The organism is Pedobacter chitinilyticus (assembly GCF_003313385.1).
In the GTDB taxonomy this organism is placed as follows: domain Bacteria; phylum Bacteroidota; class Bacteroidia; order Sphingobacteriales; family Sphingobacteriaceae; genus Pedobacter; species Pedobacter chitinilyticus.
Genome location: NZ_QMHN01000004.1, coordinates 348,559 through 463,901 on the forward strand (window position 1 = coordinate 348,559; position 115,343 = coordinate 463,901).

Sequence of the window (115,343 nt, forward strand, 5' to 3'; positions counted from 1 at the left end):
CCAGATCCAGCTATTGTAGACATTGAATCGGCTTTGGCAGCATTTGAAGCCGCCATAACTTATGCTAAAGAAGGAAATAAATTGCAGCTATTGGATCGTAAAAGCAAGCGTTCAACATTGGTTAACCTTTTAGTAAGTTTATCGTTGTATGTAAAGCTTAAGGCAAAAGACAATGGGCAGGCATTGGCCAGCTCGGGATTTACCATGAGAAAAACTCCCGAACCTGTTTGCATTTTGAGTAAGCCACAAAATTTTAAGGTTGAACCAGGATATGCGGGAACCATTAAGATAAGTCTTAAAACCATTCAAGGTGCCAAAGCTTATTTATACGAGTATAGAAAAAAAGGGATGCATGAATGGACTGTGTTGCTAGATACCAAAAGCAAAATGTTGCTTAATGGTTTAGAAAGCGGCAAGGAATATGAGTTTCGAGCAACAGGGATCGGTGTAATCGCACAACGTGTATATAGCGACATCATTAGCAGTTTTATACTTTAGTGATGATAATTGTAGTTCATTTCTGGTTTTGCACACGCTAGGCATGCGCCAACGACGAGCTAGAATAAGGCTAGTATCTGTTCTCTCGGCCTTAAATCAGATCAATACGCTAAAGTTAAATTGGTAGTTCTACATAAAAAGTAGTTCCAAATCCTGGCTTGCTTTCAAACCAGAGCTTGCCGCCTTGAGCTTCAACAAGCTGTTTAGAAATGGCCAATCCTAAACCGAATGATTGCTCGCCAGCTGTTCCAGTCCGTTTGGCATCGGTATACATGTCGAATATTTTGGAAGCCAGTTCTTCTGGTATTCCTATGCCATCATCTTTTACAGAAATCAGTGCATGTTGTGCTTCCTTTTGTAAATTTACCTGAATAGATGATCCTTTGGGGCTAAACTTAATGGCATTGGCAATTAAGTTGCTAACTACCCGCCAAAGTTTTTCCTGATTGGCAAGAATGCTTAAGTTAGCTTTAACCTGTAAGTCTATTTGCTGTTCCTTTAGTGCCGCTTTAGGCTGCAAAATATCAACACAGTAACGCAGCATTTCACCCAAGTTAACAGGTTCCTTCTCCAGTTCGTTTGTTTTGGTATGCGCCAGCAGCAAATCACTTACTAAATCGAGTGATAGTTTTCCAGATGTTTTGATCATTTCCAGCGCCTCTCTATCTTCCTTTGTACGGCCCTCTTCATACAACATCATTTCAGCAATGCCATATATACCACCTATGGGATTGCGTAAATCGTGGGCTACAATTTGCATCATCCTAGTGTTATTGGCCTGGCTTTGTTCTAAGGCATTCAGTGTTTGCTGCATGTTGGAATTTTGAGTCCAAATTTTCTTGTTCAAATCCAATAACCGTCTTCGGTTGTTCCATAGCTTAAACAAAGCGAAAATGGTAATAGCCAGAGAAATCCCAAAGGCAACGATAAGGCCTGTTTTTTGCTCGTTTTTCTTGCTTAACAGTTTGTTGTCATTTTGAATGGCGTTATATTTTACATAGTCACTGATGAACTTTTTCGACTTTTCCCATTCGGCCGATGTGGCTTTTTCTAGTTCAGCATAAACTTTAATGATTTCGTCCTTGTCGCCTAATTGGTTAGCAACCTGTAAAGCATTATTTAAAATATAGATTTCCAAATAACTATCGCCACTTTTTTGGGCTACATGGTAAGCTTGATAAAAATAGTCGAGTGCTATTTTGGGCTGGTTGTCGTAATACCCAGTCATTAAGAAGAGCGAATTGATTTCTAAACTTGGCAGGTCATTGCGTTGCGAATCTGATATCAACTGTTTGATAATAGGTAATGCTTGTTGTTTTTGTCCATTTAAAATTAGCAAACGTGCCTGCCACAATAGGTTAAAGCTAAGCATGTACTGGTCTTTATAACGACTTGCGATATTTTTAGACTTGTTGAGGTAATATTTAATGCTATCTGTAGAAAGGCTGGGATTTCGGTTACAGTAAGTGAGATATACTTCAGACATGATGCTGTCTTTTTCAAGTTTTGTGGTCCCCATTTCGATAGCCTTTTGCAAAAGGGATACAATCTTTTTTCTATCAGAAATACCTTTGTTCAGAACTTCCACCATGTCTAGGTGTACCCTAATGATTTTCTCTACATCATTTGTTTTTTGGTAAAAAGGCAAGGCACTGCCAAGTATATTTAAAGACTCGGCATACAGCCCTCTTTTAAAAAAAGAATGGGCAAGTAATAAGTCTGCATCTATTTCTCCTTTTTGGTAACGTAAATTGGCCGCTATTCTCTTGGCCTGCATTCCGTAGTAAAAGGCACTATCCGTATTTCGGTTGCGGTAAAGTGTTCCCAGCCTGTTTAGGCTGTTTACCTTCATGGTACTGTCTTTGGTTAAAGATAGTTTTTGTAGTTCTTGCTTGATTTGACCTTTGGCATCATTGCCAAATAAACAAAGGACAGAAACGAGGATCAAGCAAGCTATAGATTTCGTTCGAGACATAGTGATTAGCGTAATAGACTACTTAAAACTACGAAATTAAATTGCATAAACGTGTTTAACACAGAATGAAAAAAATGCCAGTGTCGTGTTATGGTGTATTTTGCGTATGAATGGCTAATAAAGCTATGATAGACATTCTCGTCATTGCGAGGTACGAAGCAATCTCATCATTATCGCTTTTGGATTGCTTCGTACCTCGCAATGACGAGCGCAAAAAAATACCAGCGATAGGTATAAACAAATAAAGCGACTTATTGAGCACAAACAAAACCAATAGCCAACTGTTATTTAATCACCTCAACAACAACAATATGAAAACGAAGAAGATTTGGGCAAACCTAGCGGTACAAGATGTAGAGCGTACCAGGGCTTTTTATACCGAACTAGGGTTTACGCCCAATGGGCACAATAATGCACCTGACTTGGCGAGTTTCTTGTTTGGTGATGACAAATTTATCATTCATTTTTTTCAGAAGGAAGCCTTGCTATCTAACATGCAGGGTGCATTTGCTTTGGCAAAAGAAGGCAATGAAGTGATTTTTAGCCTCGCTGCAGATACTGATGAGGAAGTTAATGACTGGGCAGATGCCGCTCGTAAGGCTGGGGCCGATATTTTTCAGAAACCAGGCAGGTATGGAGGTTATTATTTCTGCGCCTTTGCAGATCCAGATGGACATAAATTTAATGTGCTGTCTTTGGCAGGGATGTAGTATAGCGCTGTAACCATTTGATGTTAATTAGCCATTTAAATATATGACACACCTGGTTTACTGAGCCATGTGCTTAGCTATTCGGTGAACTTTAGAGGTTTGCTGTTCAATTGATTCTTTTTTTAGTACGACATTGATTCGTTGTTATACGATATTACCTTGTTGTCGATCAGCATTTGTTTTTTATTGTACGACACTTTTATATTGTTATATAACACTTATTCTTTGTTGTATGACATTTTTCTATTGTCGTATAACATTTGCTCTTTGTTGTATAACTTTTTTCTATTGTTGTACAACAATGTCTTATTGTCGATAAGCATTGATTTAAATTCATACGACATTGTTCCGTTGTTGATATACATTGATACGTTGTTTTACAGCATTTGTGCAGATATAAAAGGCTTTGCATTGTTGTTAATAGGAAGTTTTAAAGGTATGGTGTTTTTTGGCAGTGCCATTAGTCGCTAGCCCCGACAGCAATGGAAAGCCCGCAGGTTGAGGAACGAAACCGAGGACTTGCAATGTATGGCGGGACTGCTGTTGGTGGGCAGCAGGAGTTTTGCGCTTCTAAAAGATATGGGCATTTGATTAAAAGATATTGGGTAAACTAAAAGTGTTTATTAGCAAGTGGTTTGGTGGGGCTTGCAAGCTTTTTTGGAATGTAAAATTTTGTTAAACTTAGCGGTAATGGTCCGCTAGTTAGTCAATAAATCCTATATTTAGCACACTTAGCACTAAGCAAACCGTGTATTAATGAAAGCAATTAAAGTTCTGGTCCTGTTATTTTGTTTGAGCACTACATTGGCTTACGCCCAACAAGATACTGCCGCCTTAAATACCATTATCAACAAAACTAAGCGCCTTAATGCGGAGCAACCGCTTGAAAAGGTATACTTGCATTTTGATAAACCTTATTATGCCGTGGCCGATACGATTTGGTTTAAGGCTTATGTGACCACGCAGGGTACTTTACCTTCGCCGCTGAGTAAGATTGTTTATGTGGAGGTTTACAATGCGGTGGATTCGTTGGTGCAAACGGTAAAGCTGCCCGTTAAAAATAGTGTGGCTTATGGGAATATTCCTTTGCCGATGAATACTTACAAACAGGGTAATTATTACATAAGGGCTTACACGTTGTGGATGCTGAACTTTGAAGCTGAATATTTTTTCTCGAAAAACATTTTGATTGGTGAGGCTATTGACAAGCAGTTGCTTACCAATATTAGTTATACCAATACGCCCACGGATAAGGCCATTAAAACTACGGCCCGTATACAGTTTAAGGATACGAGCAAGAAGCCACTGGCCAACAAAACGGTTAATTGGCGATTGTTTCATAATTATGATGTGTTTAGCAGTGGCCGAGGAACTACGGATGCGAATGGTTATTTAACGGTAACGATTACTAGCAAGGCTGGCGATCCTATTAAAAAAGGGACTTTGGTAGCTGATGTGAGCATCGCTGATAAGGAGCTGGCTAGTGCTAGTTTTAACATTAGGCAGAATGATAACGGCATTGATTTTCAATTGTTCCCAGAGGGGGGAGAGTTGATTGTGGGGATTCCGAACCAGGTGGGTTTTAAAGCGGTACTGCCAAGTGGCTTGGGTGCGGATGTAAAGGGGAGCATTGTGGATGAGCAGAACAACGAAGTGGGTACTTTTGCTTCTACTTTTGCGGGTATTGGTAGTTTCTTTATTTCGCCAGAGGCTGGTAAGAGCTATAAAGTAAAATACTCGGGTAAAGATGGCTTAAGCAAAACCGTTGAGGTACCTAAAGCGGTTGACGGGATTACTTTGCAGGTGAACAATACAGCGGTAACTGACGTTATTAACTTACGTATTTTGGCTAGTAATGCCTTTTTTGAAGCCAACAAGGAGAAGTTGTTTTACTTGGTGGGGCAAAACAGTAACAATGTGGCCTATGGCGCACAAATGAATTTAAAGAACCAAGTGATTACGGTTAAAATTCCTAAGCAAAACTTTCCATCGGGCATTGCGCAGTTGACGCTTTTTAACGAAAGAAGTGAACCTGTGAGTGAACGTTTGGTGTTTGTGTTGCATAACGATGTGATGAATTTAGCCCTTAAGGCCAATTTGCCTACTTACAAACCTCGCCAAAAAGTAAAGATAAGTTTAGATGCAAAAAGTAAGGGACAACCGGTTGCGGGCGATTTTTCGGTAAGTGTTACGGATGAAACGAAGGTTCCTAGTGATGAGAATAATGAGGTGACTATTTTGAGCTCGTTATTGCTTACTTCTGATTTAAAGGGTTATGTTGAAAAGCCGAATTACTATTTTAACAAAACTGATGAAAAGAAATTGGGCGAACTGGATAAACTGATGTTGACACAGGGTTATAGAAGGTTTGCTTACAAGGAGATATTGGCAGGTCGTTATCCTAAAATATTTTTATTGCCTGAGCAGGGCATCAGTATTTCGGGAACTTTGAGGGATCTTACGGGCATGCCTATTAAAAAGGGTGCTATGCGCATGATGGTGACGGGCAAGCCTATTTCGGCCCAAACGATTACCAGCAATGTGGGGGTATTTAACTTTAAGGATCTGGTATTCCCCGATTCGTCGCAAGTGGTAATAAGCGCACGTTATAACCCTAACTATAATAATTTAATGATCATGTTGGATGGTAGTCCAACGGCAGCCAGGGGAACGAATGTACATGCGGCTGATGAGATAGAGAATATTGATACTGCAATGGCTTCTTATTTGAGTAACAGCCAAAGGCAATATCGCTTTATGCGTACGCTTAAAACAGTAGAAATTAAAGGTGCGGGAGTTAAGCGCCCTAGTCATTCGGACCATGCGGCTTTATCAGGGCTTAGTCAAGTCCCAGATCGTTTGATTGAAGGGGCAAGATTTGAAGGTTGTAATATACTTTTGGAATGCTTAAAAACGCAGGTGCCAAGTTTAACTTATGATTTTCAAGAACAAAAGTTTTTTATAACTAGAGACTATAATGCAGGTACCCGTGTTCCAGTAGCTATTTTCTTAAACGGAATGTTTATAGATGCCAATGGAATTAATACTGTTAACGCGTCTGATGTTGAATCTGTAGAAGTCTTCTTGAACGACCCATTAGGTACAGTAGATAGAATGTATAGAACGAGAGGCGTGTTGGTTGTGAATACTAAAAAAATACCTAAAGGTGAGAAAATGTCTAAGCAAGATTTCTTGGATATGCTTCCTAAAAAGTATGAAGTGAAGTATACACCACAGGGCTATAGCAAAGAACGTGAATTTTATTCACCAAAGTATGCGCCAAATGCTGCTGTAACTAGTAACGATTTAAGAACAACGATTTACTGGAATCCTAAACTTATTACTGATGAAAAAGGCAACGTTAGCTTTGAGTTTAATAATGCCGATGGAAAAGGTAACTACAGGGTAGTGGTAGAGGGAATAGATAAAAATGGCAATGTAGGCCGCAGTGTAATGAGGTATGTAGTGAAATAGGGTGTTCGAGCGAAAATCTTTAAAACCATCTAAGACACCTAAGATCATTTAAGTTGGTATGCGCCAAATCTAAGATGTGCTAAGGTGGCTAAGGTGACTTTTCTTTTAAACATTAAGGAATTAAGATCATTAAGGCATTGGGTCTAAAAAAACTAAAATGTTCTTAAATGTCTAAGGTGTGTCGATTTACTAATCTAATTCACCGCACTTTTAACTTCTCGCACCATCTTATCAAAAAACTCAAGGCCAGCAGCGCTATTCTTTGAATTTAATAACTCCATTTCCAATTTGCCTGGATTAAAACGAAGGTAGAAAACAGCTCCATTGGCTAAAGTCAATTCCTTTCCGCCGCTTAGGTTTTTGTTTAATAATAAGCTATCCTGATCTTTGAAGGCATTCTTTAAAACATTAAGTACCCTGTCTGTTTTTCGCTCTGGGTATTCGGCCAGCATTTCGTAGCGAGTGGCTGTTTTACTTACTTTAACAGAGGTGCGGCCTTGGTTACAGGCGTAAATCATGGTTAATATCACCATTAATAACATTATTCTTTTCATCTCAGTATTTTTAAAATTTAAGCATTTAACTTTCCATACAAGCTATCCGCCTGTACGACCTTTAATATCTTCAAGTGATGTTTTACGGTTACGTGCCGATTTCACTTGTTGGTTACCAAAACTATAATTGATACTGAAGGAAGCCCTTCTATTCACATAATGGTTGGTAACATACATATCCACATTCTGGTATTTCATACGGCCCTCCCAATAGTTGGTGTTCAAAATGTCATCCACACTTAAGCGTAATTTTATTCGGTTTTGCATTAAACTTTTTTGTACACCCAAGTTTAGGGCGTATTGGGCAATGGTCGTTTCCTCCACACCCCTTATCCTTGGCGAATCGTACCAAAAGCTTAACTCGGCCCTAAATGTTTTGGAGAAAACAAAGGATTGTGAAGTGTTGAAATTAAAGGAAACCTTAGATTTTTGGAATTGAGCACCTACCAAAGTTCCGTCTTCATATTTTTGATAATTGGCTGAGAAGTTATTTTGCATGCTCCATTGCTTGGTGATTTTAAGAGGGACAAACAAATTGGCATTATATAAATTGGCATGTCCAAAGTTTTGGCGCTGAACTTCTATTTGCCTGGTGGCATCGTTTTGTCGGCTCACCTGCGTAATCATTCCCCTTACGTCGGCATAATTAAACGACAGCGAGAACTCCTTAAAATTGTAGGCAAATTCAAAATTATCGGTAAACTGCGCATTAAGGTAAGGGTTGCCGCTATCAATGGTATATGGGTCAAGGTACTGTACAAATGGGTTTAACTGTTGGTAGCTTGGGCGGTCGATACGACGGCTATAAGAGTAATTGAAACTGTGGTTTTTGCTCAATTCTTGTTTAAGGAAAACAGAAGGGAACAGCGATACATAATTGCGGTCGACGATTTTATTACTGGTTATCGAATGTCCTTTGCTGTGCGTATGCTCGGCCCTCAAACCTAATTGTAAATCCCATTTTTTCCAAGTTTTGGAGAGGTTGGAGTAAGCCGCATTGATATTTTCTTTATAGATGAAAAGATTTGAGCGACCCAATATATCAGCCCATGAACCGTTGCTCAATTGCTCTGAAACAAAATCATTATTGGTATTTACAAAGCTGCTTTTTAGTCCTGCTTCAAACTTTAGGGTTTTGGAGAAAGGCCATGAAAAATCTGTTTTGGCAGCAATCACATCTATCTTGGCATCAACGATATTACGTAGATTAGAGCTATTGGTTTCTTGTTGTGCAGTATTGAGGTAGCGAGCGTCAAAGCTATCATTCCTATCCATAGTGTAATTGGCATAATCAACATCAAAAGTAATATTGGCTTCCTCCTTTGGTAGGTCATGTTTGACGTTAAAATTGGCCGTTACATTTTGCATTTTACTGTTGTTGCCATTGTTTTGTTTGATATAGCTTAATGTATGTGTGTTTCCTTGGTACTCGTTAACATCGGCACTGCTCAATCCCATCACTTCATTTTTAGCATTAAAAAAATCAACCATTACCCCTAATACCGTCTTTTTAGAAGCATAATAATCTGCACCAATTTTGGCCGAATAACCAGGGCTTTTTTGTTTGCGGTTAAACGATTGGTCAAAGGTGGTGCGCATTGAGGGGGTATTGGCGGTTCTGGTCAGCAAAGTTTCGTTAAAACCAGAGCGGGTGTTGTAGGTGGTGTTACCAAAAATATTCCATTGCTCCGTTCGGTGGTTCAAATTTAGGTTGGCACTATGGCGGTATAAGTTGTTAGGGCCATCTTTAACGCCGCCCCATCCAGTATTTAGAACCGCACTGCCATTGGTGCCAAAGTTTTTGTTTCTTTTTAGTTTAATATTGATGATCCCCGCATTACCAGCGGCATCATATTTAGAAGAAGGATTGGTGATTAGTTCAATACTAGCTACTTGGTCGCTGGTCATGTTGCTTAATACCGTAGTAATATCGGCACCAGATAGGTAGTTCGTTTTACCATCCACCATTACGGTAATGCCCGCTTTGTTGTTCAGCTTAATTTGATCCGTTTGGCGGTCTATGGTTACTCCAGGTGCTTTTTCCAAAAGTTCAAGCACGCTATTTCCCGCTGCAGTTGCATTGTTTTCTACGTTGAGTACCGTTTTATCGGCTTTGCGTTCTACAAAAGGCTTTTGTCCCACTACACTTACTTCTTTCAATTGTTTGCTGGTGCTTTGCATTTTTATTTCTGGTAGTTGTAAGTCACTGCCCGAGAAGCTAAATTTTTGACCGTTATAAGGTTGGTAGCCCACCATTTTTACTCGCAATAGGTATTGACCTTCGCTAACATTTACAAACTGGTACAGTCCATCTAAATTGGCCGATACCTCCATTGTTTTTGTAGTATCAGCGATGTTTACCAATTTCACCAAACTGTAGGGTAGTGGCTCGTTGGTTTCGGTAACGATCTTTCCGCTGATGTTCCCCTTTTTTTGAGCAAAAGCAGCCCCCCACGCCAAAAGGCATGTCATTATTAGTAATATTTTTTTCATGATTTTTCTTTTTTAGGATTTAGGGAATTAGCGCTAGTGATTGGTTTATGATTGATGTACTAATCAGTGCTACTTATTCACTATTTTTTATACAATAGGATGGCCCTCCTCCTTTTTGGAAGACATTTTAGGTGATAAAAATGGGTAAGTATAAAATAGTTAGGGATCAGTAAACTATCGTGTTTTTTCGTTTACCGATACCTAACGGGAATGATTATTTATTGGTTTTCTGGGTTTTCAAGGTCGTATCTGCATTTCAATCCATCTTCAGTCATGATTGATTCGCGGTAAGGCTCCTTATGTTCACCTTGACTGTCGCGGCACCAATAATATTGATAAAAGCTCCAGTACCTGTGGGTGTTTTCATTGATCAGAACACGGCTACCTACAGGGATTTTTAATTGAATATGTACGCTTTGATCACGCCAAGGCATATTTTTCTTAAACTGTATGTTAGGGCTGAACACTAGTGAAGAGTCTTTTTGAACAAACTTGTAATCGATATTTTGTACGTGTTTTAGTGCCGTTTGAAAGTCTCTACCTTGCGATTCGTAAGTAGCGGTAATTGAAGCTTTGTTATCAAGACTTTTGGTGATTTCAAAACTTACACTTCTAGGATCTCTAAATGGACCGCCATTATCATAGTTGTCCACAATAATTCTGTTGCCAATATTGATGTCCTCCAAATGATAGCGAATACTGTCTTCTTTGTTAAATACCATGCTTTTGTCTACGTCAATTACATAGGTTTGGTATTGTTTTAGGTCGGTTTGCTGTACCAGTTGTGCTTCCTCTTTAAATTCGCCTAAAATTTTAGCGGTATAATAGCCTGATGCACCGGCACCGATTAACCATAGGATCAATAAGGCAAACCAAATGTATTTACTGATTTCTATCCTGTTGTTGATGACTTTTAAAGCAAAAAGTACCAGGGCCAAAATGGGAATGAAGAAAGTAAGAAAAGCATTAACGATTAAACCTTCTCTGAAAGGTGTGTTAATCACGCTTAAAGGGAAAGTTTGATAAGCGCTGTCATCCCAGAAGCCAAGTAACATTCCCAAGAAGACGATTAATGTAATTAGACAGCCAAAACCAAACACGATGATGAAGATGGCAATGCCTTTTCCGAAAATTTTAAAAATGCCCCTGATCAATCGGCCAAACATTTTGATGATATCGGTAATGAAATTGCTTGATTTTTTGACCACTGGTGCTAAATGGTCGTTAGCGGATTTCATATTGGCTTTTAAAGCAGCTAGCTCTTCGTCAAAGCTCTTTTTGTAGCCGTATAAATTAGTAGCTTCACCTTTCATTTCCATCCGTTCCGATCTGGTAGCTGCTCTAGGGATAGCAATCCAAAGGATCAGGTAAACCAAAATTCCAGTTCCGGCGACAAACATCAATAAGAAAAAGGCTAAGCGTAACCAGCGAGCTTCCATGTTGAGGTAGTGAGATAAACCAGCGCACACACCAGCAATCACACCTTCTTCGGTATCACGGTATAATTTTTTAGGACTGTTATAATTGCCGTATGGGTTGTCGTATTTTACTTCTTCCTCTTCTTCGCCAACAAAATCTTGTACGCTGCCCATTTGAGCAATTACGCCTTGTACATCGGCAACGTCTATCACTTGTTTTTGTCCTTTTTGCAATATTTCTGCAAACATTTCGGCAATACGGTTCTCAATGTCCTTTACAATCTCGAAATCGTCTGCACTTTTGGCAAAATGTTGTTTAATCTCGTTTAGGTAAACCATTAATATTTCATAAGCCTCTTCCTCAATATGGATGATGGAGTTGCCTATGTTAATGATAATTGTCTTGTTCATGGTCTTATTCTTTATAGTGGTAGGCCACTAGCGTTTGTTTTCTGTTTATTGTTCTGTGGTTGGGTTAGCTCCCTGTTGCGAGGTTGTAATGGCGTAAACCAGCTCGTGCCAAGTGGTGTCTAATTGAGTAAGGATTTGGCGACCTTCTGGAGTGAGTACATAGTATTTACGTGGAGGACCAGAGGTTGATTCGACCCAGTTGTAGCTCAATAAGCCATTGTTCTTTAGACGAGTAAGAAGAGGATATAAGGTACCCTCAACTACCAGTAGTTTTGCCCGCTTCAGCTCGGCAATTATATCGGACGCATAAATCTCTCCTCGGGAGATGATTAAAAGCACACAGTATTCGAGTATGCCTTTGCGCATTTGGGTTTGCGTATTCTCTGCTATCATAATACAAAGATATATGTTTAATAATGTACTATGCAATACATAGTACTATAAATTATTTCGTTTAGTGTATTAAGTTGTTGATTTACAATGAAATAATTTTTAATTAGAATTGAAAAAATTTTATGAATGTTTTCGAAAAAGCCAGAAAAAGCTAGAAAAGTTTACTTGATTTTTTGAAAAGAGGACCTCTGTTTTGAATGAAATGGAATGACCAATTTTAAATTTTCACCTTCGCGTTAAAGATTTTTTTAACCGCTAAGAAAGGAGAAGGTACACTAAGAACGCAAAGGCTGGACGCTTTGATGTTTATGTTCGGCGTAGGTTGTTAACTAAACCCGATAATAACGGAAAGCCCACAGTGAGCGTAGCGAGCGAGGACTTGAAGTGGATAGCGGGGCTACATTTGATGAAGCGTACTAAAGTTCTTTTTCTAGTTAAAAAATTAGTGTTTTAAGGAAAGTGACAGTTATGAACCCAAGTAGGAAAGTGCCTGTTTAATCATGGCATCGTTAAGGTTGTGGGCCTTATAATAGCCATTATCTCCTAAATAATACTTATAAAGCATTAACTTTAAGTTTTTATAAATGAGTGGCCTTGAGGCGATAAGCTGTTTTGTGTCAATAGGGATTTTCTTGCCTTCCACATATTTCAGGAAATCTACATAATCCTTATCGGAAATATTGAAAACACTCACGGCTTTATTAAGGTAATCAGCGGTATAGCGATCAGCTAATATGTCAAATACAAAATCTACAAACACCTTTTTTTGCACAAGCGTAGCATAAAATTTGTTGTAGCCAATGGTGTCCAGCTTTACATAAATGTCAGGTTGGATACCGCCACCAGCAAATATTTTTTTGCCATCTTTTAGGATATATGGCATATTGTTCATCAGGCTATCGGCTTTTGGTGCGTCAGAGGTAAGCTCGCCGCTATTGTATCTGTCTTCAATATCATTTTGGTAGGCTTTGTAACCTCGTTTGTAAGGTTTTTGTATGCTTCGACCCAAAGGGGTATAGTAACGGGCAATGGTGAGGTTGAGAGCTGAACCGTCTTCAAAGGCGAATTGCTCTTGCACCAAGCCTTTGCCAAAAGACCTGCGTCCTATAATGATTCCACGATTGAGGTCTTGTATGGCTCCTGCAAAAATTTCACTGGCTGAGGCAGAGTTTTCGTTAATGAGGACTGCTAATTTACCTTGTTCAAACTCGCCACCACCTGTGGTAAAGTAATCTGTACGAGGGTCATGTTTGCCTTGGGTGTATACAATCAATTTATTTTCGGGTAAAAACTGGTTAGCTAATGAGGTGGCCGCTGTAAGATAACCGCCGCCATTATCCCTTAAATCTAACACCATTTTCTTCATGCCTTTTGCCTTCAGGTTTTTAACCGTATTGCCAAAATCGGTATCGGTAGTTGCACCAAACTTGCTAATTCTAATGTAAGCCGTTTCTGGGTTCATCATGTAGGCGGCATCAATACTGCTTACCTCCACTTTGCCGCGTTTAACATTGAGCAATACAGGCGTGGTAGTGCCTGGATGCAAGACGGTTAGTTGTACAGTGGTGCCTTTTTTGCCTTTTATTCTACCCATCATGGCCGATCGAGGTAAACTGCGACCGCTCACTACGGTAGTGTCTACTTTTAAGATTTTATCACCTTGTCTGATCCCACTCGAAAAAGCTGGCCCATCTTTAATCACATTGGTGACTAATAAAGTATCGTTAAGGATATAGTATTCAACACCTACGCCTTCAAAATTACCTTCTAAAGTTTCGGAAAGTTCAAATGCTTCGGTAGGGGGAAGGTAGGCGCTATGTGGATCTAGTTGGTGAAGAAGACTGTCGATAGGCAAATGTTTTAAACTATCTGCATTGATGTCGTCAACATATTTTTTTTTGATGATGTGGATGATGTCGTCGACTTTTTCTTCCTCGGTATTGGCGTACCTGATATCCTTTTGGACCTGAAATCCTTGGTCCTTTAAAAATCTGTAGCCCAAATACATGCCGCCAATTAACGTTACGCAATAGGCTAACGCAATTAATAAGTTGAGGCTAGTACTTTTTTTCATCAGTTTGGATAGTGCAAAGGTACTAAAATTAGTTGCTTGTAAAAAAAGAACGTATAAATTACCATTTAGTTTTTTAATAATTTATGCCGATATTTGAAAATTCTTGCAAGATATTGCGGTTATGTGCAAATTTGTGAGAAGAAAAACCTATTTTTAATTTAAATGAAAAGAGTAACCGAACAGGAATCTAAATACAAAGACATTGATAAAATGTCGGTAATTGAAGTTTTGAAAGGCATTAACGAAGAGGATAAGCTTGTTCCTCTGGCTGTTGAGAAGGCTTTACCACAGATAGAGAAACTGGCTACAGCTGTTGCCGAAAGAATGAAAAATGGTGGTAGGTTATTTTATATTGGCGCAGGTACTAGCGGAAGGCTAGGCGTAGTTGATGCATCAGAGTGCCCTCCAACTTTTGGTGTACCATTTGATTGGGTGGTAGGCATCATTGCTGGTGGTGATAGTGCCATCCGTAAAGCAGTTGAGTTTGCTGAAGATGACGAAAAACAAGCTTGGATTGATCTTCAGGAATATGATATCAACGAAAAGGATTCGCTAGTAGGTTTGGCGGCATCTGGTACTACCCCTTACGTGGTTGGTGGTTTGGAAGAAGCTAGAAAACATGGGGTATTAACGGGTTGTATCATCTGTAATGAAGGTGGTCCTGTTGTTGCGGTATCTGATTATCCTGTGGAAGTAGTTGTTGGACCAGAGTTTTTAACGGGCTCCACTCGCATGAAATCAGGAACAGCGCAAAAATTAGTGCTCAACATGTTAAGTACTACCGTGATGATTCAATTGGGACGTGTAAAGGGGAATAAAATGGTAGATATGCAGTTGACTAACCACAAATTGGTGGATAGGGGCACGCATATGGTGATGGAAGAATTGAATATTGGCGAGGAACAAGCTGCTGAACTTTTGAGTAAGTATGGTAGTGTGCGTAAAGCCGTAGAGGCTAGCAGATAAACGAACTGCTTCGATATACTAATTAGCCACAGATACACAGATGTTGTTATTGTAAAAAATAAAATCTGTGTATTTGTGGCTAATCTTTTTTGAGCTGTTCCGTTCCCGTTCGTACGGGATAAAATCGTAAATTTGCCTCATGCACGAAATTGAACCATATTATCAATGGAGAGACGACTATATCGCTGCTGAAGACGAGCGTTCGCCTTTTTATAATACTGAATACTCGGAGTTTTACTACGATAAACAGCTGTATAATTTTCTCATTCATCCCCAATGGGACCATTTTGGTTCTAACACGCTTTACCTTAAAGTACTCTATGTTGACTACGATAGGGAATACGCCATCATCGAATTGATAGGGGAATGGAATGACGCCATTACCAATGATATCATGATTTTAAAAAGAGAAATTTTAGAATTGATGATAGATGAAGGAATCAACAAATTCATCCTTATTGGAGAAAATGTTTTGAATTTCCACGCTTCTGATGATAGTTATTATGAAGAATGGTTTCAGGATGTAGAGGATGGTTGGATTGCGGGCATCAACTTTCATGAACACGTGATTAGAGAGTTCAGAGATCACAGTATCGATTACTACATCAACTTTGGCGGCGAACTGGACGAACTACACTGGAGAAAGCTAAAACCGCTACAGTTTTACAAAAAAGTTGAGGAACTGCTGACAAAAAGATTAAACTAAAATTGTATTTTTATCCGTCAACCAATTTAAATTAATAATGGAACAACAAAATTATCAATATCAAGACAATTCGGTTTTTGTACAAGAAAAATCGGTTTCTAAAAAATTCTTTGCTAACGTTTTCACTTGGATGTTTGTTGCTTTAAGTTTATCCACTGTAGCAGCTTACTTATTTAGTACAAACGAGGGTTTAATGCAATATTTAATCACCTTTAATCCAGAGACAGGTAAAGGCGGCATGTCTATTTTTGGATATATTGCCATGTTTGCTCCGCTAGGCTTAGTGTTAACCATGGGTTTTGGGTTAAGCAGATTGTCATATGGCGCTCTGGTAGGTATCTTTATTTTATATTCTGTATTAACAGGTATCAGTTTAAGTTTCATTCTTTTGGCATATACCTCTGGTTCTGTAGTAAGTTGTTTTGCCGCTGCTGCAGGGATATTTGGTATTATGGCATTTATGGGCTACACTACAAATATCGATTTAAGTAAATTTGGACCTATTTTAATGGTGGGTGTTATCGGCTTGGTTGTCGCAAGTTTGATTAATATGTTTATCCAAAGCGAACAATTTAGCTTAGTGATGGCGTTTATCGGTATTGCTGTATTTACTGCTTTAACCGCTTATGACGTACAGAAAATTAAAAGAATTGGTGAGGGCTTGGAGACAAATGGAGAACAGGCATTGCAAGTGGAGAGCAGAAAGATGGCTATTGTTGCTGCTTTGTCTTTATATTTAGACTTTTTGAACATCTTCCTTTTCTTGCTACGTATCTTCGGAAGCAGAAAATAAGCTCATTTTCCAGAATATTATATCGAAGGCCGTGCAAATTTGCATGGCCTTTGTAATTTTATTTGGTTGTGCTACTGATATTTTTGGAAATGATAAGCGGATGTTGCACCTTTGCATTGCTTATTAAGAAAGACGGAGGGACTAGACCCAAGGAAGTCTTAGCAACCTGTGCCAACAAGGTGCTAATTTCTAATCTCAGCAGTGGCGAGAGAAGATAAGTTTAAGGGAACATCCATTCCAATACTTTTAGAGTAAGCCAATAGATTTGAGTAAAGCGTATTGCGTATTGCGATATGGCTCTTTACACAAATCTCTATACGCAATACTGAATGAGTCGCATTAGAGAAGAACTAGAGAAACGTATTTTAATTATAGATGGTGCCATGGGCACCATGATACAGCGTTATACCCTAACCGAAGAAGATTTTAGAGGCGAGCGTTTTGCCAACCATACCTGTGATGTAAAAGGCAACAACGATCTATTGAATATTACTCGTCCAGATATTATCAAAGCCATACACACCGAGTATTTGGAAGCTGGTGCTGATATTGTGGAAACGAATACTTTTAGTACGCAACGCATTTCCATGGCCGATTACCAAATGGAAGAGCTGTCGTACGAATTGAGCTACGAAGGCGCGAGGATTGCTAAAGAAGCAACTACCGAATTTATGGCTAAATTTCCTGATAGGAAGTGTTTTGTTGCGGGCGCTATTGGTCCAACCAACCGTACCCTTTCACTGTCGCCAGATGTAAATGACCCAGGTTTCAGGGCCATTTCATACGATGAACTTTTTGATGCTTACTACGAGCAAATCAGAGGTTTGGTAGATGGAGGTTCGGATGTATTGCTTATCGAAACTATTTTTGATACCCTAAATGCAAAAGTGGCCATTGCTGCCATTAAACAATACGAAGAAGTAGTAGGTAAAAAGCTCGAGATCATGATTTCGGGCACCATTACAGATGCTTCAGGTAGAACCTTATCTGGACAAACTGCAGAGGCATTTTTAAATTCTGTAGCTCACGCTAACCCCTTGAGTATTGGTTTTAACTGTGCTTTGGGCGCAAAAGAAATGCGTCCGCACATTGAAGAGCTGGCCGCTAAAGCTGCTTGCTATGTTTCCGCCTATCCAAATGCAGGTTTGCCTAACGAGTTCGGTGCTTATGATGAGTTACCACATGAAACGGCACATTTGGTAGATGATTTCATCACCTCTGGTTTTGTGAATATCGTTGGTGGTTGCTGTGGAACTACGCCAGACCATATTGGCTGTATTGCTAAAAAGGCAGCAGCGGCACATCCAAGGAAAATTCCAACTATCGCTCCTTATTTACGCTTAAGCGGATTGGAGCCTGTAACCATCACTCCCGAGAGCATTTTTGTAAACGTGGGCGAGAGGACCAACATCACGGGCTCGCCTAAGTTCTCTAAATTGATTTTAGGTGGCGATTATGAAGCAGCACTAGCTGTAGCCTTACAGCAGGTAGAGGGTGGTGCGCAAATTATCGACGTAAACATGGATGAGGGAATGATTGATTCGGAGGCGGCGATGACCAAATTCTTGAATCTGATTGCGTCTGAACCAGATATTGCCAAATTGCCCATCATGGTCGACTCCTCTAAATGGACCGTCATTGAAGCTGGATTAAAATGCTTGCAAGGAAAAGGCATTGTTAACTCTATTTCTTTAAAAGAAGGCGAAGAAATTTTTAAGGCCAATGCCCGTAAAATTATGCGCTACGGTGCTGCGGTGGTGGTGATGGCATTTGACGAGCAAGGTCAGGCAGATAACTATGACCGTAGGGTAGAAATATGTACTCGTAGTTATCGCATTTTGGTAGACGAAATTGGTTTCCCACCACAGGACATCATCTTTGACCCTAACATTTTAACGGTAGCTACAGGGTTAGAAGAACATAATAACTATGCAGTAGATTTTATTGAGGCTACCCGTTGGATCAAACAAAATTTACCACATGCCAAAGTAAGCGGCGGGGTATCTAATATTTCTTTCTCCTTTAGAGGAAATAATGTGGTTCGTGAGGCCATGCACTCGGCATTTTTGTACCATGCCATCCATGCAGGACTGGATATGGGAATTGTAAATGCGGGGATGTTGGAAGTTTACCAAGAAATTGAACCCGAGCTTTTAGAACGGGTGGAAGACGTACTCTTAAACCGTAGAGATGATGCTACCGAAAGGTTGGTGGAGTTTGCGGAGACGGTAAAAAATAAAGGCAAAGTTGTGGTAAAAGATGAAGCATGGCGTCAAGGCACTGTGGAAGAACGTTTATCACATTCTTTAGTAAAAGGCATTGTAGAATTTTTAGATGATGATGTAGAAGAAGCCCGCCAGAAGTATTCTAGGCCAATTCAGGTGATTGAAGGCCCGTTGATGGACGGGATGAATATTGTTGGGGATTTATTTGGTGCTGGAAAAATGTTCCTGCCACAGGTCGTGAAATCGGCAAGGGTAATGAAAAAGGCCGTAGCTTATTTATTGCCTTTTATTGAGGAAGAGAAATTGGCCAACCCAGATGCTTCACAAGGCTCTTCGGCAGGTAAAATATTATTAGCAACCGTAAAAGGTGATGTACACGATATCGGAAAGAACATTGTAGGCGTAGTTTTGGCCTGTAATAACTTCGAGATTGTGGATATGGGCGTAATGGTGCCTGCGCAGGAAATCATTAAAAAAGCTAAGGAAATTAATGCCGATATTATTGGGTTAAGTGGCTTAATCACGCCATCGTTGGATGAAATGGTGCATTTTGCCAAAGAGATGGAGCGTGAAGGATTTACCATTCCGCTGATCGTTGGTGGTGCAACCACTTCTAGAATACATGCGGCGGTGAAAATTGCGCCAAACTATTCTGGTCCTGCTATTCACGTATTAGATGCGTCTAGAAGTGTGACTGTTTGTAGCACTTTAATGAATGGCGAATTGAGGCAATCGTATATTGACCAAATTAAGGCAGAATACGATAAAGCTCGTGAAGCACACTTGAACAAACGTTCCGATAAGCGCTTTAAAACCTTGGAAGAGGCAAGAGCAAACAAGTTCCAGATCGATTTGACACAAGTGGCCGCAGCTCCAAAATTTACAGGAACAAAAGTGCTGGAAGATTTTCCTTTGGAAGAATTGCTGCCTTATATCGATTGGACGCCTTTTTTCCATACTTGGGAATTAAGAGGTAGTTACCCTCGAATTTTCGAAGATAAGAATGTAGGGGATGAGGCTAAAAAGCTTTTTGATGATGCGCAGGCGTTGTTAAAACGTATCGTCGACGAAAAACTATTGAAAGCAAAAGCCGTATTTGGTTTTTGGCCCGCACACACCATCGGTGATGATATAGAGCTTGATGTAGCGAGCAGCACTTTGAAAGTTACGCCAGAATTAAAAAATGGCAAGGCCGAAAAAGTGAGAATTCATACTTTACGCCAACAGGCCGAAAAAGTAGATGGACAGCCTTACTATGCTTTGTCTGATTTTATTGCCTCGAAAGAGAGCGGAGTAGAAGATTATTTTGGAGGTTTTGCATTAACCGCAGGAATTGGTTGTGATGAGCTGGTAGCCGAATATGAAAAACATCACGATGATTATAACAGCATCATGGTAAAGGCCTTGGCCGATCGTTTGGCGGAAGCCTTTGCAGAGAAATTGCATGAATTGGTACGTAAGGATTATTGGGGTTATGCCAAGGAAGAGAATTTCTCTAATGCAGATTTGATTAAGGAACAATATGTAGGTATTCGTCCAGCACCAGGTTATCCAGCTTGTCCTGAACATACCGAAAAAGGAACGTTGTTTGCCCTGTTGGAAGCGGAGGAGAAAATAGGTTTGCGCATTACCGAAAGTTACGCCATGTACCCAACGGCTGCCGTAAGTGGTTTTTATTTCTCGCATCCAGAATCGAAATATTTTGGTTTAGGTAAAATCAGCAAGGAACAAATAGAGGATTATGCAGTAAGGAAAAACTTAGATGTAGAAGAAGTGGAAAGGTGGTTAGCGCCGAATTTAGCATATTAAAGTTGCGGGTTACGAGTTAAAAGTTACAGGTTTAACAGTATAAAAATGGAAAAAGAAAAAAAAGCATACGTAGACCTAGAAGTTTGGAAAGAAGCAAGAGCTTTAGCGAATAATATCTATCAAGCAACCAAGCTCTTTCCAAAAGAAGAAATATTTGGACTGGTTAGTCAAATGAGAAGATGTGCAGTTTCAATACCTTCAAATATTGCTGAGGGCTGTGGTAGAAATCATCCAAAAGATAGTGTTCAATTTTTCTTTATAGCCAGAGGCTCGATTTATGAGCTAGAAACTCAACTTTATATTTCTTTTGATCAGGGATATATTGATGAAATAACAATGAAGTCTAATCTGCAACAACTTGAAACCACTAGAAAATTACTAAACGGGTTTATTAAATATTACCAGCAATTAATCAAATAACACTCTAAACGCGCAACTCTCAACCCGTAACCCATAACTTAAAAATGAAGATTACAGAACATATTAAAAACGCAAAAGGAAAAACCTTATTCTCATTTGAACTTTTACCACCGATAAAAGGACAAAGTATCGATTGGATTTACAATGGTATTGAACCTTTGTTAGAATTTCAACCACCTTTTATTGACGTTACTTCGTTAAGGGAAGACTACATCTACAAAGAACAACCTAACGGCTTATTGCAAAAGGTATCCTATCGTAAACGTCCAGGAACTATTGCCATTTGTGCTGCCATTATCCATAAATATAAAATTGATGCCGTTCCACACTTAATTTGTGGTGGCTTTACCAAGGAAGAAACAGAGAATGCACTGATAGATCTGCAGTTTTTGGGGATTGACAATGTATTGGCTTTGAGAGGTGACGCTCGTAAAGCTGACAGTTCTTTTGTGCCTACGCCAGGTGGACACGCTTATGCTACCGACCTTATCCAGCATATCAAAAACCATAATGAAGGGAAGTTCCTGCACGAAGATGTAGAAACCTTTAAAAGTGACTTCTGTATCGGCGTAGCGGGCTATCCAGAGAAACATTTCGAAGCTCCTAACCTCAATACTGATTTCAAATACCTGAAGCAAAAGGTAGACATGGGCGCTGGATTTATCGTAACCCAAATGTTTTTTGATAACCAGAAATATTTTGAGTTTGTAAGAAAATGTAGAGAGAATGATATCAATGTACCTATTATTCCAGGTTTAAAACCCATCAGTACTTTAGGTCAAGTAACGGCTTTGCCTAAGATATTCCATATTGATTTGCCAGACGAATTAACGGATGCCTTATCGCACGCTAAAACCAATGCAGAAGCCAAAGAAATAGGAACAGCTGCTATGATTAAGCAATGTAAAGAGTTGATTGAATTTGGAGCGCCTGTATTGCATTTTTATACGATGGGTAAACCTGATCAAACGAAGGAAATTGCAAAAGCTGTTTTTTAAATGAATTTTGAGAAGCAAGCTAGTTTTAGGTAATGTAAAAAATACAAAACCTTTTTTAAATTAGACAGTTATCTTACAAAGCTATGCTAGCATAGTAACTTAGAAGACTTATATTTGCTGCATGAAAAAACAAAAACTGAGGAGCCTAATGATGCTTTGCCTACTTTTTTTGCTGGGCATGGTATATAGTGCGCATGTTTTTGTAATGGATAGTGAGCAGACTGTGCAAACAGCAACAACGGATGTCAATGATGACAATACAGAAAGTGGAGAAGAGAAGGTAAAAGAAACATCCCATCATTTCTTCCTGCTGGAAAAAATGCGTTATCATTTAAAACCGTTAACCTCTATTGTGGTGAATTTAAACGATCACATGGAGACTGCGCTTCCAGACGCTTACCTTCAGCTAAGCACACCCCCGCCTGATTTTGCTTAAATCTTAGCAAAGAAAAATCAAACCAATACCAAATTTTTATAGATATAAATGTATTAACGATGAAACCATTGTGATTTGCTAGTCAATCACCATTGGCTCATCATCATCATCCACAAATTAAAATGAAAAAATCACTTTTATTGGGTGCTATTGCCATAGTTGGCTTTGCCCTTAACACCAACGCACAAACAGTTAAGCAAACCGAAATTACTTCGATAGATAATTCATTAAATACCGTTTTAAAGCTTAAGCCAATCAATTTTAGCTATGATAAAGATTGGGCTGGTAAATTGAAATTAAGCACACAAAAACAAAGCGGATTTGCAGTTGAAGAAGTTGCTAAGGTTGCTCCAGAATTGGTGGTTAATCAACAAAAGACATACACTGCTGGTAAAAACAGTACTAAAACGGCCACCGTTCCTGTAGTAGATTATGAAACCCTTATTCCGCTTTTGGTAGGTAGCATTAAAGAACAGCAGCTACAAATAGAAGCCCTGAAAAAGGAAATCAGCTTATTAAGAAGCGCAAAATCAAAATAATAAAGAAAGGCCAGCTAAAAAGCTGGCTTTTTTGTGATTAAGCCATTTTATGTTTATAATCAGTCTAAATAAGAGTATATTTGTCGAAATTTTTTGAAGATTGTTAGCCGAAACCCATCACACTTTATCCATTAACCGAGACACCTTTGAAAAGGTCTATCACCAGTATTGGGAAAAAGTTTATGCGGTTTGTTATAATAACATTCGAGATGTTGAAGTGGCCAAAGAAATGGTGCAGGACATCTTTAAATCTTTATGGGAACGTAGGGAGGAGCTCGAACTTGAAAACATCGGTCATTATCTTATTCGTTCTGCCAAGTACAAAACCTTCGAGTATATCAGGAACAAAACCACTAGGCAAAGATTAGACGAGTTTAATTACCAAGGCTGTGTAAATGCCAGTAATTGCACCGAGGAGCAGGTGCTGTTCAACGATTTAAAGGAAAATGTGAACTTGTTGGTAGATACACTTCCCTGTCAATGCAAAAGGGTATATAAAATGAGTAGGGAAGAAGGCCTGAGCAATAAAGAAATCGCAGCAAAACTGGCCATTTCCGAAAGAGCGGTAGAATATCATATTACCAGGGCAATGACAACGCTTAAACAAAAACTAGCTATCTTCAATAAAAAATAAACAAAACATACGGGAGTAGCCCACTAAAGCTACTACTCTTTAAAAGCTTAGAAATCGTTAATTTTGTGTTGTAAATTACGTTGATGAAAGTGACAGCTGATCTTATAGAAAAATATCATCATAACCTTTGTACTCTAGAAGAGCGCAAAGCGGTTGAAGATTGGCTAATGAACAGCGATGTTGATGAATTGGAGTTTCACAGCGAAAATGACAAGCAATTGGTGAAGGACGATATGTGGAAGAACATTGCTACAGTGGAGCCTGATCAATCTGCTCCAAAACAACAGCTTTTGCGCCCTGCTTCCTACTACATGTGGAAAGGAGCAGTAGCCGCTACGTTATTGATCGCGTTACTAGGCGTTGCGTTCTATTATGTTAATCGCAACAGCGAGAAAACGGTTGAGTTTGTAGCATTTCACAACAAATCGGCACTAAAGGTCAATCATATCAGCGCTAGAGAATACAGCTTGGCGATTGGACCAGAGACTTCTGCAGAAATCAATGCGCAAAATGGGGTGATCGATTTAACGGGAAGTATCCTGATTTCTCCAAAACGGGATATAGAACTTAAGTTTGACGGTGCCGTAAACACACTAAGTTTAAAAAAAGGACAAACCTATATTATTTTGAATAGCAAGTCTGGTAACCATGGGTTAATTGTGGTCAATGAGAAAAACCTGATTAACTTGCCGCCACTTATTCAAAAAAAATTGATCCAAGAATTCGATATTTAAGCGCTCTAATTTCCCTATGAACAAAGCTATGGCAAGCCAGTTAAAAATGATGATTGTTTTTGGATTGGGATTACTGTGCCTCTATGCTTGCAAAAATGCTTCTTCATCTTCAAATCAGCCAAAGAGATATAGCCTACATTTGATCGATATGGAAGGCAAAGAATATGTTGTAGCTACCGACGATTTGGATGCGGGGCTGATTAAACCCGAAAAAGTGACGGAAGCGCTTCCAGATACTGTTTCCAGAAGCATTATTGTAAAGGATGGCTATTATTATTCGTTGCAAAGGAAATCGGATATTTTAACCAAGTATGCGTTGAAAAATGAAAAGCTACAACCTGTTGCTCATTTAAAATTGGATGACTATAGTGAAGAAAATTTCATTTGGATAGGTAAGGATACGTTGCTGCTAAGTGGATTGAATAATGCTTCTAATATCGCTAAATATTACCTTATCAATACCCAAAAAATGCAGGTGTTGGCGCATGGCCTATTGGATATAGAAAAGCCTAAGGGTAAGTTTATTTCGACTTCTATTGGTTTTGTAGATCAACGGAAAGATACGCTTTTTGCGGGTTATACTTTTCATCCGCCAATGAGAGACGGAAACTATACCACGAGTGATACCATGTATATTTCCCGATTGAAATATCCAGAAATGAAAAGCTTGGGGCTTCAAAAGGAAGTGCGTTCTACGTATCCAGCGGGAGTGAATGTTGTACAACATAATGAATTTACTGATGAACACGGAGATTTTTATTTCATGTCGTGTCCAGGCATAGCCATGGGCAACCGTACCGATTTACCGACCGCTATCTTCAGAATAAAGGCCAAGAGTAATGTGGTTGATCCAAACTATTTATTCAACTTATCTTCCTCTAAAATTGCTAACCACGCTTACGGGCTTTGGTATATTGGAAAAGACCAAGCTATTGTCCGTTCAGAAAGAAAAGACCTTTATAAAGGACTGTCAGATCACTACAGTACGCCTCATTTTGAATTTTACTTGCTAGATATTGCCAAACAACAGGTCATTAAAAAATTAGCCCTGCCATTGGATAAAGGAACTCGTAAAGAAGCGGTATTGGTTAAGGGAGATACCGTTTACATTGCAGTAAACTCTGCTACAGAAGGCAATTATATCTGGAACTATAACGTCAAAACTGGGAAGCTATCCAAAGGTCTTCAAATTGGTGGCGTGGCGGCATTTATCGTACGCTTGGACAAATTGGCGCCATAGTCAATTCTATTCTTTGTTTGTTTAGACTTATTTTAAATTTTTTCAATTTCTACCTTCGGGAAGCTGCGACTTGTGCTACTCTCTTCAAAAAAGCACAATAATGTTTCGGTTAAAAATCCTGTTATCTTTCATTTTATCAATTCCTATATTAGTTGTTAATGCTCAGCAGAATGCCAGTATTTCTGGCTTCGTAACAGATAGTGCCGGTGCCATCACAGGAGCATCGGCGCTTCTTAAAGGCTCAAAAATTGGCGTCACTACCAATAGCGAAGGTTACTTCCAAATTAAAAATGTAAGGCCAGGCAGTTATACTTTGCTCATTTCCTACATCGGTTTTAAAGGAATCAGTAGAAATATCAATGTTAAAGAGGGGCAACAGCTAAAGCTCGATTTCATGTTACAGTCTAATCTCAATGATTTAGAGGTGATAGATATTAAAGGGAGAACGGCTACTACAGAATTAAAGCAATCTGGGTTTACCGTTAACGCTATTGATCTAAAGGCTTTCCAAAATAGCAGTGCCGATTTAAATATGGTGTTAAATAGGAGTACAGGCGTAAAAGTGAGAGAAGCTGGTGGGATGGGTTCTGATTTTAACTTCACTTTAAATGGACTCTCTGGCAGGCAGGTTCGATTTTTTATCGATGGTATTCCTATGGAATCTTTCGGGAATTCATTCGGATTAAATAATATCCCAGTTAATTTGGCTGAGCGAATTGAAGTTTATAAAGGCGTTGTTCCTGTAGAGTTAGGTGCTGACGCATTGGGCGGTGCGGTGAATATCATCACTAATCAATCGGCGCCAAAATTTTTAGATGCCAGCATCAGCTATGGCTCATTTAATACCGTTCGTGCAGCTGTTTCAGGTAAATACACCGATCAAAAAACAGGCTTGTATGTGAATGCCAATGCTTATCACAATTACTCCGATAACAACTATTTGATGCGTAGTAATCCGAAATACGATGCCGCCATTAAGGTAGTGGAAAATGGAGAGCTGGTAGAGCGGGACGTAAGAAGATTTCACAGCGCTTATAGATCTACTGCTGGACAAATTGGTGTGGGGGTAACTAATAAAAAATGGGCAGATAGACTAGAGTTGACCGTGTTATATGCTGATACCTATAAGGAGATACAAACTGGTGCTACCCAAGATAAAGTGATTGGTGAAGTGACCAACAATGAGAGGTTTTTCATGCCGACCATTAAGTATAAGAAAACTAATTTTTTAACCCGCGGTTTAACGGCTACTTTCTTTGCTTCAACCTCTATTCAGCGCTCACACGTACCTGACACAGGTAATTACGTATACACATGGAGCGGTAAAGGCAGACCAGAACCAATTTCTGGAGAGCTTTATGGTATTAAAAGTATCTATCACTACCGCAATACAGCCAATTTAGCAAGGGCAAATTTTAGTTATGAGATCGATGACAATAACAGCTTCAATCTTAATTATAACTATAGCCACTTCGCTCGTAGAGCTACCGAAGATCTAGGCATCGTGAAAAATAACACGTTTGAAGAGCCCAATACCATTGGAAAGCACGTTGCGGGAATTGCCTATCAGAATAATTTATTGGATAAGAGATTAATCACTTCAGTGTTTGCAAAGTTCTATGCCTTAAATGCCTTGGTGCGTAATGCCGTTTATTTCTCCCAAAATCAAACTTATCTAAGATCCGATTCGAAGACTTCGAACAATTATTTTGGCTATGGTGCAGCAACAAGATACAGAATAACTAATGACTTCGGGATCAAGGCTTCTTATGAACATGCCTATCGATTACAAGAAGGAGAAGAACTATTTGGTAATGGGATAGATGTTACTTCAAACATTGCTTTAAAACCAGAAAACAGTGATAACATCAATGTCGGTGGTTTCTATCATTTTATGTTAACAGAACAACATCTTTTCGGGTTAGAAGCTTCTTACTTTTTTAGAAACGCTAAAGATTTCATCTACTTTATTCCTAGTGGCGGCGTGTACTCGATGTACAACAATTTAGCAGGGGCTAAAATTAATGGAGTAGAGTTGGAAGCAAGATACACCTATACCAACTTGTTGAACTTTTCAGTGAATGGAACCTACCAAAATGCGGTGAGTCGCCAACGCTATGAACCCAATACCAGCACACCAGATGCCACTTATGGCGACCGTATCCCTAACCAACCTTGGTTTTATGCAAATGCCAATTTAGAGATTGGTATAAATGATGTTTGGGCAAAAGGCAACCGTTTGCAGCTGAGCTTATCAAGCCAATTTGTAAACTGGTTTTATTTGAATTGGGAAAGTCGGGGTAGCATCGAATCTAAAAATAAAATCCCAACCCAATTGTCACATAACGCAGCATTGTCTTACTCCGTAGCCCAAGGCAGATATAGCATTGCGGTAGAGGTCAACAACTTCACGAACGAATTGCTGTACGACAATTTTAGGTTACAAAAACCAGGGCGTTCGGCATTCATGAAACTTAGATACTTCATTAAATAAAAACTACAAAAATGTCAACTACAATTAACAGACAACCCCTTTTACTATTATTTGCATTAACTGTACTATTATTTGCAGCTTGTAAAAAAAGCAGCTCAACCCCAGAAGAAACACCTGGCGAGAAGCAATACGGACTTTTGGTAACTGCAGGAACACCAGCGGCCAGGTATGTGCTAAATACTTCTGATTTAACCCAAGGAACCTTAACCACTGCGGGAAATGGTGCAGAAACTAATGTTAGCGTGATTACACAACGTGGTGAATACTTTTACGGAACCAATAATGCTGGAAACCTGATCAAGTTTACTTCAAGCAATAAAATCAATACCATTGTCAAAGAAATTCCTTTCAGCCAAATTAGCTGGGCTTATTACTCTAGCTTTTTCGCTTGGAAAGACGAAAAAACCTTGGTGTTGTTAAGCATGAAAGAAGCACTTCAATTTGAATATGCTACCCTTAATGTAGAAACGATGACCATCACTGCCTCAGGTAACATCAATATTCCACTTCCTCCAGCAGGTTATTACTACTGGGGAAATAACGTGTCTTTCTTAGGCAACAAATTATACATCAGTTATAATTTGGTAAACAGCACTACCGATGTGCCTTTGAACGAAATACGTTTAGCTTCAATGGATTTTCCTAATGTGAGCAACGTCACCGTAACGACCGATACGCGTTTTAACCAACCAGCACATTACAACTTACACGCTCCAGGGTCATTTGTGTACAACAACTATGCGTATATGCTAAATGCACCAACCATTTGGATTTTTGGCGAAACAGGAGGTTCTTTCTCGGTTTACAGGGTGGCAAATGGTGCAACCACTACTGATGCGAGTTACCAATTTGAGCTTACTGATAGAACAAAAGAAGAAGTAAGCGGCCTATTTAATTTGGGTGGTGGCAAGGCCATTATCAAGGTGATAGATAAATCAAAAATCGCCTCTTCCAGAGATTATGCAGAGAAAATCAGCGAATTTTATGTGATTGACGTAGTAAATAAAACCAAAACCAAGCTTAACATTCCAAAAAGTGTAGCGACACCTTATAGCAACGATATTTTGGTGGATGGAAATGTAGCTTATATTCCTGCTTCAACAGATGCGGGTTACTATGTGTACACTTATAACGCAAGTACTGGTAGCGTAACCAGAGGCGCAAAATTAGATGGTGTAAACGGTGTAAGCCAATTAGTGAAATACAAATAAGCGCTCATTCATGTTATTAAAACCACTTAAAAAACTAAATGCCTGGTTACACCTTTGGTTAGGTTTAGTTTCGGGAATTATTGTCATTATCCTCGGAATTACTGGTTGCATTTTGGTTTTTGAGCAGGAAATAAGAAGTATAAGTTCCCCTTGGCTACATGCCGAAAAGCCTGCCAAGGGAGCTTATTTACCACCATCAGTACTCTATAAAGCAGTGCAGAAAGCATTGCCTGAAAAGGAAATCCGTTCTGTGTGGTACCATGGCGATCAACGTACCGCCCATTTTAGCCTTAATTCTGATTCAATGGTGTATGTAAATCCTTACACCGCTGAAATAGTGGCTATGGTAGATCATGAAGATTTCTTTCACTTTATTGATGAAGGGCATCGGCATTTGTGGTTGCCTGATAAAATTGGAAAAGCCATTACAGGATGGGGAACTTTTATCTTCTTTATCTTGTTGATAACAGGATTGATTTTATGGTGGCCTAAAAACCTTAAGAAATCTAATGTAGATAAAAGCTTTAAAATTAAATGGCGAGCAAAATTCAAACGTGTAAACTACGATTTGCACAACGTTTTGGGATTTTACTCGCTGATATTGGCTTTGCTAATGGCCGTTACGGCTTTAATCATGAGCTTCTCTTGGTTTAACAAAGGGATATATTGGTTAACAGGAGGCAATAGTAACCAACCAAAACAAGCGGATGAAGTATTCGAACCATCTAAAACACCTATGCTACAAAGCGTAGACGAAGTATGGCGTAGGGTGCAGCAAGAAATTGCGGTAGATAATAAAGATCAAATTATTGTATCGTTCCCAGATCACGAAGACGATCCCATATATGCCTGTACAGATATGGTGAATGGTCATTGGCGAGATCTGTATTTCAAACAATCAGACCTGTCACTTACCAATAGCACTGGAAAAAGAATGGCGGAGTTACCCTTTGCAGATAAAGTGCGAAAAATGAACTACACGTTGCATGTTGGAGCTTTTGCTGGATTGTTTAGTAAAAGTATTTATTTCTTGGTCAGTTTAATCTGCGCCAGTCTACCCATCACAGGTTTTTACATCTGTTGGGGTAAGAAAAAGAAAACGAAGAAGAAAAGCCAAAAGCTAAAACTGGCGGCCTAGTTTTTCATCACTAAAGCAAATAAAACAAGAAATGGAAAGTAAGTATCATGCGGTTTTTAACACCGCAAGGGAGATTTTTTTGCGTAATATTTTAACATTATGTGTAGCGTTTTGCATGGTACAGGTAGTAGCAGCGCAAAGTACGGGGCATGTATCTGGTCAAGTTAAAGCGGCTAATAATCAACCCGTGGAATACGCTTCAGTAGCTTTAAAACATACCGATGAGAAAATTTTCAAAGGCGTACTTACCGATTCACTTGGACGTTTCTCTTTTGCTAAAGTACCTCATGGGAAATATAAAATCGTCATTTCTAGTATGGGACATCAAAACCATACGATACCCAATTTCGAACTCAATGCCACCAACGCTCAAATTACTTTTTCCAATATCCAATTAAAAGATGATGCACAACAGTTAAGTGCAGTTGTAGTGAGCGGACAAAAAAAGGTGATTGAGCAGAGCATGAATAAGATGACTTTAAACGTCGAAAACAGTATCTTGGCTGAAGGAAATACTGCTTTAGAATTATTAGAACGTGCGCCAGGAGTAAAAATTGATAGTGATGGTAAAATATCACTTAAAGGTAGAACTGGCGTGAACATAATGATGAATGGTAAGATGACCTATCTAAGTGCTACTGAACTTGCCACCTTGTTGAAAGCCACCAATTCTTCCTCTATTTCTAAAATTGAGATAATGAACAATCCTTCTTCCAAATATGATGCTGCGGGTAATGCTGGCATCATCAATATTGTGATGAAGAAAAGTCTGGCAGGAGGTTTAAATGGATCGGTAAACTTTAATGGTGGCGCTGGCCGTAATGCAAGATATGGCAGTGGCTTTAACCTTAATTATCGCACTTCAAAAATCAACCTTTACGGAAATTATAACTATGCCTATCGTGGTGAAACTGAATATTTGGATTATATCCGACGTTTTTCAGATGCCCAACCGAGCTTATCTAGAACTTCAACGCAGCGTACGGAAACCAATGAGCCTTTAAACACACATAACTTCCGTGCGGGTATCGATTATGAAATTAACAGCAACAATACCATTAGTTTATTGGTAAATGGCAACTTGGGTAAATACATTCACGACAGCCAAACGAGTAATTTGATGAGCAACCGACAAGGCGCTTTATTAAGCGAGGCGCTCACTAAAAACTATGACAAACAAAGTTGGCAAAGCCTCACCTATAACCTCAATTATCAGCATCGCTTTGCGAAAAAAGGTCGGGAACTCTCTGCCGATTTGGATTTTGCACCAAACCGTTTTAGTTCAAACTTAAATTTAGATACCTATACCAAGCCCAACAGTAGTTTACCTGATGGCAATATGGCCAGAAGAATTGGAACTGTTCCAGCTAAAACAGATGTTTATGTAGCCAAAGTAGATTATACAGATGTAATCAATGAGGCCATTAAATGGGAAGCGGGAGGCAAAAGTTCTTTTATTCAGGCTGACAATAACCTGGTATATCATCAGTTTTTGAATGGAAATTGGGAGTATGATGCCACTTCGAGCAACCATTTTAAGTACAAAGAGCAAATTCATGCAGGTTATTTGAATGTGATGGCTAGCTTCGGTAAAACCTCTTTGCAAGCAGGGCTTCGTGGTGAGTATACCAATACCAAGGGCAATCAAATTACCACCCAACAAGTATTCACTAGAGATTATTTTCAGTTATTCCCGAGTGTAGCGCTAGGCCAGGAATTAAATGCCAGTAACCAATTGCAGCTTTCATACAGTCGCAGAATTGAAAGACCAAATTATGGTTCTTTAAACCCATTTCGCATGTTTAGGGATCCATCTTTGTATTATGAAGGTAACCCGTATTTAAAACCAGAGCTGACACAAAATATCGTGTTTGGGCATGTGTATAAACAGAAATTTACCACTTCCGTAAATTATAGCCGAACTACTGATGTGATTACTTGGGTAACTGGTCAAAACGATGCCACCAATACTACCTTCGAGCAACCCAAAAACCTTCCGAGCTTGATCAATTATGGTATTAGCTTTACGGCACAGATAGATTATTTTAAGTGGTGGTCGGGAACCAGTTTTGCCAATGTGTTTCGTAGTGAATATGATTTGGAAGAGGGAAGAAACAAACAGACAAGCTTTAGCGCAAACACTCAAAACTCGTTTAAAATTGCGAAAGGTTTTGGTGCAGAATTGAATGCTTTCTATAATTCTAAATCGGTGTATGGGATCATTACCGAACGATCATACTGGGCAGTTTCTGCAGCCTTCCAAAAAAGTGTACTGAATGAGAAAGGAAGCATTAAGTTGGCCATTAACGATATTTTTCAGACCAATAATTTCCAAAATGATACTCGTTATCAGAACATCAATATGTACAACAGAATATGGATTGATAGTAGAAGAGCCATTCTTTCATTTACTTACCGATTTGGAAAACAATTCGAGAATCGAGAACGCAAAACGGGTAGTGAGGATATTCAGAATAGGATAAAATAGTAGTAACCTATCCCGTCATTTCGACCTTAAGGAGAAATCCAGCAATAGTTGATAGGATGTTATTTTCTCCTCGTTCGAGATGACGGGATGATTTACGCTCCGTGACATTAAAGTTATTTCATCACTGATATTCTCAGGTCAATCTGACTAGGGTAAAACAAGGGGCGAGGATATTCAGAATAGGATAAAATAGCAACCTATCCCGTCATTTCGACTGGAGTGCAACGAAATGGAGAAATCTTTGAACATGTTATACGAAGGGTTTAAGGATTTTCCTGTTACGATCGAAATGACAATACGAACGACTTTATTGGCAGGGCTTTTCACTGCACTAAAAATGCGTTTAAATGAATTGTTTTGCAGATTATTGCGGTATTTTGGTAATTTATTTTTAATATTGAATTAAATTCAACCAAATGATGTTCAAAAAAATACTCCTCCTCTTACTTGTTTGCGCTTCTGTTCAATTGAAAGCTCAAATCAATAACGGTCCAAAAATACAGCGTGAATTTAGAGCGGCTTGGGTAGCTAGTGTCGCCAATATTAACTGGCCAAGTAAACCAGGTTTAACCACGCAACAGCAACAAGATGAAGCAATCGCTTTGTTGGATATGTTGGCAAAGAACAATTTCAATGCGGTTATTTTTCAAATCAGACCGCAGGCCGACGCTTTTTACAAGAGCGATTTGGAACCTTGGTCGTATTATTTGACTGGTGTACAAGGGCAAGCACCAAACCCATATTATGATCCTTTGGAATTTTGGGTGAAAGCTGCTCACGAACGTGGCATGGAGCTTCACGTTTGGTTAAATCCTTACCGTGCACATCATACGGCAGGCGGACCAGTGAGCGAATCATCTGTGGTGAAAAAACATCCAGATTTAGTGGTGAAGTTGAAGCAAGGCTATTGGTGGTTTGATCCTTCAAAAAAAGGAACGCAAGATTTGGCTTCTTCGGTAGTAAAAGATATTGTAAAACGTTACGACATTGATGGAGTACATTTTGATGATTATTTCTATCCTTATGCCGAATACAATGGTGGAGAAGATTTTCCTGATTCGGAGAGCTACGCTGCTTATCAAAACAAGGGTGGTAAATTATCCCGAGGAGATTGGCGTAGAGATCACGTGAACAAGTTTGTGAAACGAATCTATAAAGAAATCAAAGCAGAGAAGAAGTTTGTAAAATTCGGCATTAGTCCGTTTGGTATTTGGCGTCCTGGCTATCCAGAATCAATTAAGGGAATGGATCAATATGATAAATTATATGCAGATGCTAAACTTTGGCTAAACAAAGGTTGGATAGATTATTTCATGCCCCAATTGTACTGGCAAATCAACAACATTCCCCTGAGTTTTCCAGTATTGTTGGCTTGGTGGGAAAGCGAAAATACGAAAGGCAGACACTTATGGCCAGGTTTAAATAGTGGTATTGGCGGTGGTGAAAAAAACAGCGATGAAATCATTAACCAGATTATGATTGCGAGAGGGATTGTACCTAAATCGCCAGGTGTTGCGCATTGGAGTATTGGTGCCTTAACAAAGCATGAAAGCTTGCGCAATGACTTGTTGGCTGGCCCTTATAAAGAAGAGGCTTTAGTGCCAGAATCACCTTGGTTAGATAAAAAGGCTCCTCATAAACCAACTGCTGCTTACGAGGATAGAGGCAATGATCTTTACGTGAAATGGACAGCAAAAAATGAGAAGGAAGTATTTAAATATGTGATTTATACTCAGTATGGCGAAAAATGGACTTACCGTACTTTAAACGCCAGAAGCAGCTTTTTTCAGGTGCCAAAGCAAATAGAAGCAAATCCTAAGACTAAAGCCATGGCAAAATTGAAAGCCATCAAGGTCACAGCGGTAGGTAGAACCGGTAACGAAAGTGATGGCGAAATCATCACTTTATAAAAGACTGTAAGAGTCGTTATAAACTTGCGAAGTTTCGAAACTTCGCAAGTTTTTTTGTTTAAAGAACTTTCCGAAAAAGCAGTGTCGTCATTTCGACTGGAGCATAGCGGAATGGAGAAATCTTTAAATAGAACACATTAAAAGATTTAACTTCGTTGAGCTTCGATTCTCGACTACAATGCGTTTCGCTCTAAATGACGGACTGAACGCTTAAAATATTCTACGGATTTCTCACCTGCCCATCACCTGTAACCAACCATTTATAGCTGGTCAATTCCTCTAAGGCCATTGGCCCACGAGCGTGAAGTTTTTGAGTGCTGATCCCAATTTCAGCCCCCAAACCAAATTGAGCACCATCTGTAAATGCGGTAGAAGCATTGGCGTAAACCGCTGCAGCATCTACCTGATTTAGGAACAAGGCAATATTCTCGGCATCTTCACTAATAATGGCTTCACTGTGCTTTGAACTGTAAGTAGCAATATGATCTAAGGCTTCATTTACATCTTGCACCACTTTAACCGCCAATTTCAGCGATAAAAATTCAGTGCCAAAATGTTCTGGTTGCGCTTGGTGTAATAACGTATCTTTATAACTTTCTTTTAGCACGTTGTAGCTCGTTTCATCAGCATAAAGCTCCACTTCTTTTTCGGCCAAAGGCGATAAAAGTTGGGCAATATCTTGGGTGCGTTCTTGATGGATCAGTACACAATCTAAAGCATTACAAACGCTTACCCTACGGGTTTTGGCATTGGCAATAATCATTTGGCCTTTCTCGAGGTTCGCAGAAGCATCAAAAAAAGTATGCACAATGCCCGCGCCAGTTTCAATCACAGGAATTTTGCTGTTTTCACGAACGTAATTAATTAAAGATTGGCTTCCTCTTGGAATCAGCACATCAACATCTTTCACGGCATTTAATAATGCTTCGGTTGCACTTCTATCAGCAGGCAATAAAGTGATTACGTTGGAGTTAATTTGATGTTTGGTCAAAACCTCTTGTATCACCTTGCAAATTGCGGTGTTAGAATACTCCGCATCGCTACCGCCTTTAAGCACGGCTACATTTCCAGTTTTAAAACACAAGGCAAAAACGTCTACGGTAACATTGGGACGAGCTTCGTAAATGACACCAACGACACCCAATGGCACTCTCACTTTTTTAATGTTAAGGTTATTGGGTAACGTTTTTTCGTGAATTAAATCTCCCAAAGGACTGTTCAATAAAACGACGTTTTTCACATCACTTGCAATGTCTTTAATGCGTTGCTCGGTAAGTTTTAAGCGGTCATATTTAGGGTCACTTTCAGGCATGCGCTCTAAATCTTTTTGGTTTTCTGCCAAAATAAAATCGCTTTGTTCCACTAGCGCTTCCGCCAATTTATTCAACAACAGGTTGATGGTCTCTTTATTGAGCGAAACCATGGTTCTGGTGGCCTGTTTTGCATTTTCGAAGTATTGTTTCATCTTTAGTTTTTTGGCTGTTTGGGTTTTTGGTTGGTTTGTTTTTAGAGACGAATTCTTTACGCCTTATCCTTTGCTCCCTACTACTAACCCCTAGTTACTAATCCCTAATTAAATTGCCGCATAAAAATAGTCGTAGTGTACCAAGGGTTTCTGGTTCTTTTGACCAATTCGTTCACGCGCTTTATCTGATCCATATTTGGCAATACCTAAGCCAATAAGTTTCTCATTTTCATCAATAATTTTGATGATATCGCCCTTTTTAAAATCCGCTTTAATGGCAATAATTCCAACTGGAAGAAGGCTGGTCGCCTTACCAGAAGTAAGCACTGTTTTGGCACCATCGTTTAGTTGTACGGTACCAGTTGCTGCAGTTTCAGCATGTGCAATCCACTTTTTCTGCCCAGATTTGATCTTATCGGCCACAAAATGAGTATGGACCACATTCCCTTCCAATAAAGAAGTTAGAATACCATCGGTTTTGCCGTTACTAATGTGCACATTAATACCAAGCTTGGCTACCTTTTGAGCAATGGTAGATTTGGTAATCATTCCACCTCTGCCAAACTGCGATTTTCCAGTGCTCACAAAACTACTGAAGTCGGTAGTCGTTCCAGATTTTACTTTTTCAATCACTTGGCTATCTGCTAGCTTTGGATCACCCGTATAAATACCATCTACATTAGATAGGATGAAAAGTGCATCTGCATTCATCATCGAAGCAATCAACCCTGCCAATTCATCATTATCGGTAAACATCAACTCCGTAACAGAAACCACATCATTTTCATTCACTACGGGGATTACGCCATTTTGTAGTAGAATATGCATGCAGTTTTTCATATTCAGGTAATGTACCCTGTCCCTAAAATCCTCTTTGGTAACCAATACTTGCGCACAAGTCATTTGGTGTGCTCCAAAAAAATCTGAATAGGTATTGATTAATTTTACCTGTCCAATGGCTGCCAATAATTGTCTGGTAGCTACAGCATCCTGTTTTTCCGATACTTTGATTAAGCTTCTGCCAGAGGCTACAGCACCAGAGGAAACAAGGATCACTTCAATCCCTTTTTGCTTGATTTGCGCCATCTGTTCCACCAGATGTTTAATCCTGGCAGTATCAGGTAGCCCATTAGCTTGGGTAATGACATTAGAACCTATTTTGACAACTATTTTTTGGTAAGGTAAAGACATGGTTGATAATAAAAAGGCTAATCTACCAAATAAGTAGTATTTTTTTAATCAATTGTCTGTTTAAATGAAAAATTAATAAAAAAGGCCGCATAGTTTTGCTATGTGGCCGTGGGCAAATCATGTCGATTTGATTTTATTTTTCGATCACGAAATTATCTTTTGGTTGACGAACTTTTTTCAAGCCTGCTAACCAGTCATTTTCGGTATCGCGGTAGCCTAAAGGTAAAACGGTTACACTTTTTAAACCTTGTTCAGCCAAATTTAAGATCTCATCATATTTTGCGTTGTCAAAACCTTCCATTGGGGTAGCATCCACTTTTAACAAAGCAGCTTCTGCAATAGCAGTACCAAAAGAAATGTAAGCTTGACGGGCAGCATGCTCAAAGTTTACTTGTGCTTCTCTAGGCAAATACATGCTTTTTAAACGAGCTACGTAATCAGCAGTAGCTTCAGCAGGTAATCCTCTTTCGCTGTTCATAAGGTTGAAAGCCTCGTCTATACGTTCTTCGGTATAGTTGTCCCAAGCAGCAAACACTAACACGTGGGAAGCGTCAACAATTTGTGATTGGTCGAAAGAGTGAGGTCTTAAAGTTTGTTTCAATTCAGGGTCAGTAATCACGATTACTTTAAAAGGTTGCAAACCAGATGACGAAGGAGCTAAACGTGCTGCTTCTAGGATTTGGTCTACTTTTTCTTGAGGAACGGCTTGTCCGTTCATTTTTTTAGTGGCATAACGCCAGTTTAATGCTTCAATTAAGCTCATTTTTTTAACGATTGATATTTTTAATAAATCCTTGTATGGCGTCCAAAAGAATTTGCTGTTGCATCTCATCTGGAGCAGCGGTTAGGTTCACCATATTGATAGAAGTTAGTCCGTGAAGGATAGACCAAAGTGTGTGGAATTTGAGGAATTTGCGTTGCTCATCCGTATCTTCCATTAAACTGCTAATCACCTCAATAAGGTTACAGCTAAAGTTCCCAATCTCGGTAATCTCTCTTGCTTTTTGGCAATTTGGGATGCCGAGTCCGAACATCATTCTGTAGTAGGCAGCATTACTGAACGCAAATTCAAAATAGCTTAAAGCCATTTGCGTAAGTTGTTCTTCAGGATTGGTATATTTTTCCTTGGTGCTTTGCATGGCCATTGCAAGCATCAAAAAACCCTGTTTCACAAATTCTCCTTGAATAGCATCTTTGCTCTCAAAATGATTGTACACTACTGGCAAGCTATATCCTATCGCATCAGCTATTTTTCTGATGGATACCGCCTGCCAGCCTTCCTGTAGTACAATTTGTTCTGTGGCTTTCAAGATGGCATTCTTGGTCAGTTCTTTTTGCTTCTGTCTATCTGTTTTAACTAACATCCAATTAGGTTAACACTGTTAGCAAAAGTAAAAGTTAACAGTGTTAGCTAAAAGAGTTTTTGTTGTTTTTGACCAAAAGATGATAGAAACAAGTCTCATTTTATGAAAACAATTTGCTCGAAATAAGGGTTGTTTCTTATGCAAGCATAGTTTTTTAATGCCTGTATATAAATGACGAGGCTTTTTATTTAAAATGAACGGTTATGAAAAAAATTGTATTGTTAGCCATGTTAATGGTATCGGTTACCATTAGTGCTTTGGCTCAGGAGGGTAGAGGTTTCTATATCAAACCTACTGGAAGTTATTTTATCAAAGTTACACCTGTGGAGTTTCCCAATGTAGGCGAATTACAACCGAGGGACAGGGTGTTCAATATTAATCCTTTAACAGGGGCACAAACGTTAGTTTCCGAAGAGGCGATCACAGGTTCTTTTGGACAAGGTTGGAGAGCGGGTTTAACGGGAGGTTTTAGGTTTAGTTCAGTAGTTGCTTTTGAAATGGGGGTTAACTATTTTCAAAGCGAAAGAAATACCATGGCACGCCAAACGGGGTATAATGCCAATAACGGAAGTGTGCTGCTGTCTATTCAATCTAGTGGGCAGGTAAAAGCATTAGATTTAACGCCAACCTTAGTTTTCCACGTACCTACCAGTAAAAACTTTAGACCTTATTTGAAAATTGGGGCAGTAGTACCTGTTTATGGTTATTTAGAAATTAAAACTAATGTTAATGATCAGACAGGAACTATCGCTAGTGAGATTAATCCAGCTTTGAGAGCCGTTGAACTTTCTAGGGAGGAACGTATTGAGCCGCGACCAACCATTGGCTTTTTAGGTGCAGCGGGATTTAGCGTGCCTATTGGTAAAAATATCAGTTTCTTTAGTGAGGTCGAATATCGTAACGTATCGGTAAGTAGTAAAGAAAAAGAAGTTCGTAAGTTTGAAGGAACAGGTACCACACTTTTGGGAACGAAAGTGCCTATTACTATTAATGATTTACCAACCGCACAACGTTACACCGATTATCACAAAAAGATTGATCAAAGTTCTAACGTGCCTGGAAATGCCAATTACGATCCTAACAAAAGAGGAGATGACTTGAGGTCGTATATCAATATTGGAGGCTTAGGGATGAACGTAGGGCTTAAAATTGGATTTTAAATACCGCATTAAAAAACATTGTCAATCTTTAAAGATTGACAATGTTCATTACTTGTTTTAGGAAGGAATTTGTTCTACTAAGACCTCACTACCTGATTGGTCAAAATAAGTGCAGGTCATCAGATTTAAATCTACGATCCACTTTTCTATACCCGTTTCGGCACAATCTTTACAAAAGGTATAATAGTCTGTTCCCCCTTGTTGGTGGATTTTCAGCTGACTAGTAAACCTGTCTTTATCGGTGGATGCCGAGATGGAAAGGTTTTCATATTGAGGTGCTGAAGAAGCTTGAAAACCATTAGCCCCAAAATATTCAGTATGGCTGTCCTTTACCCAAGTTTCAAAACTTAAAACACCCATGGCCTTAATTTCTTGAATATACTTTGGGAAATCAGCTCCCGACTTTACTTTGTCGTGTGCTTGCTCTATTTCTACTATCGTGAACATTTATCGTTTAATGCTTTAACCTGGCTTTGAATAATTTTTCTAATTTATCCATTTTCGGTAAAATCACAATCCTGCAATAAGGCTGTTCCCCATTTCGAAGGAAATAGTCCTGATGATAGTTTTCTGCTACGTAAAAAGTCTGGGCTTTCTCTAAAGTGGTTACTACAGGTTTGCCAAACGCATTCTCCTTATTTAGCAGCGCTTTGTACTTTTCCGCAGTTGCTTTTTGTTGTTCATTGTGATAAAAAATCACCGAACGGTATTGTGTGCCAACATCAGCGCCTTGTCTGTTCAAGGTAGTAGGATCATGGAGTTTCCAAAATACTTCCAGGAGTTCGTCAAAGGAAATCTTTTTAGGGTCATATTCAAATTCAATCACTTCTGCATGATTAGTAGTACCACTACAAACCTCATCATAAGTTGGGTTGGGAATATTGCCACCTTCATATCCAGACTTTACATTGTATACGCCGTCTAATCGCTGGAAAACCGCTTCGGTACACCAAAAACAGCCCATTCCGAAAGTTGCTTTCTCTAATTTAGGTTTTTGCGCATCGGCACCTAATATGGAGAAGAGAATTAAAGAAGTCATCATTACAGTTTTCATTTTTTTGAAATTCTTAATATGTAATTATACGTAAAAGCCTGCGCAAAAGTTTCCTGTCATCTTAAAAATGACAAGTGGCTTAGAATACAACTTGTTAACATTTTCAGAGTGAAAAGGGTTGGTGTTAATAACTTAAGTATTTTATTATTAGATTTTTATAATGATAAAATCTAAATAGTTGAGGTTTGTTAACATATCTTTTCTAAATTTAACTTGAACATTAAAAACAACGATATGTCAACACCTTATATCCCGTGTTTAGATTTAAACACTTACATTAACGGAACAGAGGAACAACGTAAAAAATTTTCTGACGAACTTGGTAAAGCTTTTAACGATTCGGGCTTTGTTACCATCACTAATCATGGTGTAAGTCAGGAGCTGATAGATAAACTCTATAAAAACATTAAAGAGTTATTTGCGCTACCGGTTGAAACAAAACGTAAATACGAAAAACCTGAACTAGCAGGACAACGTGGCTATACCAGTGCGGGCAAAGAAACAGCAAAGGGGGCGAAAACTGCCGATTTAAAAGAGTTTTGGCAAATTGGTCAAACCGTTACAGATGGTGATGCTATTAAAAACGAGTATCCGGATAATGAAGTGGTTGACGAAATCCCTGAATTTAATACCGTTACCAGAGAAATTTATCAAAAACTGGAGGAGAATGGAAAGCACCTGCTACGTGCCATTGCTACTTATTTAGGTTTGCCTATCGATTATTTTGATCAACATGTACACAATGGAAATTCTATTTTAAGAGGTATCCACTATTTTCCAATCGAGGATCCTGATTCGATTGCTGCTGATGCCGTACGTGCAGGGGCACATGAGGACATTAACCTAATTACTTTGTTAATTGGTGCCAGTGCAGATGGTTTAGAGGTGTTAACCCGTAGTAACGAATGGCTACCAATTAAAGCACACCATACCGATATTGTGGTAAACGTAGGGGATATGTTGCAACGCTTAACTAATAACAAATTGCGTTCAACTACGCACCGGGTAGTCAACCCACCACGTGAATTGATGAAAACTTCTCGTTTCTCAGTGCCATTTTTCTTACACCCACGCAGTAACATGGATTTAACGAGTTTAGAAACGTGTATTGATGCGGAGCATCCAAAAGTTTATAGTGATATGACGGCAGGTGAATACCTTGACGAACGCTTAAGAGAAATTGGTTTGAAAAAGATGTAATTGAAAATCTAATCATATTAAAAGGCGGCCAGTAATGGTCGCCTTTTTATTTAGTTCTGCTTTTTCAAGCTATCTATTTTAATGGAGTCGATGGCTTTTGGGAGCAGTTTTTGAATTTCGTTAGCCGTTGTTGCAGCTTGTTTCACTACTTCCTTTTCTACTGGTTTAACAGGAGGTGTCTTTACAGGATTGGCCTTAGTACTTTTGCTTTTATTGCTAGCTACTGGTGCTTTTTTTGATGGTTTACTCCCTGCTTTTGGTTTGGGTGCGGGCGTTCCTTTAATGACATCAGCTTTGCTGGTTGGCCTAAGCTCTGGTTTCCAAATAAAACCTGTAAGCAGCGGTTCCTTCGTTAATTTGTCCATGGGGTCTACAGCGCCCTCAACTTCCCTAACTGTTACAATATGAGTAAGCTCTTTATTCAAAAACTTGAAACGTAAACGACTGCTCACCGTTTGGTTTACATTATCATAGTTGCCTTTATTGTCTTTCGAGTAATAAATACTTTCTGCATTGCCGTCCACATACATGTTGCGCATTTCGCCATCCACAAAAAAGCCAGTGATAATCTTTCCTTTTACTTGATTGAACTTGGTGGAGTCGCCTTCTATGTTCACAATGAAACCATTTTGCAGTACTTGAAAATTATGGATTTTATTGTTTTTAAAGAACACATGGATAGTGTCGCCTGTTTGTTGACTGCCATCAGACCATAAAATTGGATTTTTATACCAACGTAGCGACGAATCGGCAGCATTATAAAACAATGAATCTGCCCTTGCTTGCATGTTCGATTTATATACCCTCACATTATGGTAAGCCTTAATGGTCCTTGCCCTCACCGTATCCGCTGGATTGATGGCGCTATCTGCTACTAAAGGCTTTACCACTTGACCAGCTGTTGCCTTAGCATTACTTACGGTATTCGTTTTTGTAGTTGCAGATACATTCTTAGCTTTGGCGGTTGCTACCTTTTGTAAGGCGCTTTTTACCGAATCAGTTTTTACCGCAGGCATAATTTTCTTCAGCTTAGCAAGACTATCGGCAATAAGGCTATCCTGTCGTAGTTTATTTTTATTTGCTAGCAAACTGTCAATCAACGGAGGGTCTTTGATCTTTGGTTTTTTAGCCTCTTCCTCTAGTTTTTTGCGTTCTTTTCTGCTTAGCTTTTTGTCGTTTGCAGTAGTGCCGCTTTTCTTTAAATCGTCAGTCTGTTGCTGCAATAATTTTTTAGCTTCGGCTTTTTCCTTGTCCTTTTCTGCTTTCTCTTTTTCATCCTCCGCACCAATTTCATTATCTTTTTTTACTGCGGGTCTGGTCAGTAATTTAAGGTCTTTAACCAGTGTTCGCTGGCTTTCTAACGTGTCGGCCGCTAACCAAAGCGTGTCTGGTCTTTTCTTATTGTTAATGGTCACGCTATCTTTTGTGCCCAAGCCTACATAGGCTTTTTGAGTGGCCACAATGCGTTCTTCATCTCTGTAGTATTCGCCCAATTGTCCGTATAAAACGGTCTGATCTTTCGTGTCTCTAAAAACAACGTTTTTTACCGCTTTACCGTAGCCTCGCTTGCCATAATAGTACAAACTATCTCCTTTTAAGGAACGGCTACCGTTGGTATATAAATTCTTCTTCCCGAAATAAGCATTTTCACTTTTGGTGTTGTAAGCACCGTCTTCTGTGTAAAGCTTGTCATCTTTATTTTTAATATTGGTTGGCCCATAAAAATAGGTCCAGTTGGAGCCTGTGTTATAACGCAAACTATCAGAGGTAATGATGGTCTTTTCTGTCGTAACGATCAATACATCCTTTGTAAAATATACATCTCGGTAGTTAGAAAAATAAACCCCTCTTTTACTGGTGATGGTCGCGTCTTTGTTTACCAGTTTGCCACCAGTGTTGTACTTGCCAATTTTGGCGACCATGTCATAATCCAATACGTTAGAGGTAAGGGTATTCTCTCTGTCGATTAATTTAACATTTTTATCAAGATGCGCTTTTTTGGCATTACCATCGTAATTCAAAAAATCTGAATAAATGTTTAGCGTATCACCTTGATTGATGTGAACATTGCCAAAGGCTTCGAAAAAGTTTCGAGTCCCGCCATAAAGCACCGCACTGTCGCATTTCAAAATGGCGCCATCATGGCTAAAAATGGGTTTTCTTAAATAGCTGATGTTTGCTTTTGGACTGCCAGTAGCATGTTCTGCCGTTTCCAGTTTTATTTGGGTACGGTTTTGCGCAAGCAATACAAATGGGCAAATCAAGAAAAGAAATAAAAGGCGGAACTTTTGCACGATACAAATTTACAATTTTAGCGTTACGATTTTAGATTTAACCAAACAATAGAGCAATACAACGATTAAGTTTTTATTTTTGAGCAATGTTACCAGTACAGCAATTTACGAACCATGTTTTACAACAGCAGCTTTTTGAGGCTTCAGACCACGTGCTGCTTGCCGTAAGTGGTGGCAAGGATTCTGTATTGATGGCACAGCTATTTAAACAGGCTGGTTTTAATTTTAGTATAGCGCACTGCAATTTTAATTTACGGGCTGATGAATCGCAACGTGATGAGCTGTTTGTGAAAATGTTGGCTGAGGAAATGCAGGTGCCTTTTCATTTGGTTCATTTTGATACGAAAGGCTTTTCTCAAACGCATAAAATTTCGACCCAAATGGCCGCTAGGCAATTGCGGTACGATTGGTTCGAGGAACTTAGGCAAGCGTATGGTTACGCTCGTATTGCGGTAGCCCATCATCAAAATGATGCCATTGAAACGGTATTGCTTAATTTGGTAAGAGGTACGGGGATTAGCGGCATGCATGGGATTTTACCAAAACGTGGGCATATCATTAGGCCATTACTCTTTTTATCAAGGCAAGAAATAGACCAGCTGGTTGATGAACATCACTTGGCTTATGTAGAAGACAGCTCCAATTTGAGTAGCAAATATGCTCGCAATAAAATCCGTTTAGAGGTGGTTCCGCATCTGCGGGAAATCAATCCGAATTTGGAAGAAACCTTTGCCGAAAATATCACTCGTTTTGCAGAAACCGAGGAGTTGCTACAACAAGTAGTGACCCAAAACCGTAAGCAATTGCTTAAAGAGGAGGGAACAGGTGTTTCATTGTTGATCAAGGAGGTACTGAATTTAAAACCGCAAAAGCTGTTGGTTTTTGAGCTCTTGAAAACTTTTCATTTTACTTCGGCTGTGGTTGATGAAATTTTAGCTTCGCTACATAAACAAAGCGGAACCTCTTTTTACAGTAACAGCCATCAATTGATTATCGACAGGGAAAAGCTACTAATTTCTCCCTTAAACCAAAGTTGCGATGAAATTTTTTATTTGCACGGCGAAGGAGAGGTATCGATGGGCTTTGGTCAGCACATGAAATTGAAGTTTGCTGAAAGGGAAGCCTTTAAAGGAGAGAAAAACATCGCTCACGTAGATGCTGATTTGCTGATTTTTCCATTGGTGATCCGTTACAGGCAAGATGGTGATAAGTTTATGCCGCTTGGAATGAAATCTTTGAAAAAATTAAGTAATTTCTTTGTAGATGAAAAAGTTCCCTTACCGCAAAAAGCCAAAGTGCCTTTATTGATTAATGGCAATGGAGAAATGATATGGGTGGCTGGCTTGCGACAAGACGAAAGATATAAAGTAGGTGCAACAACAAAAAAAGTTGCTATATTCGAACTATCAAACTGATTCATGGACGGAAGATACACCTTTATTGAAAAACAGTACATCGGCCGAGATTATATCCGTATTTCTATACGTTTAATTATGGCTGCATTTTGTTTTGCAGTGTATGTTTACGAAAGAGATAGGGATAACACCGTTGACTTATTCTTGGTAGTGGGCTTTGGTATTATCGGTGTATCTATCATTCTGTTGTTCATGGTGCAGTATAAAACGGTCATCGAAAATAAAAAAGTACAGATAGACGGTTTGTGGACTGCGAAGAAGGTGGAAATAGACCTCAATAAAATTGTAGATATCCGTAAAGCCACTTACAGCAGGTTTTTCTTTAACAACCCTGTTTACAATCTTCATAAAAACGGAACCGTTCGCTTTTTTTCGTCTGGTAAAGATGCCATTGTACTTACCGATAGGGATGGTTTAGAGTATTACATTGGTACCCAAAGACCCAATGAGATGTATCTTGTGTTGCAAAACGAGATGCGGTCGGAATAAAAAATTGCCATATTTTTCTAACCATATTATTACCCAGAATTAACAATCTTTAAACAGGATATCAGCTACATTTGCCTTTGTAAATCTTGAACATAAAGATTGCGTTACAACCAACGGATGAAAATAGGAATAGTTTGTTACCCTACCTTTGGAGGTAGTGGAGTGGTAGCTACCGAGCTGGGGAAAGCCCTGGCCAACGAAGGACATCAGGTACACTTTATCACATATAGCCAGCCCGCAAGGCTCGACTTTTTTTCTGCTAATTTATTTTATCATGAAGTTTCGGTAAGGGATTATCCTTTGTTTGATTATGCGCCTTACGAATCGGCTTTGGCAAGTAAGCTGGTAGATGTAGTCCGTTTTGAACAGTTGGATATCCTCCATGTGCATTATGCTATTCCGCATGCTTCGGCTGCTTTTATGGCTAAGCAAATTTTAGCTACTTACGGGATAAATATTCCTTTTGTAACGACATTGCACGGTACCGATATTACTTTAGTGGGTAAAGATGCGACCTACAAGCCAGTAGTTACATTTTCGATCAATCAGAGCGATGGCGTAACGACCGTTTCCGAGGATTTGAAAGAAGATACCTATCGTCATTTTGATATTTCTAAAGACATTAAGGTAATTCCTAACTTTATTGATTTTAATCGCTTTAGCTTACAGCCTAAGGATCACTTCAAAAAGGCAATAGCACCAAACAATGAACGTATCCTTATCCATACTTCTAACTTTAGAAAAGTAAAGCGTACTGAAGATGTGATTCGCATGTTCCATAAAGTTTTGGAGAAAATCCCTGCCAAGTTATTGATGGTGGGTGATGGACCAGAACGTTCGGCCAACGAGCAGTTATGCAGAGAACTTAATATTTGCGATAGTGTAAGGTTTTTGGGTAAACAAGATGCTGTAGAGGAAATTTTATCGGTGTCGGATTTGTTTATCATTCCTTCTGAAAATGAAAGTTTTGGACTTGCGGCATTGGAAGCTATGGCTTGTAAAGTGCCTGTGATTTCATCTAATGCAGGCGGTTTGCCAGAGCTTAATATTGATGATTTTTGTGGTTACTTATGCGATGTAGGTGATGTAGAAGATATGGCCAATAAAGCAGTAACGATCTTGAGTAAGCAAGAGACCTTAGATTATTTCAAAGAAAATGCATTGACCAGAGCTAAAGATTTCGATTTGAAGAAAATATTACCACAGTACGTTGCTTTCTATGAAGAAGTGATTGCTGGAAAGAAATAGATCAATCTTAATAGATGCCCACAAAAAAAGCCCCGCATTTTCGAGGCTTTTTTTATGAATACCATCGATGCGAATCGGTTATTTTATGCGCTTATAAGATGAAGTAGTTGTAGAGGTGAGGCCATTGGCAGTGGTTTCATATCTGATTTGCAGGTTATTCTCATTTAACGCCAACACTTCGCATTTGAGCATATCCGTTCCAACAACGTTAAACGCTCTGCTTGAAATTTCCAATGTTTTCTTGTCTGATGAAAGTTTCCATTTGCCAAAATCAGGATAGGCGGAAGATTCGTTGCCACAGCGCAAGCTGCCATAAGAGCCTATAATTGTATTATCTTTGTTGAAAACCATTAAATCGTCCTTAGCACATTCGGGCATCAGCGCGTAAAGGTCCATGTCAAATTTGTCTTGTCCAAAGTAAAAATAACTGGTGGCTGCAACCAGATTCCAAGAAGTGCCACCTAAGGAAAAGCTCTGATCTGCTGCAGGGTCTATGTGAATGGTTTCTTTGGCGCAAGAAACTAGCAAAAGCACGACGAATACTAAGAGATAAAGAAATTTCTTCATTAAATTAATTTAGATATTCCTGAAAATACTAAAAATAAGCTATTTGCCAAAAATTAAACATACTGGAGAACCTACTGAAATTCGCTTTTTGGAATCGGCTAGCTTTCCTGTTTCAGCATCTCTTTGAAAGATGATGATGTCGTTGGAGTATTGGTGGCCTACCAATAAATAATTTCCACTTGGATCAATGCTGAAATTACGAGGGCCTTTGCCTAGTGTGCTTACCGTTTCAATATGTTTTAACTTGCCATCTTTTTGTACAGCAAAAACGCTGATGTTGTTCGCATCGCCACGGTTACTTTCATATAGGAACTTACCATCCGCAGAAATATGGATGTCTGCGGCATCAATTCTGCCAGTAAAATCACTAGCAGCAGTGCCTATCTCTTGTAGTAATTTCAAGTTGCCATCATTATAACCGAAAACACTAATTTTTCCATTAAACTCATGCGCTAAATAAGCGAACTTTCCATTTGGACTAAAGGTGATATGGCGAGGACCAGAACCAGGATTGGTGCTGATGCTGTGCTTTAAAGTCAGTGGTTTTTCGGCATTAGCCTGGTAGCTGTAAACATAAATCTTATCTTCTCCTAAATCAGTAGAAATAACATATTTGCCATCTGGCGAGAATAAGGTTTGGTGTACATGTGCACTGGTTTGACGCTTATCAGGACCACTTCCAGTATGTTGAACCAGCTGTTTAACTGGTGTAAGCGAACCATCGACCTTGATACCGTAAACGCTAATGCTACCGCCACTATAATTTGCAGTAAATACATGTTTGCCATCGGTAAGAATAAAGCAAGGGTCGGCACCTTTGGTCGCTTCCTTATTTATTATAGTACCTTCGTTGGTTTTTGGATTGAATTTAAAAGCCGCAGCTGCACTATTGGCACCAACTTCCGACACGCTGTAAATCGCATCGTTGTTTTTGCTTAACGCGACATAGCTTGGATTGGCGATGTTTTTAATTATGCTTAACTGTTTCGTCTCTGCTGTTTTGCTGTCAAAATCATACACATAAATTCCTTCGCTAGTTCCCTTCGTGTAAGTGCCAACAATAAGCTTATGGTTTTGCGCTAGCGCGAATAATGAACCGTAGCAAAATAGTGTTAAAAGCGAAAGTTTCTTTAGCATGGCTTTTTAATTTTTTTGAGAAAGATAGCAATAAATAAAAAATGCGCAAAGTTTAACTCTGCGCATTTCAATTCGTTTTATTTAATCAGATGCTTGATCTGCACCAATTCGTGCTCCTCTAAGTATCTCCATCTTCCACGTGGAAGATCCTTTTTAGTCAAGTTGCCATAAACCACACGGTCAAGTTTCACCACATCATAACCTAAGTGTTCGAAAATACGGCGTACAATTCTGTTTTTTCCGCTATGGATTTGGATGCCCACTTCGTTTTTACTTGCGCCAGTTACGTAAGAAATGTTATCTGGCTTGATAAAGCCGTCTTCCAGCTCCAAACCAAATTGGATTTTGTTGAAATCGCCTTGCGTAAGGTTTCTACTTAACTCTACCTGATAAATTTTGGTAATGCCATTTCTAGGGTGTGATAGCCTATCGGCTAATTCACCATCATTGGTCATTAACAATAAACCTGTAGTATTTCTGTCTAAACGACCAACTGGATAAATACGTTCGCGGCTAGCTTTTTCAACCAAATGCATAACTGTTTTACGTTCCTGTGGATCTTCGGTGGTGGTGATATAATCTTTAGGCTTGTTTAAAAGTACATATACTCTTTTTTCACGCTTCAACAATTCACCATTGTATCTTACTTCATCTTTATAAGGATCAACCTTAAAACCCAGTTCGTTAATGACTTTGCCATTTACGCTAACTACACCAGCCTCAATCAGCTCATCAGCCTTACGACGAGAGCAAATACCAGCATTAGCGATGTAACGGTTTAAACGGATCAGGTCATCTTCAACTTTCGATTTTCTGCTTCTTAATGTTGGAGCAACACGTTCGCCTTTATCCTCTTTTTTATTTTTGAAACCGCCGTCTTCTCTTTTTCTGAAAGGGCGATTGTCGCCATAACGGTTATCTTTTCTGTCTCCAGTTTTTCTATCGCCAAACTTAGCAGCCGCACCATCTTTGGCGTAACTATCTTTTTTTACATAGCTTCTTTTGCCTTCTTTGCTGTCGAAGGATTTTTTGAAACCATCTTGATTGTCGAAATTGCTTTTGGCAGGTCTGCCAGTTTTAGATTTGAAGTCCTTTTTGTCTTTATGATCGAAACGCGGTTTGTCGCTGTTTTCGTTAACTCTTTTAGGTCTTTCTTCTGAAGCATTACTTCTTCTTGCTCCACTACGCTCAGTGCGTTCTCTTGGTTCGGTACGTTGGTTACGTTCGGTGCGCTCACCGCGCTCACTACGTTCTGTTCTTTCCCCACGCTCTCTATACTCTCCACGTTCTTTACGTTCTCCAGTACGCTTGCCAGCATTGGACTTGTCATCCCGACTTTTCCCTTTGTTACTATTTGTCATGATACGCTTTTAACCGCATAAATAATGCGGCTGCAAAGATAACAAATTTGTAAGGATTAGCAATTGTAAAATGCCCTGATTTTTGCTAAAACTTACTCTTAAAAAAACTAGCCTCACGGTGTTTTAAACATCGATTTTTGCACTTGTTTTTGTAAGTGCTTGATAATTAAATAAATAAATTGTACCTTTGCGCACCAAGTATTAAGTGTTAACTAAAAAAGGAGGAAGATGTTAAAGAAACACCTCATTCCATGTACGGTAGTTTTAGGACTACTGGTTATGGCCAAAGTGTTTGCTTATAAGCTACCAACAGAAGTAGAAAATCTTAAGAAAGATAACTATACCAATAGTGTAAAAACAACCGAAGAGCCGGTATTTTCAATAGCTCAACTGGAGTTTGCCGAAGAAACATTGCCTATAGGCGATACTAAGGTAACTCATAAAATGAAGAGGACTTTGGCTTCATTTTCATATGAAAACTTGCAAACCACGCGTTTGCATAAAAAAGCAGCAGAATGGTTCCCTGTAATAGAACCAATTTTGGCGGCCTATGGCATACCTAATGATTTTAAGTATGTTCCTTTAGTGGAGTCTGGCTTAAGAGCGGGCGTTTCACCGAAGGGTGCGGCTGGTTTTTGGCAGTTTATGCCTAGTACCGCCCGTATGTATGGCCTAAAGGTAAATAGTAAGGTTGATGAGCGATATAATCTCAAAAAATCTACCATTGCAGCAGCCAAGTATATCAAAGAACTTTATGACGTTTTTGATAGCTGGACTTTGGTTGCAGCAGCTTACAATGTTGGTGACAATCACATGCGCCGACAAATTAACCGCCAGAAGCAGGATAATTATTTTAAGATGAAACTCAATCGCGAAACAGGTGTGTACGTGTACAAACTGATTTCAATGAAAGAGATCTTAGAAAATCCTAACCGAAACGGTTATAAAAATCAAAAAGCATTAATTGCTTTTAAACAAACAGAAGAAACAAATGCTACTACGGTAGAATAGTGAGAATTGGTATAGCTTTTTTATAAGCATTTTAAAAGCGGTTTCCGAAGTAAAGGAAGCCGCTTTTTTCGTTTATAGCTTTTTTGGCCACAGATGCACAGATAGAAAGCCCGTTTGGCTCGATAAATAATCTGTGCATCTGTGGTTAATTTAGCAGTGTTTTCGACTTTTAACTTTTAACTTTCTACTTTTGGAATATGTCTCTACAACATTTAAAGGTCGCAGCGGTACGTCAAGAAGTAAATGAAGTCATCAGTATCATATTTGAGCCTGTGGAGGGTTTGACTTATAAAGCTGGGCAATTCCTTACTTTATCATTTACGCTTAACCGAAAGGAATTGAGACGTTCCTATTCTTTTTATAGCTCACCTGTGGTAGATGAACCTTTGGCTATTGCGGTAAAGTTGGTAGAGAACGGCGAAATTTCACGTTTTTTGCATCATCAAATTGCTGCTGGAGATATTGTAGAAGTGACCGAACCTAATGGACTGTTTTTTTATGAGCCAAAAGTAGACCAGCAAAGAACGGTATTTCTATTTGCGGCAGGCGTGGGAATTACCCCATTGTTCTCTATCTTAAAAACGGCTTTGGTTGCCGAAAAGCAGTCTAAAATTGTATTGATTTACAGCAGTCGTTCCGCAGGAGATACTTTGTTTATTGATGAACTGAAAGCTTGGCAACAGGTTTATCCTGATAGATTGGAGCTAATTTTCTTGTTCAGTAATTCTAAAAACTTGTTAAGGGCTCGCTTAAATGGTTTCCTAGTACAGGAATTAGTGCGGGAGCATTTGGCTTTTGCCAAGGAAGATGCCTTGTTTTATACTTGTGGTCCCGTTGATTATATGGATGTTTGCCGTATTTCTATTCTAGGGATTGGTTATAAACCACATCAGGTTAAACGAGAAACTTTTGTATTGCCTGAAGACGAAGTAGATGAGGATGATACGACAGAAAAAGTCATCGATAAAAATACCTATACCATTAATTTGATTTTTCAAGGCGAAACACATCACCTAGAAGTGCCGTGGCCTAAAAGGATTTTAGATGTGGCATTGGAGCACAAAATAAAAATCCCTTATAGTTGTAGTGGCGGCGTTTGTAGCACTTGTGCTGCAACCTGTATATCGGGAGGGGTAAGAATGGATTATAATGAAGTGCTTACCGATGATGAAATAGCTAATGGCAGGGTGTTGGTTTGCACAGGGCATCCCACGGAGAATGATACGACGATTACTTGGGGGTGAGGGTTTTGAGTTGCAAGTTAAAAGCTGCGAGTTGTAGGTTTTAAAGCTTACTCATTCCTAACCGCTTTTCTCTCCCTTTTAGGGAGAGATACCGAAGGCAAAGAGGGTTTTGTAATTTTAAAAACCTCTCCCTAGCCCTCTCCTTGAAAAGGAGAGGGGATAGTTGCTACGAACTATCCTGAACTTTACTTCACATTCCTCGTTTGCGGAGGTAATGGCACATATTCAGTTTCTCCTGGTACAGGAGCAAATTCCTGTTTTAGCCATTTCTCTTTTGCTTCTTCAATGCGTTCTCTGCTACTGGCTACAAAGTTCCAGTAAATAAAACGCTCCTCAGGGAAAGGCTCCCCGCCGAAAATATAAACCGTGCTATTGGGTTCCAAGGTAAATTCACAAAGTTTACTGTCCTTGGCTACCAAAAAGTTCTTTGGTCCAAACGTATTGCCATCACTGGTGACGCCGCCTTCTAAAATATACAGGCCGCTTTCTCCAAATAACTGATTTCCAATGCTTAAGGTCTTCTCTCCTTTGTTCTTAATTTCTATAAAATAAAGCGGACTGTAAACAGGAATAGGCGATTTCTTGCCGAAAGCTTCACCAGCAATCAATTTAAAATCTACACCATCCTCTTGCCACGTAGGAATATCATTACCATCAGCATGAAAAAACTCAGGGTCCATTTCTTCTAAGTGCTTAGGCAATGCCACCCAAATTTGTAAACCATGTAAAAACTTGTCGCTATGTCTTAACCTTTCAGGAGTACGTTCAGAATGGGCAATGCCCTTTCCTGCCGTCATCCAGTTCACCTGTCCTGGATTAATTTCCACAGCGGTACCCAAACCATCTCGGTGCATAATACTGCCTTCAAACAAATAGGTTAATGTAGATAAACCAATGTGTGGATGAGGAGGGATGTCGATATTTTGATGGTCGTTCATGGCAGCGGGCCCCATGTGATCAATAAAACAAAAAGGACCTACCAATCGCTTCTCTCTAAAGGGCAATAATCTGCCTACCAAAAAATTGCCAATATCACTTGGCCTCTCTTCAATAATCAGTTGTATGTTCGACATATTTTTGGGTTTTTACTATTCAAACAAATATACTTAAAAGGCCCCTAAAAAGTCGATTTTCTTCTTTAATCTCTTCCTTAAAAACCTTTAAGTAATTTAGCGGTTTAAATTCCAAAATGAAGCAAGCATTTTCTCTTTTTGATTTTAAGCAGCCCATCAATTATAAGAATGAGATTTTGGCAGGCTTAACCGTTGCAATGACCATGATTCCAGAGTCGCTGTCGTTTGCCATACTGGCTGGTTTTCCACCATTAACAGGTTTATATGCTGCTTTTATCATGGGCTTGGTCACAGCGGTACTTGGAGGTAGGCCAGGACTGGTTTCAGGAGGAGCTGGCGCAACGGTAATTACCCTCATTGCTTTAATGAAATTGCACGGATTGGAATATGTGTTTGCTGCCGTAGTTGTAGCAGGTATTATTCAAATTACGGTGGGTATTTTTAAGCTGGGCAAATTTGTGAGGTTGGTGCCCCAATCTGTAATGTATGGTTTTGTAAATGGCTTGGCTATTGTGATTTTTATGTCGCAGTTAGACCAATTTAAAGTGCGGGAAACTGGTGAATGGTTGAGTGGTACTGCATTGTATACCATGTTGGGCTTGGTGGCTTTAACCATTGGCATTGTGTGGCTTTGGCCCAAAATTACGAAAGCAGTTCCTGCGTCGCTAGTGGCTATTTTAGCGGTTTTTGGCATTGTGCTCATTGGGGGTGTTCAAACCAAAACGGTAAGTGATATTGCTTCAGTAGCAGGAGGCTTGCCGCCTTTTCATATTCCGCAAGTGCCTTTTAACTTCGAAACTTTACAAATTGTGTTTCCCTTTGGCTTAATTATGGCCATGGTAGGTTTAACCGAAGGCTTGCTCACCTTGAATTTGGTAGATGAAATTGTAGGCAATAAAGGCAATGGAAACAGGGAATGTGTAGCGCAAGGAAGTGCCAATATCCTAAATGGTTTCTTTTTTGGAATGGGTGGTTGTCCCATGATTGCGCAAACTCTGGTCAATTTATCTGCTGGGGCAAGAGCAAGGCTGTCAGCTATTATTGCAGCCTTCACCATTTTGCTCATTATATTGGTAGGTGCCCCAGTCATCGGAAAATTACCCATGGCCGCTTTAGTAGGCGTAATGATGATGGTAGCCATTGGCACTTTTGAATGGAGCAGTTTAAGGGTAATCAATAAAATGCCAAAATCGGATATTTTTATTGGCGTAGTAGTGGCCGCTGTAACGGTATTGATGCATAATTTGGCCCTTGCTGTTTTAATAGGAGTGATTTTATCGGCACTGGTTTTTGCTTGGGAAAGCGCCAGACGGATTAGGGCCAGAAAGCACATCGATGAAGATGGTGTGAAACATTATGAAATCTATGGGCCTTTGTTCTTTGGCTCCACTGCAGCTTTTTTAGAAAAATTTGATGTTCAGGATGACCCCGAAATGGTAGTGATAGACTTTAAGGACAGTAGAATTAGCGATATGAGTGCCATTGACGCCGTTCATAAAATTACCGAGCGTTACCGTAGGCTAAATAAGAAAGTCACCTTAAGGCACTTGAGTGCAGATAGCAGGTTGTTGCTAAGGAATGCTGGGAATATCATCGAAGTAAATATTGACGACCCAACTTATAAAGTGGCGGATAAGTAAATTAGCTAATTTGTTGATGAGATAATTGGTAAATAAGAAACGTCATTTCAATCCCGAAGTTTCGGTCTCGAAATGACGTTCTATGCTTTAAAATTAGCTAATTAAACCATCAGCTAATCATCACATTAAACTATGCTTTTTGCAATCCAGGGATTTCTACCATCTCATTGGCTTCCGCTTGGTAATCTACGCCTGCTACATCAAAACCAAAAAGGTTTAAGAAATCATGCTTGTAGCCTGCTAAATCGCCAGTTGCTGGTAGAGTCTCCGTATCCGCAGTTTTCCAAAGTTCAGCTACTTTAGCTTGCACGTCGTCACGCATTTCCCAGTCGTCAATTCTAATACGACCTTTTTCGTCTACTAAAACGTCTCCGCCAGTATAAAGTCTTTCATTAAATAAACGTTGAATTTGCTCAATACAACCTTCGTGAATACCCATTTCTTTCATCGTTTTATACAAGAAAGAAATATATAATGGAATTACAGGAATAGCTGAGCTTGCTTGGGTAACCAATGCTTTATTTACCGAAACATAAGCTTTACCCTTAAGGTCCGCTAATTTATCGGTAATGGTAAATGCCGTTGCTTCCAAATGGTCTTTAGCACGGCCAATAGTTCCTTTACGGTAAACCGCTTCCGTTACTTTTGGACCAATGTATGAATAAGCCACTGTCGTTGCACCTTCGGCCAAAGCTCCAGCTGCTTTTAGGTCATCTATCCACATTTCCCAATCTTCACCACCCATTACGGCAATGGTATTTTCAATTTCTTCTTCGTTAGCAGGCTCAATGCTCACTTCCGATACAATGCCTGTATGGAAATCAACCGTTTTGTCACTAAAAGTACCACCAATAGGTTTTAAAGTCGAACGGTGAGTTACGCCTGTTTTTGGATTAGTTCTCACTGGAGAAGCCAAGCTATAGATAATCAAATCTACCTGACCCCAATCCGCTTTAATCAAATCAATAGTTTGTTGTTTTACTTCGTTAGAAAAAGCATCACCATTAATGCTTTTGGCATATAAACCATCAGCAATCGCTTGTTTTTCGAACGCTGCGGTATTGTACCATCCTGGAGAAGCAGTTTTACCTTCTTTAGGTTCCTTTTCGAAATAAACACCAATGGTAGAAGCTCCAGAGCCATAAGCCGCAGTTATTCTAGAGGCTAAGCCAAAGCCAGTTGAAGCACCAATCACTAATACACGTTTAGGGCCATTGATAGCTCCTTTAGATTTTACGTATTCAATTTGGTTTTTAACGTTTTGTGCAGCGCCATCCGGATGTGCTGTTAAACAAATAAAACCACGCATTCTAGGTTCAATAATCATAATTTCGTTATTATAATGCCAATTGCTGGCAATCCTTCGTCAAAGCTACCTATTTTTTTGTGCTCTGCAAATTTAGAAAGTGCCTTCATTTGGCTATTGCTTGACGGTTACATTGGGACGAAATGTTTTTTTGAAAAGCGAAGCCTGTAGTTCTTGGCTAATGTGGTCCTTTGCTGCGTTCAAATGGCTTCATTACGCTGCGCTTCACTTTGCCATAACCACTTCGCCAAGGTTTATTTTACAATGGTTGTGTAAATCGCAAATCTACCTACTCGCTAATGCGCTAATTTTTAAATCCTTAATTTTTAAATATTTACTATATTTGCAGAAATATTAAAAATCATGCTACGTCTAATACATATCCAAAATCAATGCACTAGCCAATCTATTTGGCCAAGTAGCTTGGATATTGACTTTAGCTTTATCTCAGGCTACTAGCATTTCTTTCTAATAACGCATTTCAATTAATTATTACATTTTTTTAAAAAACAACTGATGCTTAGGTATTAGTTTACAATGATATATATGGACATTTTATACACTGTAGAAGAAAAATATCTACAGGCAATGGACGAACTTAATTACGGCGAAACTCCAAAGGCGATGCACTTGCTAAAGGAGCTAATTGCTGCCGATGATACTTATGGCCGAGCGCATTATGGCTTAGCAACCATTTATCACTATTACATTAAAGATTATAAAGCGGCTGGATATTACTATCAAACTGGGATGGATTTAGACGAAAATTTCCCCGATTTGTATGAGGATTATCTCAAATTGTTGGTGACACTTCAGTTGCATAAAAAAATAGAACAAGTGAGTGCCAAAGCACTTGAAGTGCCAGGGATTAATCTTGCTAGGATTTACGAAATGATTGGTGTTTACGAAGAGCAACGTCAGAACTTTGCATTGGCAAAACAGCACTACCAAAAAGCGGCGTTAATTACCGTAGTAGACAATGAACACGACTTGCTACAAGGACATCTCAAAAGAGTGTCGGGCAAGCTAAAAGCAAAACAGCAAATGGTTTACGCATATGAAGGGAGTTAATGTTAACTCCCTTTTTTTATGTTGATTGGTTATCGTTGTCTAGCTTTTAGCTTTTTATGGGACATCTGTAAGTGTTTAGCAGTGAGTGCTTTTCTTGTGCTAAGTAAATAAAAGAATATATTTGTCGATATCTCTAGCATAATGCGTTACAAAAAGGCTCCCAAAGAAGACGTTGTTTACATATTAAGTATTTTAGGCTCCATATACCCCATTAGTAAAGAGTTATCCGATGCTTTTTATGAAAAATCAGTAAGCCTAAAAGTAAAAAAAGAAACTGTTTTACTACGAGAAGGAGAGCGATGTCAGTATATGTATTTTATCAAGCGTGGCGCAATGATGGGGCAAACCATTCATCAGCAAAAGGAAATTGTTACCTATATTTCTATTGATAATGAATTTGTAAGTTCTATTTCTGGTTTGCATGGCGTAGTACCATCGCAAGAAGCTATTATTGCTGTAGAAGATTCCGAACTCATTGCCATGCATAATGACGATTTGCAAGAACTGTTTTCCAAATACTTTGACATGAATTACCTTTTTAGGGTAATGGTAGAACAGTATTACAGAGATGCGCAAGAACGCACGCATATCATTAGGGTAGGGAATGCCAAAGAGCGGTATCTTTATTTTATAAACACCAAACCTGGGTATATTGAACGTTTACCTTTGCACTTAGTGGCATCTATGTTAGATATGAAGCTGCAAACCTTGTTGCGGGTGCAAAAACAACATCAATTTTCTTTGCAAAAAGATAGAGAAACTGAAGATTGGTGTGCAAAAATCGAAGATTATATCATTGCTCAGGAAGCTTTTAAAACTACTGATTTAAGTTTGGAGAAAATAGCTTTTACTTTGTCGAGCAGCACCCACAAGCTTTCTGCTATATTTAACAACGTCTATAAAATGACTTTTGCCGATTTTGTAAATAGACAGCGGATCAAGAGCATCCAGCTACAAATGGCAGATACCGAAGCGATGCGTAATTTCACTATTGAGGCATTGGCTAGACAAACGGGTTTTGCTTCGCGTAGTGCTTTTTACAATGCCTTTAAAAAGATTGTAGGAGTAAGTCCTGCCGAGTATAGAAGCGCATTATCATCATCCTCTATATAATTTGATTAAAAATATAGAGAGTCAATTCTTGAATATTTCCGAGATACATCAATCGTTTTTTAAAAAACTTTGTCCAGTTTTATAAAACTGGACAAAGTTTAGGGTTTAAAATTACAGGACAAGATGTGTGAAGTTTACTTTTGTGCCTGTAAACCACAAAGGGCTGGTCAACAGTCTGCAAACTAAAAACTTCATCATGTATCGCTTTAATAACTATTGCAAAACAGCATGTTTGCTCCTATGTATCTTGTTTTTCAACCTTAAGCTTCAAGCACAGGGAACATCCCTACATTTAGACGGTGTTAACGACTATATTACCGTGCCTACCAAAAATGCAGAAATTAGCGGAAGCTTTACGGTAATGGCTTGGGTAAAGCCTGAGAACGCCACTAAAGCCATGCATATTTTTAGTTCTAGAGAGCCTTCGGAATTTGGGTTTGATATGCAACTTACAGGCGGCAATAAAGTACATGGCGATATCGGGAATGGAACTTCTTTTCTTACAACTTCGGCAGACGCCAATTACAATTATGCTGTAGGAAAATGGCTGCATGTGGCGTATGTAATCACACCAAGCTCGTATAAAATTTATGTGAACGGTAATTTGATGATCTCTAGCTCGCTAAGCGGTACACCATTGTTATTGAACAATACCCATCGGATAGTCATCGGTAAAAATGCCAGCGAGGCTACTTATTTCCAAGGGAATATTGATGAAGTAAAGTTGTTTAGCAGTGCATTAACCGATTTGGAGGTGGCTACGGAAATGATGAGCAGCTCGGTAGCTATACCAGCGAGTTTGGTAGCACATTACAATTTTGAGCAATTGGGGACTACTTTAACTGATTTAAGTGGAAATGGCTATGATGGTACCCTTACCAATTTTGCCCTTACAGGAACAACCAGTAATTGGGCAGAAAGCTACGCAATGGTTGTTCCTAGTTCTGCATCGCCAACTAATGTTTCTAGTTCTGGTTTTACGCTCAATTGGCAAGCCCCAACCAGTGGGGTTGCCGAACAGTACACGGTGGAAGTGGCCACTAACTCAAGCTTTAATAATCCTATTGTAGGCTCGCCGTTTATCGTTACAGGAACATCACAGAACATTGCGGGACTTTTATCAGGTACAGATTATTACTATCGGGTATCAGCACAAAAAAATACAAGTAATGCTCAAAAAGGAGCTTATAGCGTTGTTGCAAAAGTAACCACTTCTTTAGCGTTCGATTATTTAAATGCACTTTCCATCAGCAACATTAACTTTTCTCCTGCTTTTAGTGCTAATCAATTCAATTACACTGCCATTACTGCCAATGCAGATTTTCAGCTATTGGCGGCACAGCCTAATGCGAGTTCAATCATAGAAATTAAAGTGAATGGAGGGAATTTCATTACGATCGCTAGTGGAGTTTTATCAGCTGTAATTCCCTTGAACTTTGGGGTCAATGTCCTCGAAGTAAAAGTAGCCGATGGTTCAGCAAGTAGAACCTATACTTTGTCCATTAATAGGGTTAATCCAACCACTCATTATGTTGCCCAAAATGGTGCTGGCAATAAAGATGGTTCATCGTGGGCAAACGCGTCAGACGACTTACAATTAATGATTAACAATTCATCTGCGTATGATATGGTTTGGGTAGCAAAAGGCGTATATATTCCCAAACGGAGAGCAAATGATGTCAATAACATTACGGCCAACGATCGTAACAATGCCTTTTTGTTGAAAACAGATGTAGAGGTGTATGGCGGTTTTGCGGGCGTTGAACAGTTCTTGTCGCAAAGAGATTTAAATATCAAAGCAAATAGGACTACACTTAGTGGCGATTTTCAGGGGGATGATGTATTAATAGGTAAAGGTTTAGGTTTAAGCATGCAAAATATGGCCGATAATGCTTATCACGTAGTGGTTAGCGCTGGAGCTGTAGGAACAGCATTGCTTGATGGTTTTACCATTTCTGGTGGTAATGCCCTTAGGTTTGGATCTACAGAGTATGTCACGGTAAACGGTGTATCGGTTTACACTGGGAATGGCGGTGGAATAAGTTGTACTGAATCTTCGCCACGATTAAGTAATCTGCAAATCATTGGCAACGCTGCTTATGTTGGCGGTGGAGGGATCAGTAATCGATCTTCTTCGCCTTTAATTGAAAATGTAATCATTTCCAGAAATACAGCTACTGGTCATAATGCAACTAGTTTGGGCGGGGGAATTGTAAATTATAGCTCGTTTCCTATTGTCAAAAATGTGATCGTAGACGGAAATACAGGATACTCTGGTGGCGGGATTTATAATAAGGGTGGTTCTAATGCTATTTTTACCAATGTTAGTATTACTGATAATCATGCCGTAAAAGTATTTAACTCTGGTGGTGGCATTTGTAATGAAGAATCATCGCCCATTTTAACCAATATACTGCTTGCTAATAATACAGGATTAGAAGGAGGAGCTTTGTACAATAGCTTTTCCAGTGTACCTGTTTTAACTAATGTAACCATTACTGGAAATATTGCTAATTCTGGAGGTGGCATTGATCATTACGATAACTCATCGAGCAAAATTCGCAATTCTATTATATGGGGCAATAATAGTGGGATTGCTAATGCTGGAGCTACCCTAGTAGAACACAGTTTAGTGCAGGGAGGTTTTTTGGGAACTGGAAACATTGCTGCTGATCCTCAATTTAAGGACTCAAATGGGAATTATCAATTGAGAAGCGGAAGTCCAGCTATTGATGCAGGAAGTACCAGCTACTATGGTAATGCAGAATCGCCAAATATCTCTACGATTACTAAAGACTTGGGCGGCAATAAAAGAGTGCTTGGTGCAGGTATTGATATGGGTGCTTATGAAATCCAAGAACTGGTCGCAGCGTTAAATTTTGATGGCGTAGATGACAAAATCACTTTTAATAGCAACAATACAATATCGGGTGCTTTTACGGTGCAGGCTTGGGTGCGTCCTACAGATTTCACCAAAACCATGCATGTGTTGAGTACCAAGTTTGCTGGAGGTTATGGTTTTGACTTACAGTTGAAACAGGGTAATACCATTCACGCAAATATAGGGTCTGCTAATGCTTGGTTGAGTAATACAGCCGATGTGACTTATGATTACAGTGCTGGCAGATGGATGCATATTGCCTATGCGGTATCTGCTGCGGGTTATCAAATCTATGTGAATGGCAGCCTTAAGCAAAGTGGTGCTTTTTCGGGTACACCCTTGCTAATGGATGCTAATCATCTTTTGCAGTTAGGTTGTAGTGGTACAGAAAACACCTATTTCAAAGGAGATATGGATGAGGTGAGGATATACAACAAAGTTTTGAGCGCAGAAGAAATCAATAAAGAAATGATGAATGCTACGACGATTTTGCCACTTAATTTGGAAGCGCATTATAATTTTGATGAAGGTGCCCCGTCTCTAAATAACGCTGCAAAAACAATATTGGAAGACCAAGGCGCTAACGCACGAAATGGTGTATTGAGCGGTTTTAATTTAAATGGAAATAGTAGTAACTGGGTGGAAAGCTATGCCATGGTATTACCAGCAGCAGGCGTACCAATTAGCTTGTCGTCATCGTCTTTCGAAGCTCGTTGGGGATACCCTCAATTGGGGATTGTAGATAATGGCTATGTGCTAGAGGTAGCCACTGATGCTGAATTTACCACACCTGTGGCGGGCTCACCATTTATGGTAGCTGCGCAAACAAGAACAATTACTGGTTTAGCAGCAAATACCACTTACTATTACCGAGTGGCGGCAGACAAACAAAGTGTTACTGGACAGGGAGCGTTCTCTCCAGCCATAGCGGTTACCTTACAGACCTTCAGCCCTCCAGGAAATGCCTTGAATTTTGATGGTAGCGACGACCATGTGGTAATGCAGCCGCAACCTACGGTGGTGAAGGGAAATTTTACGGTAATGGCTTGGGTGAAACCCGAACATGCGACTAAGGCGATGCATATTTTTAGCACCCGAGAAGGTGGGGATAATACTTTCGACATGCAATTGACAGGCGGAAATAAAATACATGGTGATATCGGAAAAGGGACTGGGTGGATGACGAACACTGCCGATGCCAACTATAACTATCCAATTAATCGTTGGTTGCATGTGGCTTATGTGGTTTCACCTTCGGGCTATAAAATTTATGCCAATGGCAAAGAAGTAGGCAACGGAACCTTAACGGATGAAGCGGTGTTGCTTGATGCTACGCATTACATCACTATCGGTAAAAATTCTTCGGAAAATACCTATTTCAAGGGAAGTATTGACGAAGTAAAGCTATACAGTGCGGCCCTAACAGAAGCAGAGATCAAAGTGGATATGTTGAATAGTGTTTCTAACCCAACAGCTTTAGTTGCTTATTATAACTTTGATCAGGCTACCACAAGTAAAAGCGATGTGCTTACCGACCAAGGGAGCAATGCTTTTAATGGCAGTGTCAAGAATTTTGAATTGGCAGGAAATACCAGTAATTGGGTAGAGAGTTATGCGCAAGTAGTGCCGTTGGCAACTGCGGCAGGTAATATCGGTGACAAACAATTTAGAGCGACGTGGACCACACCAGCGGTAGGTGTTGTTGAGAATTATGTATTAGAGGTTGCTACCGATAATGCCTTTACACAACCTATTGCAGGTTCGCCTTTTACAGTGAATGGTTTGTATAAAGATGTTGCTGGCTTAACGCCACTCACTAATTATTACTATCGAGTAAAGGCGGAAAAGACGAGTGTTACAGGTCAAGGAGCATTGTCGGAAGTGATTGCCCTGACTACATTGGAGCCTGTGCTACCAGTAGTGTTAATCACGTATACCGCGAAGATGGAGGGGAATTCTGCTAAGCTTTCATGGCAAACCGCTTCCGAACAAAACAATAAAGGCTTTGAAATTTATCGCAGTGGTGATGACAAACAATTTGTAAAACTAGGAGAAGTGGCTGCGAAGGGAATTGGATCATCCTATACTTACTATGATAAGCAACCTTTAAAAGGTAATAACTACTACCGTTTGGTACAGGTAGATTTAGATGGTAAACCTACGGAATTAGGCGAACGTGTATTGGCCTTTGTACTTTCTGCTACGGAGGTGAGTGTATACCCAAATCCAACTGCTGGAAAGACTAAACTAACATTTGCTGAGGGTGTTTATCAATTGGTTTCAATTTCTGGAATAGATGGAAAGATATTGGAAATAATTAAGCTTTATAAAACGGACTTTTATAAGGAGATTGATTTAAGTAGGTATGCTAAAGGACTTTATTTTATAAGGCTCAATGGAAGTGGAGGCAATAGTGTAGTAAAACTGATCAAAAATTAAAAAATATTGGGGTAGATAAAGGATTTTGATTTTGTATGATAGTTTTGTTAAAGTGTTTAAAGTCATATATTTGTGTAACGATGTGTGGTTTTGACGCTGCATGTATTGAGCCTATATGTCGTTAAGAAGTGATGCTCAAAAATCTGTATTTTTCAATTATGAAACCTTGTTTTTATGCCGTTTTATTGGCTATTGCGCTACAATTAAGTTTTTACAATTCGAATGCGCACACAATGTTGGTTGCTGGTGATAGAGCCCTTGTAGGCGAAGAAACTGAGATGGTGGGAGATGATTTTTCCTTTGCTGCCTTAAAAAGGACGGTGTTTACAACTTCTATTTCTAGTGTTACCCATACATCAGCTGTCGGTGGAGGAACGGTATCTTCTACGGTAACAAATGATTGGATCACCGAGGTGGGTATCGTTTGGAGTACTAGTCAAAATCCAACAGTAGTTTTAAGTACTAAACTCTCTACTACTTACACTTATGGCACTCAGTACTATCCATTAACTTTCAATGGACGCATGATGACAGGCTTAAATCCAAGTACCACCTATTACGTGAGAGCATACGCAAGAAGTGGCGCAGGTGCAGGAACAGTAGAATATGGGCCTCAGGTTTCTTTTGTTACATTAGCCAATCCATTGCCTGTAAAACTTAATGGTTTTGCCGCTAAGGCAGTTGCTAATGGCATCACCTTAAACTGGCAAACACTTAGTGAGATAAATTCTTCCTATTTTGAGCTTTTTCACGGGAGTAGTAAAGATGATTTCAAACCGCTTACTAAGATATCAAGCCTTGGTAACTCTTCTACGGGTAAGTACTATAGCTATTTGCATAATGATGCTATTTTGGGTGATAATTATTACAAGCTAGTGGCTGTAGATGCAGATGGTATTAAAGAAGATTTTGGAGTTGTTGTAGCAAGTTTTGCCATTGTACCAGAGAATGAAATTGTATTATCTCCAAATCCAACTCCAAACAAGGTAAAGGTAGGCTTTTCGGCAGGTAGGTATCAAAAATTATTGCTAAGCACTGTTGAGGGCAAGATATTGCAACAGTTTGACCTTCTGCCAACTGCTGCAGAGATAGAGTTAGATTTAATTGCTTATCCAAAAGGTATTTACTTGGTGAAATTAAGTGGCGGAGGACATGTAGCAACCACTAAAGTAGTTAAGAATTAAGAAAGGCTTCGGTATTGAAATGCCTATCTTTTACTCGTCGTTTTTGTTTACAGGCTTATGTGAAATAGCCCCGATTGAACGGAAAGCCCGCAAGCGAGCGTAGCGAGTGCGGACTTGAAGGGAAAGCGGGACTGCCGTTTTTATTGCATTTTCATTGCGCTTCTCATCTCCTTGTAAAACAACTCGTCTCCTTATTCCGTTATCTGGAAATCAATAGCTTTTGTGCTTTTATTTCGTTAATTTTGCAAGCTATTTTTTAAAACGGAGCGAATAATATATGGCGAACAAGCATGTAGATTTGGGTGAGCAAAAGGACGTAGAGGTGTATGGTGCAAGGGTGCACAATCTGAAAAATATAGATGTAAGTTTCCCGAGGAACAAAATGGTGGTGGTTACTGGGCTAAGTGGCAGCGGTAAATCGTCATTAGCTTTTGATACCATTTATGCTGAGGGGCAACGCCGCTACATGGAAACGTTTAGTGCCTATTCGCGTCAGTTTATGGGCGGTATGGAGCGTCCAGATGTAGATAAAGTTTCGGGACTGAGTCCTGTAATTGCCATTGAGCAAAAAACCACCAGCAAAAACCCCCGCTCAACGGTAGGTACCATTACCGAAATTTACGATTTCATGCGTTTGCTTTATGCTCGTGTGGGCGAAGCTTTTTCGTACAATACTGGCGAAAAAATGGAACGCATGAGCGAAGACCAGATTCTGCAGAATATCTATAAGAAGTTTGAAAAATCGGCCGTAAACATATTGGCTCCTGTGGTAAAAGGTCGTAAAGGACATTATCGCGAGCTGTTTGAACAAATCCGCAAGCAAGGTTATGTAAAGGTTCGTGTAGATGGGGAAATCAAGGATATTGTAGCCAAAATGCAAGTGGACAGGTACAAAATCCACGATATTGAAATTGTAGTTGACCGTTTGATTATTGATCCTAAAGACCACAAGCGTTTGTTGGATAGTATTCAAATAGCCATGCGTTTAGGTAAAGGCATTATCAAGATTAGTGATAAGGACAATAACGTAGCACATTTCAGTAAGTTTTTGATGTGTCCAACTACGGGTATTTCTTACGATGAGCCACAACCAAATAGTTTCTCGTTCAACTCGCCTTATGGCGCTTGCGAAAACTGCGATGGCTTGGGTTATATTTTTGTGGTAGACAAAAAATCGATTATGCCTAACATGAAGCTCAGCATTTTAAATGGTGGCTTGTTGCCGTTAGGAGAGTATCGTGACATTTGGGTTTTCCAAGTGTTAAAGGCTTTGGCCAAAAAATATAATTTCTCTTTGTCTACACCTTTGGAAAAATTGGGTGATGAAGCGATTGATTTGATTTTGAATGGCGCACCCGATTTGATTTCGGTGGAAGTGGCCTACAATAAATGGAACGTACAGAACTACCAAGTGACTTTTGATGGTATCATTAAACTGTTGGAAGAACAACAAGAGAAAAGAGGTGAGGGTGCCGCGGATGATATGGAAGCTTTCAGGAGACTGGAAACTTGTCCAACCTGCCACGGAGCGAGGTTAAAAAAAGAAAGTCTGCATTTTAAAGTAGATGGAAAAAACATCTTCGAATTGGCGGAGATGGATATTAGCAATTTGCACAAATGGTTTGATGGGGTTGAGGAAAGATTGAGCGAACGCCAAAACACCATTGCGAAAGAAATATTGAAAGAAATTAGGGCTCGTATTGGCTTTTTGCTGGATGTGGGCTTGAACTATTTAACCTTAGACCGTACTTCGCGTACGCTTTCTGGTGGCGAGGCACAACGTATTCGTTTAGCTACGCAAATTGGTTCGCAGCTGATGAACGTGATGTACATTTTGGATGAGCCAAGTATTGGTTTGCACCAACGTGATAACGAAAGGCTAATTACTGCCTTGAAAAACTTACGTGATTTGGGCAATACCGTTTTGGTAGTGGAGCACGATAAGGACATGATTTTGGAAGCCGACCATGTGATTGATATTGGTCCTTCGGCGGGAGTGCATGGCGGTACGGTGGTAGCACAGGGTACACCTGCTCAAATCTTAAAATCGAATACCCTAACAGCAGCCTATTTAAATGGTAAAAAAGGAATAGTGGTTCCCGAAAAACGTAGGAAAGGTAATGGCCATCAATTGTCGATTATCAAAGCATCGGGACATAACTTAAAAGATGTTTCTGTAGATTTTCCTTTGGGTAAGTTTATTGCCGTAACGGGTGTGTCGGGTAGTGGTAAATCGAGTTTGATTACCGAAACTTTGTACCCAATTTTAAACCATCACTTTTTTAGAGCGAAGAAAAAACCTTTGCCTTATGAGAAGATTACAGGCTTAAAGGAAATTGATAAGGTGATTGAAATTGACCAAGCACCTATTGGTCGTACCCCTCGCTCTAACCCTTCTACTTATACAGGTGTTTTTTCGGACATCAGGAATTTGTTTGTGGCTTTGCCAGAGGCGAAAATCAGGGGCTACAAACCTGGTCGCTTCTCTTTCAATGTAAAAGGTGGACGTTGCGAAACTTGTCAAGGGGCAGGAATGAAAGTGATTGAAATGAATTTCTTGCCAGATGTACAAGTGCCTTGTGAGGAGTGTGGTGGCAGAAGATATAACCGCGAGACTTTGGAAGTGCGCTATAAAGGGAAATCGATTAGCGATGTGTTGGATATGAGCATTGAAGATGCTTGTCATTTCTTTGAACACATGCCTTCGATCTATCGTAAAATTAAAACCTTAAATGATGTTGGTTTAGGCTATATCCGTTTGGGACAGGCTTCAACCACTTTATCAGGCGGTGAAGCACAACGTGTGAAATTGGCTACTGAGCTTTCTAAAAAAGATACAGGTAAAACTTTCTATATTTTGGATGAGCCCACTACAGGCTTGCATTTTGAGGACATTAACGTATTGCTGGGTGTACTAAACGAATTGGTAGATAAGGGCAATACCGTTTTGGTAATTGAGCATAACCTGGATGTGGTTAAAGTAGCCGACTGGGTAATTGATTTGGGTGAAGAAGGTGGTGCAGGCGGCGGTAAAATCATTTTTGAAGGCACGCCAGAGGGATTGATTGAAAACCCAATTAGCTTAACAGGTAAGTTTCTGAAAAAGGAAATGGAGGGGTAGACTGTAGTATTTTGATCTATTTTAAACTTAACAAGTCTTGTCTATAACAAAAAAAGAAGCCATGCGTTGGACAACATAGACTAATGATATATACAACAAAGGGCCATGTTGTGTACAACATAGATCAATGTTATGTATAACAAAGGGCCATGCGTTGGACAACATAGACTAATGATATATACAACAAAGGACCATGTTGTGTACAACATAGATCAATGTTATGTACAACAAAGAACCATGCATGGAAAACAAAAGCATTTGTTTACTAAACAAATAAGAAATGTTTGTAATGAAAATGCCTGTACTGCAAATAGAGAGCAACTTCTTTTAAATAAATGCAAACTTATCCTAAGCACTTCTCTCTCCTTTTTAGGGAGAGTCCAAAGGGCAGTGAGGGTTTATCTAATTTATATTAAACCTCTCTCTAGCTCTCTCCTTGGAAAGGAGAGAGGATAGGAAGTGCTTATAAGTATAGCTACCAATCATCAATTCTAGGCAATCCCTTTGAAGTAAATCCAAAGATCTCTCCGCTACGGTCGAGATGACGTGTCAAAGGAATTAGCTAATTATCCAATCATCTAATTAACTAATTCTCCTCTGGCAATCGGTCTTTATCTCCCTTTTTCCTGTTAAAACGATAAACCACCGTAGCATTAAATACCCTGCCTAATCCATAAGCGGTAGATTGTAACTGGTAACTCGGCGTATTAAGTTCCTGACGGTCAATAAGCGTATTCAAAAGGTTGTTGGCTGCGAAGTTCAAAGTCATTTTTTCATTTAAAATATCCTTGCTTAGTGCAATGTTTAATCGGTATACCGCTTTGTTGATAGATTGTATATCTTGAAATTTACCCCTGTAGCTGAAGATGGTTTCGATGGCCAAGTTCTTTGGTAGTTTTATTTTACTGTTCAATTGGCTAGTCCAAGTTTTGTTGTTTGCACCATATTGTTTGCCTTCAAATTCACCTTGCTGTTTAAAGCCATAATAGTTAAAATTGAGCGATAAACGCCACCAATTAAATGGATTATAAGTGCTCGAAATTTCCAGACCGTATCTTTCCTCTTTATCCAAATTTATTGGGGTGCGCAAGAAAAAGCCGTCGGCTGTTTGTTTCAATACATATTGGAAATAGTTACTGGTATGGGCATAATAAACGGAAGGGCTTAAGGTGAACTTGTTCCATTTTTTAAGCAAGGCAAACTCTAACGAATTGCTGTAAGTAGGATTTAAATCTGGATTTCCGACGGTAAGATAGCGAGCGTCAGACAGTCCTCCAAACGGATTTAACTGCCAAAACTCAGGACGGTTGATTCTTCTGCTGTAGCTCAACTGTAAATCGGTGCTTTTTTGCAGTGCGTAAACCAAATGTACGGTAGGGAAAAAATCGATGTAACGCTTATTGTCATCAAAAGTACCTGCTCTATCAGAGATGCCAATGAAAGACATTTCGGTTCTCAATCCTAAAAGGTAGTTCCATCGGTTGATTTGATGTCCTACTTGCACATAAGCGCTTACCAAATTTTCGTCGTAATTAAGTTTGTTGTTGTATTGGGGCAAGGCAACACCGTTGGAGATGGCCCAATAATCACTTTTAATGGCTCTTAAATCACTTCTAACCCCCATTTCAAATTTTCCACTCTCCCCTAATTTAGTGTTATAGTCGCTTTGGATATAAATGTCGTTGCTGCTTTCAATGTTTTTGGTGATAAGGTTACTTTCTGGAGTTCCAGTTGGAAATAGTTTCTGTTGATTGATGTTCTGATTTTCATCGTCATTCCAGAAATCATAGCGTAAGCTTGTTGTCCAACTTTTATCCTTTTTGTCGAAAGTTTTCACATAGCTCAACTCAAGTTGGTTGTATTTTTTAGGCTCCTTATAATGTTCAAAACGATATATAGTACTGTCGTTGGTATTGTTGTCATCAAAGTAATTATAGTGATAATCAATTTTATTGTTAAGGATGAGTGTGCTGTGATAAAAACTTCCCGTAAGTGTATTTTTGGCATCGAAATAGTAATCGCCACCAATGTAAATGTTGTAGGCATCATCACGTCTGTTGTTGAGATTGTTTTGTCGCAACACACTTTTTTCACCATTGTTCAGCGTGGTTTGCAAGCGTTCTTCTTTAAGGTAAAGATTTCTGAAGCGCACACCCACATTGCTAAAGAGGTTAAATTTTTCGGTTTTAAAACTAAGGTTAACATTGCCATTGTAATTGGTAGGGTCGCCAGCTCCAACCTGCACCGATGCGTTTAAACCAGCCAAGCTGTTTTTCTTAAGTACAATATTAATAATGCCAGCACCACCTTGTGCCTCATACCTGGCAGAAGGATTGGTAATTACTTCTACCTTTTCGATGCTACTGGCGGGAATTTGTTCCAGACCATTGTTAGCCGATATCATGGAAGGTTTGCCATTGATGAGCACCCTTACGCCGCTATTTCCCCTTAAACTAATGGCGCCGTTGGCATCTACATTTACCGAGGGTACATTGTTTAGGATATCATTTGCATTTCCACCTTTAGAAACAAGATCTTTGCCCACGTTGAAGGTTTTTTTGTCCAAGTCGAGCGAGACAGATGATTTTTCGCCAATAACATCCACAGCCTTCAATAGTTTGATGTCGGTTTGTAAAGGTAAATTGCCCAAGTCAATATCCTTGTCTAACGATTTGTTTTCCAGTAAAATTGTTTTAAACGAAATGAACTCAATTTTGATATGGTAGTTTCCCGTAGCCACTTGAATACTAAATTCTCCATTCTTGTTTGTCGCTACACTGGCTATTTTTTTCTGGTCAACAGGGGCTAATATGCTCACTCCAGCACCTTCAATGGGTAATTGCGTTTCGTTTTCAATCACTCGTCCCTTAATGGAAACTGTTTTGATATCTTGGGCAGCACTTTGTAAAGCGTGACTTAGCAATAGCAACCATGCAATAATCTTTATAAACTTCATCTTTTATTGTTTGATTGCCAAAGGTGTATTGTAAAGACACACCAAAAGGAAGTAATGGTCGGATACTGCAAAAACGTAGCTGTTTAGGTAACTCAGTAGGACGGTTCTGTTTGGTCTACGGTTTTAACCTATTCGGTTGTTTTTTTGGAACATTCGTCTACAATCATCTTTTGCATTTAAACGAATGGTATATTTGAATTAAATGTCCATTTTAGACAAAGCGATACGTTATAGCACGGTTTACCGAGTTTCTAGCCATATCATATTTTGGCTGGTGGTTTTCATTGTTCCTCAAATTCCAGAGGGGATGAGCCTTAAGGATGCATTAATTGACAATGCTTTTTGCTTAACGTTTTACATGATGGCTTGTTATTTCGTAGCCTATTTCATTATTCCGAAGCTACTTAAGGATGATAATTATCTGGTGACGATGATTTATTTCATTATTGGCAGCTATGTAATTAGTGCTTTCTCCCGTATTATGGTAGTGCACGTACTGGAGCCAATTATTCGTGAGCCTCCTTTTGAGCAAGAATCTATTTGGGAAATCCTTACAGATTTAAGAATTCTGATTGTGGTCTACTTTCTGCAAAATTTTTCTTTGGCTTGGATTTTTGGTTTCCTAAAATTGGTGAAAGATCGATACTTGATTAAACAACGTACATTGGTATTGGAAAAAGAAAAAGCCGAAGCAGAACTTCATGCTTTAAAAGCGCAGTTAAATCCACATTTCCTGTTTAACACCCTTAATAATATCTATTCATTGTCGTTGGTCAATTCGCCAGTAACCTCTACATCTATTGCTGGCCTATCGGAAATTTTGGACCACGTACTCTATCGTTGTAAAGGAAATTTAGTGCCCATATCTACTGAAATTACACTGCTAGAAAACTATATCGACCTCGAAAAATTGAGATATGATGAGCGGTTGAAAGTTAATTTTAGTCATTCCATTGACCAAGATCTAGATATTGCTCCTTTGATTTTGTTGTCTGTAGTGGAAAATGCTTTTAAACATGGTGCTGGGGAGGATATCGGTAGGCCATTTATTGATATTAATCTTAAATTGAGTAATGGCAACTTTTCTTTTATGGTTTCTAATTCTTTTGTGGCTAAGGATGAAGAAATACCGAGCGATGGCATTGGCCTAGAAAATGTGCGAAAGCAACTGGCATTAATCTACCCGCAAAACCACGAATTTAAAACTTACATTAGTGAAAATACCTTTGTAACTTTATTGAGCATAGCCGATTTGAAAACAAATAAAGTCCAAATGAGTGATGAAAGTAAGATGTCTTTTAGTTGACGATGAACCTTTGGCGATACAGCTGCTTCAAACTCATTTAGAAAAACTGGATTTGTTTGAGGTGGTAGCCACCTGTAGCAATGCCATTAAAGCTTTAGAGGTATTGAGGGCTGAAACAATAGACCTTTTGTTTTTGGATATTAAAATGCCACAACTTACTGGGATTGATTTTTTGAGGACACTAAAAAATCCACCCGCTGTAATTATCACCACGGCTTATAGGGAATATGCCGTAGACGGATATGATTTGGATATTGTAGATTACCTGCTAAAGCCCATTACTTTCGACCGTTTTTTTAAAGCCATAGATAGGTATTTGAGAACAACGAAGGTACAGCAGCCCCTAAAAGCTATGCCCACAACCGATGAGGCTATTTACATCAAAGCAGGTGGGAAGTTTCATAAATTAAACGTGGAAGATATTCTTTACCTAGAGAGTTTAAAAGATTATATCGTTATTCATTGTGTCAATCAGCAAATCACTGCTAAATATAAAATTAGTGATATGGAGGAGGAATTAAAGCCCTTTTCCTTTCTGCGAATCCACCGTTCGTATTTGGTCAATCAGAAAAAAATTACAGCCTTTACCATGAACGATATCGAAATTGGATCTCGGGAAATTCCCATTGGCACCAATTATAAAGAATATGTTTTTCAAACTTTAAGAGGTAATTTCTCTCCTGCTAAATAAATATTACGTTATTGCCAATCGAGCTGGCAATAACGTAATAGGAAAGGATAATGCTATCGTTTCTTCCCTTAGTATATCTAGTGCAAAACAAACCTCGAAAGCATGTAGCTAAAATACTGTATAAAGAAAAATAGTAGCAGTTCACATCTCTCCCTTTGGAGGGAGATAAAGAGGGAGGAATAGACAATAAGCCTCCCCCTTGCCCCCTCAAAGAGGGGATATAGGAATTGCAAAGAGAGAATAACAGTAATTCTTTTCTTCAGGAAAGCAATACTGTTCTTTTGTCATTCCGAGGTTACGAGGAATCTCATGAGATCTACAGGAAACTCTTCGCTGCTTACTTACCTTCCTTTAAGCCCAAACCTTTTAAATAACCATCATTGGTGGTCGCATTTTCAAATTTGCAGTTTTCCAACAGCTTATTTAAAACTGCTTCAATGGTAGCACGGTCTTTTGGAGCGTACTTTCTAATATCCGCAAAACTTGCTTTGGCTTGATCGGCATATTTAATGATGAGGTCGTAGTTCTCAGGTCTTGGAAAACTGACGATACCTGCTTTGGCATCCATCTTTTTGTAAGGCCAAAAATGCCAGCTAATCTGGTGTTTTTCCATTAAAGTTCTAAACTCTAATATCCACTGGTCATTGTTTTCGCCAGTTTCACCTACGTGGATAGGCACATTGTATTTGTCTCTGAAATCCAAGTACTCTTGAATAACGTCCTGCGTAGTGGCGGTCCAATATTTATGGAAGCTGTAAACCAATTTACTGTCGAAAGGAGTGCCGAAAACCTTAAAATTAGAGTTCCATTGAGCACCGCCCAAAAAGATGATATGATTTTTATCTACCTTTCTCACCTCAGCAGTAATTGCTTTATACAAAGGTTCAAGGTGCACATTTAAAGTTTTGGTATCGAAATAGTGCGCAATAGGTTCGTTTAATAAATCGTAGCCCAATACAGCAGGTTCATTTTTGTAGCGTTGCGCTATTTTTTTCCAAATGGCAATGGTGAGTGCTTGGCTTTTGGGGCTTTCAAACAAAAATGGGTACCCATCGCTGTCGTCAATGTTATCACCTGTTTGTCCACCAGGAGCACAGTGCATATCTAAAATTACAGGAAGGTTTTCTTCCTTGCACCATTTAATCACTTTATCCAAAAGTTCAAAGCCTCTGTTTGCATTGTTGGATCCCAAGTAGCTTTCGGTAGTGAACATTTTGTAATGAAAAGGAATACGGATGGAGTTCATTCCACTACGTTTTAAGTATTGGATATCTGCTTGGGTAACATAGTTGTTCAAGTACTTCTCCCAAAATTCGGCAGTTTTATCTGGGCCAATCAATTCGGCAAACATTTGGTTAATCATTTTTGGGGAAGACACATCCTTGAATTTGAACATATAGCCTTCCGGTACCAACCAATTCCCTAAGTTGGTGCCTTTTAATACAATGGGGTTTCCTGTAGGATCGATAATATCTTTGCCTTTAACAGAGAAAAATTTGCCTTGTGCTGTGGCAATCATAGGCACTAGTAAGAAAATAAGCAGTTTAAATGGTTTCATGTGTTTTATATCTGGTTAACTAAAAATAGTTATTGGATGCTATTTAAAAGGCAGGTAATCAAAATTTTACTTAAGTGTTTTTTTTACACTAAGCAGCGTTTTCTTGGATAAGAAAAAAGCGCTACAGATTTTTATCTGCAGCGCTTCCATTAATTTTGTGGTTTCTTAATTCAATGGATGTTTTCCTTTTGCAATTTGCCCATCTCTGGTATTTTTCTGTACCGTAATGGCGCCAAACAAGGCAAGTAGAAAAGCAAAGGCATAAAAGCCCTTTTCGCTAGGGAGCAAATCTGCATTCCATAACCCGATGATGAGCAGGGCAATGGTGAGCAGGGTAGCAAACCAGCTAATGCCATAGTAAAGTTCGGTTACTGGAATGCTTTCTAATTTGTCTCTAACTGCTTTTTGCAGGGAAACAACGGCAAACAATCCGAACATCAATACAGCAAAATAGTAACCTTTTTCGTTGAGCAGCATGTCTGAGCGCCACAGGCCAATAATAAAGCCGATCATGCCTACGCCTAAAGCAATCCAAGAGGCTGCAACAAAGGCATTTGAAGGTTTTTGAGTCATTGTTTTAAATTTTGGTTAGTCATTTAACAATTGCACTAAAGACTTTCGGAGAGATTAATTGTTACAGTGACCTGAGTATTATGACAAAAGGAGGAGAGCCACAGATGCACAGATAAAAACTAATCAATGTTATTAGAAAATAAAAATATCTGTGCATCTGTGGCTAAATAAGTGCACATGTCAGAGATAGGATATTGTTAATAAAATAATCCAACCAGAGCTATTCTGCCTGCTAATTAATTTAGCTAGATTTGTGTTATGGACAAAGTAGTGGCGGAAAATCCTATTGCAGATAAAGTTTTCGAGTTTATTGAATATACCAATCAATCTATTTTTTTGACAGGTAAAGCGGGTACGGGAAAAACCACCTTGCTCAAGCGAATCAAAAAAGAAAGCTCCAAAAAAATGGCCATTGTTGCCCCTACGGGTGTGGCCGCAATGAATGCAAAGGGAACCACCATTAACTCTTTTTTTCAACTGCCGCCAGGTCCCTTTTTCCCAGGAGATATTGCCTTGCAGCATTTACAGGATGGCTTTGTTTCTATTCGTTCGGCGGTGAGCGATTTGAGTTATACCAACGATAAACTGAAGCTTTTTAACGAGCTGGAATTGCTGGTGATTGATGAGGTGTCGATGGTGCGTTGTGATGTAATGGATGTATTGGATGCGTTGTTACGTTCGGTGAGGAAAAACAGTAGCCCTTTTGGTGGATTGCAACTGTTGTTAATTGGCGATTTATACCAACTTCCTCCAGTAACCAAACGTGAAGATTGGGCATTTCTGAGCAAAGCATATCCTTCGCCCTACTTCTTTGATTCAATCGTTGTTCGTCAACATCCTTTATTGCAGATTGAACTGACCAAGGTATTTAGACAAACAGAAGAGACTTTCATCAACATTCTAAACGACATTAGAAATAATCAAATTAATGACGAAGGTTTAGCATTACTTAATCAACGATTTGACCCTGTATTTAAGGATAATAGAGATATCAATCCCATCATCATTACTTCGCATAATGCAGAAGCTAATCTGATCAACAAGCAAAAGTTGGATGAATTGGAAGGCGAAGTCTACACGTTTGATGCTGAAGTGAATGGCGACTTTAAGGAGTTAGGTTTACAGGCAGAGCAGCAATTGGCGTTAAAGGTTGGCGCACAAATTATGTTCATCAAAAACGATACTGGGGAGGACAGAAAGTTTTACAATGGAAAGATCGGGAAAATTAATTCTATCGTACACGACGACATTTATGTTTCTTTTGCCGATGAAGAGGAATTGTTATTGCTTACCAAAAGCTCTTGGCAATCTTTCGAATATAAATTAGATGAAGAGGAACAGGTTTCTCAAAATCAAGTGGGTGAATTTTTACAGTACCCTATTAAGTTGGCTTGGGCGGTAACCATTCACAAAAGCCAAGGCTTAACTTTTGACCATGCCATTATCGATGCAGGAAAATCTTTTATCGCTGGGCAGGTTTATGTAGCTTTAAGTAGGGTAAGAACCTTGGATGGATTGGTGCTAAAATCTAAAATCAATAAGGATAGCTTAAGATCCAACAATGAGGTGATTAACTTTATGAAACCACTCAGCTTGGAGCAACTGGACCAAATGAAGGTGGAAGCCCAAGAAAAGTTTATCCTACAATTGGTGCTGAATCACTTCCGGTTCAATCCTATCACTTACGAGCTAAATTTGATCGACAATGATCCAGAAATCAATAGGGCAAATATTCCGATGTTTAAAACGCAGCTCGCTGAAATCATCGAAAGTGTTTCGGCTTTGACGGTATTGATCGAAAAATTTCAAACCCAAGTGAAACTTTTACACCAGCAAGGTGGTTTTGCAGTTCAAGCAACGCTTCAAGCAAGAATAGTGGCGGCAAATACCTACTTTGCAAAAGAGTTGATGATAAAAGCCCTGAATCCAGTATTGAAATTGGTAAGGGTAAAGCCAAAAAATAAAATACAGCAGCAAATTCAACATCAACTGCAAAAAGTAAGGCAACAGATAGATAACAGTATTACGTTAATGCATATTGGTGCAGAGTTATTAGAAACGCAATTGAGAACAGAGGATTATGAAGCATGGATTGTGAAACATCGAACCAAGCAAAAGAAAGTTCAAGAAAGTGGTTCCAATGCGCAAGAAGCCATTACCTTGCAACTGTTTTAATGGAATAAATCGTTTATACGGATGAAAAATCTGCTTAATGCTTCACAAATTAGAGCCGTTGATGCTTATACCATCCAGCACCAACCCATTGCGTCCATTGATTTGATGGAACAAGTAGCGGCAGCATTTGTAACAGCTTTTACGGCGGCCTATCCCCATCAGCAGCAAGCCATTTTGGTGGCCTGTGGGCAAGGAAATAATGGTGGAGATGGCTTGGCTATTGCAAGTATATTAGCTGGTAAAGGTTTTTCAAATATCCGTGTGTTGTTAACGCAATTCTCCCAAAGCCCATCGGCAGATTACCTACTGAACCTGGAGCGATTGAAAAAGACGAATCCATCGATTGTTCTCCTGACCAATCCTAGTGAGTTGGAACTTCTAAGAGATGAAATCGTGATCGATGCACTTTTAGGTTCTGGCTTAAATAAACCTTTAAGTGGGACGTATGCTGCATTGGTTTTTGCAATCAACCAATCAGGGGCAACCATTGTATCAGTAGATGTACCCACTGGTTTTAGTAGTGAGGGCGAAATACAAGCACCTTATCAAGGTATCAAAGCAGATTTGGCCATCAGTTTTCAACTGCCAAAAATCAATTTCTTCTTTCCCGAAAGTGCCGAAGCTTTGAAAAAGTTCAACGTGGTACCTATTGGGTTAAAAGAAGATTATATCGAAAGTTTGCCTAGTGATTGGAAGTTAATCACCAATCAATGGGTGAGTGCTACCTTAAAGCCTCGTGAAAATTTCTCCCACAAAGGTACTTACGGACATGTTTTAATGCTTGCTGGAAATGCCGAAACCATGGGTGCTGCACTATTGGCCACAGGTGCCGCTTTGCATAGTGGCGCTGGTTTGGTAACCGCCTGTATCCCGCAAAGTGGCTTAACCGCTTTAAACGTAAGTTTGCCAGAGGCGATGTTTTTACGCAGGGAGTTCCTTCAAAAAGCAACTTTGAACAAATACCAGGCAGTAGCCATAGGGCCAGGTCTTGGTGTAGATAAGGAACAATCCCAATTACTTGACTATCTGCTCAAGCAAAACCAACCTTTAGTATTGGATGCCGATGCGCTTAATATCATTGCTAACAATAAGCATTTACTGGATAAAATACCTCAAAAAAGTATCATTACCCCACACCTAAAAGAGTTTGACCGATTGTTTGGCGAACACCCAAACTGGTGGCAAAGGGTGGAGACCGCTAGACAAAAAGCCCAAGCACTACAAATCGTCATCGTCCTTAAAAATCAATATACCTTTATTGCTTTGCCAACGGGCGAAGTTTGCATTAATCCAACGGGCAATCCAGCGATGGCACAGGGCGGCATGGGCGATGTTTTAACGGGAATGATCGCCAGCTTTATGGCACAGAGTTATACTTGTGAACAAGCTGCCATTTTAGGCGTATATCTACACGGTAAAACTGGTGATGCTTTGGCAGAAAACCAAGGGGTGATTGCTGCTTCTACCTTATCTAAAGCTATTCCCAAAATCTTAAGGGAGTGCCATCAATAGCGCTGGCAATAACGGATAATTTTTATTGATATTGTGAGCGGTTGAAAAAAAATAACCGTGAATTGTTCACTTTTTCATGAAGAATACCTTCGTTTTTGGGTGTTTCTGCTCTGTTTTCGATGGCTCAAGGCACTTTTTTTTCCGAGAACGATTGCACAGTTTTCTCTTTCATTACAAAAAACAAATTCTTAAATCTGTAATAGATTTTGGATAAAGAAGTGTTTTATAGCCTTTTGCATGCAAGGTAAATCACACACCGAAATCTTACCTGACCAAATTTGTAAACCTAATTGTTATGAAAAAAACTTTACCTTTTTTCGCATGCCTTTGTATGCTCTTTTCTTTCACCTCAAAAGCGCAAGACCTCACCTATAAAGTTCCTGGCCCAGCTACAGGTACCACTACCGAAGTCGTTTCTGGAGCCAATACCCAAAACAACATTAGGCTTGATTATGAAACCACTGGAGTAGTTGCTGATGGTACTTCTGGATTTTTCTATTATACGCTAAACAACTCTACTCGAAATATTGCGCTAACCTCATTGTCAACAGGTAATATCACCAAAATTTCTGTACAATATAGAGGTACTGGAAACTCGAGTGTATCGGGAATTACGGTTTCCTATGGTGCAAATGCCTCAAGTATTGATGGGACATTAACCCATACTATGGCTGCAGGAGCAACAGCGCCTGGTATATTGGCTGAGTTTACCATCCCCAATGGAGGCGCCAAATTTGTACAAATCAAACGTACTTCTAGCACGGCTCGTTTATATTATGTAGCTGCTGGATTTTCTGACTATACCTTACCATCTGATTTTTTACCGCTAGAATTACTCTCTTTCTCTGCAAAACCTGATGCCTTAGGTAAAACCGTAAACCTGAACTGGAAAACTACCAATGAAGTCAATACGCAAGACTTTGTGGTGGAGAGAAAAGCTGATGACACGGACTTTTCGCCAGTAACTACAGTGCTTAGTAAAAATGTAGCGGGCACACACGATTACAGCTTCATGGATAAATCGCCTTTGGCGGGGAGCTCTTATTACCGTTTGAAACAACGTGATAAAGATGGCAAGTATACCTACAGCGAAATTGCCCATGTGAAAATAGAAGGCATCAGCTTAAGTCTGCGCCCCAATCCTGTAAGTAATGAACTGATTGTCAACCACGACAACGCTAAAAGTGCAGCCGTATTAAAGGTAGTGAGTTTAGATGGTCGCTCCGTGATTAAAGCCAATGCAAATAGTGGCACCGCATCTACCACCATTAACGTAGCGGCCTTGGCTGCGGGAACTTATTTGTTGGTGTATGAGGCCAACGGACAATCTCAATCACAGAAGTTTATCAAAAAATAGCCCATCCATTCATTAAAACAATCCAACTGTCTTTATTGGACGGTACTGGAATACTATTGCCTAAAAAACCTCCATCATGAAGAAATTAAAACTGCTATTTACGACTTGTCTCCTTTTTTTGCTAGCTCAGTTTTCGTGGGCCCAAACAAATTACTTTACCGAAAGCTTTGAAACTGGATTGCCTACTACTAAACCAACTACCGAAACCTCAGCTACATTAAGTTCTGGAGCATGGGCAGTAAAAGGAGCCTACCGTTCCACCACAAAATGTGATGGCACTTATGGATTTAGATTTATTGGTGGTGAAAATTCATATGCCATTACACCAACTTTAAGCAATGGTGTTTCTGCACTAACCTTTAATAATAGCAGAACCTCGGTGCGAACACTTACTTTTTATGCCACAACAAAATCAGACTTAGCCACCATTACAGAGGCTGACTGGGTACAAATCTCTACCGCCACGTCTACCACTGCTGGCTGTACGGCAGGTTTATATACGGTAAATTTTACTCAAAGTGCATCTATTGCGGCGGCAGATATTAGAAGAATTAGAATTGTAAATGCCAGCGCTAACGATAACGATATTGATGTGCTAACCGTTACCTCAGCAGCCATTACCATAAGCTCAGATGTTGAAGTTACAGCGTTTAAACTTCCAGGCCAAGTTGGTACAGAAACCATCAACTATGCTGCAGGATCCATTAACGTAAATGTAGCCACAGGAGTAAGTTTAACTAACGTAGTGCCTAGCACTTTCACTATTTCAAACGGTGCAACGGTGAGTCCTTTGGCAACGGCTGCTCGTGATTTTACCAATCCTGTAAATTATATAGTGACTGCTCAAGATGGCACGACCACTAAAAACTGGACGGTAACCACCACTGTGGTGCAGTCTACAGAAAAAGAAATTACGGCCTTTAAACTTTCTAACAACCAAATAGGAAACGCTTCTATCAATAGCAATACAGGACAAATTTTGGTCACTATGCCGCTTGGCACGAGCTTAACCGCCTTAACCCCTGTTACTTTTCAAGTATCTCCTTTTGCCTCGGTAAATCCCGCCACTAATAGCGCTCAAAATTTTAGTGCACCAGTAAATTATACTGTAACTGCCCAAAATGGCAGTACCAAGTCATGGACTGTTACCGTAGCCATTGTTGATCCTAACCTCACTTTTACCACTTACGAAGCTGAACATGCTGAGTTTACGGGTAAAGTGGATGCGCAACATACAGGTTTTACAGGCTCAGGCTTTATCGACTTTTTAGCGAGTGGCGAAAATCAAATTACCTTTACCGTATGTAACCAACAAGCAGGCGTGCAAACCGCTAAATTGAGGTATTCTTTTGCTAAGGATGAGAGCCGTTCGGCAGCATTGTACGTAAATGATGTTTTTGTTCAAAATGTCGATTTCCCTCGCACCGCCACTTTTACCGATTGGGCAGAAGCGATTGTTTCTGTAAACCTTAATGCAGGCGTTAATAAAATTAAGCTGACTTGGGAAACTACCGACGGACCAAATTTAGACCGATTGGACTTGTCGGGCGCCCAATGTGCTTCCTATACTTTAAATGTAACAGGTACCAATGGTGGAACGGTAGCAGTAAGTCCAAGTAGGGTTGGCAACAGTTATTTTTCGGGCGAAACTGTAACCCTTTTAGCCGAAGAAAAGGCTGCATTGAAATTGGATAACTGGACGGGTGATTTAACAGGAAATACCAATCCAGCCACCTTGGTGATGAACAGTAATAAAACAGTGACGGCTAATTTTAGGATCATTAGTACTTATAAAATTAACGTTACTACCGTTGGAATTGGAAGTGTGGTGCTTAATCCCGCGGGCGGCGAGTATGCGGATGGTACTCAGGTAACGGTTACCGCAAGCACTGTGTTGGGTTCTACTTTTCAAGGTTGGTCGGGCGATTTAACGGGGAATACCGCTTCACAAGTGATTAACGTAAATGCCCATAAAAACATCACTGCAACTTTTACAGACAATTTGAATATCAATTTTAAACAACCTGTAGGCTTTGCATCGGTAACTGCTGATGGTTTTACAGGACCAACTACAGGAGGCGACGCCGTAGTGCCAGGTTTCACCAATAAAATTATTTATATCAACGGCCCTGCGGAGTTTAATAAACTGGCGCAAACCCTTTACAACAGGATCAGATACAAATACATGGATGCAAGTCCGCTCACCATTGTTTTGGAGCCAGGTGTTTATGAAGATGTTACTTTAAGCCCATCTATCAGCGTTTGGGGAAATCACATGCTCGACATTCAGGAGCAGGCTAACTTAACCATCATTGGACGCAAAAATGTGGTGTTCAAGTTTGGGATCAATGTTAAAAGAAGTCAAAATATCATCATCAGAAATATCTCTTTTCAAGATTACTACGACGATGGCATCAATATCGGGAATACCGAAACCCATCACATTTGGGTAGATCACTGTACGGTTGGACATCCTACCACAATGCCTGCTGATTCAGAGCATCCAGATGGAGGGATTGACATTAAAGACGGGGCTAGTTACGTGACCATTTCTTGGACCCTTTATCGCAATAGCTGGAAAACAGGATTAATTGGTCACTCAGACAATAATGCAGGTACAGATGTAGGGCGCTTAAAAGTAACCCATTATGCTAATCACTTCCTAAATACCAACTCTAGAAATCCAAGGGTGAGATTTGGTGAGGTACACGTATTGAACTGTTTAAGTGACGGGGTAAAACTTTACGGAATTGCAGCGGCTATCGGCGCCAATGTATTTGCCGAAAATAACTTTTACTTGAATACACGTTGGGGAATGTATGCCGATAGGACCTCCGCAGATTTTAAAGCCGTTTTCGGTAATAATACAGATGATACCTTTACTTCAAAAACGGGCAATAAGCCTGCAGTTGGTTTAAAACAAGTAGGAAATGAATATGATGATTCTGGTTTGCCAGTAATTACGGCGCAAATTAATCCTGCCATGTTAAATCCCGGTGGTAGGTCAGTAAAATTTGATGAATTGAACCCCAGTAGTGTTTTCGACCCATCCACCTATTACAGCTATACGGCACTTCCTGCTTCGGTGGTGAGGGTATTGGTGCCTATTTACGCAGGGGCCGACAAGGTAGATTGGTTCCCAGAGACATTGCCTTTGGACTTATTGAGCTTCGATGCAAAAAAATCAGGAACAACCACTAATCCTCAAGTGAACGTAACTTGGAAAACCACCAATGAAGTAAATACAGATAAGTTTGAATTGCTTAGAAAAGGAGACGAAGGTAATTTCGTAATCATCAACACACAGGCTGCTTATAATACGGCGGGTGAGCATCAATATGGTTTTACAGACCGTGTGCCTTTATCGGGTAACAGCTATTATCAGCTTAAACAATATGATAAAGACGGTCAAACCACCACTAGCGAAATCAGGATAGTTAATCTTCCTGCAATAGCTGCTCAATTTCGTGCTTATCCAAATCCTACCAGTGGTTTAATTACGGTTGAACATGCTACGGTTAAAAATACAGGAACATTAAGCGTTTACGATACGCAGGGACAGCAAAAAAGTTTCCTAAAATTGAGCAAAGGACAAACAGATACCAGCATCAATCTCGGTCACTTGGCTAATGGGTTTTATATCGTCAAAGTCGACATAGATGGGCAACAGAAACAGGTAAAAGTAATTAAGAAATAAAAAACTAACTCTCGGCACCACCGAAGGGAGCGTTCTTATTGGCTGCTCCCTTTTTCTCCAAATTCATGAACATAAAAAAATGAAAAGTCATCTTTTAAAAACAATTTTCGGCATGGTGTTATGCTTGGTAGCCTTTAAGGTGAGGGCACAATATCAAGCTACCGTAGACCCAAGTGGCGCAGGGAACTATACCACCATTCAGGCGGCACTAAATGCAGCACCATCTAACGCCACTTCTCCTTATCGGATATTCATTAAAAAAGGAGTTTATTATGAAAACTTGACCATTGGAAAGCCTTTCATCCAATTTATTGGAGAAGATGTCGCCAAAACCATCATCACCTATAATAATTATAATGGGAAGAACATTCCAGGGGGCGGTACCTATGGAACGGCAAATTCAGCTTCTGTAATTATCAATGCGGATGATTTTAGCGCAGCACATCTCACCTTCGAAAACACAACTGGCGATGCGCCACAAGCTTTGGCCATTAATGTGAGTGGCGATAGGGCGTCTTTCAAAAATTGCAGGTTTTTAGGAGGACAAGATACTTTTCTATCCTACAATTCTAAATACCCGCAGTCGTTGTACAAATGCTACATTGAAGGTGTAGTCGATTTTATTTTTGGCAATGCCAAAACGGTATTCGACGAATGTACCATTTATCCAAGAGATAGGGTGGACAACCAAGCAAGTAGTTATATTACGGCCTCTAATACCAGAGAGAGCAAAGGTTTATTATTCAGAAACTGCGAGATTATAGCCAACAGAGGTACCACAAAATATGTATTGGGTAGGCCTTGGCAAAATGATGCTGCTACTGCTGAACCTAAAGCCACTTCGGCAACAGTGTTTGTAAATACCAAAATGAGTAATGTGGTTAAACCAGAAGGATGGTCAATTTGGGATGCAGGTACTGATGTAAGTAAAATTATTTATGCCGAATATAACTCGATGGACATGTCAGGCAATCCGTTGAATGTAGCTTCAAGGGTAAGTTGGTCGAAGCAATTAAATGCGAGTGAAGCGGCGGGGTATTTAGATAACAATGTGGTCTTTAAAGACAGGAATAATGTAGTTTGGGATCCTTACGCAGTTTTTTTGGATGGCAATGCGGTGCCAGCGAACAAGTTGGCCATCTCCAATTTTAAGTACACTAAAACAGGAACGGAACTTACCTTTAAATGGAATTTAAACTGGCCAGAAAATAATGTGACCTATCGATTATATCGCATTGCGGATGGTGGCAACCCAGTTTTGGTGAATGAACAAATTATTACAGGTAACGATGTGAACCTTGCCTATGCACCAAGCACAGGAAAAGAAGTGGTTCCACCATCTATGTCTACGTACGAGTATTATGTAGAAGCCAGTTCTGCTAATGGAACAGTTCGTTCGGAAAGTGCTACGATTGCAGCGATTCCCGTAATGACGTTAACAGGTTCATTGCAGGCATTTAAACAAGGGATAGACAAGCCTTCCGCAACACAGGTGCTCACCCTAAGTGGTGAATATCTACAGACAGATGTTACGGTGACACCTCCAGCTAACTTCGAAGTAAGTGCAGATAATGGGGTAACTTGGAAAAACAATGTGAGCCCGCTATTACTCACGGTTACCAATGGTTTATTGGCCTCCAAATCTGTTTTGGTACGTTTAAATGCCAGCACTGCTGGACTTTATTCGGGGAATGTAACCTTTGTTTCTGGAACAGGTAGCCATAATAAAACCATTGCAGCAAGTGGCGAAACTTATAATCAGCCTTTGGTTAATAGCAAGGGGATAGCAAGTATCAGCTTTACCCAAAATGTAAATGCTTCTTATTTAAGAGAGGGTGTCACCTCTGCTACGCTGGATTTAAAAAGCTATATTTTATCTAACCAAGCAAGCGGAAACAATGTGCCTTTTTCTACCACATCGGGCGTTCAATTTGCACCTGCTGCGGATGGTGGAAGTTGGCAAACCGACAACGGTTTGAAAAATATGACCGATAAAACCAAGCATATTGAAATTACGGTGAAACCGAGCACCACCTATGAAATAAGAGTAGATTCTATCTTATTCAACTTGGCTGTTTTTAATACCACTGGAAATTTCGCCATCGAATATTCTACAGATAATTTCGCTACCAGTACTTTATTAAAAGCTGGATTATTGAACGGCAATCCCTTGGTGGTTACAGGCAGCTATCCAACTTTCGCAGATGGTACTTGGCTGTTGGAGAATCAGAATGCAGGGGTAAAAAGATATGCTTTTGCCTTAAACGGAGCTACTGGTATTAACGTATCGCCTAGTCAGGAACTTAAAATTAGACTATACTTTAGAACGGGAAGTTCAAGTGCTACCAGATATGTCACCCTTAAAAATGTAGATATCAAAGGGGATGTTGGACTAGCGGCCAAAGAAGGAGATTATAGGACGATTAGCAGCGGCGCTTGGTTAGATCCTAGCATTTGGCAAAAAATGGTAGCAGGTACGTGGTCGGCAGCACCAACCATTCCGCACTTTGGTACTGGACAAACCTCTTTCATACAAGCTAACCATACCATTATTGCTCCTAACATGACGGATTTAACCACCGCACAAAGCGGGTCTTATGGTTATGTTAATTCATTCGTAGTGAGAGATGGCGGTAAACTCATTGTTGAAAGTGGTAAAATATTAGGCATGCATCGCGACCAGCTTTATCAAATAGATGGAGAGTTTGAAAATAATGGTACTGTAAATAACGATGGTAAATACGATTTAATCATCAATGGTTTGGTGACCAATAACGGTGCTTTAAAAGTAGACCAAACGGGAAGTAATGTGTTTATTAAAGGAAAGCTTATTAATAAATCAACAGTGAATTATAACTACGTCACCGTGAAAGATGGCGGGGTTTATGAGCATGCCGCCAATTCAAATACCATGCCTGCGGTGATTACTTTCGAAGATGGTTCAACCTTTTTAATCTCGGGAATTACTACTTCTCAAACGGGTATCTTGAAAAACACATTGAGTTACTATAACGTGGTTTGGAACAACACAGGGCAAAGTAATTACTATGCTTTTCAAGGAAATTTAACGGCTAACATACGAGGTAAATTTACCGTAAACAGTACAGGGACCACTTACATAGCCTTGTTAAATGCCAATGGTACCATTGGTTTGGGAAGTTATGAGCAAAATGGGGGCAGGGTAGTCATTCGAGAAAATGGAACTGTAAATGCCGTGTTGAATGTAGCGGGAGACTTTGTGGTGAACAGCGGAACATTCGAATCAAATTCGGCCGCCTCCGTAAAATTGAACTTGAAAGGCGCAACGGGCGTATATAAATACAACGATGCCACTACTTTACTGAAAAACCTTACGGTAGATATAGTAGGAAACTACGCACTACAATCGCCAGTGGTTTCGGATAACCTCACCGTAGAAACAGGGATTTTAACGCTAGGGAATAATTCATTAACCGTAAATAGCATTACCAGAGACAACACCGCTACAGGTTATGTCATCACTAATGGTACAGGAAGTTTGATTGTGAAAAATATTGGTTCAACAAATACCTTAATCCCATTGGGAACAAGTGTTGGTTATTCGCCTTTGAGCATTAGCAATACAGGAACCAGCAATGATTTTTCAGTAAGCTTAAAAATAGGGATAGATAATACCCTGCCGTTTAACCCTACCAAATCAGTCAACCTGCAATGGAATATTACGCCATCGGGTGCAGGTGCAAATGCCAATCTTCAATTTCAATGGGCTGCTGCAAACCATAACGCTGGCTTTTCAACCAGTTCACCAATATCCGTAGCCAATTATCACGCAGGTACTTATGTAGGTTATGGTGCTACGCTTGGTGGTACAAACCCATACACAGCTACTGTCATTGGGATCACTCAATTTAGTCCGTTTGTGGTGGTTAACGACGGTGTATTACCATTGGATTTACTTTCTTTTGAAGCTAAAAAATCGGGAACCAAAACCAATCCGCAAGTAACGGTTAATTGGAAGACCGCTAACGAACGAAACACGGAAAAGTTTGAAGTATTGCGCAGGAGCGAAACTTCGACATTTGAAGTCGTAAATGTGCAAAGCTCAAAAAATACGGCAGGTGAACACGATTATAGCTTTGTAGACCGCTCGCCATTGATGGGTAAAAACTATTATCAGTTAAAGCAATACGATAAAGATGGAAAGGTGACTTTTAGTGAAGTGAGTTTGGTAGACATCCAAGATTTAACGATGGCTTTAGTCGCTTTTCCAAATCCAACAGAAAGTTTGGCAACGCTTAATTTTGCAACCTTAGCCGTAAACACTGAAGTGGTCGTTTATGATTTGCAGGGACGTAAACAAATGAGTCAATGGGCTAAAAAAGGAGAGAATAGCACTACTTTGGATTTCAGCACGCTTCCAAAAGGTTTATACTTCATTAATCTCCTTAGCGAGGGTAAAAAACAGACACTTAAAATCATCAGAAAATAAGTGCAGGCTTGCCATTGCTGGTTTTGGTTTTTCCGCAGTAAGCCTCATCCCATTCTAAATTAACAAACGAAGGAGCACCTCTGGCGATAATGTCAGGGGTGTTTTTTTATGAATAAGCTAGGAATATAAGCAATATACCTAAAGAACATGGTCTTTACTCCTTATTCCTTGCTCCTTAATCCTAAACGATTCCTTCAATATCAAAAAGGTGTTTTTCTGCGTGATAAGAAGAACGTACCAACGGACCGCTTTCCACATATTTCAAACCTTTCGCCAAACCTACTTCTTTATATTTAGCAAATTGGTCTGGGTGAATCCAATCAAGTACTGGATGGTGCGCTTTGGTAGGTTGTAAGTATTGACCCAAAGTTAAGATATGTACACCATTGGCAACCAAGTCATCCATAGCTTCAAAAACATCTTCCTCTGTTTCGCCTAAGCCTAACATAATACCAGTTTTAGTACGCAAACCAAATTCCGAGATTCTTTTAAGACATTCCAAGCTTCTGTCGTACTTCGCTTGAATACGAACCTGTCTGGTCAAACGTCTAACCGTTTCCATGTTGTGGGAAACCACTTCAGGTTTTTCTTCTAAAACTCTATATAGATTATCCCATTGTCCTTTAAAGTCAGGGATTAAAGTTTCTAGGGTAGTGATTGGGCTTTCTCGTCTGATGGCTTGTAAGGTTTCTGCCCAAATAATTGAGCCACCATCTTTTAAATCGTCACGGTCAACCGAAGTAATTACGCAATGTTTTACCCCCATTAACTTCACCGAATTAGCCACTCGGTTAGGTTCATCCGTATCAACCGCTAAAGGACGGCCTGTTGCCACCGCACAAAAAGAACATGAACGGGTACAAATGTTACCCAAAATCATGAAGGTGGCTGTACCAGCACCCCAGCACTCGCCCATATTCGGACAATTACCGCTTTCGCAAATGGTGTGCAGCTTATGCGTATCCACTAAACTTCTTACTTGTGCATATTCTTTACCCACAGGTAATTTCACCCTTAGCCAATCAGGTTTACGTGCTTTTTCGGTAACTGGCGCTACAACTGGAAGTTCAATCATAATACAAAGTTAAACAATCTTTATTAATTGTTGTAACGATAGAATGTTGGTAGCTTGTAATGTTTAATTGACGATTTGCACATTTACCCTCCATTATAGAGTGCTTGAACTCACGGGAAGGGTGATATAGAAGGTAGTTCCTTTGCCCAATTGACTATCTACTTTTAAACTACCGTGGTTTTGCGCCATCATATCTTGACATAAAATCAATCCAATGTGGTAGCCTTTTTCGCCAGCGGTACCCGTATTTGGAGTATGAGCCAAGTTGAATAAATTCTCGAGGTCAATGTCGCTAATGCCAGGTCCAGTATCACGGATGGTGCAAATAATATTTTCATTTTCTATCCAAGCTTCAAAAATCACCTCATCATTGGCTTTGCAAAACTTAATGGCATTGGAGAGCAAATTCCTGATCACCACATGAATCATGTTCAAATCCACAAAGGCTAAAGCATTGGTTGGTACATTGTTTTGTACCTTAATAAACTTTGTCCTAATCTGAGAGTCCATTAATTTGATGTTGTGCGCTACAATTTGATGAAGTTCTACCTGAACAGGTTTTACCGTAATGCCCTCTAATTGGCTTTTTGACCATTCTAATAGGTTGTCTAGAAAAGAAGCGGTATTATAAATCGTATCTTCCAATCTGTTCAGTAGACCTCCAAGTTCTTCCTCATTCAAAATGCCATTGCGGTACATTTCAAATAAACTTTTTAAGGAATTAATAGGAGCCCTTAAATCGTGTGAAACAATCGAAAAGAATTTATTTTTTACCCTATTGAGTTTTTCAAGCTCCACATTTTGGGCGTTGATGATTTCCATTTGGGTTTTTAGTTCCTCGTTTACTTCGGCAATTTCCTGTTTCTGTTTCTGTAATAAAACATTGGCATTTTTATTTTCCGAGTTACGCTTATAGTACAGTAGCAATAAAATAGCCACCACCAATAATAAAACGGTAACGATAACAATGACAATCGCGTAATCGGTGATTTTTTCAGAGATTTTCTGATTATGCTCTTCCAGGTTTTTGTTGTCGGTGTTTACCCTGTTTAAATCACTTAAAATAACTTCTTTTTTAGTCCTAGAGTTATTCAAACTATCATTGATGGCAATATAATCCGCTTGATGTTTTAACGCTAGATCAAATTTTTTCTGGGCAGCTTCTATCTTTACCAGATTTTCAAGGGCCTGTACTACCAAGGTTTTCGATTCGGCTTCCTTCGCTTTTTCCAGTGCAAGTTGGATATTTTCTTCCGCTTTTTTATAGTTCTCCAAATGCAAATAGGCATGAGAAATAGACATCAAAACAATGGCCTCTTGATAGACATTTTTCGTTTTTCGGTTATTTTCTAGCGCAACTTTTAAATGAACTAAGGCCTGCTCAAATTTATTGGTATTGTTCATTACCAAGCCAATACCCCAATTGCTGAGGGCAATGCCGTTTAAGTCACCTATTTTCTCGCGAATGGCTAAACTTTGGCGAAAATATTCCAACGATTTTTGCTGGTTGCCAAGCTTTCTGTTCGAATTGCCCAACGAAAAGAGTGCACTGGCCAAACCCGCTTGGTCGTTAGGCGTTTCCCGTACGTTAGCTAATACTTGATGAAAATAGGCATCTGCTGTTTTGTATTCGCCCAAATCAAAATAAAGCGAGCCCAAGTTCATAATGCATTGGTTAATGCCTTTCCTGTTATTGAGCTTTCTATATATTTTTAGCGACTCCTCGTAATGTTTTACCGATTCTTTTTTCTTATCCTGACGGTCCAGAACAAAACCCATGTTTACATAGCCACGAGCAATTCCAGGCAGGTAATTACTTTCCTTTGCTATTTCATGACCCAATTTGAAATAATATAAACCACTATCTAATTGACTTCTTACCGCGTAAGCAATTCCCATATCCAAATAGGCATTTGAGATAGAAGAATCAATGTTGTTTTTCTTTGCTAGCTGTAGGTACTGGTTTGCATAGTAGAACTTTTTAAGCGGATCTACCGAAGTATAAGCGGCCGATAATTTCCTCAAAACTTTGATTTGAGTAGTGTCAGCACTGTTTTTGTCCCACTGGCCAAGCAGCTCGTCAATTTTGGAAGTTTGTGCTTTTACCGTAACGCCAATAAAAAGCATGAGCATGCAAAACAGCAAAAGTTGTTTCTTGGTGGAGCTAGGCATCGTAAAGAGGTTCTTCGTTTGTTTGGGTATTACTCGATAAATATAAAGAATTATTCCCTGAATGTGTGAAGAAATTAGCGCTGCAAAATCAACTAAATCAAAATAAATTACTTTGTAATGATTTGATCTTTAGGAAGAAATGTTTTTTTGTTTCGTGTAGGTGAACGGAAACTACAGGTTCATCTCAAATACCTTTTGTTCCTTGTTGCTGATGAAACCCAAGGCTTGGTAAAATTGATGACTTTCTGTACGAATCACATTGCAACGAATACGCATGATAGCAATATCCTGATGACGACTCCAATGCTTACTGGCTTCAATAAGCTTTTTGCCAATTTGCTGACCTCTCATATGCTCATCTACCACCAAACCTGCTACTTCTACAAACAGTGGGCTCTCCACTCTAAGGCAAACCAAACAGTGTAACCAGCCAACTATTTTTCCATCCATTTGAGCCACAAAAACAGCATGGTCTTTTAAGCTCAGGATTTGTGTTAATCTCGTAAATAGCAGCTGCGTGTCATTTGCATAACCTAATTGATGGCTTAGACGGAGAATTTCCAGTGATTTGCTTTTTGTAACGGTATTGAGCTGAATAATCTCCATTAGGAAATAAGTTTTAACATGCGCTCAATAAAGTTAGCCAATGGTTTTCGTTCTTTTAACCAATTAAATGAAAATATACCTACTAGGGCAGTGGTAATGCCCGCCAATACATCAGCTAAATAATGGTGGCTGGTATAAACGGCAGCAAACCATATTCCCACCATCACCATCACAAAAAAGATGTTCGCTTTTTTGAATTTGCCCTTAAAAGCATAGTAAACCACAATGAGCGGATAAGCGGAGTGCAATGAAGGCATGGCGGCAAACACGTTGGAGCCCTTTGCGTAAATTGACTTAAACAGCTCGATGTTGAAGAAATGGTCGAAACGAGCTAAACCAGCGGTGTTTCCAGGAGTTCCTGCAATAAAGTCGAAACCGTGTTGTTGTACGTACCAAGGTGGGGCAGCAGGGTAGAGGTAGTAAACCACAAAGCCCAATAAATTTGCCCAAACAAAAGTGAGTAGAAAGTATAAAAAGTGTTTCTTGTTGGTGAAGAACAGATACGCGGCAAAAGCCAAAGGAACAGGAATCCACATGAGGTAGAAAAAACCTGTAAGTACATCTAAAAAGGCGTTGGTGTGCAATAACCAATATTCATTTGGGGTAAGCATTAATTTGCCTTGCTCTATACCAAAAACACTCTTTTCAAAGTGATAAAGATCGGCAATATGTACGGGGTTGTAGTTATAATTTGGGAAGGCCTTCATGTAGTCATAGATGATCCAGTATACAATGAAAATGGAAAAGCCTATGATAAATTTTCGGGTAATGGCCGATAGGTAATATAAGGCATTAAAAATCCCAATTAAAACCAATTGGTCAGTTTTATAGCCAACTAAAAAATACGAAATGATGAGGTAAAGTGCCGAAATGCCGAGCGTTAATGGCAGGTCTTTTTTTAAGTTTCTTTTTGGTTCCTCAGAAGGAATATCTGATGTCATTATTTTGTTTATATGTCTTGCCGTCATTGCGAGGTACGAAGCATCCTAAAGCAAAAGGTTTAAATTTTGGCGTTTTAAGATTGCTTCGTGCCTCGCAATGACGAAGCGATTATTTTATTTCGTTTTTCTTTTCAAATCCCGACCTGAATATTCCATCCCAAAACATCCAACTTACCCCAAAACCTTTAGAAGCATCTTGATAATGATGTAACATGTGGTGATGTTTCAATGTTTTCCAAAATCCACTTTTGAAATTAGCATGATGAAGGGCATAATGCACCATATCATAAAATAAGTAGCCGCCAATGAAGCCAATAAAAAAGGAATACACTTTAGTTTCCGGCAATAGCCAATCAAACAGTAAATAGAAACCTAAAGCCAATGGAATACTTGCCGATGGCGGCATTACCAAACGGTTGGCATCATTAGGATAGTCGTGGTGTACCCCATGAAAAATAAAGTGGATACGTTTGCCCCATTTACTGGTAGGGTAAAAATGGAAAATCCAGCGGTGTAGTACATACTCCGTAATGGTCCAAATGAAAAGACCAAAAGCAAGCCAGCCGAAAAATTCTAATACAGGTGTGTTTACGTCAAATAGTGCTTTCCAAGCCAAGAAAAAAATCAAAGGCACATAAATAAGCAAGGGCACATAATACTTTACTTTCGAAAGCGGCTCTAGCAAGTCGCTCTTAAACATCCTAATGGATTCCTTAGAGTTTGAAATAAAATTCTTTGCCATGATTTTACACTTTTATTCTTTCAGTTACGGCCTTGCTAGGGTTGTTGGCATCGTAACCTCTCAATTCAACATATTTAACATTAGGTAGCCAAAACGAACCACCTTCAATCCTTACGAATATTCTGTCTAACAAAATCTTTTTATTATTGGCGGTAACGTATACGTGATATTTTTTATCTACCGTAGACTTGGTAAGCAACAAAGGAAATTTTTTGTAGGAGACAAAACGTAGCTCAAAATTTCCGTTGCCAATATCTTTGGTTTGTATGCCGTAAGCAAATTTACGTTGGATATAATTCAGGTCTTTTTTCCCTTCCTTATCTGCATAGCGCATCCAAAATACATTTACTGGCTTTTCTTTAATAGGCTGACCATCTTCATTCAAATTTAATTGGCAGATGATGGTATTAATATTCGGATCACGTTGTACATAAAACAACTGATTGTCGATGTTTTTGGGCACTGGGAAAGTAAGTGGCGATGGGTCGCCATCTGGTACTTGCTGTGCTTGTAAGTTTGGTGAAGTTCCTAAGGCTAAGCTCGCAAGTAATACGATGCCAGTTACCAAAGCAGCTTTGTTTTGATTAGCTTTTAAGAAGTCCTGTGCATCTAAAGCTTTTTTAGCATCTCTTAACCTGTTTACCGCAGTAATATTGGTTAATACCGCCATAATGGCGATAGGCAAGGTGAAAATACTCATGGTTTCAAATACATGAAACTTAATGCCAGGAACAAAAACTTTGTAATCTCCACCCAAGAAATTATAGGCAATACCGCAGGCAATTGCAAAAACGCCAATGGTAACTACACGTTCTGGACGTTGCATTAAACCACCTTTACACTCCACCCCTAAACCTTCGGCACGGGCACGGGTGTAACTCACCATCATAGAACCTATTAAGGCAATAAAAGCAAATAGCGAACTTAAAAAATAATGGTGTGAAATGAGGTAATAGCAGATACCCAAAAACATCACCATCTCACTGTAGCGATCTAATACAGAATCGTACAGGGCACCAAATTTCGAACTCATGTTACCCAAACGGGCCACTTGGCCGTCTAACATGTCAAACAAACCTGCAAATAGCACTAATGCGCCTGCCCAGCCTACATACTCCAATTCTCCACGGTTTGCTTTCTCAGCTCCTATGATAAAAATAACGGCTACACCAATGTTCAATATCAAACCAATGGTAGTGACCATATTGGGTGTAAGCCCAATTTTAATCAATCCCTTTACAAAAGGATTGATTCCTTTATAAATACCTTGTTGAAGGTTATCTCTTAGCTTCATCTTTTAAAAGTCAAGTTTAACTCGCGTTCTAATTCCCCACTCAGAAACCTCTGGGTTATTAAGATAGTTAAATCTTTTAACCAAATCTACCCTAAGGAACTTGAAAATATTACCTAAACCCACGCTGCCTTCCATATAAGGTTCTTTGTTTAACGAGTAAGTTCTTTGCATCCCATTTTCATAAGTAGGCATTTTGTAAATACCTGTATTAGTTTTTTCTGGGTTGTTCTCGTCTCTTAGTCCACCGTAAATGGCTTTAAACGATATAATCTCACGCAGCTTCAATTTATTTAACAAAGGTATCTTATTTAAGAAAAATCCGTTAAAACTATGGTCAATATTTATACTTGCATAATGATCACTCACAAACTCAAGAAAGTTCATTAAGTTGTAAGAGTTAAGTTGGTAGGCGTAGGTTTGGTTGGCACGATGTACTGCCAATAAAGGGAAAGGCAATTTTCCGGAAATATAGCCACCTTCTAAACGCACGTCAGTAAATCCTAATTGCGATACATAAAAACGCTTGTCTATGCTGCCCATAATATTATGGTAATTGTACTCCCCACCTAAAAGACCTTTAACGCCCATGGTATATTTTAAATTATAGATAGGGTACCTGTCGATAATAGGCGTACGGTATATTTTACCTTGATAGAACTTTTCGTTTTTAGCGTATCTCAAGCCCACACTAAACTCGCTAGTGGTTAATCTATTGATGTAAGAATTGCTACTAGCATCACTATAAACAAGTCCACCAGCAGGTGTTTGCGACCATTTTTTGAAACCCACAGTATAAGAGAAACGATTTTCAAACTCTCTAACATAATCTACACGGTAAAAATCGTTGTAAAGCAACATGTCATTTACACCACGTTTAAACGATAGCAAAAAGTTGTCTTCCTGCACAAATTGCAGCTCTTGTCCAGGTATTTTGGTATCTCTTTGGAAACTCGCTCGGATATAGTTTTGAGGGAATTTGTAAATGGATTTGTTGTTCAGCGAGTAAGTAGCTGATAGGAAGAACTTCCATTTTTCATCCTTAAAGCCATAAGCGGCGTAGTTCTCAAAGTAAAATCTTTTGCTAAACTCAGGAGTACTTCTTCCGCCCAAACGTAAACGGAAACCTTCTACATTGTTAAAGCTGTAAAATGTATTCACAGGTCCAATTTCATAAGGTCCCAAGTTTTGATAACCTGCAAACAGCAAGGTTACAATTTGCATGGTACGTTTAAAAGAAGGCAGGTTCTGTAGGGTATCAATATTGCCGTAAATTTTCAGTTGCTTTTCTGGAATAGTATCCAAGCGGTTTTTCATCCAAAAATCATCCGACCTTTTTTCTGCGCCAGCAAGAATTTCAATTTTCTTACCAGAGAAAACGGTATCAGGTATTTCGACGTTGGTTTTGTATTCTTTATAGTTAACGCTACGTTCGCCAGTAAAGCCCAAACCCTTGTTTTTGTTGATTCCGAAATCTGCAATAAGCGTACTCTTGCTCAAGTAGTAACGTTTATCTACGTTCTTTTCAAAATCTAAATCAATTTGCATTGCCCTTACAAAATTAAGGTTGATGTTCTTGTTCACCCCAAATGAAGCCCTTTGTACGGCAAAATTGCCATCCATGGTAATATAGATTTTTCCTTCAAACAACATGTCGCCCTTGTTGCGTGGTGTAAAAGAAAGCTCAATTACATTAGGTGTTATGTTTTTTAGTGTATCGGTAATGAAGAATTTATAGAACGTTGGCGCAGAATTGGCTATTGGGCTCAAAAAATCGTTGCTCATTACTGAGATGTTGTTATCGTAGATATTGATGTTTTGATACATCCTATCGAAATACGCTTTCATCCCTTGATTATCGATGTATCTGTTATCGAATTGCACTTGCTTTTCGGCCAATACTACGGTTTTGCTTTTATCTGGAGAGAAACTCAAATACTGGTCGGCAAGTTTTTCTTGGATATAAATAGGGAGTAGGTTTTTACCACCAATTTGCGTCGAATCCTGCTCTTGGAAAAGAAACTGATAGTTCCTGAACATGCGTTTGTTCTTGAATTTCTCAGAGATATTGCTCATAGAGAACAACATCTTTTCGTATTCTTTATACTGTACAGTTTCGTAGGCTTTAGGCTGGTTCTCGTCTTTGTGTTCAATCACCTGCCTAATCAATTCAACTGCTGGATTGTTCTTGTTCGAATATCTTTTTTTACCAGCTATAATAGTCACCTCGTTTAACGATTGGGCATTGGATTTTAAAAGCACATCTACTTTTTGGGTTTGTCCCACTACAATGTTCTTTACTAAAACCTCATAGCCAACATAGTTAAACTTAAGTTGGTTGTAATCTTCGTTGGTGCTGATTTTGAAATTCCCATCAATATCGGTTTGGGTGCCAATACGGGTGTCGTTAAAAAAAATCGACACATAAGGGAGCGTTTCCTTAGTCACAGCGTCTCTAACGGTTCCTGTAATGATGGTTTTTTGGGCAAATGCCGATGATACACCCGTTACAGTAGCACCTAAAAAAATTAGTGCATAAATTAATATTTTATATGTCTTTTTCATTTTTACTGCGTGAAAATGAATTGCTTCTGCATGAAGTAATTGTAAATAGTACCGATTAACCCAGAAACGAGAATCTTCGAAAGCATATAGTTAATGCTTAAAAAATGAGTGAGTATGTAAACTCCTGTGGTGACAATGATAAGATTGCCGCACCACACTAAAATATACTTCACAATTTGAGGCCTAATGTCTTTATTGGTAGAATTAAAGACCCAATTACGCCCCATGTAGAAGTTTACACAGCCCCCAACAACTGTTCCTGTTACACTCCCTGCAACATACCAAACCCCCAAAAAGCTCACACAAAACCATGTGGTCAAATAATCAACCAACGTTGCCGTTAGTGATGAAGCTTGTGCTTTTAAAAAGGTTAACATTTTCTTTAAAATATGTTGAAGAAAATTATTATTTGCAGGACGATGTTTGCATAAATACCCGACAAAACATCGTCGGCCATCACGCCCCATCCACCTGGCCATTTTTCCAGCTTACGAATACCTAAAGGTTTAAGAATGTCGAAAAATCTGAACAATATTAAACCAGTTACTACGTATTCAATGGTTACTGGAACAAAAAGTAATGAAATGCACATCCCTGCAACTTCATCTATAACCACTCGGTTATGGTCTTTGCCCCAAAGTACTTCTACTTCATTTGAGCTTCTAATTCCTTGTAAGGTAATTAACAAGGTAATTAAAGCTGGAGCAAGCTTCGGATCATATTGGCCTGCCAGGAAAAAGTACCATAAAAGGCAGGTGAAAATAGCGGCATAAGTGCCAGCTCCCTTACCTATATACCCAATTCCCAGGCTGGTTGATATGATTTTGTGAAATATCACGGTTTCAATTTCTCAGGTTTTAAAGTAATTCACTTTCTATTTTTAAACGTCGCAAAACTATGGAAACTTTTTTTAAACCTAAAGTTTCCGCACAAGTTTTTTGAGTGTCAAAGAGTAAATTACAATTTGCAGACAAAAAGATAATGGTTTGGAAAACAGCTTAAGTAGCATCGAATCTACCTAAGCTGTTTCGCTCTTTGGGCCTACAAAACCCTCAATTTTATTTAACTAGTTTTCTTCGTAATAATCAAGTCCCAAATGAGTGATTAACTCTTCACCCATGATGTAACGTAATGTATTATGTAATTTTTCTAATTGTTTAAAGATGTCGTTCTCTGGACGTAATCCTTCTTTAGTTTGAGGAGATTTCAAGTAGAAAGATAACCACTCTTGAATACCACTCATGCCAGCACGTTTAGCTAAGTCAGAGAATAAAGCCAAGTCTAAAACGATAGGTGCAGCTAAGATAGAGTCGCGGCACAAGAAGTTAATCTTGATTTGCATTTTGTAACCCATCCATCCGAAGATATCGATGTTGTCCCAGCTCTCTTTGTTATCACCGTGAGGAGGATAGTAGTTGATACGGATTTTGTGGTACATATCACCATACAAATCAGGGTTTTGCTCTGGCTTGAAGATATCTTCCAATACTCCTAATTTAGATACTTCTTTAGTTTTGAAGTTATCAGGGTCATCCAATACCAAACCATCACGGTTACCTAAAATGTTGTCAGAGAACCAACCACGTACACCTAATGAACGTGCCATTAAACCTGGTGCCAAAACAGTTTTCATTAAGGTTTGACCAGTTTTAAAATCTTTACCAGCTACTGGCGTTTGAGTTTGTTTAGCCAACTCTAACATTGCAGGAATATCTACCGTTAAGTTAGGCGCTCCGTTTGCATAAGCATAGCCTAATTTCAACGCTGCATAAGCATAAATCATACTTGGTGCAATGTTCGCGTCGTTGTCTTTTAAGCCTTGCTCAAAAGCAGCCAAAGTTTGGTGAACAGCGCTTGGCTCTAAATAAATCTCTGTAGAACCGCACCATACCAATACGATACGCTCGCAATTGTTTTTAGCTTTAAAGTCTTTGATATCTTCAATTACTTGTTGTGCTAAATCCCATTTTGTAGCAGCTTCTTTAACGTAAGTTCCGTCTAAATTTTTAACGTAGTTTTTGTCGAATGCAGCTTTGTAAGGTTTGATGGCTTCTAACTCATCTTTGATGTCATACAAAAGATGACCATCAATAACCTTTGCTTTCATTGCAGCATCGTACACATTGTCTTCATACACATCCCAACCACCAAATGCTAAGTCTTCTAATTTCGCTAGGGGAACAAAGTCTTTAATTAAGGGCTCGTTATTGTCTGTTCTTTTACCAACACGGATAGTTCCCATTTGTGTTAAAGAACCAATAGGTTTAGATAGACCTCTTCTAGCAGCAACTACACCAGCAATCATGGTAGTAGCTACAGCACCTAGGCCAGGCATCATGATACCTAATTTCCCATTAGCTCCTTCTACTTGCTTTTTCATTATTGTTATTTATTATGTGTTTATTCTATTTAATTTTTATGTTATAAGTATTAAGTTCTAAGTTTTACGTTTGCTAGGTACTTATTACCTACAACTTAAAACCTATGACTTATTTCAACCAATGATTTGCTTTGTACCACTTCACGGTTTCAACTAAACCTTTCTCCAAATTATATTGAGGCTCAAACTGCAGGTCTCTTTTCAAGTTTTCGATATTGCAGGCCCAATTGGGGGCGGTTAGCTCTTTTATTTTTTCTTTGTTTATCGTTGGCGTTTTGCTACTTCTGGCATAAATGGTATCCATAAAACCAGCTAAACCTTTGATGATCCCCAAAGGAATGTGCACTTTTAGCGTTTTTTTGTGCAGTGCTTTTTTTAAGCCCTCGGCTAAAGCATACCTATCGTAGGTCAAACCATCGGTAATGTTGTAGGTTTTGTGCACAATATCCGATTTCAACAAGCGAATAATGATCTCTGCCAAATCCTTTACATAAATGAAGCTCAACTGTTGGTTAAATCTTCCAATGTAAGGTTCCAATCCGCTGTTAATAGTTTTGAAAATGATAAAAATGTCCTTCTCTCTCGGACCATATACGGCAGTCGGTCTAACAATAACCAAAGGCAAATTTTCAATCTCCTTAAGATGTTCTTCTGCCAATTTTTTGCTTAACCCGTAAAAGGTAATGGGCTGGGCAATGGCATCGTCACCAATGGTGGTGTTGAAATCAGCAATTGGACCGATGGCCGCTAGGCTACTTACAAATACAAATTTTTCGACGGTATAATTTACCAGCGACGCCGCTAGCGCCAAGTTTCTGCTGTATTCGGCATTAACCCTGTTGTATTCTTGTAAGGTTTTAGCTTTGGTGGTTCCAGCAGCATGTATAATATAAGCGTACTGCTTGTCTTCCAATGCTGCTTTGAGTTCATCAACTGCACTAAAGTTTAATTGAACGTAGTTAACATTTAACCCTTTAAGGTGGGAGACATTGCTATTAGGACGTACAGCTGCGTATACCTCTAAGCCGCATTCAATTGCCGTAACAATTAAATGATAGCCCACAAATCCGCTTGCGCCTGTAATCAATACCTTTTTGCTCATGTCTCTTTATCACACTTGCTCTTTATAGCTTTAGTGCTTGCTTATATTGCTTTTTCCAGTATCCTGTATTCTCGGTAAAGTTTGCCGCCTATGTTTTCAATCGGACGGTTCACCATATCGTTATCTTCCAAAGTCCAGCTCGCTTCTGCATATTGGAAATTTCTTGCTTTAAATGCTTTGATGATTCTACCGTACAAACAAGCTTCAATACCTAATTTTCTGTAGCCATCAACTACGCCCAACAATAAAATACGAATGCCGTTGATTTTCTTTTTACCCAACAACAGTTTCAATAAACCAGTAGGGAATAAGCGACCTTTTTTAATTTTAATAAGGATTTGGTTGATGTCTGGAATGGCTAGTGCAAAACCCACTAATTTGCCATCCTGTTCTGCGATGTAGCAGAAATCAGTATCCAAAACCATTTTTAAATCTTTGGCGGTATAGTCAAATTCCTTGTCGGTCATTGGTACAAAACCCAGGTTTTTGTCCCAAGCGCTGTTGTACACTTCCCTCAAAGCGGCAGCCTCTTCCTTAAATTTTTTAAGGTTAATTTTTCTGATGATGATATTGCTTCTTTTCAGCCTGTTTTCCAGCCCTTCTAATAAGCTTACCGATCTGTCATTGTAATTCCCTGCAGTGTATTTGTAAGCTCTTAAATCTACCTTTTTGGTAAAACCGAAATCTTCCAATAATGGTAGGTAATAGGGCGCATTGTAAGGCATCATAGCTACTGGTGGTCCATCAAAGCCTGTAACTAACAAGCCGCAGATATCATTGGTAGAGAAATTTACAGGCCCCATTATCGAAGTTTGTCCGTTCTCTTTTAGCCAGTTTTGTGCTGCATCTAATAATAATTTGCTAACCGCCTTATCGTCAATAGTGTCAAAAAAACCAAAGAAACCTTCTTTTACGTTTTTAATGGTGTTGTGGTTGCCATTGATAATGGCGGCAACTCTGCCCACTATCTTTTCGCCCTCTACCGCTAAAAACAATTGCATTTTAGCATGGTCGTGAAAAGGGTGTTTGCCTGGGGTTAACATATCACGTTGAGCAATATGCAATTCAGGCACGTAAAAAGGGTCGTTCTTATAAAGCTCGTGCGGAAAATCGATGAACTTTGCTAACAGTTTTTTGTCTGTTACGGGTAAAATTTGTGCCATTTTATGCTGATGCCCCAACTAAGTTTACACTTGCTTCTTTAAAGGCCAGTTTCAATTTATCGATAGCTTTTTCTATCTGTTCAAAAGAGTGCGTAGCCATTAAAGAGAACCTAATTAATGATGCATCAGAAGGCACGGCTGGAGAAACCACAGGGTTTACAAAAATGCCGTTTTCTTGTAGAATGTTGGTGATTAAGAAGGTTTTTTCGTTATCTCTAATGTAAATAGGTAGGATTGGGCTTTCTGGATGGCCAATTTCAAAGCCTGCATCTAGCAAAAGCTTTTTAGCGTAGTTGGTATTAGCCCACAATTTGTCAATTCTTTCAGGTTCAGCTTCAATGATGTCCAAAGCAGCGATAACACTTGCCACTGCGGCAGGCGGCATACTTGCACTGAACATTAACGAACGAGCTCTGTGTTTAATGAATTCAATGGTATCGTCATCAGCAGCGATAAAACCACCTAATGAAGCTAGAGATTTACTGAAAGTACCCATAATCAAATCAACCTTATCCGTAAGATTAAAGTGTGAAGCAGTACCCGCACCATTAAATCCAATGACACCTAAACTGTGAGCATCGTCCATCATGATGTTTGCACCGAATTCGTCGGCAATTTTTACCATTTCTGGTAAGTTTACCAAATCACCTTCCATGCTAAATATACCATCCGAAACAATTAGTTTGGCGGCGTCTTCAGGTAAGCGACTTAGTTTTGCACGCAAATCGTTCATGTCGTTGTGTGCATATTTGATAGAACGAGAGAACGATAAACGGCTGCCATCAATGATAGAGGCGTGGTCGTACTCATCTAAAATAAGATAGTCGTTTCTGTCTAATAAACAAGAAATTACCCCAAGGTTCACTTGGAAGCCTGTACTGAACAATACCGCTGATTCTTTACCAACGTAGGCAGCTAAGCGGCTTTCAAGTTCTAGGTGAATGTCTAAAGTCCCGTTCAAAAATCTAGAGCCAGCACAGCCAGTACCGTATTTTTCGATTGCTTTTTGCGAAGCTTCTTTAATTTTTGGGTGGTTGGTTAATCCAAGATATGAGTTGGAGCCAAACATTAATACTTCTTTTCCGTTAATAATTACTTCTGTGTCTTGTGCAGAGTCGATGGAACGGAAATATGGATACAAGCCCCTTTCTTTAATAATTTTGGCGTCTTGAAACGAAGCTATTCTATCTTGTAATTTTTTACGCATATTTTTATGCAATTAGGTCATTTGTAGTTTGATATAATTCTCTTGAGATTAAAAAGAATAACACTTAGAATGGTATTAGACTTAACTCATGTTAAACATGTTACTCTCCTTAATAACATAAATTTAACGATTTAATAAATGAGAATTAATAAAATCCCGCAAATTTAATAAAAGTTTTAGTCCGAGGGAGTGGTACAAAAGTATTGCTTATTGGTCAAAAAGTATTATTTATGTAAATCTGACATTTGGCAAACAAACTCATTTATCTTATTAAAGGCACGTCCTACACTGTTAGATACCGTGCTTTATAATGTTTTAACGAAAAATCACGTTTGAAATTTTAACAACAATATTGGTAATTATGTAATTCTTTATTGAACTTTGTAGCGTTTGTATAACACTTAACGTAGTTACGCAGTTATTATGTATAAATACAGTAAACAATGATGCACAAGGTAGAACAGAGGTGCTTAGAAGAAGGCCTCATTAACGGTGGTAACATGAATGTGCTTACCAGCGCTGAAATTAAACCTTTTATGACTTTTAACGAGCCGTTTAGGTCTAATTCCTTTGCAGTAATTGTAGTGCAGAAAGGTTCCTTTGTTTTTCAGAACAATTTCGTGAAGAACTGTATGAAGGCAAAAGACGTGTATTTAGTTACTCCTGGTAGCCTGTGCGAGCTGTATGAAATGTCTGATGACTTTGAATTTATCAGCATGGGTTTTAAGAAAGAATACCTGAAGGAACAAGGAGTTTTTTTGAATGGAGCCGAAATTGTGCATTTGTTTTCTACTGATTTAGTGCATAAGTTTTCTTTGAACGACGAAGAGTTTGAGGACCTGGTTTTTTCGCTAAAGTCCTTAAAAAAGAAAATCAACCTGCCAGAGACCACTCCTCATTTTAAAGATGTAGTGCGTCACAGTTTCATTTCGGTGCTTTACGAAATCCTTATTGTGTATAGCAAGTACCGTGTTTTTATTCCTGTGAAATTGAATAGGCAAGAGGAACTCACTACCAACTTCCTTAATTTGCTAAGCGAAAACTTTAAAAGTGAAAAGCAGGTACAGCATTACGCCAAACAGCTGTTCGTTACTTCTAGGCATTTGTCACAAGTGGTGAAAACCGTAACAGGCAAAACTGCGGGCGAAATTATTGATGAAATGGTAATTAACGAAGCAAAAGTGCTGCTTTCTTCTCATTTGATGAATGTTTCGCAGGTAGCAGATGAATTGCGTTTCAGTGACCAATCTTTTTTTGGGAAATTTTTCAAAAAATATACAGGCATTTCACCCTCAGTTTACAAATCAAATAGTACAGTGGCCGTTAATCCGCCATTTTGATAAAAATAGGGGATTAAAAGTGGTGTTTTTTACCGAAATGTTAAAAAAAGCTACAGGCTGGAAATTGGGATTTGGAAGGCTTTTTGTAGTAAATGTAAAATAGTAAATAAAACTTCAATTTTATTACATAATTTTTTGATTTTAAGCACTAAATTTGCGAAAATTTAAGCTATGAAAACATCAGAAATAACTTACACTGGCGACTTAAGAACTACTTCAATACACGTGAAGTCGGGTAAGGAAATTATTACCGATGCGCCAACAGATAACCAAGGAAAAGGGGAGGCTTTTTCGCCAACCGATTTATTGGCTACTTCTTTAGGCAATTGCATGCTGACCATTGTGGGCATTGCGGCAAGAAATCATGGTTTTAATATTGATGGAACTAAAGCGGAAATCACCAAAGTAATGGCCGAAAATCCGCGTAGGGTGAGTGAGATACACGTTGAACTTCATTTTCCAGACAACAACTACACGGAAAAGGAAAAAGCAATTATTGAAAGGTCAGCTAAAACCTGTCCAGTGGCGTATAGCCTACACCCTGATATTAAGCAAGAAATAACGTTTAGTTATTAGCATATTCTCCTGCTGACTACCGCAGGTATTTATATTTGGTTTAAAATGAGTAGAAAAAAAAAGACGGTTGTTGAAACCGACGCAGATGTTATTTTAATTGGGGCGGGCATCATGAGTGCGACGCTTGGCGTACTGCTCAAGGAGCTTAACCCTGATTTAAGTATAGAAATTTATGAACGTTTAGACGTTGCAGCCGCTGAAAGTTCTGATGCGTGGAACAATGCGGGAACTGGCCACTCGGCATTTTGCGAGCTCAATTACACCCCGCAAAAGGCTAACGGTACGGTTGACGTGAAGAAAGCAGTTTCCATCGCTGAATCTTTCGAGGTTTCCAAACAGTTCTGGACTTATTTGCTGGATAAAGGTATCCTTAAAGACCCTTGTTCATTCATCAGAAACATTCCTCACCTTAGTTTTGTATGGGGCAAAAAGAATGTTGACTATCTAAAAACCCGTTACAACAACCTTAAAGCTTGCAACTTGTTCAACGAGATGCAGTACAGCGAAAATCCTTCTGAAATAAAAGAATGGATTCCATTGGTAATGGAGGGTAGAGATGAAAAAGAGCCTATTGCTGCTACTAAAATGGATTTAGGTACGGATGTTAACTTCGGTTCTTTAACCCGAGAAATGTTCAACTACCTAGCCAAGCAGGATAAAGTGGCCCTTCATTTTCATCACGAAATTCGAGATCTCGATAAACAAGATGATGGCAGCTGGGAAGTAAAGGTGAAAAACCTAGACAGCGGAAAAAGAAGAAAGCGTTTGGCCAAATTTGTATTTATTGGCGCAGGCGGAGGTTCGTTACTGTTGTTAGAAAAATCTAACATTAAAGAAGGTAAAGGCTTTGGCGGTTTCCCCGTAAGCGGTCAATGGTTAAAATGTACCAACGAAGAAGTAATTGCACGTCACCATGCTAAAGTTTATGGCAAGGCGGCAGTAGGAGCACCACCAATGTCGGTACCTCACTTGGACACCAGAATCATTAACGGTAAACAAGCGCTGTTATTCGGTCCTTATGCAGGTTTCTCCACCAAGTTCCTTAAAAACGGTTCTTACTTTGATTTAGCGGCTTCCATCAAGTTCAGCAATATCCGCCCAATGATTTCAGCAGGCTTGAAAAGTATCGATCTTACTAAATATTTGATTGAGCAAGTTCGTCAATCACCAGAAGACAGGTTTGCAGCACTGAAAGAATATATGCCAGATGCCGACATTAAAGATTGGGAATTGGAAGTTGCAGGACAGCGTGTGCAAGTGATTAAGAAAAAGCCAAGCGGTGGCGGTATTTTGGAGTTCGGTACCGAAGTGGTAAGTGCTGGCGATGGTTCAATTGCTGCCTTATTGGGTGCTTCACCAGGTGCTTCAACCGCAGTATCTATCATGCTTGATTTATTGGGCAGATGCTTTAAAAAGCAAATGCAAACTGCTGATTGGCAAAGTAAGATTAGAGAGATGATTCCAACTTACGGTCAAAAGCTAGCTGAAGACAATGAGCTTTGCCAAGAAACACGCCAACGTACTTCTGCAGCATTAAAGTTAAATGAAACAGTAGTAGCCTAAGGGCGATATCATACAAAAGAAAAGTCCCGCACACCATGCGGGACTTTTTTTATTTCGTTCTGTTGATTGTTTAAAGCGTATGTTATCCCAGTTAAGGATAAAGGATATAATCTATTGAACCTTAATGCTCTTAATTTCTTAATGTTTTAAAATATATCAAGCATTAATCACTTCCGCTACTTCATCCGCAGAAATATCCCCATGCGATGCATCTAAAATACATTCACCATCTTTAATGAGTAAAATTTGAGGAGATTCATGATGAACATGAAAGGTTTCCGCAATATAAGCTGAAATGTCTCGATGGTTAATCAAATCGAGAAAATAAAGGCTTACACGATCAGGAATAACATCCCAATACCTTTCAAAGGTTCTTTTGGCCATCATGCTGATGGAGCAACGCGTACTATGCTTAAAAATTAAGCTATAGCCTTGAACCGCCTTAATGTCGTCGATTTGAGAAATTTGATTTAATGATGTCCAATCCTTCATGACTACCTTCTTCTTCCTTTAGACTCTGGATAAGAGCTAAAAGCAGGGCATAGACGGTTTGAGCACGATTCTAATACTGCGATGGCGCAGAACACAAATAACAATAGAATAGCTATTTTCTTCATTTTGAAATGATTGTTTTTCGAAACCTAAGTTACAAAAAAGTTATAAGTTGTGCATCTAAAACTGAAAGTTTTGAAACACGGCTATATTTAATCGGGTTATTTCTTAAAGACCTGACGAATACTCTACCATTTTCAATGCGGTAATGGCAGCCTCGTCTCCTTTGTTGCCATGCTTGCCGCCAGCCCTGTCAATAGCTTGTTGCTCATCATTAGTGGTCAATACACCAAAAATGACAGGCTTGCTGTATTTAATGCCAACGTTAGTGATTCCATGAGCCGCTGCATCGCAAATAAAATCAAAGTGTTTAGTGTCGCCTTGGATCACACAACCGATACAAATTACCGCATCAATATCTTTTCTTTTGTTTAAAAGGATATCGGCAGCACCCGTAAGTTCAAAAGTGCCAGGTACGCTTAACGAAAGAATGTTAGCCTCTTCCACTTCATGTTTAAGCAGGGTTTCAAAAGCACCTTGGTAAAGTGCTCCAGTAATGTTTGCATTCCACTCTGCAACAATAATTGCTATTTTATAGCCTTTGCCCGATGGAATAGTCGTATGTGAAAAATCTGAAAGGTTTTTAAGGTGTGTTGCCATGAGGCAAAGATAGTTTTTTATTGTTGATTTATGGGGAAGTTAAAAAGTTTGACGCTTGGCCAACGATTGTGTTTACAAGAATAAAGGGCAACAAAAAAGGCTCCCAAATTTGGAAGCCTTTCATTTATTTTCCGAAGAAATTATTTCGCTTGAGCAGCTGCTCTAGCAATATACGAATCGATCATTTGTGCTTCCGCACTTTCAGGGAATTGCGTTTTGATTTTAGTGTAAGCCTCTTCAGCACCTTTAAAATCTTTCAAGTTTTCGTTTACCAAACCTAATTTTTTAAGGAATGTAGGTGAAGTGAATTTGTTTGAAGACTTGTCGATTGCTTTTTTGTAGTAAGTTGAAGCTTGTTTGTAGTCTTTCAACTCGCTATAAGCATCACCCAAAAGACCAAGTGCCAATGGATCAATCACTGGGCTGCCAGTTGCACTGTATTTGCTCAAAGCATCAACTGCTTTTTTGTACTCGCCTTTACGCAGATAAATACCACCTAAATAAAGGTTAGCCAAGTTAGCAGATTTAGTGTTCTCGTATTCTTCTGCAATTTTTTCTAAACCAGGGTAGCCACCTTCGCCGTTAATTGCTTTGTTGGCCAATGAATCAACGCCTACAAATTGCTCAGCTTTGAACATTTGGTTAGCAGCTTCTTCAGCTCTGTTTTTTAAATACACACCTTGATACCAGATGAAAATACCGATTAAAACAATTATCGCTCCAGCAATAAAAGCTAAACTTTTGGTATTTTCTTGTATAAATGAACCTTTTTTTACTGGTTGTGCTGTTTCTTTCTCTGTTGCAGACATTTTTAGTTTAAAATTAAAGGATTGCAAAAATACATTTTTCATTTAAAGTATCAACTCTTTTTAAATCATTTAATTAGAAAGGGGGTAAATTTCATTCAAAGGAAATACACCGATGGCGAAGATACCGTTCTTTAGCATCAAGAATAGGTTTAGCGGCACCGTTGAACACTAGCTTTAAAATAAGTATATAAGCTACTGTAAAAATGGGTAACTTTGACCTCTCTGTTATGTGGCTGAAAAATCTTACCCTTTTAAACTTTAAAAATTACAATTCCGCCGATTTGATTTTTTCAAACTCGGTAACTGCTTTTGTGGGTAATAACGGTGCGGGTAAAACCAACCTGCTCGACGCTATACATTACCTTTGTCTCTGTAAAAGCTATTTTAATCCCATTGATAGCCAGCAGATTAAAGCAGGAGAGGAGTTGTTCCTAGTGCAGGGCGATTTTGTTCGTGACGAAAAGCCAGAAAAAATTTCATGCGGCTTAAAGAAGAACCAAAAGAAATCTTTCAAGCGCAACAAAAAAGAGTATGATAAACTGGCCGACCATATTGGTTTGTTTCCAGTGGTGATGATTTCACCCTATGACATTAACCTCATTATGGATGGAAGCGAGGAAAGACGTAGGTTTGTAGATAATGTAATTTCACAGACCGACAGCAGGTACCTCGACGAACTCATTACCTATAACAAACACCTGCTTAACAGAAATGCACTACTCAAACAAGTAGCGGCTACCAGGACCTTAGATGTTGCATTGTTGCAAATTTTGGATGAGCAGTTGGTGAAGTCAGGAAATATCATTTTTGAAAAACGGAAACAATTTTTGCACAACTTCATTCCTTTTTTTGATAAGCACTATCAGTTTTTGACGAACAACGCCGAACAGGTTTCTTTAAGCTATCAATCGCAGTTGAACGAACAAAACTTTGAAACCTTGTTGGCGAATGCCATAGAGAAGGACAGGTTGCTGGAACGTACTACCGTAGGGATTCATAAAGACGAACTGCAATTTGAGATTGCTGGCATGCCCATGAAGAAATTTGGATCACAAGGTCAACAAAAATCATTTTTGATTGCTTTAAAGCTAGCCCAATATAGTTACTTGCAAAAATTTAAAAACTTTAAGCCTTTATTGCTGCTTGATGATATCTTCGATAAATTAGATCAAAATCGCATACATAAACTGATGGAGATGGTTTCACACCACGATTTCGGGCAGATTTTTATTACCGACACCGACAAGCAAAGAGTAGCTAAGGTATTTGAGCAAATTGCCATCGATGTCGACTTATTTGACGTAAGCGAAGGGAGCGTAAATCATGCGTAAACCTAACGACATCACCTTAAAACAGGCTATCGATAAATTGCTGGCTCATTATAAATTACGTGGTAAGTTCGACGAAACAGGCGTGGTAGCCATGTGGCCCGAAATTATGGGTACTGCTGTGGCCAATAGGACTAAGCAAATTTATATACATCAACGCAAACTATTCGTGAGAATAGAATCATCGGTGGTTAAAAACGAATTGCTGATTGTGAAAAGTGCTATTGTAGACAAGCTCAACGAAAAAGCAGGCTCGCAGGTCATCACCGATATCGTATTTTTATAACCTAATCCTTACTTCCTCCAAACAGTTTTGCAGCTATCCAGATAATGATAGCAACCACTACCACCACCAAAATTACGCCAGTCCACATACCAGCTTTAAAAATACCTTCAACCAATTCGCAGCTACTCAATGTGGTAGCAAATAACGCTACAAGAGCAAGGGGCATGAATTTTTTCATAACTATTAAATGTTTTCTTTACTTAACAGCATTTCCCCAAAAAGGTTTTGAGTGCAATTAGCCAAAACTAGAATTCATAAAAAAGCCTGTCATCTATACATGACAGGCTATAAAGTTCTTATTGTGCTTTTTCGCCAATTTTAATCAGCTCCACCTCAAAAATCAGGGTGCTAAAAGGAGGAATGTCATTACCCATACCCCTGGCGCCGTAAGCTAGTCTATAAGGAATAAAGAATTTGTATTTAGCACCTTCTTTCATTAACTGAACCCCTTCTGTCCAACCAGGAATAACTTGGTTCAAGCCAAAAGTTGCAGGTTGTTCGCGTTTATACGAACTGTCAAATTCAAATCCGTTAAGCAAGGTACCTTTATAATGTACAGTCACTTGATCGGTAGCCTTAGGTTGCGCACCAGTACCTGGATTAAGCACCTCGTATTGTAAACCACTAGCAGTAGTTTTAATCCCAGGCTTAGTTTTGTTTTGCGCTAAGAAAGTTTCACCCTCTTTAATAGCAGAACCGAATTTCTTTTTCGAAAGATCTTCAAAAATATTGTTAATGGCATTTTGAGACGCATGCTCTGTCATTAAAGGAGTAGTTCCCGCAAAAACATCTTTCAATGCCTTACTTAACAGTTCGTAGTTGATCGTTTCTAAGCCACTTGATTTTAAGTTGTTGCCCATGGCCAAGCCAAATGCATAACTAGCCGAGTCGAGTTTAGTTTTTAAAGCCACAGGCTTAGCAGCAGGTTTGCTGGCCGTTGTTTTGCCTTTAGCGGGAGCGGTTTTGGGTTTAGTCTGTGCAGTGGCGTTTAAAACTGCAGCAGAAGCTAATGCTACTAAAAATATCTTCTTCATTGTTTATGTTAAAAGGCGAAAGATACAATAAAAAATAAGCACCCAAAAATGGGTGCTTATGATATTTTTTTACTTTCCAGAATGAATAAAGCTTTCTGGAGTATGCTTTATAATTGATTAGAAACGCTCGTCAGCAGTAAAGAAGAAATCGCCTTCAATTTGAGCGTTTTCATCAGAATCAGAACCGTGAACAGCATTAGCATCAATTGACTTAGCATATTTCTGACGGATAGTACCTTCAGCAGCTTCAGCTGGGTTGGTAGCACCAATCAAATTTCTAAACTCTTCAATGGCGTTATCTTTCTCTAAAATAGCAGCTACAATTGGTCCTGAAGACATAAAGCTTACTAAATCGTTATAGAAAGGACGCTCTTTGTGAACCGCATAAAACTCACCAGCTTTTTCAGCAGAAAGTTGAGTGTATTTTAATGCAATAATTTTGAAACCTGCGTTAGTGATATCATTTATGATTGAACCAATGTGACCGTTAGCAACAGCATCCGGTTTAATCATAGTAAAAGTTCTATTTGTGCTCATTTTTATAATTTTTTGCAAAAGTACAACTATTGCCGTAAATAATTAAGAGAGAGCTTAAGAAAACTTAAAATGGTCATAAGAAAACACTCGCAACAGCACTTTTGTTCGGCAAGCCCCGCTTTCCGTTACAATCTTTTTGTTTGGGTCTTTTGTTATCTCCAACGTATTGGAGAATCTACTTCTGGTCTGCATTCACTAACAGATCCTTCACTAACGTTCAGGATGACATCAATAAACAAAAAGTATTTTCACTTCAATCGGGTTTATAATGAAGGGCCTGTGCTAGCGCTAGTCAAGCAGGAAGCCTGGCAACTAAACAATTCCATCAATTTAACAGTTAACCAATAAATCACTAACTTCGCAAGCAATAGATTATGATATCGGTACCAGAACTTAAAAAGCTACTTTCAACGCCTCAGCAAATCGTTATTACAACGCACCACAAACCAGATGGCGATGCAATGGGCTCTTCATTAGGATTATATGCTTATTTAATCCAAAAAGGGCATCACGTTAGCTTGATTACCCCAACAGATTATCCCGAATTTTTACATTGGATGCCTAACAATTCCGATGTAATCATTTATACTGAACAAGAGCAAAAATCAATTGACTTGGTGAACGAAGCAAAACTGATTTTCTGTTTGGACTTTAATACCTTGGGACGAATTAATGAATTGGGTGAACATATCAGAAATACCAAGGCGGTAAAGTTGATGATTGACCATCATTTGGAGCCAGAGGATTTTGATGACTACCGCCATTGGGACATTAATGCCTGTGCAGCGGCACAATTGGTGTACGATTTCATAGTAAATGTGATGGAGGAACCAGAGAAAGTGAACAAAGATGTGGCCACTTGCCTTTACACGGGCATCATGACCGATTCAGGTTCTTTCCGTTTTCCTTCGGCTACTTCAACGGTATATCGCATCGCTGCCGATTTAATTGACCTGGGTGCTGAACATTGGCGCATCCACCAGTTGGTGTATGATAATGTGTCTGAAAACAGGTTGAAGTTTTTGGGTTATTGCCTATCTAGCAAATTGGAAATCCTTCGAGAATATAACACCGCTATCATCAGCGCTACCAAAGAAGAACTAGAAAAGTACAATATTGTTACAGGCGATACAGAGGGAATTGTGAACTATGCGTTATCTATCAACGGAATAAAGCTTGCCGCCTTTATCATTGAAAGAAAAGACCGTGTTAAACTTTCATTACGTTCAACAGGTGATTTCCCAGCCAATGAGATTTGTAAGAAATATTTTCATGGAGGCGGTCACAGAAATGCTGCTGGTGGCGCCTCAGATAAAGGTTTGGACGAAACCATTGCCGATTTTAAAGCCATATTGCCCGAGTATAAAACACAGCTGTTGCAATAGATGATAAAATAAACAAATAAATATAAAAATAATCAGAAAGCTCGTTAACTTAGCGGGCTTTTAATACGAAGACTAAAATACTATAAAAACAATAATGAAGTATTCCAGCCTTTGTTGGAATCAATTCACACTAAAGACAATTTAAACAATAAATGAAAAAAAGTTTAGTAATTCTGCTAGCGGCTACGGTGGGTTTAGCAGCCTGTAACACAGAGAAAAAAGGTCCAGGAGGCTTGTTGTACAAAATCCACAAGTCAGGTGGTAAAGACAAAATCAAGGAAGGTGACGTCGTAAAATTGAACTTTATCCAAAAAAATGAGAGAGATTCAGTTTTGGGCAGTACTTACGACAGTGAGCAAGCGCAAATTTTCCCTGTAGGTAAAAAACAATATGCTGGCGATATGCAAGATGTATTGACCCTTTTCGGAGAAGGCGATAGTGCAACTTTCAAAATCAACTTGGATACAATGGCTTTCCATAGCAAACAGCCTAAACCAGATATGTTCAAAAACGATAAATACATTGTGTTTACCGTTAAAATTGAAAAAGTTTTCAAAAAAGGACCTAACGAGGCTGATTCTACTTTCCAAAAACGTGCTGGCGATTTCTTCCAGTCAGACTACAAAGCTGATATGGATAAAAAGAAAGCTGCTGAACCAACAAAAATCAAGACTTATATCGACGAAAACAACTTGAAAGTACAAACTTCTGCTAGTGGTTTACAATATGTAATTACTGCTCCAGGAAGCGGTGTAAAAGCAGTTGACGGCGATACTGTTTCTGTAAACTATACTGGTAAATTCACTAAAAAAGGCGAAGATAAAAAATACAAAATCTTTGATACTAGCGATGAGAAATTAGCTAAAGAAGCTAAGGTACACCAACCAGGTAGACCTTATGGTCCAACTAAAATGGTTGTAGGTGGTACTGTTCCCGGTTTCACAGAAGCGCTTAAATTAGTAGGTAA

General features: G+C 39.2%; 87 protein-coding genes, 1 pseudogene and 1 riboswitch (2 of these 89 only partly in view). Of the genes and pseudogenes, 47 read left to right on the forward strand and 41 right to left on the reverse strand.

Features of this window, described 5'->3' with window-relative positions; all coding sequences use genetic code 11:
* Positions 1 to 498 carry the 3' portion of a fibronectin type III domain-containing protein gene (locus DUT70_RS14250; RefSeq protein ID WP_113648015.1) on the forward strand. It extends 111 nt beyond the left edge of the window, so 498 of the gene's 609 nt are visible here — the last part of the coding sequence; the start codon falls outside the window, past its left edge; the stop codon is at positions 496 to 498.
* A gap of 115 nt (positions 499 to 613) precedes the next feature.
* On the opposite strand, the gene DUT70_RS14255 is transcribed toward DUT70_RS14250, so the two are convergent.
* Positions 614 to 2,473: a sensor histidine kinase gene (locus DUT70_RS14255; protein ID WP_113648016.1), complete on the reverse strand. Its 1,860-nt coding sequence runs from the start codon at positions 2,471 to 2,473 to the stop codon at positions 614 to 616.
* A 311-nt stretch (positions 2,474 to 2,784) separates the two neighbouring features.
* Here DUT70_RS14255 and DUT70_RS14260 point away from each other — a divergent pair, with 311 nt between their 5' ends.
* Positions 2,785 to 3,183: a VOC family protein gene (locus DUT70_RS14260; RefSeq protein WP_113648017.1), complete on the forward strand. Its 399-nt coding sequence runs from the start codon at positions 2,785 to 2,787 to the stop codon at positions 3,181 to 3,183.
* Positions 3,184 to 3,401: 218 nt separating this feature from the next.
* Here the strand turns inward: DUT70_RS14260 and DUT70_RS21200 are convergent, their stop codons facing one another.
* Positions 3,402 to 3,548 (reverse strand): hypothetical protein, encoded by a 147-nt coding sequence (locus tag DUT70_RS21200; RefSeq protein ID WP_162926629.1) that lies wholly within the window; start codon positions 3,546 to 3,548, stop codon positions 3,402 to 3,404.
* A gap of 117 nt (positions 3,549 to 3,665) precedes the next feature.
* Here DUT70_RS21200 and DUT70_RS21490 point away from each other — a divergent pair, with 117 nt between their 5' ends.
* Positions 3,666 to 3,797 (forward strand): hypothetical protein, encoded by a 132-nt coding sequence (locus tag DUT70_RS21490; protein ID WP_262512180.1) that lies wholly within the window; start codon positions 3,666 to 3,668, stop codon positions 3,795 to 3,797.
* 142 nt (positions 3,798 to 3,939) lie between these two features.
* The gene (locus tag DUT70_RS14270; protein WP_113648019.1) at positions 3,940 to 6,657 is read left to right on the forward strand and encodes a carboxypeptidase regulatory-like domain-containing protein; all 2,718 of its coding nucleotides are present in this window, start codon (positions 3,940 to 3,942) and stop codon (positions 6,655 to 6,657) included.
* Positions 6,658 to 6,851: 194 nt separating this feature from the next.
* On the opposite strand, the gene DUT70_RS14275 is transcribed toward DUT70_RS14270, so the two are convergent.
* From DUT70_RS14275 to DUT70_RS14295, 5 genes are all read right to left on the reverse strand, one after another.
* Positions 6,852 to 7,211, reverse strand: a complete 360-nt coding sequence (locus DUT70_RS14275; RefSeq protein WP_128353373.1) for a hypothetical protein — start codon at positions 7,209 to 7,211, stop codon at positions 6,852 to 6,854.
* A gap of 42 nt (positions 7,212 to 7,253) precedes the next feature.
* Positions 7,254 to 9,704: an outer membrane beta-barrel family protein gene (locus tag DUT70_RS14280; RefSeq protein ID WP_113648021.1), complete on the reverse strand. Its 2,451-nt coding sequence runs from the start codon at positions 9,702 to 9,704 to the stop codon at positions 7,254 to 7,256.
* 218 nt (positions 9,705 to 9,922) lie between these two features.
* Positions 9,923 to 11,533, reverse strand: a complete 1,611-nt coding sequence (locus tag DUT70_RS14285; RefSeq protein ID WP_113648022.1) for a PspC domain-containing protein — start codon at positions 11,531 to 11,533, stop codon at positions 9,923 to 9,925.
* 45 nt (positions 11,534 to 11,578) lie between these two features.
* The gene (locus DUT70_RS14290) at positions 11,579 to 11,926 is read right to left on the reverse strand and encodes a PadR family transcriptional regulator (RefSeq protein ID WP_113648023.1); all 348 of its coding nucleotides are present in this window, start codon (positions 11,924 to 11,926) and stop codon (positions 11,579 to 11,581) included.
* Between the two features lie 466 nt (positions 11,927 to 12,392).
* On the reverse strand, positions 12,393 to 14,000 hold the full coding sequence (locus DUT70_RS14295; protein WP_113648024.1) for a S41 family peptidase: 1,608 nt from the start codon (positions 13,998 to 14,000) through the stop codon (positions 12,393 to 12,395).
* A 162-nt stretch (positions 14,001 to 14,162) separates the two neighbouring features.
* On the opposite strand from DUT70_RS14295, the gene murQ reads away from it, so the two are divergent.
* From murQ to DUT70_RS14375, 16 genes are all read left to right on the forward strand, one after another.
* Positions 14,163 to 14,966 (forward strand): N-acetylmuramic acid 6-phosphate etherase, encoded by an 804-nt coding sequence (murQ, locus tag DUT70_RS14300; protein WP_113648025.1) that lies wholly within the window; start codon positions 14,163 to 14,165, stop codon positions 14,964 to 14,966.
* Positions 14,967 to 15,105: 139 nt separating this feature from the next.
* The gene (locus tag DUT70_RS14305) at positions 15,106 to 15,672 is read left to right on the forward strand and encodes a hypothetical protein (RefSeq protein ID WP_113648026.1); all 567 of its coding nucleotides are present in this window, start codon (positions 15,106 to 15,108) and stop codon (positions 15,670 to 15,672) included.
* A gap of 37 nt (positions 15,673 to 15,709) precedes the next feature.
* The gene (locus DUT70_RS14310; RefSeq protein WP_113648027.1) at positions 15,710 to 16,465 is read left to right on the forward strand and encodes a Bax inhibitor-1/YccA family protein; all 756 of its coding nucleotides are present in this window, start codon (positions 15,710 to 15,712) and stop codon (positions 16,463 to 16,465) included.
* A 117-nt stretch (positions 16,466 to 16,582) separates the two neighbouring features.
* Positions 16,583 to 16,686, forward strand: a riboswitch (SAM riboswitch).
* 108 nt (positions 16,687 to 16,794) lie between these two features.
* A complete protein-coding gene (metH, locus tag DUT70_RS14315) occupies positions 16,795 to 20,499 on the forward strand; it encodes a methionine synthase (RefSeq protein WP_113648028.1) in 3,705 nt (1,234 codons plus the stop codon).
* A gap of 45 nt (positions 20,500 to 20,544) precedes the next feature.
* Positions 20,545 to 20,919 carry a four helix bundle protein gene (locus DUT70_RS14320; protein WP_113648029.1) on the forward strand — a complete coding sequence of 125 codons (375 nt, stop codon included), beginning with the start codon at positions 20,545 to 20,547 and terminating at the stop codon, positions 20,917 to 20,919.
* A 44-nt stretch (positions 20,920 to 20,963) separates the two neighbouring features.
* Positions 20,964 to 21,917: a methylenetetrahydrofolate reductase gene (locus DUT70_RS14325; RefSeq protein WP_113648030.1), complete on the forward strand. Its 954-nt coding sequence runs from the start codon at positions 20,964 to 20,966 to the stop codon at positions 21,915 to 21,917.
* Positions 21,918 to 22,038: 121 nt separating this feature from the next.
* Positions 22,039 to 22,353 (forward strand): hypothetical protein, encoded by a 315-nt coding sequence (locus DUT70_RS14330; protein WP_113648031.1) that lies wholly within the window; start codon positions 22,039 to 22,041, stop codon positions 22,351 to 22,353.
* Positions 22,354 to 22,475: 122 nt separating this feature from the next.
* On the forward strand, positions 22,476 to 22,892 hold the full coding sequence (locus DUT70_RS14335) for a tail fiber domain-containing protein (protein WP_113648032.1): 417 nt from the start codon (positions 22,476 to 22,478) through the stop codon (positions 22,890 to 22,892).
* A 100-nt stretch (positions 22,893 to 22,992) separates the two neighbouring features.
* Positions 22,993 to 23,526 carry an RNA polymerase sigma-70 factor gene (locus DUT70_RS14340; protein WP_113648033.1) on the forward strand — a complete coding sequence of 178 codons (534 nt, stop codon included), beginning with the start codon at positions 22,993 to 22,995 and terminating at the stop codon, positions 23,524 to 23,526.
* An 83-nt stretch (positions 23,527 to 23,609) separates the two neighbouring features.
* Complete coding sequence (locus DUT70_RS14345) at positions 23,610 to 24,260, forward strand: hypothetical protein (protein WP_113648034.1); 651 nt, start codon at positions 23,610 to 23,612, stop codon at positions 24,258 to 24,260.
* A gap of 28 nt (positions 24,261 to 24,288) precedes the next feature.
* Entirely contained in the window at positions 24,289 to 25,500 is a 1,212-nt protein-coding gene (locus tag DUT70_RS14350; RefSeq protein ID WP_205529806.1) for a DUF4374 domain-containing protein, read from the forward strand.
* A gap of 100 nt (positions 25,501 to 25,600) precedes the next feature.
* On the forward strand, positions 25,601 to 27,994 hold the full coding sequence (locus DUT70_RS14355) for a TonB-dependent receptor (RefSeq protein WP_113648036.1): 2,394 nt from the start codon (positions 25,601 to 25,603) through the stop codon (positions 27,992 to 27,994).
* Positions 27,995 to 28,005: 11 nt separating this feature from the next.
* A complete protein-coding gene (locus tag DUT70_RS14360) occupies positions 28,006 to 29,205 on the forward strand; it encodes a hypothetical protein (protein WP_113648037.1) in 1,200 nt (399 codons plus the stop codon).
* A 10-nt stretch (positions 29,206 to 29,215) separates the two neighbouring features.
* Positions 29,216 to 30,343, forward strand: coding sequence for a PepSY-associated TM helix domain-containing protein (locus tag DUT70_RS14365; RefSeq protein ID WP_113648038.1), 1,128 nt, complete (start codon positions 29,216 to 29,218; stop codon positions 30,341 to 30,343).
* Between the two features lie 31 nt (positions 30,344 to 30,374).
* Entirely contained in the window at positions 30,375 to 32,831 is a 2,457-nt protein-coding gene (locus DUT70_RS14370; RefSeq protein WP_113648039.1) for an outer membrane beta-barrel protein, read from the forward strand.
* A 416-nt stretch (positions 32,832 to 33,247) separates the two neighbouring features.
* The gene (locus DUT70_RS14375) at positions 33,248 to 34,741 is read left to right on the forward strand and encodes a glycoside hydrolase family 10 protein (protein ID WP_113648040.1); all 1,494 of its coding nucleotides are present in this window, start codon (positions 33,248 to 33,250) and stop codon (positions 34,739 to 34,741) included.
* A 220-nt stretch (positions 34,742 to 34,961) separates the two neighbouring features.
* On the opposite strand, the pseudogene DUT70_RS14380 reads toward DUT70_RS14375, so the two are convergent.
* The 4 genes and pseudogenes from DUT70_RS14380 to DUT70_RS14395 all read right to left on the reverse strand — a co-directional run.
* A pseudogene (locus DUT70_RS14380) lies at positions 34,962 to 36,221 on the reverse strand (glutamate-5-semialdehyde dehydrogenase); the annotation flags it as partial.
* 93 nt (positions 36,222 to 36,314) lie between these two features.
* Positions 36,315 to 37,397, reverse strand: a complete 1,083-nt coding sequence (gene proB, locus DUT70_RS14385; RefSeq protein WP_113648042.1) for a glutamate 5-kinase — start codon at positions 37,395 to 37,397, stop codon at positions 36,315 to 36,317.
* Positions 37,398 to 37,530: 133 nt separating this feature from the next.
* Positions 37,531 to 38,160 carry an NAD(P)H-dependent oxidoreductase gene (locus tag DUT70_RS14390; RefSeq protein ID WP_113648043.1) on the reverse strand — a complete coding sequence of 210 codons (630 nt, stop codon included), beginning with the start codon at positions 38,158 to 38,160 and terminating at the stop codon, positions 37,531 to 37,533.
* A gap of 4 nt (positions 38,161 to 38,164) precedes the next feature.
* Positions 38,165 to 38,761 carry a TetR/AcrR family transcriptional regulator gene (locus tag DUT70_RS14395; protein WP_113648044.1) on the reverse strand — a complete coding sequence of 199 codons (597 nt, stop codon included), beginning with the start codon at positions 38,759 to 38,761 and terminating at the stop codon, positions 38,165 to 38,167.
* 203 nt (positions 38,762 to 38,964) lie between these two features.
* On the opposite strand from DUT70_RS14395, the gene DUT70_RS14400 reads away from it, so the two are divergent.
* A complete protein-coding gene (locus DUT70_RS14400) occupies positions 38,965 to 39,921 on the forward strand; it encodes an outer membrane beta-barrel protein (protein ID WP_113648045.1) in 957 nt (318 codons plus the stop codon).
* Between the two features lie 57 nt (positions 39,922 to 39,978).
* On the opposite strand, the gene DUT70_RS14405 is transcribed toward DUT70_RS14400, so the two are convergent.
* Together DUT70_RS14405 and msrA are read right to left on the reverse strand one after the other, a co-directional pair.
* Positions 39,979 to 40,368: a DUF1398 domain-containing protein gene (locus DUT70_RS14405; protein WP_113648046.1), complete on the reverse strand. Its 390-nt coding sequence runs from the start codon at positions 40,366 to 40,368 to the stop codon at positions 39,979 to 39,981.
* Positions 40,369 to 40,375: 7 nt separating this feature from the next.
* Positions 40,376 to 40,975 (reverse strand): peptide-methionine (S)-S-oxide reductase MsrA, encoded by a 600-nt coding sequence (gene msrA / locus DUT70_RS14410; protein ID WP_113648047.1) that lies wholly within the window; start codon positions 40,973 to 40,975, stop codon positions 40,376 to 40,378.
* A gap of 234 nt (positions 40,976 to 41,209) precedes the next feature.
* Here msrA and DUT70_RS14415 point away from each other — a divergent pair, with 234 nt between their 5' ends.
* Positions 41,210 to 42,175 carry an isopenicillin N synthase family dioxygenase gene (locus DUT70_RS14415; RefSeq protein ID WP_113648170.1) on the forward strand — a complete coding sequence of 322 codons (966 nt, stop codon included), beginning with the start codon at positions 41,210 to 41,212 and terminating at the stop codon, positions 42,173 to 42,175.
* Between the two features lie 50 nt (positions 42,176 to 42,225).
* On the opposite strand, the gene DUT70_RS14420 is transcribed toward DUT70_RS14415, so the two are convergent.
* Positions 42,226 to 44,469 (reverse strand): OstA-like protein, encoded by a 2,244-nt coding sequence (locus DUT70_RS14420; protein ID WP_113648048.1) that lies wholly within the window; start codon positions 44,467 to 44,469, stop codon positions 42,226 to 42,228.
* An 86-nt stretch (positions 44,470 to 44,555) separates the two neighbouring features.
* Here DUT70_RS14420 and tilS point away from each other — a divergent pair, with 86 nt between their 5' ends.
* The 3 genes from tilS to bshA all read left to right on the forward strand — a co-directional run bounded on the left by tilS (position 44,556) and on the right by bshA (position 47,621).
* Positions 44,556 to 45,884, forward strand: coding sequence for a tRNA lysidine(34) synthetase TilS (gene tilS / locus DUT70_RS14425; RefSeq protein WP_113648049.1), 1,329 nt, complete (start codon positions 44,556 to 44,558; stop codon positions 45,882 to 45,884).
* 3 nt (positions 45,885 to 45,887) lie between these two features.
* Positions 45,888 to 46,373, forward strand: coding sequence for a hypothetical protein (locus DUT70_RS14430; protein ID WP_113648050.1), 486 nt, complete (start codon positions 45,888 to 45,890; stop codon positions 46,371 to 46,373).
* 117 nt (positions 46,374 to 46,490) lie between these two features.
* Positions 46,491 to 47,621, forward strand: coding sequence for an N-acetyl-alpha-D-glucosaminyl L-malate synthase BshA (bshA, locus tag DUT70_RS14435; protein WP_113648051.1), 1,131 nt, complete (start codon positions 46,491 to 46,493; stop codon positions 47,619 to 47,621).
* Between the two features lie 78 nt (positions 47,622 to 47,699).
* On the opposite strand, the gene DUT70_RS14440 is transcribed toward bshA, so the two are convergent.
* The 3 genes from DUT70_RS14440 to DUT70_RS14450 all read right to left on the reverse strand — a co-directional run bounded on the left by DUT70_RS14440 (position 47,700) and on the right by DUT70_RS14450 (position 50,686).
* Entirely contained in the window at positions 47,700 to 48,188 is a 489-nt protein-coding gene (locus DUT70_RS14440; RefSeq protein WP_113648052.1) for a hypothetical protein, read from the reverse strand.
* Positions 48,189 to 48,227: 39 nt separating this feature from the next.
* A complete protein-coding gene (locus DUT70_RS14445) occupies positions 48,228 to 49,325 on the reverse strand; it encodes a lactonase family protein (RefSeq protein WP_113648053.1) in 1,098 nt (365 codons plus the stop codon).
* 77 nt (positions 49,326 to 49,402) lie between these two features.
* Positions 49,403 to 50,686, reverse strand: a complete 1,284-nt coding sequence (locus tag DUT70_RS14450) for a pseudouridine synthase (RefSeq protein WP_113648054.1) — start codon at positions 50,684 to 50,686, stop codon at positions 49,403 to 49,405.
* Positions 50,687 to 50,914: 228 nt separating this feature from the next.
* On the opposite strand from DUT70_RS14450, the gene DUT70_RS14455 reads away from it, so the two are divergent.
* Entirely contained in the window at positions 50,915 to 51,697 is a 783-nt protein-coding gene (locus DUT70_RS14455; RefSeq protein ID WP_113648055.1) for a lytic transglycosylase domain-containing protein, read from the forward strand.
* Between the two features lie 197 nt (positions 51,698 to 51,894).
* Positions 51,895 to 52,941 carry a ferredoxin--NADP reductase gene (locus DUT70_RS14460; RefSeq protein WP_113648056.1) on the forward strand — a complete coding sequence of 349 codons (1,047 nt, stop codon included), beginning with the start codon at positions 51,895 to 51,897 and terminating at the stop codon, positions 52,939 to 52,941.
* A 185-nt stretch (positions 52,942 to 53,126) separates the two neighbouring features.
* On the opposite strand, the gene DUT70_RS14465 is transcribed toward DUT70_RS14460, so the two are convergent.
* Positions 53,127 to 54,014, reverse strand: a complete 888-nt coding sequence (locus DUT70_RS14465) for a pirin family protein (RefSeq protein ID WP_113648057.1) — start codon at positions 54,012 to 54,014, stop codon at positions 53,127 to 53,129.
* 116 nt (positions 54,015 to 54,130) lie between these two features.
* On the opposite strand from DUT70_RS14465, the gene DUT70_RS14470 reads away from it, so the two are divergent.
* Complete coding sequence (locus DUT70_RS14470; RefSeq protein ID WP_113648058.1) at positions 54,131 to 55,654, forward strand: SulP family inorganic anion transporter; 1,524 nt, start codon at positions 54,131 to 54,133, stop codon at positions 55,652 to 55,654.
* Positions 55,655 to 55,784: 130 nt separating this feature from the next.
* Here the strand turns inward: DUT70_RS14470 and fabV are convergent, their stop codons facing one another.
* On the reverse strand, positions 55,785 to 56,981 hold the full coding sequence (gene fabV, locus DUT70_RS14475) for an enoyl-ACP reductase FabV (RefSeq protein WP_113648059.1): 1,197 nt from the start codon (positions 56,979 to 56,981) through the stop codon (positions 55,785 to 55,787).
* Between the two features lie 525 nt (positions 56,982 to 57,506).
* Here fabV and DUT70_RS14480 point away from each other — a divergent pair.
* The 5 genes from DUT70_RS14480 to uvrA all read left to right on the forward strand — a co-directional run bounded on the left by DUT70_RS14480 (position 57,507) and on the right by uvrA (position 68,769).
* The gene (locus DUT70_RS14480) at positions 57,507 to 58,031 is read left to right on the forward strand and encodes a tetratricopeptide repeat protein (RefSeq protein WP_113648060.1); all 525 of its coding nucleotides are present in this window, start codon (positions 57,507 to 57,509) and stop codon (positions 58,029 to 58,031) included.
* 141 nt (positions 58,032 to 58,172) lie between these two features.
* On the forward strand, positions 58,173 to 59,144 hold the full coding sequence (locus DUT70_RS14485) for a helix-turn-helix domain-containing protein (protein ID WP_113648061.1): 972 nt from the start codon (positions 58,173 to 58,175) through the stop codon (positions 59,142 to 59,144).
* Positions 59,145 to 59,271: 127 nt separating this feature from the next.
* Positions 59,272 to 64,464, forward strand: a complete 5,193-nt coding sequence (locus DUT70_RS14490; protein ID WP_113648062.1) for a LamG-like jellyroll fold domain-containing protein — start codon at positions 59,272 to 59,274, stop codon at positions 64,462 to 64,464.
* A gap of 158 nt (positions 64,465 to 64,622) precedes the next feature.
* Entirely contained in the window at positions 64,623 to 65,648 is a 1,026-nt protein-coding gene (locus DUT70_RS14495) for a T9SS type A sorting domain-containing protein (protein ID WP_162926630.1), read from the forward strand.
* Between the two features lie 277 nt (positions 65,649 to 65,925).
* Complete coding sequence (uvrA, locus tag DUT70_RS14500; RefSeq protein ID WP_113648064.1) at positions 65,926 to 68,769, forward strand: excinuclease ABC subunit UvrA; 2,844 nt, start codon at positions 65,926 to 65,928, stop codon at positions 68,767 to 68,769.
* 586 nt (positions 68,770 to 69,355) lie between these two features.
* On the opposite strand, the gene DUT70_RS14510 is transcribed toward uvrA, so the two are convergent.
* Entirely contained in the window at positions 69,356 to 71,725 is a 2,370-nt protein-coding gene (locus DUT70_RS14510) for an outer membrane beta-barrel family protein (RefSeq protein ID WP_113648066.1), read from the reverse strand.
* A gap of 202 nt (positions 71,726 to 71,927) precedes the next feature.
* Here DUT70_RS14510 and DUT70_RS14515 point away from each other — a divergent pair, with 202 nt between their 5' ends.
* Together DUT70_RS14515 and DUT70_RS14520 are read left to right on the forward strand one after the other, a co-directional pair.
* Complete coding sequence (locus DUT70_RS14515; protein ID WP_113648067.1) at positions 71,928 to 73,031, forward strand: sensor histidine kinase; 1,104 nt, start codon at positions 71,928 to 71,930, stop codon at positions 73,029 to 73,031.
* On the forward strand, positions 73,006 to 73,722 hold the full coding sequence (locus DUT70_RS14520) for a LytR/AlgR family response regulator transcription factor (RefSeq protein WP_113648068.1): 717 nt from the start codon (positions 73,006 to 73,008) through the stop codon (positions 73,720 to 73,722). Before DUT70_RS14515 ends, DUT70_RS14520 begins: the two co-directional genes overlap by 26 nt.
* Positions 73,723 to 74,059: 337 nt before the next feature.
* Here DUT70_RS14520 and DUT70_RS14525 read toward each other — a convergent pair whose 3' ends face one another.
* Positions 74,060 to 75,280 (reverse strand): glycoside hydrolase family 5 protein, encoded by a 1,221-nt coding sequence (locus DUT70_RS14525; protein ID WP_113648069.1) that lies wholly within the window; start codon positions 75,278 to 75,280, stop codon positions 74,060 to 74,062.
* Positions 75,281 to 75,445: 165 nt separating this feature from the next.
* Positions 75,446 to 75,853, reverse strand: a complete 408-nt coding sequence (gene yiaA, locus DUT70_RS14530; protein ID WP_113648070.1) for an inner membrane protein YiaA — start codon at positions 75,851 to 75,853, stop codon at positions 75,446 to 75,448.
* 258 nt (positions 75,854 to 76,111) lie between these two features.
* Between yiaA and DUT70_RS14535 the strand changes: the two genes are divergently transcribed.
* The 5 genes from DUT70_RS14535 to DUT70_RS14555 all read left to right on the forward strand — a co-directional run bounded on the left by DUT70_RS14535 (position 76,112) and on the right by DUT70_RS14555 (position 89,062).
* On the forward strand, positions 76,112 to 78,028 hold the full coding sequence (locus DUT70_RS14535) for an ATP-dependent DNA helicase (protein ID WP_113648071.1): 1,917 nt from the start codon (positions 76,112 to 76,114) through the stop codon (positions 78,026 to 78,028).
* Positions 78,029 to 78,049: 21 nt separating this feature from the next.
* Complete coding sequence (locus DUT70_RS14540; RefSeq protein ID WP_240432123.1) at positions 78,050 to 79,540, forward strand: NAD(P)H-hydrate dehydratase; 1,491 nt, start codon at positions 78,050 to 78,052, stop codon at positions 79,538 to 79,540.
* A 295-nt stretch (positions 79,541 to 79,835) separates the two neighbouring features.
* Positions 79,836 to 80,897: a T9SS type A sorting domain-containing protein gene (locus DUT70_RS14545; protein WP_113648072.1), complete on the forward strand. Its 1,062-nt coding sequence runs from the start codon at positions 79,836 to 79,838 to the stop codon at positions 80,895 to 80,897.
* Between the two features lie 76 nt (positions 80,898 to 80,973).
* Entirely contained in the window at positions 80,974 to 84,594 is a 3,621-nt protein-coding gene (locus tag DUT70_RS14550) for a pectate lyase family protein (protein WP_113648073.1), read from the forward strand.
* A gap of 79 nt (positions 84,595 to 84,673) precedes the next feature.
* A complete protein-coding gene (locus DUT70_RS14555) occupies positions 84,674 to 89,062 on the forward strand; it encodes a pectinesterase family protein (protein WP_113648074.1) in 4,389 nt (1,462 codons plus the stop codon).
* Positions 89,063 to 89,243: 181 nt separating this feature from the next.
* On the opposite strand, the gene lipA is transcribed toward DUT70_RS14555, so the two are convergent.
* The 13 genes from lipA to spt all read right to left on the reverse strand — a co-directional run bounded on the left by lipA (position 89,244) and on the right by spt (position 104,306).
* On the reverse strand, positions 89,244 to 90,137 hold the full coding sequence (gene lipA, locus DUT70_RS14560) for a lipoyl synthase (RefSeq protein WP_113648075.1): 894 nt from the start codon (positions 90,135 to 90,137) through the stop codon (positions 89,244 to 89,246).
* A 93-nt stretch (positions 90,138 to 90,230) separates the two neighbouring features.
* Positions 90,231 to 92,270, reverse strand: a complete 2,040-nt coding sequence (locus DUT70_RS14565) for a tetratricopeptide repeat-containing sensor histidine kinase (protein ID WP_162926631.1) — start codon at positions 92,268 to 92,270, stop codon at positions 90,231 to 90,233.
* 210 nt (positions 92,271 to 92,480) lie between these two features.
* Positions 92,481 to 92,915 carry a GNAT family N-acetyltransferase gene (locus tag DUT70_RS14570; RefSeq protein WP_113648077.1) on the reverse strand — a complete coding sequence of 145 codons (435 nt, stop codon included), beginning with the start codon at positions 92,913 to 92,915 and terminating at the stop codon, positions 92,481 to 92,483.
* Positions 92,915 to 93,856: a phosphatase PAP2 family protein gene (locus tag DUT70_RS14575; protein ID WP_113648172.1), complete on the reverse strand. Its 942-nt coding sequence runs from the start codon at positions 93,854 to 93,856 to the stop codon at positions 92,915 to 92,917. Before DUT70_RS14575 ends, DUT70_RS14570 begins: the two co-directional genes overlap by 1 nt.
* 109 nt (positions 93,857 to 93,965) lie before the next feature.
* The gene (locus DUT70_RS14580) at positions 93,966 to 94,598 is read right to left on the reverse strand and encodes a sterol desaturase family protein (protein WP_113648078.1); all 633 of its coding nucleotides are present in this window, start codon (positions 94,596 to 94,598) and stop codon (positions 93,966 to 93,968) included.
* A 4-nt stretch (positions 94,599 to 94,602) separates the two neighbouring features.
* A complete protein-coding gene (locus DUT70_RS14585) occupies positions 94,603 to 95,892 on the reverse strand; it encodes a DUF4833 domain-containing protein (protein ID WP_113648079.1) in 1,290 nt (429 codons plus the stop codon).
* Positions 95,893 to 95,895: 3 nt separating this feature from the next.
* A complete protein-coding gene (locus tag DUT70_RS14590) occupies positions 95,896 to 98,454 on the reverse strand; it encodes a DUF5686 and carboxypeptidase-like regulatory domain-containing protein (protein WP_113648080.1) in 2,559 nt (852 codons plus the stop codon).
* A 2-nt stretch (positions 98,455 to 98,456) separates the two neighbouring features.
* Entirely contained in the window at positions 98,457 to 98,831 is a 375-nt protein-coding gene (locus DUT70_RS14595) for a GtrA family protein (RefSeq protein ID WP_162926632.1), read from the reverse strand.
* 5 nt (positions 98,832 to 98,836) lie between these two features.
* Positions 98,837 to 99,292, reverse strand: coding sequence for a phosphatidylglycerophosphatase A family protein (locus tag DUT70_RS14600; RefSeq protein WP_240432124.1), 456 nt, complete (start codon positions 99,290 to 99,292; stop codon positions 98,837 to 98,839).
* A 228-nt stretch (positions 99,293 to 99,520) separates the two neighbouring features.
* On the reverse strand, positions 99,521 to 100,834 hold the full coding sequence (locus DUT70_RS14605) for an inositol-3-phosphate synthase (protein ID WP_113648083.1): 1,314 nt from the start codon (positions 100,832 to 100,834) through the stop codon (positions 99,521 to 99,523).
* A gap of 109 nt (positions 100,835 to 100,943) precedes the next feature.
* Positions 100,944 to 101,936 (reverse strand): NAD-dependent epimerase/dehydratase family protein, encoded by a 993-nt coding sequence (locus DUT70_RS14610; protein ID WP_113648084.1) that lies wholly within the window; start codon positions 101,934 to 101,936, stop codon positions 100,944 to 100,946.
* A gap of 41 nt (positions 101,937 to 101,977) precedes the next feature.
* A complete protein-coding gene (locus tag DUT70_RS14615) occupies positions 101,978 to 103,099 on the reverse strand; it encodes a GNAT family N-acetyltransferase (protein WP_113648085.1) in 1,122 nt (373 codons plus the stop codon).
* Position 103,100: 1 nt separating this feature from the next.
* The gene (spt, locus tag DUT70_RS14620) at positions 103,101 to 104,306 is read right to left on the reverse strand and encodes a serine palmitoyltransferase (protein ID WP_113648086.1); all 1,206 of its coding nucleotides are present in this window, start codon (positions 104,304 to 104,306) and stop codon (positions 103,101 to 103,103) included.
* Positions 104,307 to 104,749: 443 nt separating this feature from the next.
* Here spt and DUT70_RS14625 point away from each other — a divergent pair, with 443 nt between their 5' ends.
* From DUT70_RS14625 to DUT70_RS14635, 3 genes are all read left to right on the forward strand, one after another.
* Complete coding sequence (locus DUT70_RS14625; protein ID WP_113648087.1) at positions 104,750 to 105,646, forward strand: helix-turn-helix domain-containing protein; 897 nt, start codon at positions 104,750 to 104,752, stop codon at positions 105,644 to 105,646.
* 171 nt (positions 105,647 to 105,817) lie between these two features.
* Positions 105,818 to 106,222 (forward strand): OsmC family protein, encoded by a 405-nt coding sequence (locus tag DUT70_RS14630; protein WP_113648088.1) that lies wholly within the window; start codon positions 105,818 to 105,820, stop codon positions 106,220 to 106,222.
* A 45-nt stretch (positions 106,223 to 106,267) separates the two neighbouring features.
* Positions 106,268 to 107,785: a malate:quinone oxidoreductase gene (locus tag DUT70_RS14635; protein WP_113648089.1), complete on the forward strand. Its 1,518-nt coding sequence runs from the start codon at positions 106,268 to 106,270 to the stop codon at positions 107,783 to 107,785.
* Between the two features lie 156 nt (positions 107,786 to 107,941).
* Here the strand turns inward: DUT70_RS14635 and ytxJ are convergent, their stop codons facing one another.
* The 3 genes from ytxJ to DUT70_RS14650 all read right to left on the reverse strand — a co-directional run bounded on the left by ytxJ (position 107,942) and on the right by DUT70_RS14650 (position 109,806).
* Positions 107,942 to 108,277: a bacillithiol system redox-active protein YtxJ gene (gene ytxJ / locus DUT70_RS14640; protein ID WP_113648090.1), complete on the reverse strand. Its 336-nt coding sequence runs from the start codon at positions 108,275 to 108,277 to the stop codon at positions 107,942 to 107,944.
* A gap of 228 nt (positions 108,278 to 108,505) precedes the next feature.
* Entirely contained in the window at positions 108,506 to 108,997 is a 492-nt protein-coding gene (gene ribH, locus DUT70_RS14645; protein ID WP_113648091.1) for a 6,7-dimethyl-8-ribityllumazine synthase, read from the reverse strand.
* 140 nt (positions 108,998 to 109,137) lie between these two features.
* The gene (locus DUT70_RS14650; RefSeq protein ID WP_113648173.1) at positions 109,138 to 109,806 is read right to left on the reverse strand and encodes a tetratricopeptide repeat protein; all 669 of its coding nucleotides are present in this window, start codon (positions 109,804 to 109,806) and stop codon (positions 109,138 to 109,140) included.
* A 227-nt stretch (positions 109,807 to 110,033) separates the two neighbouring features.
* Here DUT70_RS14650 and recF point away from each other — a divergent pair, with 227 nt between their 5' ends.
* Together recF and DUT70_RS14660 are read left to right on the forward strand one after the other, a co-directional pair.
* On the forward strand, positions 110,034 to 111,137 hold the full coding sequence (gene recF / locus DUT70_RS14655) for a DNA replication/repair protein RecF (RefSeq protein WP_113648092.1): 1,104 nt from the start codon (positions 110,034 to 110,036) through the stop codon (positions 111,135 to 111,137).
* Positions 111,130 to 111,420 (forward strand): DUF721 domain-containing protein, encoded by a 291-nt coding sequence (locus tag DUT70_RS14660; RefSeq protein ID WP_113648093.1) that lies wholly within the window; start codon positions 111,130 to 111,132, stop codon positions 111,418 to 111,420. Before recF ends, DUT70_RS14660 begins: the two co-directional genes overlap by 8 nt.
* Before the next feature lies 1 nt (position 111,421).
* Here DUT70_RS14660 and DUT70_RS21205 read toward each other — a convergent pair whose 3' ends face one another.
* The 3 genes from DUT70_RS21205 to DUT70_RS14670 form a co-directional block, all read right to left on the reverse strand.
* Positions 111,422 to 111,598, reverse strand: coding sequence for a hypothetical protein (locus tag DUT70_RS21205; RefSeq protein ID WP_162926633.1), 177 nt, complete (start codon positions 111,596 to 111,598; stop codon positions 111,422 to 111,424).
* Between the two features lie 118 nt (positions 111,599 to 111,716).
* A complete protein-coding gene (locus DUT70_RS14665) occupies positions 111,717 to 112,454 on the reverse strand; it encodes an FKBP-type peptidyl-prolyl cis-trans isomerase (protein ID WP_113648094.1) in 738 nt (245 codons plus the stop codon).
* Between the two features lie 117 nt (positions 112,455 to 112,571).
* Complete coding sequence (locus DUT70_RS14670; RefSeq protein ID WP_113648095.1) at positions 112,572 to 112,991, reverse strand: nucleoside-diphosphate kinase; 420 nt, start codon at positions 112,989 to 112,991, stop codon at positions 112,572 to 112,574.
* A 374-nt stretch (positions 112,992 to 113,365) separates the two neighbouring features.
* On the opposite strand from DUT70_RS14670, the gene DUT70_RS14675 reads away from it, so the two are divergent.
* Together DUT70_RS14675 and DUT70_RS14680 are read left to right on the forward strand one after the other, a co-directional pair.
* Positions 113,366 to 114,376, forward strand: coding sequence for a DHH family phosphoesterase (locus tag DUT70_RS14675; protein ID WP_113648096.1), 1,011 nt, complete (start codon positions 113,366 to 113,368; stop codon positions 114,374 to 114,376).
* 152 nt (positions 114,377 to 114,528) lie between these two features.
* Positions 114,529 to 115,343, forward strand: partial view of an FKBP-type peptidyl-prolyl cis-trans isomerase gene (locus DUT70_RS14680; protein ID WP_113648097.1) — the 5' portion only. 199 nt of this gene lie beyond the right edge of the window; 815 of the gene's 1,014 nt are visible here — the first part of the coding sequence; the start codon lies at positions 114,529 to 114,531; its stop codon lies off the right edge, out of view.

What these genes read in the sequence shown, in the direction of transcription:
- DUT70_RS14460 (WP_113648056.1), top strand. Translation starts at nt 51,895, where the DNA reads ATGTCTCTACAACATTTAAAGGTCGCAGCGGTACGTCAAGAAGTAAAT.
- DUT70_RS14535 (WP_113648071.1), top strand. Translation starts at nt 76,112, where the DNA reads ATGGACAAAGTAGTGGCGGAAAATCCTATTGCAGATAAAGTTTTCGAG.
- DUT70_RS14270 (WP_113648019.1), top strand. Translation starts at nt 3,940, where the DNA reads ATGAAAGCAATTAAAGTTCTGGTCCTGTTATTTTGTTTGAGCACTACA.
- DUT70_RS14320 (WP_113648029.1), top strand. Translation starts at nt 20,545, where the DNA reads ATGGAAAAAGAAAAAAAAGCATACGTAGACCTAGAAGTTTGGAAAGAA.
- DUT70_RS14630 (WP_113648088.1), top strand. Translation starts at nt 105,818, where the DNA reads ATGAAAACATCAGAAATAACTTACACTGGCGACTTAAGAACTACTTCA.
- DUT70_RS14325 (WP_113648030.1), top strand. Translation starts at nt 20,964, where the DNA reads ATGAAGATTACAGAACATATTAAAAACGCAAAAGGAAAAACCTTATTC.
- DUT70_RS14525 (WP_113648069.1), bottom strand. Translation starts at nt 75,280, where the DNA reads ATGAAACCATTTAAACTGCTTATTTTCTTACTAGTGCCTATGATTGCC.
- DUT70_RS14295 (WP_113648024.1), bottom strand. Translation starts at nt 14,000, where the DNA reads ATGAAAAAAAGTACTAGCCTCAACTTATTAATTGCGTTAGCCTATTGC.
- DUT70_RS14350 (WP_205529806.1), top strand. Translation starts at nt 24,289, where the DNA reads ATGGCAAGCCAGTTAAAAATGATGATTGTTTTTGGATTGGGATTACTG.
- DUT70_RS14515 (WP_113648067.1), top strand. Translation starts at nt 71,928, where the DNA reads ATGTCCATTTTAGACAAAGCGATACGTTATAGCACGGTTTACCGAGTT.
- DUT70_RS14440 (WP_113648052.1), bottom strand. Translation starts at nt 48,188, where the DNA reads ATGAAGAAATTTCTTTATCTCTTAGTATTCGTCGTGCTTTTGCTAGTT.
- yiaA (WP_113648070.1), bottom strand. Translation starts at nt 75,853, where the DNA reads ATGACTCAAAAACCTTCAAATGCCTTTGTTGCAGCCTCTTGGATTGCT.
- murQ (WP_113648025.1), top strand. Translation starts at nt 14,163, where the DNA reads ATGAAAAGAGTAACCGAACAGGAATCTAAATACAAAGACATTGATAAA.
- DUT70_RS14585 (WP_113648079.1), bottom strand. Translation starts at nt 95,892, where the DNA reads ATGAAGCTAAGAGATAACCTTCAACAAGGTATTTATAAAGGAATCAAT.
- DUT70_RS14285 (WP_113648022.1), bottom strand. Translation starts at nt 11,533, where the DNA reads ATGAACAAGACAATTATCATTAACATAGGCAACTCCATCATCCATATT.
- DUT70_RS14675 (WP_113648096.1), top strand. Translation starts at nt 113,366, where the DNA reads ATGATATCGGTACCAGAACTTAAAAAGCTACTTTCAACGCCTCAGCAA.
- DUT70_RS14670 (WP_113648095.1), bottom strand. Translation starts at nt 112,991, where the DNA reads ATGAGCACAAATAGAACTTTTACTATGATTAAACCGGATGCTGTTGCT.
- DUT70_RS14430 (WP_113648050.1), top strand. Translation starts at nt 45,888, where the DNA reads ATGGACGGAAGATACACCTTTATTGAAAAACAGTACATCGGCCGAGAT.
- DUT70_RS14370 (WP_113648039.1), top strand. Translation starts at nt 30,375, where the DNA reads ATGGAAAGTAAGTATCATGCGGTTTTTAACACCGCAAGGGAGATTTTT.
- DUT70_RS14660 (WP_113648093.1), top strand. Translation starts at nt 111,130, where the DNA reads ATGCGTAAACCTAACGACATCACCTTAAAACAGGCTATCGATAAATTG.
- DUT70_RS14605 (WP_113648083.1), bottom strand. Translation starts at nt 100,834, where the DNA reads ATGAAAAAGCAAGTAGAAGGAGCTAATGGGAAATTAGGTATCATGATG.
- DUT70_RS21205 (WP_162926633.1), bottom strand. Translation starts at nt 111,598, where the DNA reads ATGAAAAAATTCATGCCCCTTGCTCTTGTAGCGTTATTTGCTACCACA.
- proB (WP_113648042.1), bottom strand. Translation starts at nt 37,397, where the DNA reads ATGTCTTTACCTTACCAAAAAATAGTTGTCAAAATAGGTTCTAATGTC.
- DUT70_RS14510 (WP_113648066.1), bottom strand. Translation starts at nt 71,725, where the DNA reads ATGAAGTTTATAAAGATTATTGCATGGTTGCTATTGCTAAGTCACGCT.
- fabV (WP_113648059.1), bottom strand. Translation starts at nt 56,981, where the DNA reads ATGATTATTGAACCTAGAATGCGTGGTTTTATTTGTTTAACAGCACAT.
- DUT70_RS14450 (WP_113648054.1), bottom strand. Translation starts at nt 50,686, where the DNA reads ATGACAAATAGTAACAAAGGGAAAAGTCGGGATGACAAGTCCAATGCT.
- DUT70_RS14635 (WP_113648089.1), top strand. Translation starts at nt 106,268, where the DNA reads ATGAGTAGAAAAAAAAAGACGGTTGTTGAAACCGACGCAGATGTTATT.
- DUT70_RS14255 (WP_113648016.1), bottom strand. Translation starts at nt 2,473, where the DNA reads ATGTCTCGAACGAAATCTATAGCTTGCTTGATCCTCGTTTCTGTCCTT.
- DUT70_RS14400 (WP_113648045.1), top strand. Translation starts at nt 38,965, where the DNA reads ATGAAAAAAATTGTATTGTTAGCCATGTTAATGGTATCGGTTACCATT.
- DUT70_RS14330 (WP_113648031.1), top strand. Translation starts at nt 22,039, where the DNA reads ATGAAAAAACAAAAACTGAGGAGCCTAATGATGCTTTGCCTACTTTTT.
- DUT70_RS14590 (WP_113648080.1), bottom strand. Translation starts at nt 98,454, where the DNA reads ATGAAAAAGACATATAAAATATTAATTTATGCACTAATTTTTTTAGGT.
- DUT70_RS14470 (WP_113648058.1), top strand. Translation starts at nt 54,131, where the DNA reads ATGAAGCAAGCATTTTCTCTTTTTGATTTTAAGCAGCCCATCAATTAT.
- recF (WP_113648092.1), top strand. Translation starts at nt 110,034, where the DNA reads ATGTGGCTGAAAAATCTTACCCTTTTAAACTTTAAAAATTACAATTCC.
- DUT70_RS14625 (WP_113648087.1), top strand. Translation starts at nt 104,750, where the DNA reads ATGATGCACAAGGTAGAACAGAGGTGCTTAGAAGAAGGCCTCATTAAC.
- spt (WP_113648086.1), bottom strand. Translation starts at nt 104,306, where the DNA reads ATGCGTAAAAAATTACAAGATAGAATAGCTTCGTTTCAAGACGCCAAA.
- DUT70_RS14415 (WP_113648170.1), top strand. Translation starts at nt 41,210, where the DNA reads ATGTCAACACCTTATATCCCGTGTTTAGATTTAAACACTTACATTAAC.
- DUT70_RS14520 (WP_113648068.1), top strand. Translation starts at nt 73,006, where the DNA reads ATGAAAGTAAGATGTCTTTTAGTTGACGATGAACCTTTGGCGATACAG.
- DUT70_RS14335 (WP_113648032.1), top strand. Translation starts at nt 22,476, where the DNA reads ATGAAAAAATCACTTTTATTGGGTGCTATTGCCATAGTTGGCTTTGCC.
- DUT70_RS14550 (WP_113648073.1), top strand. Translation starts at nt 80,974, where the DNA reads ATGAAGAAATTAAAACTGCTATTTACGACTTGTCTCCTTTTTTTGCTA.
- bshA (WP_113648051.1), top strand. Translation starts at nt 46,491, where the DNA reads ATGAAAATAGGAATAGTTTGTTACCCTACCTTTGGAGGTAGTGGAGTG.
- DUT70_RS14610 (WP_113648084.1), bottom strand. Translation starts at nt 101,936, where the DNA reads ATGAGCAAAAAGGTATTGATTACAGGCGCAAGCGGATTTGTGGGCTAT.
- DUT70_RS14405 (WP_113648046.1), bottom strand. Translation starts at nt 40,368, where the DNA reads ATGTTCACGATAGTAGAAATAGAGCAAGCACACGACAAAGTAAAGTCG.
- DUT70_RS21490 (WP_262512180.1), top strand. Translation starts at nt 3,666, where the DNA reads ATGGAAAGCCCGCAGGTTGAGGAACGAAACCGAGGACTTGCAATGTAT.
- ytxJ (WP_113648090.1), bottom strand. Translation starts at nt 108,277, where the DNA reads ATGAAGGATTGGACATCATTAAATCAAATTTCTCAAATCGACGACATT.
- DUT70_RS14310 (WP_113648027.1), top strand. Translation starts at nt 15,710, where the DNA reads ATGGAACAACAAAATTATCAATATCAAGACAATTCGGTTTTTGTACAA.
- DUT70_RS14485 (WP_113648061.1), top strand. Translation starts at nt 58,173, where the DNA reads ATGCGTTACAAAAAGGCTCCCAAAGAAGACGTTGTTTACATATTAAGT.
- DUT70_RS14545 (WP_113648072.1), top strand. Translation starts at nt 79,836, where the DNA reads ATGAAAAAAACTTTACCTTTTTTCGCATGCCTTTGTATGCTCTTTTCT.
- DUT70_RS14305 (WP_113648026.1), top strand. Translation starts at nt 15,106, where the DNA reads ATGCACGAAATTGAACCATATTATCAATGGAGAGACGACTATATCGCT.
- DUT70_RS14260 (WP_113648017.1), top strand. Translation starts at nt 2,785, where the DNA reads ATGAAAACGAAGAAGATTTGGGCAAACCTAGCGGTACAAGATGTAGAG.
- DUT70_RS14650 (WP_113648173.1), bottom strand. Translation starts at nt 109,806, where the DNA reads ATGTCTGCAACAGAGAAAGAAACAGCACAACCAGTAAAAAAAGGTTCA.
- DUT70_RS14275 (WP_128353373.1), bottom strand. Translation starts at nt 7,211, where the DNA reads ATGAAAAGAATAATGTTATTAATGGTGATATTAACCATGATTTACGCC.
- DUT70_RS14365 (WP_113648038.1), top strand. Translation starts at nt 29,216, where the DNA reads ATGTTATTAAAACCACTTAAAAAACTAAATGCCTGGTTACACCTTTGG.
- DUT70_RS14480 (WP_113648060.1), top strand. Translation starts at nt 57,507, where the DNA reads ATGGACATTTTATACACTGTAGAAGAAAAATATCTACAGGCAATGGAC.
- ribH (WP_113648091.1), bottom strand. Translation starts at nt 108,997, where the DNA reads ATGGCAACACACCTTAAAAACCTTTCAGATTTTTCACATACGACTATT.
- tilS (WP_113648049.1), top strand. Translation starts at nt 44,556, where the DNA reads ATGTTACCAGTACAGCAATTTACGAACCATGTTTTACAACAGCAGCTT.
- DUT70_RS14355 (WP_113648036.1), top strand. Translation starts at nt 25,601, where the DNA reads ATGTTTCGGTTAAAAATCCTGTTATCTTTCATTTTATCAATTCCTATA.
- DUT70_RS14615 (WP_113648085.1), bottom strand. Translation starts at nt 103,099, where the DNA reads ATGGCACAAATTTTACCCGTAACAGACAAAAAACTGTTAGCAAAGTTC.
- DUT70_RS14565 (WP_162926631.1), bottom strand. Translation starts at nt 92,270, where the DNA reads ATGCTCATGCTTTTTATTGGCGTTACGGTAAAAGCACAAACTTCCAAA.
- DUT70_RS14540 (WP_240432123.1), top strand. Translation starts at nt 78,050, where the DNA reads ATGAAAAATCTGCTTAATGCTTCACAAATTAGAGCCGTTGATGCTTAT.
- DUT70_RS14665 (WP_113648094.1), bottom strand. Translation starts at nt 112,454, where the DNA reads ATGAAGAAGATATTTTTAGTAGCATTAGCTTCTGCTGCAGTTTTAAAC.
- DUT70_RS14395 (WP_113648044.1), bottom strand. Translation starts at nt 38,761, where the DNA reads ATGTTAGTTAAAACAGATAGACAGAAGCAAAAAGAACTGACCAAGAAT.
- DUT70_RS14360 (WP_113648037.1), top strand. Translation starts at nt 28,006, where the DNA reads ATGTCAACTACAATTAACAGACAACCCCTTTTACTATTATTTGCATTA.
- DUT70_RS14445 (WP_113648053.1), bottom strand. Translation starts at nt 49,325, where the DNA reads ATGCTAAAGAAACTTTCGCTTTTAACACTATTTTGCTACGGTTCATTA.
- DUT70_RS21200 (WP_162926629.1), bottom strand. Translation starts at nt 3,548, where the DNA reads ATGTATATCAACAACGGAACAATGTCGTATGAATTTAAATCAATGCTT.
- uvrA (WP_113648064.1), top strand. Translation starts at nt 65,926, where the DNA reads ATGGCGAACAAGCATGTAGATTTGGGTGAGCAAAAGGACGTAGAGGTG.
- DUT70_RS14455 (WP_113648055.1), top strand. Translation starts at nt 50,915, where the DNA reads ATGTTAAAGAAACACCTCATTCCATGTACGGTAGTTTTAGGACTACTG.
- DUT70_RS14555 (WP_113648074.1), top strand. Translation starts at nt 84,674, where the DNA reads ATGAAAAGTCATCTTTTAAAAACAATTTTCGGCATGGTGTTATGCTTG.
- DUT70_RS14495 (WP_162926630.1), top strand. Translation starts at nt 64,623, where the DNA reads ATGAAACCTTGTTTTTATGCCGTTTTATTGGCTATTGCGCTACAATTA.
- msrA (WP_113648047.1), bottom strand. Translation starts at nt 40,975, where the DNA reads ATGAAAACTGTAATGATGACTTCTTTAATTCTCTTCTCCATATTAGGT.
- DUT70_RS14575 (WP_113648172.1), bottom strand. Translation starts at nt 93,856, where the DNA reads ATGACATCAGATATTCCTTCTGAGGAACCAAAAAGAAACTTAAAAAAA.
- DUT70_RS14375 (WP_113648040.1), top strand. Translation starts at nt 33,248, where the DNA reads ATGATGTTCAAAAAAATACTCCTCCTCTTACTTGTTTGCGCTTCTGTT.
- DUT70_RS14390 (WP_113648043.1), bottom strand. Translation starts at nt 38,160, where the DNA reads ATGAGCTTAATTGAAGCATTAAACTGGCGTTATGCCACTAAAAAAATG.
- DUT70_RS14345 (WP_113648034.1), top strand. Translation starts at nt 23,610, where the DNA reads ATGAAAGTGACAGCTGATCTTATAGAAAAATATCATCATAACCTTTGT.
- DUT70_RS14570 (WP_113648077.1), bottom strand. Translation starts at nt 92,915, where the DNA reads ATGGAGATTATTCAGCTCAATACCGTTACAAAAAGCAAATCACTGGAA.
- lipA (WP_113648075.1), bottom strand. Translation starts at nt 90,137, where the DNA reads ATGATTGAACTTCCAGTTGTAGCGCCAGTTACCGAAAAAGCACGTAAA.
- DUT70_RS14595 (WP_162926632.1), bottom strand. Translation starts at nt 98,831, where the DNA reads ATGTTAACCTTTTTAAAAGCACAAGCTTCATCACTAACGGCAACGTTG.
- DUT70_RS14280 (WP_113648021.1), bottom strand. Translation starts at nt 9,704, where the DNA reads ATGAAAAAAATATTACTAATAATGACATGCCTTTTGGCGTGGGGGGCT.
- metH (WP_113648028.1), top strand. Translation starts at nt 16,795, where the DNA reads ATGAGTCGCATTAGAGAAGAACTAGAGAAACGTATTTTAATTATAGAT.
- DUT70_RS14580 (WP_113648078.1), bottom strand. Translation starts at nt 94,598, where the DNA reads ATGGCAAAGAATTTTATTTCAAACTCTAAGGAATCCATTAGGATGTTT.
- DUT70_RS14290 (WP_113648023.1), bottom strand. Translation starts at nt 11,926, where the DNA reads ATGATAGCAGAGAATACGCAAACCCAAATGCGCAAAGGCATACTCGAA.
- DUT70_RS14465 (WP_113648057.1), bottom strand. Translation starts at nt 54,014, where the DNA reads ATGTCGAACATACAACTGATTATTGAAGAGAGGCCAAGTGATATTGGC.